The 115,343-nt window shown below is 61.6% G+C and carries 91 protein-coding genes and 1 pseudogene (2 of these 92 only partly in view); 29 read left to right on the top strand and 63 right to left on the bottom strand.

From position 1 onward, the window contains the following. On the top strand, nt 1-334 hold the 3' end of the coding sequence (locus ACILSR_RS14105; RefSeq protein ID WP_395750423.1) for an SGNH/GDSL hydrolase family protein. The gene continues 791 nt to the left of window position 1, outside the view; 334 of the gene's 1,125 nt are visible here — the last part of the coding sequence; its start codon lies beyond the left edge, outside the window; the stop codon is at nt 332-334. Nucleotides 335-340: 6 nt separating this feature from the next. Here ACILSR_RS14105 and ACILSR_RS14100 read toward each other — a convergent pair whose 3' ends face one another. From ACILSR_RS14100 to ACILSR_RS14090, 3 genes are read right to left on the bottom strand one after another with little or no spacing between them, the layout of a single operon-like run. Further along, a complete protein-coding gene (locus ACILSR_RS14100) occupies nt 341-679 on the bottom strand; it encodes a type II toxin-antitoxin system RelE/ParE family toxin (protein WP_395750422.1) in 339 nt (112 codons plus the stop codon). Then, nucleotides 676-915 (bottom strand): hypothetical protein, encoded by a 240-nt coding sequence (locus ACILSR_RS14095; RefSeq protein WP_395750421.1) that lies wholly within the window; start codon nt 913-915, stop codon nt 676-678. Before ACILSR_RS14095 ends, ACILSR_RS14100 begins: the two co-directional genes overlap by 4 nt. Before the next feature lie 47 nt (nt 916-962). Next, nucleotides 963-2,261, bottom strand: a complete 1,299-nt coding sequence (locus ACILSR_RS14090) for a PQQ-binding-like beta-propeller repeat protein (protein WP_395750420.1) — start codon at nt 2,259-2,261, stop codon at nt 963-965. 54 nt (nt 2,262-2,315) lie between these two features. On the opposite strand from ACILSR_RS14090, the gene ACILSR_RS14085 reads away from it, so the two are divergent. Beyond that, nucleotides 2,316-3,182: a hypothetical protein gene (locus ACILSR_RS14085; protein WP_395750419.1), complete on the top strand. Its 867-nt coding sequence runs from the start codon at nt 2,316-2,318 to the stop codon at nt 3,180-3,182. On the opposite strand, the gene ACILSR_RS14080 is transcribed toward ACILSR_RS14085, so the two are convergent. From ACILSR_RS14080 to ACILSR_RS14015, 14 genes are all read right to left on the bottom strand, one after another. Further along, nucleotides 3,135-4,646, bottom strand: a complete 1,512-nt coding sequence (locus ACILSR_RS14080) for an urea transporter (protein WP_395750418.1) — start codon at nt 4,644-4,646, stop codon at nt 3,135-3,137. The genes ACILSR_RS14085 and ACILSR_RS14080 overlap by 48 nt on opposite strands. Beyond that, the gene (locus tag ACILSR_RS14075) at nt 4,643-5,956 is read right to left on the bottom strand and encodes a phenylacetate--CoA ligase family protein (RefSeq protein ID WP_395750417.1); all 1,314 of its coding nucleotides are present in this window, start codon (nt 5,954-5,956) and stop codon (nt 4,643-4,645) included. The genes ACILSR_RS14080 and ACILSR_RS14075 overlap by 4 nt, the downstream gene beginning before the upstream one ends. Before the next feature lie 700 nt (nt 5,957-6,656). Further along, on the bottom strand, nt 6,657-7,304 hold the full coding sequence (locus ACILSR_RS14070) for a tetratricopeptide repeat protein (RefSeq protein ID WP_395750416.1): 648 nt from the start codon (nt 7,302-7,304) through the stop codon (nt 6,657-6,659). A 681-nt stretch (nt 7,305-7,985) separates the two neighbouring features. Beyond that, complete coding sequence (locus tag ACILSR_RS14065; RefSeq protein ID WP_395750415.1) at nt 7,986-10,265, bottom strand: urea transporter; 2,280 nt, start codon at nt 10,263-10,265, stop codon at nt 7,986-7,988. Between the two features lie 251 nt (nt 10,266-10,516). Continuing rightward, on the bottom strand, nt 10,517-11,956 hold the full coding sequence (locus tag ACILSR_RS14060) for an alanine racemase (protein WP_395750414.1): 1,440 nt from the start codon (nt 11,954-11,956) through the stop codon (nt 10,517-10,519). Nucleotides 11,957-11,981: 25 nt separating this feature from the next. Beyond that, entirely contained in the window at nt 11,982-13,085 is a 1,104-nt protein-coding gene (locus ACILSR_RS14055; protein ID WP_395750413.1) for a biotin carboxylase, read from the bottom strand. A gap of 39 nt (nt 13,086-13,124) precedes the next feature. Beyond that, the gene (locus ACILSR_RS14050; RefSeq protein WP_395750412.1) at nt 13,125-13,466 is read right to left on the bottom strand and encodes a PqqD family protein; all 342 of its coding nucleotides are present in this window, start codon (nt 13,464-13,466) and stop codon (nt 13,125-13,127) included. 329 nt (nt 13,467-13,795) lie between these two features. Further along, complete coding sequence (locus ACILSR_RS14045; protein ID WP_395750411.1) at nt 13,796-17,035, bottom strand: TlpA family protein disulfide reductase; 3,240 nt, start codon at nt 17,033-17,035, stop codon at nt 13,796-13,798. Continuing rightward, nucleotides 17,025-18,095, bottom strand: a complete 1,071-nt coding sequence (locus ACILSR_RS14040) for a squalene--hopene cyclase (protein ID WP_395750410.1) — start codon at nt 18,093-18,095, stop codon at nt 17,025-17,027. The genes ACILSR_RS14045 and ACILSR_RS14040 overlap by 11 nt, the downstream gene beginning before the upstream one ends. A gap of 47 nt (nt 18,096-18,142) precedes the next feature. Then, nucleotides 18,143-20,494, bottom strand: coding sequence for a hypothetical protein (locus tag ACILSR_RS14035; protein ID WP_395750409.1), 2,352 nt, complete (start codon nt 20,492-20,494; stop codon nt 18,143-18,145). Continuing rightward, nucleotides 20,491-23,838 carry a hypothetical protein gene (locus ACILSR_RS14030; protein ID WP_395750408.1) on the bottom strand — a complete coding sequence of 1,116 codons (3,348 nt, stop codon included), beginning with the start codon at nt 23,836-23,838 and terminating at the stop codon, nt 20,491-20,493. Before ACILSR_RS14030 ends, ACILSR_RS14035 begins: the two co-directional genes overlap by 4 nt. A 98-nt stretch (nt 23,839-23,936) precedes the next feature. After that, entirely contained in the window at nt 23,937-24,359 is a 423-nt protein-coding gene (locus ACILSR_RS14025) for a PIN domain-containing protein (RefSeq protein ID WP_395750407.1), read from the bottom strand. Next, complete coding sequence (locus ACILSR_RS14020) at nt 24,349-24,603, bottom strand: hypothetical protein (RefSeq protein WP_395750406.1); 255 nt, start codon at nt 24,601-24,603, stop codon at nt 24,349-24,351. Before ACILSR_RS14020 ends, ACILSR_RS14025 begins: the two co-directional genes overlap by 11 nt. 38 nt (nt 24,604-24,641) lie before the next feature. After that, nucleotides 24,642-26,846 carry a hypothetical protein gene (locus ACILSR_RS14015; RefSeq protein ID WP_395750405.1) on the bottom strand — a complete coding sequence of 735 codons (2,205 nt, stop codon included), beginning with the start codon at nt 26,844-26,846 and terminating at the stop codon, nt 24,642-24,644. Here ACILSR_RS14015 and ACILSR_RS14010 point away from each other — a divergent pair, their 5' ends adjacent. Next, nucleotides 26,847-27,044 carry a hypothetical protein gene (locus tag ACILSR_RS14010; protein WP_395750404.1) on the top strand — a complete coding sequence of 66 codons (198 nt, stop codon included), beginning with the start codon at nt 26,847-26,849 and terminating at the stop codon, nt 27,042-27,044. 22 nt (nt 27,045-27,066) lie between these two features. Here the strand turns inward: ACILSR_RS14010 and ACILSR_RS14005 are convergent, their stop codons facing one another. From ACILSR_RS14005 to ACILSR_RS13960, 10 genes are all read right to left on the bottom strand, one after another. Next, nucleotides 27,067-29,061: a BatA domain-containing protein gene (locus ACILSR_RS14005; RefSeq protein ID WP_395750403.1), complete on the bottom strand. Its 1,995-nt coding sequence runs from the start codon at nt 29,059-29,061 to the stop codon at nt 27,067-27,069. Continuing rightward, the gene (locus tag ACILSR_RS14000) at nt 29,058-29,243 is read right to left on the bottom strand and encodes a hypothetical protein (RefSeq protein WP_395750402.1); all 186 of its coding nucleotides are present in this window, start codon (nt 29,241-29,243) and stop codon (nt 29,058-29,060) included. The genes ACILSR_RS14005 and ACILSR_RS14000 overlap by 4 nt, the downstream gene beginning before the upstream one ends. 38 nt (nt 29,244-29,281) lie before the next feature. Continuing rightward, nucleotides 29,282-29,728: a hypothetical protein gene (locus ACILSR_RS13995; protein ID WP_395750401.1), complete on the bottom strand. Its 447-nt coding sequence runs from the start codon at nt 29,726-29,728 to the stop codon at nt 29,282-29,284. Beyond that, nucleotides 29,725-29,877 (bottom strand): hypothetical protein, encoded by a 153-nt coding sequence (locus ACILSR_RS13990; RefSeq protein WP_395750400.1) that lies wholly within the window; start codon nt 29,875-29,877, stop codon nt 29,725-29,727. Before ACILSR_RS13990 ends, ACILSR_RS13995 begins: the two co-directional genes overlap by 4 nt. A gap of 23 nt (nt 29,878-29,900) precedes the next feature. Next, nucleotides 29,901-30,443, bottom strand: coding sequence for a hypothetical protein (locus ACILSR_RS13985; protein ID WP_395750399.1), 543 nt, complete (start codon nt 30,441-30,443; stop codon nt 29,901-29,903). A 145-nt stretch (nt 30,444-30,588) separates the two neighbouring features. Further along, complete coding sequence (locus ACILSR_RS13980; protein WP_395750398.1) at nt 30,589-31,053, bottom strand: hypothetical protein; 465 nt, start codon at nt 31,051-31,053, stop codon at nt 30,589-30,591. Continuing rightward, entirely contained in the window at nt 31,050-31,904 is an 855-nt protein-coding gene (locus ACILSR_RS13975; protein WP_395750397.1) for a DUF58 domain-containing protein, read from the bottom strand. The genes ACILSR_RS13980 and ACILSR_RS13975 overlap by 4 nt, the downstream gene beginning before the upstream one ends. Nucleotides 31,905-31,947: 43 nt before the next feature. Then, the gene (locus tag ACILSR_RS13970; RefSeq protein ID WP_395750396.1) at nt 31,948-32,394 is read right to left on the bottom strand and encodes a four helix bundle protein; all 447 of its coding nucleotides are present in this window, start codon (nt 32,392-32,394) and stop codon (nt 31,948-31,950) included. A 64-nt stretch (nt 32,395-32,458) separates the two neighbouring features. Then, nucleotides 32,459-33,466, bottom strand: a complete 1,008-nt coding sequence (locus ACILSR_RS13965) for an AAA family ATPase (RefSeq protein ID WP_395750395.1) — start codon at nt 33,464-33,466, stop codon at nt 32,459-32,461. A gap of 111 nt (nt 33,467-33,577) precedes the next feature. Beyond that, nucleotides 33,578-34,516, bottom strand: coding sequence for a histone deacetylase (locus ACILSR_RS13960; RefSeq protein WP_395750394.1), 939 nt, complete (start codon nt 34,514-34,516; stop codon nt 33,578-33,580). 107 nt (nt 34,517-34,623) lie between these two features. Here ACILSR_RS13960 and ACILSR_RS13955 point away from each other — a divergent pair, with 107 nt between their 5' ends. Next, entirely contained in the window at nt 34,624-35,019 is a 396-nt protein-coding gene (locus ACILSR_RS13955; RefSeq protein ID WP_395750393.1) for a hypothetical protein, read from the top strand. A gap of 38 nt (nt 35,020-35,057) precedes the next feature. On the opposite strand, the gene rph is transcribed toward ACILSR_RS13955, so the two are convergent. Then, nucleotides 35,058-35,843 carry a ribonuclease PH gene (gene rph, locus ACILSR_RS13950; RefSeq protein ID WP_395750392.1) on the bottom strand — a complete coding sequence of 262 codons (786 nt, stop codon included), beginning with the start codon at nt 35,841-35,843 and terminating at the stop codon, nt 35,058-35,060. 153 nt (nt 35,844-35,996) lie between these two features. On the opposite strand from rph, the gene ACILSR_RS13945 reads away from it, so the two are divergent. Beyond that, on the top strand, nt 35,997-36,677 hold the full coding sequence (locus ACILSR_RS13945; protein ID WP_395750391.1) for a hypothetical protein: 681 nt from the start codon (nt 35,997-35,999) through the stop codon (nt 36,675-36,677). 6 nt (nt 36,678-36,683) lie between these two features. Here ACILSR_RS13945 and ACILSR_RS13940 read toward each other — a convergent pair whose 3' ends face one another. Together ACILSR_RS13940 and ACILSR_RS13935 are read right to left on the bottom strand one after the other, a co-directional pair. Further along, nucleotides 36,684-37,577: a hypothetical protein gene (locus ACILSR_RS13940; protein WP_395750390.1), complete on the bottom strand. Its 894-nt coding sequence runs from the start codon at nt 37,575-37,577 to the stop codon at nt 36,684-36,686. A 21-nt stretch (nt 37,578-37,598) separates the two neighbouring features. Further along, nucleotides 37,599-38,270, bottom strand: coding sequence for a response regulator transcription factor (locus tag ACILSR_RS13935; RefSeq protein ID WP_395750389.1), 672 nt, complete (start codon nt 38,268-38,270; stop codon nt 37,599-37,601). Nucleotides 38,271-38,404: 134 nt separating this feature from the next. Between ACILSR_RS13935 and ACILSR_RS13930 the strand changes: the two genes are divergently transcribed. Next, nucleotides 38,405-39,397, top strand: coding sequence for a serine hydrolase (locus tag ACILSR_RS13930; RefSeq protein ID WP_395750388.1), 993 nt, complete (start codon nt 38,405-38,407; stop codon nt 39,395-39,397). Between the two features lie 150 nt (nt 39,398-39,547). Here ACILSR_RS13930 and ACILSR_RS13925 read toward each other — a convergent pair whose 3' ends face one another. Both ACILSR_RS13925 and ACILSR_RS13920 read right to left on the bottom strand, forming a co-directional pair. Beyond that, nucleotides 39,548-40,798 (bottom strand): hypothetical protein, encoded by a 1,251-nt coding sequence (locus ACILSR_RS13925; protein WP_395750387.1) that lies wholly within the window; start codon nt 40,796-40,798, stop codon nt 39,548-39,550. After that, the gene (locus tag ACILSR_RS13920) at nt 40,795-42,102 is read right to left on the bottom strand and encodes an APC family permease (protein ID WP_395750386.1); all 1,308 of its coding nucleotides are present in this window, start codon (nt 42,100-42,102) and stop codon (nt 40,795-40,797) included. The genes ACILSR_RS13925 and ACILSR_RS13920 overlap by 4 nt, the downstream gene beginning before the upstream one ends. Before the next feature lie 91 nt (nt 42,103-42,193). On the opposite strand from ACILSR_RS13920, the gene ACILSR_RS13915 reads away from it, so the two are divergent. Then, the gene (locus tag ACILSR_RS13915; RefSeq protein WP_395750385.1) at nt 42,194-42,577 is read left to right on the top strand and encodes a hypothetical protein; all 384 of its coding nucleotides are present in this window, start codon (nt 42,194-42,196) and stop codon (nt 42,575-42,577) included. A gap of 194 nt (nt 42,578-42,771) precedes the next feature. On the opposite strand, the gene ACILSR_RS13910 is transcribed toward ACILSR_RS13915, so the two are convergent. The 4 genes from ACILSR_RS13910 to ACILSR_RS13895 all read right to left on the bottom strand — a co-directional run bounded on the left by ACILSR_RS13910 (nt 42,772) and on the right by ACILSR_RS13895 (nt 53,567). Further along, nucleotides 42,772-47,505 carry a hypothetical protein gene (locus ACILSR_RS13910; protein WP_395750384.1) on the bottom strand — a complete coding sequence of 1,578 codons (4,734 nt, stop codon included), beginning with the start codon at nt 47,503-47,505 and terminating at the stop codon, nt 42,772-42,774. A 75-nt stretch (nt 47,506-47,580) separates the two neighbouring features. Then, complete coding sequence (locus ACILSR_RS13905; protein WP_395750383.1) at nt 47,581-50,160, bottom strand: protein kinase domain-containing protein; 2,580 nt, start codon at nt 50,158-50,160, stop codon at nt 47,581-47,583. A 14-nt stretch (nt 50,161-50,174) separates the two neighbouring features. Continuing rightward, nucleotides 50,175-52,766 carry a protein kinase domain-containing protein gene (locus ACILSR_RS13900; protein WP_395750382.1) on the bottom strand — a complete coding sequence of 864 codons (2,592 nt, stop codon included), beginning with the start codon at nt 52,764-52,766 and terminating at the stop codon, nt 50,175-50,177. 30 nt (nt 52,767-52,796) lie between these two features. After that, the gene (locus tag ACILSR_RS13895; RefSeq protein ID WP_395750381.1) at nt 52,797-53,567 is read right to left on the bottom strand and encodes an RNA polymerase sigma factor; all 771 of its coding nucleotides are present in this window, start codon (nt 53,565-53,567) and stop codon (nt 52,797-52,799) included. 97 nt (nt 53,568-53,664) lie between these two features. Here ACILSR_RS13895 and bioA point away from each other — a divergent pair, with 97 nt between their 5' ends. Further along, nucleotides 53,665-54,930, top strand: a complete 1,266-nt coding sequence (bioA, locus tag ACILSR_RS13890) for an adenosylmethionine--8-amino-7-oxononanoate transaminase (protein ID WP_395750380.1) — start codon at nt 53,665-53,667, stop codon at nt 54,928-54,930. 203 nt (nt 54,931-55,133) lie between these two features. Here the strand turns inward: bioA and ACILSR_RS13885 are convergent, their stop codons facing one another. From ACILSR_RS13885 to ACILSR_RS13875, 3 genes are all read right to left on the bottom strand, one after another. Then, complete coding sequence (locus tag ACILSR_RS13885; protein WP_395750379.1) at nt 55,134-56,246, bottom strand: anion permease; 1,113 nt, start codon at nt 56,244-56,246, stop codon at nt 55,134-55,136. 13 nt (nt 56,247-56,259) lie between these two features. Then, nucleotides 56,260-56,889, bottom strand: coding sequence for a DUF47 domain-containing protein (locus ACILSR_RS13880; protein ID WP_395750378.1), 630 nt, complete (start codon nt 56,887-56,889; stop codon nt 56,260-56,262). A gap of 187 nt (nt 56,890-57,076) precedes the next feature. After that, nucleotides 57,077-57,424 carry a P-II family nitrogen regulator gene (locus ACILSR_RS13875; protein ID WP_184344828.1) on the bottom strand — a complete coding sequence of 116 codons (348 nt, stop codon included), beginning with the start codon at nt 57,422-57,424 and terminating at the stop codon, nt 57,077-57,079. Between the two features lie 269 nt (nt 57,425-57,693). Here ACILSR_RS13875 and ACILSR_RS13870 point away from each other — a divergent pair, with 269 nt between their 5' ends. Beyond that, nucleotides 57,694-58,605: a hypothetical protein gene (locus ACILSR_RS13870; RefSeq protein ID WP_395750377.1), complete on the top strand. Its 912-nt coding sequence runs from the start codon at nt 57,694-57,696 to the stop codon at nt 58,603-58,605. A 137-nt stretch (nt 58,606-58,742) separates the two neighbouring features. Here the strand turns inward: ACILSR_RS13870 and ACILSR_RS13865 are convergent, their stop codons facing one another. After that, nucleotides 58,743-59,804 carry a substrate-binding domain-containing protein gene (locus ACILSR_RS13865; protein ID WP_395750376.1) on the bottom strand — a complete coding sequence of 354 codons (1,062 nt, stop codon included), beginning with the start codon at nt 59,802-59,804 and terminating at the stop codon, nt 58,743-58,745. Between the two features lie 133 nt (nt 59,805-59,937). Between ACILSR_RS13865 and ACILSR_RS13860 the strand changes: the two genes are divergently transcribed. Further along, nucleotides 59,938-60,624 carry a type 1 glutamine amidotransferase gene (locus ACILSR_RS13860; protein ID WP_395750375.1) on the top strand — a complete coding sequence of 229 codons (687 nt, stop codon included), beginning with the start codon at nt 59,938-59,940 and terminating at the stop codon, nt 60,622-60,624. A 148-nt stretch (nt 60,625-60,772) separates the two neighbouring features. Next, on the top strand, nt 60,773-62,104 hold the full coding sequence (locus ACILSR_RS13855; protein WP_395750374.1) for an alginate export family protein: 1,332 nt from the start codon (nt 60,773-60,775) through the stop codon (nt 62,102-62,104). Between the two features lie 37 nt (nt 62,105-62,141). On the opposite strand, the gene ACILSR_RS13850 is transcribed toward ACILSR_RS13855, so the two are convergent. The 3 genes from ACILSR_RS13850 to ACILSR_RS13840 form a co-directional block, all read right to left on the bottom strand. Then, entirely contained in the window at nt 62,142-63,068 is a 927-nt protein-coding gene (locus ACILSR_RS13850) for a sulfurtransferase (protein WP_395750373.1), read from the bottom strand. 326 nt (nt 63,069-63,394) lie between these two features. Beyond that, on the bottom strand, nt 63,395-64,336 hold the full coding sequence (locus ACILSR_RS13845; RefSeq protein ID WP_395750372.1) for an anion permease: 942 nt from the start codon (nt 64,334-64,336) through the stop codon (nt 63,395-63,397). 121 nt (nt 64,337-64,457) lie between these two features. Beyond that, nucleotides 64,458-65,105, bottom strand: coding sequence for a hypothetical protein (locus ACILSR_RS13840; protein ID WP_395750371.1), 648 nt, complete (start codon nt 65,103-65,105; stop codon nt 64,458-64,460). A 360-nt stretch (nt 65,106-65,465) separates the two neighbouring features. On the opposite strand from ACILSR_RS13840, the gene ACILSR_RS13835 reads away from it, so the two are divergent. Further along, nucleotides 65,466-66,014 (top strand): tetratricopeptide repeat protein, encoded by a 549-nt coding sequence (locus ACILSR_RS13835; protein WP_395750370.1) that lies wholly within the window; start codon nt 65,466-65,468, stop codon nt 66,012-66,014. A gap of 51 nt (nt 66,015-66,065) precedes the next feature. Here the strand turns inward: ACILSR_RS13835 and ACILSR_RS13830 are convergent, their stop codons facing one another. Beyond that, entirely contained in the window at nt 66,066-67,076 is a 1,011-nt protein-coding gene (locus ACILSR_RS13830; RefSeq protein WP_395750369.1) for a polysaccharide deacetylase family protein, read from the bottom strand. 139 nt (nt 67,077-67,215) lie between these two features. Then, on the bottom strand, nt 67,216-68,565 hold the full coding sequence (locus ACILSR_RS13825) for a PQQ-dependent sugar dehydrogenase (RefSeq protein WP_395750368.1): 1,350 nt from the start codon (nt 68,563-68,565) through the stop codon (nt 67,216-67,218). Between the two features lie 180 nt (nt 68,566-68,745). Between ACILSR_RS13825 and ACILSR_RS13820 the strand changes: the two genes are divergently transcribed. Beyond that, the gene (locus tag ACILSR_RS13820) at nt 68,746-70,677 is read left to right on the top strand and encodes a DUF1592 domain-containing protein (protein ID WP_395750367.1); all 1,932 of its coding nucleotides are present in this window, start codon (nt 68,746-68,748) and stop codon (nt 70,675-70,677) included. 24 nt (nt 70,678-70,701) lie between these two features. Here the strand turns inward: ACILSR_RS13820 and ACILSR_RS13815 are convergent, their stop codons facing one another. Together ACILSR_RS13815 and metE are read right to left on the bottom strand one after the other, a co-directional pair. Further along, nucleotides 70,702-71,604, bottom strand: coding sequence for a methylenetetrahydrofolate reductase (locus ACILSR_RS13815; RefSeq protein WP_395750366.1), 903 nt, complete (start codon nt 71,602-71,604; stop codon nt 70,702-70,704). Nucleotides 71,605-71,612: 8 nt separating this feature from the next. Next, on the bottom strand, nt 71,613-73,964 hold the full coding sequence (metE, locus tag ACILSR_RS13810; RefSeq protein ID WP_395750365.1) for a 5-methyltetrahydropteroyltriglutamate--homocysteine S-methyltransferase: 2,352 nt from the start codon (nt 73,962-73,964) through the stop codon (nt 71,613-71,615). Between the two features lie 85 nt (nt 73,965-74,049). On the opposite strand from metE, the gene ACILSR_RS13805 reads away from it, so the two are divergent. Further along, entirely contained in the window at nt 74,050-74,967 is a 918-nt protein-coding gene (locus ACILSR_RS13805) for a LysR family transcriptional regulator (protein ID WP_395750364.1), read from the top strand. Here ACILSR_RS13805 and ACILSR_RS13800 read toward each other — a convergent pair. Together ACILSR_RS13800 and ACILSR_RS13795 are read right to left on the bottom strand one after the other, a co-directional pair. Then, nucleotides 74,964-75,170: a hypothetical protein gene (locus ACILSR_RS13800; protein WP_395750363.1), complete on the bottom strand. Its 207-nt coding sequence runs from the start codon at nt 75,168-75,170 to the stop codon at nt 74,964-74,966. The two genes, ACILSR_RS13805 and ACILSR_RS13800, sit on opposite strands and share 4 nt — an antisense overlap. Nucleotide 75,171: 1 nt before the next feature. Beyond that, the gene (locus tag ACILSR_RS13795) at nt 75,172-76,038 is read right to left on the bottom strand and encodes an alpha/beta hydrolase (protein ID WP_395750362.1); all 867 of its coding nucleotides are present in this window, start codon (nt 76,036-76,038) and stop codon (nt 75,172-75,174) included. Nucleotides 76,039-76,295: 257 nt separating this feature from the next. Here ACILSR_RS13795 and ACILSR_RS13790 point away from each other — a divergent pair, with 257 nt between their 5' ends. From ACILSR_RS13790 to ACILSR_RS13780, 3 genes are all read left to right on the top strand, one after another. Beyond that, nucleotides 76,296-77,927 carry a sulfatase-like hydrolase/transferase gene (locus ACILSR_RS13790; RefSeq protein ID WP_395750361.1) on the top strand — a complete coding sequence of 544 codons (1,632 nt, stop codon included), beginning with the start codon at nt 76,296-76,298 and terminating at the stop codon, nt 77,925-77,927. After that, nucleotides 77,917-78,165: a DUF1585 domain-containing protein gene (locus ACILSR_RS13785; protein WP_395750360.1), complete on the top strand. Its 249-nt coding sequence runs from the start codon at nt 77,917-77,919 to the stop codon at nt 78,163-78,165. The genes ACILSR_RS13790 and ACILSR_RS13785 overlap by 11 nt, the downstream gene beginning before the upstream one ends. A gap of 194 nt (nt 78,166-78,359) precedes the next feature. Beyond that, a complete protein-coding gene (locus ACILSR_RS13780) occupies nt 78,360-79,034 on the top strand; it encodes a hypothetical protein (RefSeq protein WP_395750359.1) in 675 nt (224 codons plus the stop codon). Nucleotides 79,035-79,454: 420 nt separating this feature from the next. Here ACILSR_RS13780 and ACILSR_RS13775 read toward each other — a convergent pair whose 3' ends face one another. Both ACILSR_RS13775 and ACILSR_RS13770 read right to left on the bottom strand, forming a co-directional pair. Beyond that, on the bottom strand, nt 79,455-80,852 hold the full coding sequence (locus tag ACILSR_RS13775) for a DUF1552 domain-containing protein (protein WP_395750358.1): 1,398 nt from the start codon (nt 80,850-80,852) through the stop codon (nt 79,455-79,457). Nucleotides 80,853-81,034: 182 nt separating this feature from the next. Beyond that, nucleotides 81,035-83,254, bottom strand: coding sequence for an ArsI/CadI family heavy metal resistance metalloenzyme (locus ACILSR_RS13770; protein ID WP_395750357.1), 2,220 nt, complete (start codon nt 83,252-83,254; stop codon nt 81,035-81,037). A 473-nt stretch (nt 83,255-83,727) separates the two neighbouring features. On the opposite strand from ACILSR_RS13770, the gene kdsA reads away from it, so the two are divergent. The 5 genes from kdsA to hpf are packed head-to-tail and all read left to right on the top strand — an operon-like array spanning nt 83,728 to nt 87,608. Beyond that, nucleotides 83,728-84,564: a 3-deoxy-8-phosphooctulonate synthase gene (kdsA, locus tag ACILSR_RS13765; RefSeq protein ID WP_395750356.1), complete on the top strand. Its 837-nt coding sequence runs from the start codon at nt 83,728-83,730 to the stop codon at nt 84,562-84,564. Further along, complete coding sequence (locus ACILSR_RS13760) at nt 84,539-85,090, top strand: hypothetical protein (protein WP_395750355.1); 552 nt, start codon at nt 84,539-84,541, stop codon at nt 85,088-85,090. The genes kdsA and ACILSR_RS13760 overlap by 26 nt, the downstream gene beginning before the upstream one ends. Before the next feature lies 1 nt (nt 85,091). Beyond that, nucleotides 85,092-86,123: an LptA/OstA family protein gene (locus tag ACILSR_RS13755; RefSeq protein ID WP_395750354.1), complete on the top strand. Its 1,032-nt coding sequence runs from the start codon at nt 85,092-85,094 to the stop codon at nt 86,121-86,123. A gap of 2 nt (nt 86,124-86,125) precedes the next feature. Then, nucleotides 86,126-86,965, top strand: a complete 840-nt coding sequence (lptB, locus tag ACILSR_RS13750; RefSeq protein ID WP_395750353.1) for an LPS export ABC transporter ATP-binding protein — start codon at nt 86,126-86,128, stop codon at nt 86,963-86,965. A gap of 31 nt (nt 86,966-86,996) precedes the next feature. Beyond that, a complete protein-coding gene (hpf, locus tag ACILSR_RS13745) occupies nt 86,997-87,608 on the top strand; it encodes a ribosome hibernation-promoting factor, HPF/YfiA family (RefSeq protein WP_395750352.1) in 612 nt (203 codons plus the stop codon). Nucleotides 87,609-87,653: 45 nt separating this feature from the next. Here hpf and ACILSR_RS13740 read toward each other — a convergent pair whose 3' ends face one another. From ACILSR_RS13740 to ACILSR_RS13725, 4 genes are all read right to left on the bottom strand, one after another. Beyond that, nucleotides 87,654-89,462 (bottom strand): lysophospholipid acyltransferase family protein, encoded by a 1,809-nt coding sequence (locus ACILSR_RS13740; protein WP_395750351.1) that lies wholly within the window; start codon nt 89,460-89,462, stop codon nt 87,654-87,656. Nucleotides 89,463-89,567: 105 nt separating this feature from the next. Beyond that, on the bottom strand, nt 89,568-90,320 hold the full coding sequence (gene pyrF, locus ACILSR_RS13735; RefSeq protein ID WP_395750350.1) for an orotidine-5'-phosphate decarboxylase: 753 nt from the start codon (nt 90,318-90,320) through the stop codon (nt 89,568-89,570). A 47-nt stretch (nt 90,321-90,367) separates the two neighbouring features. Beyond that, entirely contained in the window at nt 90,368-90,712 is a 345-nt protein-coding gene (locus tag ACILSR_RS13730; protein ID WP_395750349.1) for a hypothetical protein, read from the bottom strand. Next, entirely contained in the window at nt 90,702-91,298 is a 597-nt protein-coding gene (locus tag ACILSR_RS13725) for a hypothetical protein (RefSeq protein ID WP_395750348.1), read from the bottom strand. Before ACILSR_RS13725 ends, ACILSR_RS13730 begins: the two co-directional genes overlap by 11 nt. Nucleotides 91,299-91,402: 104 nt before the next feature. Between ACILSR_RS13725 and ACILSR_RS13720 the strand changes: the two genes are divergently transcribed. From ACILSR_RS13720 to ACILSR_RS13710, 3 genes are all read left to right on the top strand, one after another. Then, nucleotides 91,403-92,185, top strand: a complete 783-nt coding sequence (locus ACILSR_RS13720) for a hypothetical protein (protein WP_395750347.1) — start codon at nt 91,403-91,405, stop codon at nt 92,183-92,185. 224 nt (nt 92,186-92,409) lie between these two features. Then, complete coding sequence (gene purE / locus ACILSR_RS13715) at nt 92,410-92,931, top strand: 5-(carboxyamino)imidazole ribonucleotide mutase (protein WP_395750346.1); 522 nt, start codon at nt 92,410-92,412, stop codon at nt 92,929-92,931. Further along, on the top strand, nt 92,928-94,070 hold the full coding sequence (locus ACILSR_RS13710; protein WP_395750345.1) for a 5-(carboxyamino)imidazole ribonucleotide synthase: 1,143 nt from the start codon (nt 92,928-92,930) through the stop codon (nt 94,068-94,070). The genes purE and ACILSR_RS13710 overlap by 4 nt, the downstream gene beginning before the upstream one ends. 552 nt (nt 94,071-94,622) lie before the next feature. On the opposite strand, the gene ACILSR_RS13705 is transcribed toward ACILSR_RS13710, so the two are convergent. The 8 genes from ACILSR_RS13705 to ACILSR_RS13670 all read right to left on the bottom strand — a co-directional run bounded on the left by ACILSR_RS13705 (nt 94,623) and on the right by ACILSR_RS13670 (nt 106,050). Further along, nucleotides 94,623-95,471, bottom strand: coding sequence for a transglutaminase domain-containing protein (locus tag ACILSR_RS13705; protein WP_395750344.1), 849 nt, complete (start codon nt 95,469-95,471; stop codon nt 94,623-94,625). A 29-nt stretch (nt 95,472-95,500) separates the two neighbouring features. Beyond that, the gene (locus tag ACILSR_RS13700) at nt 95,501-96,559 is read right to left on the bottom strand and encodes an alpha-E domain-containing protein (protein ID WP_395750343.1); all 1,059 of its coding nucleotides are present in this window, start codon (nt 96,557-96,559) and stop codon (nt 95,501-95,503) included. 9 nt (nt 96,560-96,568) lie between these two features. Continuing rightward, a complete protein-coding gene (locus ACILSR_RS13695) occupies nt 96,569-98,047 on the bottom strand; it encodes a circularly permuted type 2 ATP-grasp protein (RefSeq protein WP_395750342.1) in 1,479 nt (492 codons plus the stop codon). Between the two features lie 308 nt (nt 98,048-98,355). Then, the gene (locus tag ACILSR_RS13690; RefSeq protein WP_395750520.1) at nt 98,356-99,234 is read right to left on the bottom strand and encodes a transglutaminase N-terminal domain-containing protein; all 879 of its coding nucleotides are present in this window, start codon (nt 99,232-99,234) and stop codon (nt 98,356-98,358) included. Next, the gene (locus ACILSR_RS13685; RefSeq protein WP_395750341.1) at nt 99,234-101,765 is read right to left on the bottom strand and encodes a circularly permuted type 2 ATP-grasp protein; all 2,532 of its coding nucleotides are present in this window, start codon (nt 101,763-101,765) and stop codon (nt 99,234-99,236) included. Before ACILSR_RS13685 ends, ACILSR_RS13690 begins: the two co-directional genes overlap by 1 nt. Nucleotides 101,766-101,939: 174 nt before the next feature. Then, the gene (locus ACILSR_RS13680; protein WP_395750519.1) at nt 101,940-102,341 is read right to left on the bottom strand and encodes a PIN domain-containing protein; all 402 of its coding nucleotides are present in this window, start codon (nt 102,339-102,341) and stop codon (nt 101,940-101,942) included. A gap of 1 nt (nt 102,342) precedes the next feature. Beyond that, on the bottom strand, nt 102,343-102,558 hold the full coding sequence (locus ACILSR_RS13675) for a hypothetical protein (protein ID WP_395750340.1): 216 nt from the start codon (nt 102,556-102,558) through the stop codon (nt 102,343-102,345). A 45-nt stretch (nt 102,559-102,603) separates the two neighbouring features. Beyond that, nucleotides 102,604-106,050: a DUF2126 domain-containing protein gene (locus tag ACILSR_RS13670; RefSeq protein ID WP_395750339.1), complete on the bottom strand. Its 3,447-nt coding sequence runs from the start codon at nt 106,048-106,050 to the stop codon at nt 102,604-102,606. Nucleotides 106,051-106,248: 198 nt separating this feature from the next. Between ACILSR_RS13670 and ACILSR_RS13665 the strand changes: the two genes are divergently transcribed. The 4 genes and pseudogenes from ACILSR_RS13665 to ACILSR_RS13650 form a co-directional block, all read left to right on the top strand. After that, nucleotides 106,249-108,951, top strand: a complete 2,703-nt coding sequence (locus tag ACILSR_RS13665) for a beta strand repeat-containing protein (protein WP_395750338.1) — start codon at nt 106,249-106,251, stop codon at nt 108,949-108,951. Nucleotides 108,952-109,052: 101 nt separating this feature from the next. Then, on the top strand, nt 109,053-112,568 hold the full coding sequence (locus tag ACILSR_RS13660) for a pyruvate carboxylase (protein WP_395750337.1): 3,516 nt from the start codon (nt 109,053-109,055) through the stop codon (nt 112,566-112,568). A gap of 16 nt (nt 112,569-112,584) precedes the next feature. Next, nucleotides 112,585-114,168 (top strand): DUF1963 domain-containing protein, encoded by a 1,584-nt coding sequence (locus ACILSR_RS13655; protein ID WP_395750336.1) that lies wholly within the window; start codon nt 112,585-112,587, stop codon nt 114,166-114,168. A 321-nt stretch (nt 114,169-114,489) separates the two neighbouring features. After that, a pseudogene (locus ACILSR_RS13650) lies at nt 114,490-115,343 on the top strand (YhcG family protein) (its annotated part continues 217 nt past the right edge of the window); the annotation flags it as partial.

Genomic DNA, 115,343 nt, shown 5'->3' with positions numbered 1-115,343 from the left:
CCCTGCGGACGTCACCGCCAAGTGCGTGCCGCTGGTGAAGCAGCTGCGCAGCAAGCACACCACCATCCCCATCATCCTCGTCGAAGACCGTCGCTACACCAACTCCTGGATCACCCCAAACAAAGCCAAGTTCCACGACGACAACCACGCGGCCCTCAAAGCAGCCTACGAGCAGCTCAAGAAGGAGAAGGTCACCAACCTCCACTACATCGGCGGAGACGCCCTTTACGGTACCGACGCCGAAGGCTCCAACGACGCCTCCCACGGCACCGACCTCGGCTTCCTCCGCCAGGCCGAAATCTTCGAACCCGTGCTGCGCAAGGCTCTGAAGTAATTCCCGTCACTCAGTCCCCGGCGGTTCCAGCAATCGCCGGGGCAGGTCTCGCATACCTTGCACGACACGAAAGACCCGTACTAGATCGTTCTCGAAATGGTAAAAGACGAGGTGCGCATGAAACGCGCCCGCCATTCCGAAAGAGCGCAACCCAGAAAGCTTCTCATGCTCAAAGTGCCTCAGCCTTCCAAGGTCGGGCTTTCTGGCAATATCGCCCAGGGTCTCCTCGAAAGATTGCAGATAACGTTCTGCGATATCGAGATCTGCATGCCCAGCATACCAAGACGACTGAAGCTGCAAATCTGCGAGTGCCTCATCGCTGATGATGATTCGACGTCTGGTCATGCAACCAGGACAGCCTTGTCTTTCCAATTTTGCCGGATGCGCTCCTTCAAGGCGTCATTCCAATCATGCCAGGGACCATCCAACGCCTGGAGCATGGCAGCTTCAAGCTCGGGTGGCTCATAGCCCTGTTCTTGTAAAACCTGATCATGCCGACGTTCCATCCAGTCGAGTAATTCGCAAAAGCTAGATGCTGGCAGAGCTCGGATCGAGTCTTCGATTTCGGCGATCGTTGTCATGGCGTAAGATTATGCTTCGATTTACCGGGTGCAAGCACGGCGGCATCTCACTTCCCGATCTTATACAGCGCCTTGTCCGTGCGGATGAACAGGGCGCTGCCGTCGGCGATGGGGCTGGCCATGATGGGGCCGTCGAGGGTGTTTGGGGAGATGATCTTGAAGGTCTTGTCAGCGTTGATAATTGTCACGACACCTTCGCGGCTGCAGAAGTAGAGTTTGCCGTCTGCGATAATCGGGGAGGCGCTGTATTTGCCGCCGATGCGTTCGCGGTAGAAGGCTTCGCCGGTTTTGGTGTCCACGCAGCTGACGATGCCGCCGTCATCGACGTAGAAGAGGAGGCCGTTGTGCAGAACAGGCGAGCACATCTTGGGTGCGTTCTTGTTGTTACGCCATGCCACCTCAGGGGTCTTCAGGCCGGCGTATTTGAGGGCGACCATCGCTGACTTGCCGAAGGCGGTGCTGAAATAGATCTGCTGGTCATCGGCCACGGGCACGGTGGACATGGAGAAGCCCAGTTCACCGTAATGGATCTTCCACAGTTCCGCGCCGGTTTGCGGATCATATCCATAGATGTTGTTGGCGGCGGAGCTTACCACCTGCGGCTTGCCGTTGATCGTCACGACCAGCGGTGTGCCGTAGGCTTTGCGCTGCTGGGGGCGGGGGTCCATGTCGCCGCTGCGGGGTGTTTTCCAGGCGAGCTTGCCGGTGTTTGTGTCAAAGGCTGCGATAAACTGCTGATCGCTGCCGTCAAAATGCGCGATAAGTCGGTCGCCGTGCAGAATGGCAGTGGAGCCGGGACCGTTCTCGTGCATGACGTGCAGTTCTTCGTTTTTCCAAAGTAGCTTCAAGCTTTTTGTATCGAGAGCCACAGTGCCGAAGGAGCCGAAGTGGGCATACAGGCGCCCCGCTGCGAGCACCGGCGTGGGTGAGGCGTAGCTGTTGAGCTGATGGGCCCATTGAGGGTCCTTCACGTTCAGCAATTCCACGTCATGCAGCACTTTGCCGCTGCTGCGGTCTAGGCACAGGGCGTGCAGACTCACCGAACCGAGAACGGTGAGTGGCTGATCGCCTGTATTGGACTCGAGACGACGTTTGGCTTCCTCAGGTGTCGCCGCTTTTTCGATGGCGGTGGTGACCCAGATCTGCTCGCCCGACATGACGGGCGTCGAATGACCGCGGCCGGGCAGTTCTGTTTTCCACGCGACATTGCTGGTCTCGCTCCACGTTTCAGGCAGGCCGGAGGCGTTGGCCTGACCTTGGGCCGAAGGGCCACGCCATTCAGGCCAGTCGCCGGCGTGGCAAATTGAGGCAAGGGAGAGAAGCGGGAGGAAAATGCGGAAAATCATGGACGAGAAAAAACGTGGCGAGCGGCGGAGAACTGTCTTTCACTAGCAGTGACCATGCGCATCCCGTTTTTTCTTTTTGTTTTCGCCGCGGCACTGCAGGCCCAGACACCGGAGCTGGAAACCTACATTGAGGTGCGCACCGGGACGCTGCCCATCGTTCTGACTGTGCCTCACGGCGGCACTTTGAAGCCCGAAAGTCTCCTCGCGCGCCGTTATGGTGTCACAGGTATCGATTCCAACACGATCCCGCTCTCTGAGATGATCATCGAGGAACTGGCGGCGCGCTATGGCGGCAAGCCGCATGTCATCATCTCGCGGCTGAGCCGGTCAAAGCTTGATCCCAATCGGGATCTTGAAGAAGCGGCTCAGGGAGATCCTACCGCCATCGCGGCCTGGCATCGCTTTCATGACAGTACGCAAAAGGCGTGCAATGCGGTGATGAAGAAGAGCGGCATGGGTCTGCTGCTGGACATTCACGGGCACCGGCATCTCGATCAGCGGGTCGAACTGGGTTACCTGGTCAAAGCGGAGGTGCTGAAGCATTCGGATGCCGAACTCAATGCTGATGCGGCGCTGATTGCCTCCACCAGCATTCGGGATCTGGACAAGCGTTCCCCGCAGAGTTTCGCCCAGTTGCTACGGGGGCCGCAGAGTCTGGGCGCGTTGCTTGAGTTCCGTGGATTCCGCTGCATGCCGAGTGGATCAAAATCTAACCCTGCTTTCCTGGCAGGTTACTTCAGTGGCGCTTATGACGTCACAGCACATGGTTCCAGCAAGAGCGGCACGGTGAGCGCCATCCAGGTGGAATGCCCGTGGAACAACGTCCGTGACACACCAGAGAATCAGCGGCGCTTTGCCATCGCGCTGGCGGACTCACTCGGGGTTTACTTTGAGGTCCACTTTGGCCGGAAGCTGAAGTGAGCGCTCGGTCTTGGGCTGCGGCTGTTCGGGGTCTGCCTTTCTGAGCTTCTCCCAGCAGGTGTCTGCGACTTCCTTTTGTGCCGTGAAGGCGCGTATTTCCGCCGGGGTGCTGGAGGCCCAGTCGATTGGGATGCGCTCATCGCGCAGACCTCGGCGATGCAGCCAGCCGAAGAAGGCAATGCTGCCGAGCAGCGCGAAGTTGAAAGGAAGGCAAAGCGGTAGCAGCGCGAGACGCAGGAGTGCTTCTGAGAGCGGTTCCCAGAGGAAGGCGAGCGCAACTATCACCAGAAGCAGCCAGACGAAGGTTCGCGCATTCAAGCGCAGATAGTGGCCGCCAAGCGCAAGAGAGAGCACGATGATGTTCATGGCGAAGGCGGGATCGCCAAAGACTGGCTTCCATGCCGAGCCCACGACACAGATGCCGATGGCAGCCAGTGCCACAAGGGCGCTGGTACGCGAATGCCAGAGAATGCCGATGAAAAACCACACCCAGCAGAGCAGCACGCGCGAGGAGGTGAACTGCGCTGTCAGGCTGAGATGAGTGGTGAGAAAGCTGCTCCATGCCTGCGCGTATACGTGAGCTGTGCCTCCGGACAATGTCGCGGCGAAGCCTGTGAAGGCATCAGCGAACATGGGGGCGCATAGAGCCGCCGTGATGAAATGGTGGCGTGCTTCGTCCGGCCTGCCGGCTTGCAGGGCGCACCAGCCGAGGCCGTCCCAGGAGTCCGCAAAGAAGGAGTCCAGCGCGACGGCGCGGCGGAAGGCGAGCTCGGCATCGTCGTAACGTCCCTGACGGAAGCGGCTCCAGCCGAGGCCGTCGTAGGCATCGGCGACACCGATCTTGAGAGAAAGGACGCGTGAAAAGGCGGTCTGTGCTCCCGTTTGATCTCCACGTCGGTACAGGCTCCAACCGAGACCGGCACAGCGGTAGGCTTCGGCCATGTCCGTGCTGACTTCGGTGTTGAGGAAATGTTTTTCGGCTTTTTCGAAGCGGTTGGTCAGGAGGGCGCGCCAGCCGCGGGTGAGTTCGGCATCGTGCACGCCGAAGAAGATCAGGGCTGTGAGGGCAACCCACGCAGCGGCTACATAAGGGAGACTGAAGAGGACATAGGGCGATTTGTTCTCATGCATGCGCTCGGCGACGGGCACGAAGACGAAGGCCATGGCGGCGCAGCCGAGGGCGGTGGTGAGGGCCTGTGCCCAGAGAGGGACTTGTGGAAAGAGGTACCACAAGGCGCCCAGAAGGGCACCGTTGACGCTGAAGAGGCCGGTTTTGAGCACGCTGTCATTTTGCGCGCGCCATTGTGCGAGCATGGAGATGCACAAAGCGCCACCGAGGCTCATGAGGGCGGTTTCGGTGGAAAGGATGAAGAGGCCGATGAGGACGCAGGCGCCGGTGATGCGGCTGTTTGCCACGAGCATCTGCCCGTAACCACGCAGGGTGTGGTCGAGAAGGCGCTTCATGCGGCGATGGGAAGTTCGGAGATCACCAAGGGCACTTTATGCGATCCTGAGGGCGCGGCAATCTTGGAGACAGAGGTGATTTCCAAGGTCCATGCGGCGCCGAGAGCGTGCCGGATTGCTGATTCAATGCGGGGTACTTGTGTGTCGGATTCGGCAATAATTCTCACTCCGAGGATTCCGGCTTGCTTTTGCAAGACCTGATATTGGGACAGGCCGGGGATGTCCTCGATGGCATTGGTGATGGCATAGGGCGAGACGATGGCACCGGCGAGGGTGCGGAGCATGGCGGCACTGCGGCCTTCGATGTGGCGGATGCTGCGGGCGCTGCTGCCGCAGGGGCATGGCTCGGGTTCCCAACGGGCGAGATCGCCGAGGCCGCGATAGCGGAGGATGGGGGTGGCGGTGTTGGTGAGGTCGGTGATGACGATGTGGCCGAGGCCGTCGGTGGGGAGGCCGTGGTCATCGACGATCTCGCAGATGACGTTGGTCTCGGCGATGTGCCAGCGGGCATCGTGCATGCACTGCCAGGCGACGAGGCCGCCTTCGGTGCTGGTGTAGGTTTCGATAAGGCGGGCGTTGGGGAAGACGTGGGCGAGGAGGTGGCGGGTGTGGGCATCGAGCATCTCGGAGGTGAGATGGATGAGCTGGGTTTTTTTCATGACACGCTTTTGCGTGCGGAGGTCCAGGGCGATGGCGCGGAGGGTCGAGGGGTAGGAGGAGATGAAGTCGGGGGCGATGCTGAGGAGTTCGCGGGTGAGTTTGGCGACGGGATCGTGGACGGAGAGAATGCGGGAGGCAGGGACGGTGGTACTGAGGAGATCGGCGGCGGCGAAGTCGATGCTGTCGGGAGCCATATCGACGAGGTAGAGGCCGTTGCTGAGAGGCTGGCCGTGGCACCAGTCGTAGAAGAGGGCGGTGTTGCAGGCCATGTAGTGCCAGAGGGAATCTTCGGTGCGGGCGATGGTGGCGGGAACGCCGGTGGAGCCGGAGGAGGCGAGCCAGCGGATGTCATCGCGATTGTCTTTGGCGAGGAGGTCTGGTTTTACTGCGGTACGCAGGTCTTGTTTGGTGAGGAGCGGGAGTTTGGAAAGGTCGTCCCAGTCATCGAGCATCTCGGGAGTGAAGCCTGCGCGGTTGAAGAGGCGTTGATAGAGAGGGATGTGATCGTGGGCATGCTGGACGAGAGAGCGCAGGGTACGCCATTGGTGGGCGCGGCGTTTGGGGCGGCTCCAGGCGCGTTGTTCAATGACTTGATCAAGGGCGGTGTGGAGATGGCGGCCGCGGTTGCGGATCTGGGTGGGCGTGTGCATGTGAACTTACCACCTGTGTTTGGGGACTGGTCTGTTTAGCGGACACAATTTGTGGCGGAGCTGATGGAAGACGCTGCTGGTGAGCGTGGGGTGTGGAGGAGTGATGGGTTTGCTTCCCGGCCGGCTTCTTGATAACCCAGGGTCGCCTCGCTTAGGCTCGGCTGACCCTGGGCTGAGATCCGCAGCCCCGTTGGGGCTGGTGTCGAGCGGAACGATGGGAAGGAAGAAAGAGTAAGAGTGGTTTGCGATCTGTGGGGGATTTATGTGGCAGGAGAATGGAGCCTTTTTAACTACGGTCATATCAAGGAGGTGCGGGATGGGAGGCCGGGGTTGGGGGGAACGCGGAGGGATGGGTGGGGGCGGAGTGCTGCGGGTTCGGCTGCGCAGCCCCCGAAGGGAAACCCGCGCTCCGGGGAGCTTTGGTGGGGGTGAACCTTGGGCTAGCTATGCGCTATGCGTGGTATGTCATGGCATCATGGCGGGCCGGAAGGGCTTGGGATCGGGTCTGCCATGAGGCCGTGGGGAGCGGGTTTGTGGCGGTAGTGATTCGGAAAGGGGGAAGCGGGACGCCGGGGTTGGGGGGAACGCGGAGGGATGGGTTGGGAGCGGAGTGCTGCGGGTTCGGAGACCCGCGCTCCTGGGGCGCTTTGGTGGGAGTGAGCCTGGGGCTAACTATGTGGTATGCTGGTATGTCATGGCATCATGGTGGGCCGGGAGGGCCGGGGTGGGTGATGGCGAAGCCGTCGCGGACCATGAAGCCGTCGGGGTTGATCTGGATGAGGCGTTCGAAGAGGTGGGAGGCGAGGCGGGCCTGGCCTTGGTTTATTTGAGCCCAGCCGTACCAGCTCATGGCGATGGGGTCTTCAGGCGTCAGTTTGTGGGCGCGCTCGAAGTAGACTTCGGCTTTGCGGTAGTCCTGCTGGTTGAAGAGGATCTCTCCGGCGATGAGGAGGGTGGAACGATGGAGGGGGTCGATGTCGAGGACTTTGCGGGCTGCACGCAGCTGGTCATCGGTTTTGGACTGGGCCTGATAGACGTTCATCATGCCGAGATGAGGGGTGATGGCGCGGGGCTCCTGCTTGGCGGCGGTGGTGTAGTACTGGATTGATTTGACGTAGTCCTTGTTGAGGTAGGAGAGCCAGCCGGCGCGCACGGCGGCGAGATAGGTTTCTCCGCCGGCCGTTTTGTAGGCGAGCACGCTTTCGAGGGCAGCGGCGTAGTCGTTGTTCGATTCAGCGGTGAGGGATTTCTGCCAGGCTTCGGACATGGCGGCGAGTTTGTCGGCGGCGTTCGCGGTGGTGAGGCATGCGAGTGCGAGGATGAGGAGGATGGGGATGCGGGCTTTCATGGTGGGAGCGACGGAGCTTGAGGTGGCTGAAGTGTTGAGTGGGACGGGAGGGTGACAGAGGGGGTGGTTTGAGGGCTGGTTGCGGGAATTGCGTTTCCGGATTCCGGCTAAAGCTGGTACTACAAAACGTGCGCTGGATGGCTGGGGGTCTGGGGCGGTGCGGAGCTTCCGGACGGGCTGCTGCGAAGCCGAGAAGCGAACCCCGAACTGCGTACTCAGAAAAGGTGCGATTTGTTATTCGGGGGCAGCGGAGCTCCGAGAGGGTGGATTGTGGATTGCAGGGTAACAGGAGTGCTACTGGGGAGTTATGTGCGAGAAGGAAGCTTCCGGATTCCGGCTAAAGCCGGTACTACAATACTGGCGCTGGATGATTGAGGATCTGGGGCGATGCGGGGATGCCGGAGCGGGCTAAAGCCCCAACTATGTACTCAGAAAAGCTGCGATTTGTTATTTGGGGGCAGCGGAGCTCCGAGAGGGTGGGTTATGGATCGCGGAGTGATTTTTGTTTGCTCTAATGGAAGCGGCGGCGGGCGCGTGGCGAGTTTGATGTCGTTCGAGTTCTGGTTCCGAGTGCGGTCACGTCGCGGTATCGGAATACCGCGCTACATTCTCGCAAGTTCGCGCTGGCAGCAGCTGATGGGCTGGGGAAGGCAGCGCGGGAAGTGGTTCGGAGGAGTGAGTTTATTCGACGTCGCCGTTGGGGAGGGTGGGGGAGAATTCGGTTTGGGTGAAGGAGATGTCGGAGGTTTCGAAATGGGCGATGAGGTGGGTGAGGGCGCGGATGGGTTCGAGGGTGAACTCGATCTGGTGCGGAAGGTGTGAGGGGGCGTCTGAGATGGTGGTGGTGAGGTGGAGGCGCTGTGCGGTGGGGTGCAGGGTGTGGCGTGTGCTGACGCGCTGGGTGCGGCAGCCGAGATAAGGCGTGAGGACGCCCGCCAATGCCCAGCCGTGCAGTCTTGACTGCAAAGCGACACTATCCTCCCAGATCATGCCGCTTTGATAAGCGAAGGGCACGGTGGGCATGGCGAACGAAATGAGGCGCAGGAGCTGCGAATGACCGCGGAGGCTGCTGTGAGTGATCTGCAGGGCGTGGAGTCCGAGCACGGCGGTGAGGGACTCGTGGCCGCAGCGGAACACATAACGGCCGGACTCATCGAGCGTGGTGGTGAGGGTCTCGTGGGAGATGGCGCCTGCGCGGCAGACACGATAGGTGGCGACGCCTGGAGCGAAATGGGCCAGCGTGCCCAGCACGGTGGTGGAGACCGTCGCGGGGGCGATGCGGGCTCCAACTTTGGGCACACTGGCAAAGTTCCAGCGCACCGCTTCGTCGGTGCGCGTGAAGTAGTTAGTGAGGCAGAAGGGGGCGGTGGGTGCGCCGGTTTCGGTGCCGGACTGATTGTGGAGATGGATGTGAGGCACGGGGCTGCGGCCGGAGTTGCCGCAGTAGCCGAGGAGATCGCCCGCACCGACACGCTGGCCGGTTTTGACGAGGATGCCGTTCTTCATGAAGTGTGCGAGCTTCACGATGCCACCGTAGTCGAGGCGGAGGATGAGGTGGTTGCCCCAGTTGCTGGCGAAGTTGCATCCGCCGGGGGCGTTGTCGGCCACGCCATCGATGACGCGGATGACCTCGCCGGTGCCAGGAGCGCGGACTTCGAGGCCCTGGGTGTAGTAGCGGCTGAGGTCGTCATCGCAGCCGGGAGGGCAGGCGTTGTCGGCGGCGTCATGGACTTCGAAATCGAGGGCGTGTTTCCATTCGCCGCGATGGCTGAGCTTGTGGTCAAAGCCTTGTGTGACGGTGACTTCGCGTGCAGTGGGAAGAAGCACGTGGGTTTCGTTGCGATGGGGGAAGCGAACGTTGGCGAGAGAGAGTGAAGCGGCGGCGGCTTCGGGAGTTTCGAAGGTGCCGGAGGAAGGCAGGAGGGAGCCGGATTTTTCACGCAGGCGCAGGCAGCAGAGGAGGCTCCAGATGGTGAGCAAGTAAGGCAGCGGCAGGTACTCCCAGCCGGAGCCGCGCAGGAAGTGCTGAACTGCGGCGACATGCAATGCGGCGACAGCACCAGCGACGAAGGCGAGAGCGAGGCTGCTGCGTGAAGGGACGAAATAGACCGCGCCAAGGGCCATGCCGGCGAGGAGGTAGTTGTGTCCGGCGAACCAGCCGAGCCATTGCAGGCCGCAGGCTTCGAGGAGTTTTACGATGATGATGCCGCCGGCGTAACCAGCGATGGCATTGAGCATGGCGATGCGTGACCACACGAGAATGGCCAGGGTGACGGCGAGACCTGCCCAGACGTTTGGCAGGAAGAGGATGGTGCCCATGCTGCGAAGGAAGGCGGTGACGACGAAGGGCAGCGCGGGTTCATCTGGCAGGCCCATGTCGAGCAGGGCGGTGCCTGCGGCCCAGTGGGGGAAGAAGGTGAGTAATGTGCCGAAGGTGATGACGAAGGCGACGCTGAGCGGGGGCAGGCCTGCGCGAAGTGGGAACCAGTGCCACAGGGCGGCGGAGAGGAGGAGGGTGTAAACGGTGACGACGGCGAGCATGCCCCAGATGGCGGGTGCGGCGAGAGGTGAGCCGCGGGTGATCCATGCGACGGCGAGGGCGCTGAGGAAGACGTTGTAGAGGAGGGTGCCGTCCTTGCGCATGGCGGCGGGGAGGTGCAGGAGCTTTGCGATGAGGCTGCCGAGGAGGCTGGCGCTGATGGCGAAGGCGAAGTATCGCGGCATGAAGAGCAGCGTGGCGCAGAGGAGCGCGCCGGTTTTTGAGCTGCCGCAGAGGAAGATGGAGCTGGCGGCGCGGGTGACTTCAAGTAGGGGCGCGGCGAGGGGGGCGAGGTGGGGACGGAGGGTGCGGGCGAGGGCGGAGGCTTTGGCGATCGCACGTTCCTTCGGAGAAGGAGGGCAGAGGATGGCGTCTTCGAGAATGACCATCGCAGGGAGGGTGGATGGGGGTGAGGGGTTCATGGGAGGGAATGCGGAATGACGAAACCAGAATGAGGAATGACGAAGTGTGCCAGAGAAGGGAGTTGTCGGTGGAGCGGGGCGAGAGGGCCGGAAAGGGAGGAGGAGTAGAAGGAAGATTATTGAAGGCGCGGGGCGAAGGGGGGAATCGCGGATGGGCTGGAACGAGGACGAGTTCGAGTAGGAGGACGAGGACGAGGACGAATGGGGAGGCCGGAAAGGGAGGAAGAGGAGGAGTAGGAGGAAGAGGAAGATTAGGTGTGTGAGGGGGATAGGAGATGAGAGGGGATGCGTTCGAGGCGCTGGACGTAGTCGAGGTCTTCGCGTTCGCGGATGATGTCCACGCGGCCGTCGAGGCCGATCATGACGACGGCGGGGCGGTAGGTGATGAACTGCATGCTCTGGGTGATGTTGTAGGCACCGACGGGATGCATGACGAGGTGATCTCCGGTGGTCATGGCGGGGAGGGAGACCTGCTCGCGGATGACGTCGATGTTCATGCAGAGGCAGCCGTAAAGCTTGATGGGCTGCTGGGCGCTTTCGCGCTGGGCCTTGGCGGGCTTGACGTTGAAGCGGTACCAGTTGCCGCTGTAGAGAATGTTGATGCCGGCATCGATGACATAGGCGGCGCCGTTGGATTCGGGCATGTAGGCGGGTGCCTTGGCTGCTTTGCCTGCGAGAGTGATGGGGCCTGAGGCGCTGGTTTGTTTTACCGCGACGATGCTGGTGATGAGGTAGCCTGCTTCATCGACGAGTGCGCGGCCGCTTTCCAGATAGAGGCGGGGGCGGCGATCGCGTGGGAGTGTGTTCAGCGCACTCGCGATGGCTTCGGCGTATTTTTCGATGGGCGGGACGACCTGCTCGGCGGGCTGATAGGAATAATGCAGGGAGCTGAGCGAGGGGAAACCGCCGCCGAGGTTTAAGTAGCGAAGGGACCAGCCATGGGTTTCACGGCAGCGCTCCATGAGGGTGATGAGCTTCTCCGCAGCGACCTTGTAGGCGTTTGGTTCCAGGATGTAGGTGCCGATGTGGGTGTGGAGGCCTTGCAGGCGGAGGCGGCCTTTGCTTTCAGCGATGCGGCGGATGGCGCGCCAGGCTTCGCCATTTTCCACGCCGAAGCCGAACTTGCTCCAGACGGGCTGGATGCCTGCGTCAAGCCAGCAGCGGATGGCGATGTCGATGCTGCGACCCTGCTCTTTGGCGATGGTGTCGAGGAGGAGGAGTTCGTCCCAGTTGTCCACCTGGATCATGACGCCTTCGCTGGCGGCGAGTTCGAGACCGGCGCGGGATTTATGCGGGCCGTTGAAGATGATGTCGCGTCCGGCGATGCCGTTGCGGCGGGCTTTTTCGTATTCGAACTCGCTGACGACTTCGGCGATGGAGCCTTCGCTGTGGAAGACGCGGCAGATGGCGTTGAGGTAATTTGTTTTGTAGCTCCAGGCGAAGCGGGTGTCTGGGTAGCGGCTTTCGAAGGCCTCACGTGCGCGGCGGATTTTCTCGCGCATGGTGCGCTCGGAGAAAACGAAGAGCGGTGACCCGAAGCGTGCGGCGAGGTCGGCGACGGGCACGCCGTCGATGCGCTCGCACACGTTGCTGTTGAGGCCGTGGGCGTGGCGGTTGCGGTTGGCGGCGCTGTTCTGGCCGCTGAGATGACGGGTGATCGTCGGCGGGGAGTAGGGGAGGAGATTTTGCATGGGAGGATGCAGTGAAGGGTTGGAATCAAAGACCGCGGGAGGCCGCCGGGTGAGGGATGAACTCGCGGGGCTGGCGGAAGAACTGGCCGGTGGTGGTGAGGGCGGCGAGATCGCGGATGTCTCCGGTCATGTCGATGGCATGACGGATGAAGAATTTGCCGGGGGTGGCATGGCGCAGCGGTTCGCGTGGCTGCCAGCCGAGAGCGAGTTCGAGCGCGGCTGCAGGCAGATTGCAGTTCAGGGTGGAGGGAAAATCGCACCAGGCGGGGAAGCGCGGATTGATCTCGATGAGGCAGTAGCCGCCTTCGGGGCCTTCGGATTTGACGAACTCAAGTTCAAACGGGCCGTGCCAGCGCAGCTCAGCGATGAGTGATTGCGCGATGGCGTCGAGCTGGGGATCGCGCACGACCATGCCGCCGAAGCCTTTGCCGCTGGCGGTGCGGAGCATCTTGCGGATGGAGCAGGAGCCGAGGATGTGGCCCTGGCCATCGCCGAGGCCGACGACGTTGTACTCCTCTCCCTGCACGTTTTCCTGCACGAGCACCGGAGCGCCCCACTGCTCCATCATGTGCCAGTAGGCGGCCTCGCGTGCTGCGGCGGTGATGGCGTGGCGTGCCTCGTAGAAGCGGCCTTTGACGAAGACATTGCCGCCGAGGGTGAGTGCGGCCTGATGGAGCGAGTTTACATCGCTCACGGCGATGGTCTGCGGGGTCTGGCAGTGGGTGCGCTCGCACAGCTCGGCGAGCTTTGATTTGTCGCGGGATTTGAAACTGGCGGCGGTGGGGAGGCAGGCGTGGATGCCACGCTCGCGCAGCTTTTCAGGTGCATCGACCAGCGGTGCCATCTCGGCATCGAGACATGGGATGAGGACATCGAAGTGTTCGACCTCGCGAATGGCGTCCAGGCGCTGCCAGAAGGCCTCCACGCCGGCGCCGGGATAGGACATGGTGAAGGCGGCGTCTGGCGCGTCTTCTTCGCTGAAGAGTCCGCTTTCGAGGGAATCGTAAACGAGGCCGATGATGCGGAGCTCAGGGTAAACACGGCGCAGGCTGCGGATGACCGCGGAGCCGGGCTGGGGATTTTCACCGCGATGAAGCCCGGTGACGGCGATGACGGGGGAGGAATTCATAGCTGCAGGTTTCGGTTTGAAGTTTCAAGTTTTAAGTTCTCAGAGGGACTCGTGAGTCAGGCCGATGCGGGCGAGTTCGGCGAGGAAGGATTCCAGATCGCGCTCCGCGGTGCTGCGGGAGACTTGGAAGCTGGAAGTGAGGCGGTCGAGGATCTGGTGGCGTGCCAGGCCTTCGCTGAGCGCCTGCATGACGATGAGGGCGGTGGGGCTGGCGGTGAAGAACTCTCCGCTGGTGGCGTCAAAGCCAAAGCCGTCCGCCTGCCAGGTGACGGTGTGGAATTGGAAAGAGGCCGGTGCGGCGGCGTGTGGCAGAGGCGGAGCGGCCTGCACGGAGGGCTGCTGGGGCGGGCGATGCAGCGTGGGAAGAGGCGCGAGTTTCATGGGTGTGGTGAAGGGTGTCACACAGCATAGAAGCGCGCGGGGTTAACGCCACGTGGGCAGCGAAGATGAATTTGCGTTTATTTTTGGGCGCGGGAGGGTGTGCAGCCGAGAAGCGAATCCCGAACTGCATGGTCGTGCCATGAGCTATTGGAAACGAGTCTGTTTACCGGGCGTGGGGCGAGGGTGAAATCCGCAGCGTGAGCGCGGCAGCTTAAGCGGCAGCGGCAGCGTTGGATTGTGCCGGACCTCGGGTGCTTTTGACTGACCTGGGTCTGCGCAAAGCTCTGGAGGACTGGAGCACTCCAGGACCGGGCATGCGAAAAGGATGCTTACTTTTCCAGCAGCTTTTTCACCTTTTCGGCTATGGTCTTCGCGCCATCCGGCTCATAGCCGGTCTTCACGTAGGCGATCTTGCCATCCGGGCCGATGACGACCGTGTGAGGGATGCCTTCAACGCCGAAGCTCTGGCCGACGCGTTGATTGCCATCGAAGGCGACTTCGAATTTCCAGCCACGGGTATCGAGGAAGGTTTTTACCACCTCTTTGTCCTCGCCCTGATTGACGCCGATGAAGCGGACCTTCTTGGAATCAAAGGCGGACATCTCATCGATCATGCCGGGCAGAGACTTGATGCAGGGGCCGCACCAGGTGGCCCAGAAGTCGAGGACGATGACTTTGCCTTTTTCATTGGAGAGATCGAAATCATCGCCGGAGAGAAGGGGAAGTTTGAAGGGCTTGGCGTCCTGATTGAGAAGGGGGGAGCTCTGGCCGCCGGACTCCGGGAGGACGGGTTCGGGAGCGAACTTGAGCTTCCAGTCGCGCAGAGCGAGCATGGAGGCGCTGTCTGGCGGAACGGAGCTGCGGATCATGTGGACCTGCGAGAGAGGCACGCGGCAGTCGCCGAGAAGCGGGCTGGTGCCAAACACGGCCTCTTCGGCAAAGCGGGAGACCTTGAGGCCGAGGCGGCCGCCGTTGTTCAGCAGGAGCCAGTGGGTGATGACGGGAGGCTGGCTTTCCCTGTCCTGGGCGACGAAGGCCGCGCTGACGGCGTCCGCGGGCTTGATGAGCCAGACGGCGGCTTTGACGCGGCTGCGCGGCACCTGGATGGTCTCCATGCCGGAGCGGACGGCAAAATGCTCCGCGGTGGCTGCCTCGATGACGCCACGCAGAAGGTCGCCATTGGCTGCGAGGAGGGCATGACGGGGAGGATCCTCCTTGCGGAAGCGAGGGACGGTGAGGGCGTTTTCCTTGGCGCGGGCATCAACGACAGGGACGGCCACACGACCAGGAGCGATGCCAGCGCCGAAGCCGGTGATGCTGACGGTGCGCTCACCATTGCCCCACAGGCTGAAGGGCTCGATGAGGATGCCGTTTCCGGAGCGCATCTTCGGGGTGAGCACGATCTTGCGGGCCGAGACGTCCTTGAAGAAAACCTCCACAGCGTTCTCAGCAATGGAGACACGGACAGGCATGGAACCGCTGCAGCGCAGGCGGAACTGGCGGTCCATCTGGTCCCCATTGGTTTCGAGGCCAAAACAGACTTCCCCGCCCATGTAACCGAAGAGCAGATTGACACTGGGCGCGCCCGGAGTGGACTCGTCGCAGAACAGGCGCATGCGCAGGGCGGCGAAGCCGCTGTTGACCAGATTGAAATGGATCTCGTTCACCTGCATGAACGATGGATGGCCGAAGGAGCCGCCCGCATCGAGCGTGAGATCTCCCTTTCCACCGCGCTGCACCTGCTCGGGTCCGCCGCGCACGCGGTGCCAGCCGCCGTCTCCGAAACCATCGAGGTTCAAGCTGGCGCCGCCAAACTGAATGGCCTGCAGTTTGTCTGCGGGAAGATGCTTCACCGCAGCCACGTCGGACTCCAGATCGACCTGTTTAGCATCGATGGCACGCAGCTTGCCGGGGACGACATCGCCTTCCAGGAGATAAAACAGCGCCTCGCTGGGAACGCTCTCAGCCTTGGCGACGGCGGGGCGGGAAATCTCCATCTCTCCCGTGCTGGCCATGGCGACGGACTTGAGACCGCCGACGGGCTTCCAACGCGGCTGCGCCTCGCCACCGGCATCCAGGGTGCCGTGCAGGATGTTCTTGTTGATGGTGAGAGAGTCGAAAGTGGCCAGGTCGGTTTTAGGCGCATCGGCGTCAAAGCCTCTGAATTCGAGGTGGTGGAGCGCGGTGGTCTTGAAGCCCACGGGCGCGTCGGAGAAGGTGGTTTTAAAAGTGGCCACCTCATGGTGCATGTGCAGCAGGGTGCCGTTGATCCACTCGCCATCGGTGAACCACATCTCCGTGAGGGGGAGTGCGGCCTGGGTAAAGGGGGAAGCCGTGGGGGCCGCCTCAATGGCGAGCACCGTGGCCCATGGCAGGCTGGTTTCCGTGCCATTTTCCATGCGGACCGTCAGGGCGGCGGCATCTGCGCGCAGGGGCTGTGCCTTCAGGTAGTGGCCGTCGGTGAGCTCAATGCGGGGGCGCACATTGGTGATGTCCGTGGGCAGTTTCCCATCCCATGGGCGGACGCGAAGAGCTTCCAGAGTGAGGTCAGGGCCTTTGTTGAGGAGGGTGAGACCCGCGGGCAGTGAATCCTCATTGCTGTTCGAAGTACCGGCCGGCTTTTGAACGAGGGCTTCCACGCGGGCCTGAGCCGCGCCCTGCACGACGCCGACCAGCGCTCCGAAAAGACCGCCACCGCCGCGCGCGGCCGGTTTCTGCTCCGCGGCTTTTGGCTCGGCCGCAGCCGGAGCAGCCTCATCCACAGGCGGCTTGTTGGTTTCCGCCAGCTTGGTGCCGTCCGCGCCGTAAATGGCGCAGAGCCCGGTCTCACGGTTCCAAAAGAGAGTGAGCGTGACGCGCCGGTCATCCTCGCTGAGCTTTTGCACACGCTCAAAGACGCGGCCCTGCAGCACCACATCGTCCACCCAGGTCTCCACGGTCATGCGCTCTTTGTCCGGAGCCTTGAGCTCGATCTTAAACTCAGGCCGCACACTGGAGCTGAGGGTGAACTGCATTTCGAGCTGTGCGGGAGCCTCAAAGGGGAGGCTGGCCGAGCGATTCCAGCCCACCTGCTGCAGCGCGGCGCCGGACACCATGCGCCAGCGCTTTGCCTTGTCTTTTGAGCCATTGTTGGTGTTTTCCGTTTTGGACTCGACCCAGCCGCTGGTGCCTCCGAGGGAGGCAAGAGGCATGTCCGGGACTTTGAGACGCTGCATGCTGACGACGGTGTCCCGCAGGACCTGGATGGAGCCAAAGCGGGCGGACTTCACAGCGACGGTCTTCGCATCCATGCCCGTGATGTCGCCGAAGAGGCGGCTGCCATCGGCCAGGCGGATGCTGAAGGGCTCCCCGGTCTGGGAGTCTGTCTTGTGGCGGTAGATGCGCTTCAGCACATTCAGGCTGACTTCAAAATCCTCGCTGAACATGGGATCGCGCCAGGTCACCCGGTCCGCCTCAGCGCTCACGAAATGCCCGCCGATCCACTCGCCATTCTGCCAGTGCAGCTCGGATGAGCGGCCCGGACCGGCCGCCAGCAGCAGCAGTGCTGTGATGAGGTGTTTAGCGTTCATAGATGGGCAGGAAGCGGTAGTTCAGGGCGAGAGCCAGGAGGGACATGCCGGTCTCATAAGGTCCGTTGCCAAAGCTGCCGTCGGCAGCCTGGCTCTCCCCGAGCGCGCGGGCGGTGGCGGCATTCCATTTTTGCCAGGAGGCGTAGTCGCCCTGGAACAAAGCCTGGGCCATGTAGTAGCGGAAGTATTCCTTGTAGCTGCCCTCCACGTGCTCGAGGCGCTCGGTGATGTGCTTGAGAGTGGCCTTGAACTCGTCGGTGTCCTTGTGCTTTGAAACGGAGGCGACGAGCGTGGCGATGGCGCTGCGGTTCATGGATTCACCGAAGCCGCCGAAGCCGCCGGTGTAGGCGACGCTGCCGTCCTTGCCGGTGCAGCGCTTCATGTATTCCAGAGCGGAGTTCACCACGTCATCGGGCACCTCCATGCCGGCATTGCGCGCGGCGAGAAGCCCCATCAAAACGGCGCCGGTGACGGAGGTGTCCGCGTCAGTGGAGGTGGGCATGTAGCGCCAGCCGCCCCAGCGGTTGGCCTTCTGAGCGGTGCCGGCGCAGCGGATGGCGAGGTCCAGGGCCTGGGCGATGGTGCGCACGGGCTTGCCGCCCTCCCAGAGCAGGGACTCGTCCACCGCGCCGTAGGCTTCGGAAAGCGAGAGCATGGCGAAGCCGTGATGATACATGCTGTTTGGCAGGTAGCCGCTGCTGGCGTCCTGGGCGCGGATGATGGCGCGCACAGCACGGCGGATATTGGGCGCATAGCGGCCGAAGTTTGGGTCTTCACCGCTGGCGAGAAAGGCCATGAGGCAGATGCCATCAATGCCCGCGCCATCATTTCCACCGTGCCAGCTTCCGCTTTCGCTCTGCTTCGAGGCCAGCCAGGCGAGGCCGCGCTCATAGACGGTCTCCACCTCCTGCGGAATAGCGCCGCCGAAACGCAGCGAAGGGTCCTGGGCAAGGGAACTCAGGGTGAAGAGGAGGATGGAGAGAAGGGAGAGGAGCGGGGAATGACGAACGACGAATGAGGAGGGGCCGTCGTTTGGTGCGGCGGGAAAGATTTTCGTCATGGAGGTTTGGTGATTCATTCCGCGTTCGTCATTTGCCATTTGCGCACTCACTGATCGAAAATAATGCCGCCGTTGATGATGATCCGGTTGCCATTGGCCTGAGCGCCTTTTTTCATGCGCTGGTCGTGATTGTTCTTGATGCCCTCCCAGTACTGCATGGCATCCGGGAGGTCGCGCTCCTTGCAGAGCTTCCACTGCTCCGGCGTGAGGATGGCCTGCATGTCTTTTTCGGAAACGCCGGCGACGGGCACGAGGGCGTAGTAGTACTGCAAAAACCACTGCTGTGACATGTAGCGCTCGATGTCCGGAAGGTACTCATCGAGTATTTTCTGGATGGCGGTTTCGATTTTGGCGCACTGACCGGCGGAAAGCTTGCGGCGACGGTCAAGCTCCGAGACGCTCATGGCCGCCATGGCCTTGAGCCGGTAGCTGCTGTGTTCTGCGGCGACCTGCTCGAGTTTTTTCCGCTGAGATTCATTGAGGACGGATTGCAGGGCGGATTTCCACACGTCTGTGTTCTGCGGCCTGATGTCGTTGCGGCTGAGGCTGGCCCGTTCGGTTCCCGCGAGGGCCTGCATGACGTTTCTGGGGTTGGCGGTCATCACGCTCTGGCGCACGAAATTCTCGGTGAACTGGCGCCAGTAGGCGAGGCTGTGCTCCACGGCGCCCTTGGCTGCGGTGGTGAGCTTCTCCACCGCAGGCTCAGGAAGGGAAAGGAGGCGGGTGGCTTCCTCGACCTGAGGCATCATCTCCGCGAGCGTCCGTTTCCGTTCCGCCACATACATTTTGTAAAGGTGCTGGGAGATCGCGAGCTCCATGTCCGGCACCTCCTTGAAGGTGGCATTCGCATCCGGCATGGCGGAGCGTGATGTGCTGCCGCCGGGGGCGATGAGCTCGCTCCAGTGCTTCCACTGGGTGTCGTCCAGGATGGCGCGGACTTTGGACTCGCCCAATTTACCGGCGTTCTGGTAGAGCTGGATGACATTGTAGCTCCAGTACTGCTGACGCCGCTGCTCCATGAGAGGACGCATCATCTCCGCCAGCAGGGGTTCCAGCCTGGTGCGCTGGTCCTGGTTCATGCCGAGCATCTTGTCCATCTCCGTGAGACAGGCGCGGGCGAGCGCGAGGCAGCCGCGCTGCTCACGCTCCTTGTTTTCTGTGGCCATCCGGTTGCGCTCCTCCTCCGAGAGGATTTTTTTGACACCGTCGAGCCAGAAGGGAAGCCTTACGGCCATCTGCTCTTCATTGATGCCGAAGTAGACGTTGCCGCGGATGCGTTTGCGTTCGGTGGCGGAATAATTCTTTGCCTGCTGCAGCCAGCCTTTGCGCGCCAGCTTGAGAGATTCCTGAATGGCTTCCTTGGACAGTTTTTCGAGAGCCTGCTGCCGTTCCTTGTTCAAATTCAGCGCCATGACCATGCCGTCGATTTCCGTGGCGAGGGCCATCTCCATCTGCTGCTGCGCCTGCTGCTCGGAGGGCTTGATCATGTCCGCGACTTCGGCCTCCGCCCGGGTGCGCTCCTCAACGTCCGACTTGTGCCACTGGGAGATCATGGCTTCAGGAAGCACCTTTGCGGCGGCGACATCCCAGGCTTTGTCCCAAACCTCTCCACGAGGACGGTCAAAGCGGATGTAGAAGTAGCTGCGGCCCATGATGTTCTCCCGGGCTTCGGGCGGCAGGGTCCGCAGCATGCCGGTGGCGCGTTTTCTCTCCGAGCTGCTGATCTGATCCAGAAGATCCTCCGCGGCCTTGTTCAGTGCGGTGACCTGAGCCTCGGAGAGCGCGAGCTTCTTTTTCATCAGTTCAATGCGGGCGCGCAGGTCTTCATTCATGGGGCCGCGCGATTCACGGACCCAGCGTTCGAGATGGGTGGCGATGTCCTTGTCCACCTGCTGACGGACCTTGTCATCCGCCTCATGCCAGGTGGCGTAGCGGGCTTCTCCGAGAGTGGATTTCAAGGTGGAAAGCCAGGATTCAATTTCATCTGGCGGCGTCCAGTCTTCGACCGGCTCATTGGGACCCGCCACCTCGGGCTTCCACATGCCGATGTGCCGGATGGCCGCGGCGTCTGAGGTGCGGGTCAGATAGGTGCGCATCATCATCACGGCCAGCGGCTGCCACGCCTTCACGGACGTTTCCACCGCGGATTGGGAGGCAGTCTCGAGCGCCTTCTTCTCCTCGGGCGTCAGCTCGACGGTGGCGCCGATGTTTTTGACCACCTCCTCCATTCGTGTGGCGAGCTGCTTTTTCTTTTCCGGCACGCAGGACTGCACGAAGTCTGCCAGCACTTTTTCGACCGGTTCTGAAAGCGGCTTTTTCAGGTCGGCGCGCGAGGGAGTTTGCGCCTGTGTGATTCCAGAAACTGTCAGAACGGCTGACAGCAGCAGCAGCTTGATCATTTGCCCGCACCTCCGGCTTCCAGCTTGTTGAAGTAGGCGTCGAGGCCGCTCTTGAATTCTTCCGGCAGCTCACGGCCTGCCTTGCCCGTGGCCTGGCCCACGGGACGTGCGTTCACATTTGCGTCTGCATCAGAGCCGGGGCCAAGGTCGGCCAGTGCTGCATCGCCCGTGGCAGAACCGCCACTGCCGCCGCCGGGGCTGCCCCCGCCGCCGCCACCGCCTTTGCCCTGGCGTTTGGCCTGCAGCAGAAGCTCGATGGCTTCCGTCTCGGCGGCGATGGCCGGGGCACCGGTGTCTGGTTTGTCCAGAATGCCCGCTGCTTCATCCATGACCTGCATCACGGCATTTAGGAGCTTGAGCTCCTTGCCAAACTTTTCATTCCCCTGGGGCAGGCGCAGAATGTCATCGAATGCGCCGCGGGTGTTGGCCTGAATGCCAAACTGCTTTGAGGCCAGGACGGATGACTTCTTGAGATGCTCGCCTACTTTCAGGGCGGCCTTGGCGTTTTCCAGTTCGCGCGTTTCGTCCCGCAGCTTCATTTCATCGCGCAGGGACTTCATCACCTTGAGCACGATCTCCGGCGGCAGGCTGTCGGAGCTGCAGCTGCTGCAGGATTTGCACTCGCTGGCGGCCACCATCTCCTCCGCCCAGCGGTCAAGCGTATCCGCCCAATACTCCGCGCCGGCCATGCTGTTGCCGCTGAGATTCACCGCCGCCTGATCGCCCAGATAGGTCAGCATCTTCACGACCTGCGTCTCCTTCATCTGGCCGATGATGTTCTTGAAGTGCATGTCCGGCTTGCGCGCAAAGTAAGCCTCCAGGTCGCTCTGAATGACGCGCACGGTTTCGCTCTGCGTCTTTTCGTTCTCGGCGATCGCGGCTGCATCTTTGACCGGCTGGCGGTCCAGTCCGAAGGCGCTGAGCGTCTTGGTGTTGAGGTCCTTCGACACGACGAGCTGCTGGCGGGAGGCGGCCTTCAGGCGCTTCACAAACGTGCTGGCTTCCAGGCTGGCCAGGATGGCGCCAAGCTCGTCCGACACCCGCGCAAACTCGGCCAGCAGCAGCTGCTGCTCATCGAGAGCATCCTGCATTTTCTTCTGAGCCTGGGAGGCTGGCGGGTCCTGCGGCTTGTCCTCGGCTTTGTCATCCTTCTTCTTCCCGCCCGGCGCTGCCGCCATCTGCGTGGTGGGCAGCTTCATGGTGCTGGGCTTCGGCGGTGAAGGCTTGGCATTGGGATCAGCGGGCTGCGGCTCTGCCTTGCTCATGGAGCCTTCCTTGTCCGAGATGCTCGGCATGTTGTCCTTCTTCTGCTCCTCATCGGAGGCCTTGCCGCCCTGTGAAGCCTTCGGCAGATCAGGCCCGTTGGCGAGCTGCGGAGCGCTCGGCTTGCCCGCAGAGGACTTGCCCTCGCCCGGCTTGCCTTCCTTCGACTGCTGCTGCTGCGACTGATTGGATGGTGGTGTGCCCGCCGTGGCCTGACCGGCCTTGACGTTCTGGGCATTTGAGCTCTGCTTCAGCAGGTCCGCCACGCTGGGCATGCGTTTGGCCGAGATGTCCTGCAAGGACTTCAGCATCGTGGCCCAGGACTCAAGGCGCTTGGCATCAAACTCATCATTCCGCGTGGCCTGCTCCACCAGGCTGCGCCCGCTCTGGTTCAGCATGCCGAGGCGCGAGGCATTCGCGTTCTCCGCGCTGGCCTGCTGGGCGATCTTCCGCCGGTTTTCCGGGCGGTCCAGCTCCGCCGGATTCAGTGCGCGAAGCTCCTTGTTCGTGGCGTGCAGCTGCTGCTCGCGCTCGTAGCTTTCGCGCGCGGCCTCGAGCCATTTGCCAAACTGCTCGGTCAGCCACAGTGCGTGGTCTGTTTTATTCAGCACATGCAGCACGAAAGCGGTGGAGTAAGAGCGCTTGCGGCTGGGCAGGTAATCCTCCGCCCAGGCACGGATTTCGAGCGTCTGCGGTGCCACGCCATCACGGCTGGCGCAGAAGGTGGCCTTGGAAGACAGCGTCTTTTTTTCCGGCTCTCCGGCAGCAGCGATCTTGTCTCCCCTGGTCTTGTCATCATTCACGCTGTGCCATTCCAAGCCCGTGCGCTGAATGCCAAAGTCGTCCTGCACATCGAGGTCAAACACGACGACTTCAGAATCGAGCACCACCTGCTCCTGCGTCTCGCGGCGTGCGGCCAGGCGGGGGGCTTCATCGGCAATGGCGTTGATCTTTAATACCAGCGGCTCCCGTGGGGTGAGACCATCCTGGTCCTTCCACATCACACGTTTTTCGGCATCTGCGGACACTTCATGGAAAGGCGTCGTCACCTTGGCGCCGGCAACTTTCTCCGCCTCGCCATCGACTTCGGCGGAAGCCAGGTCCCGCGAAGCGGTCGCCTCCAGCGATGCCCTGGCACCCTTCAGCACACTGACCGAACCACCGCGCACTTCGATCACCGGTTCCGTTTTGTATTTCAGATAATCTGGCAGCCGTGTGCGCACAGAGAGCGCCGTCAGTTCCGGCCGCGTGCGTGGCAGCACGCTCACCGTCTTGCGGATGTCTCCGAGAGACAGCGACAGCGACGCATCCTCTTTCTGCGGCGGAAAAGCCAGAGGATAAGCCCCTTCCGTGAGACCGCTCACCACCACAGGCTGATCACTGATCTGCGCCTGTGCGGCGGAGGGCGACCACCGCGTGTCCTTGTTCAGCTGCACCTTCAGGTCAAACGGCTCCGCATACGGCACCACGAGCCTCCTGGGCAGGGTTTCGATCTTTGCAAAGGTGAAGCGCTCCACATCACGCCACGGCGTGGCCCAGCGCGCCATGGCATTCCATGCGGCATCTGGCACCAAGGTCAGAGCGGCCACGGCGAGCATGGCCGCCACACCGGCGGCCCAGCCCCACTGGAAATGTTTTGCCTGCGGAACGGCGTGGGAAAAATCCTTGTCCTTCACCGCCTCCGCCGCCTGATCCATGGCCGCCTGCACCAGCCGCTCGCTGCGACCTGCGGAACCGGCTTCCACATGCGCGAGTTCCACGATGCCGAGCAATTGATCGCCGAGGCGGGGAAAGGTGCGCTTCAGCAAACGGGCCGCATCTTCCAGACTGCGCTGGCGCCACACCCAGCGGTGCCACTTGAGAGGCAGCCCAAGTCCGAGCACCGCAGCTCCCGCGATCAGCAGACCGGCGCGCAGCCATGCCGGCGTCTCCATCACGCGATCCAGCGCAAACACCAGAATGTAGGACAACACGATGCCGAACGCCGCAGCCAGCAGACCCTCGGTGAGTTTGACGATCCAGACGCGCTTGCGAAAATCCGCGAGCTTTGTTTCGAGGATGACCGGCAGTTCGGTTTTCATAATTGGGAAATGTTATCCTGAAGAAACGTCGCTGACGAGCTTTTGATTGGGTAATTAGAGCGCCCCGGGCTTAAGTTTCCCCGCATTTTCTTAAGGCGTCAGGGCTTGAATGGATTTAACACGACGACACCACCGTAGTCCTGGCCAGGGTTCATGTCTTCACTGACAACTTCAGCACAGCCAGAATGTCGTGCCGTGGCGATGATCAGCGAATCCCAGTAACTGAGCTGGTGCCGCTGGTGCACCATGACAGCCTCTCGCACCAGTGGTGGGGTAATTGAGTGAACTTCGAGTCCTGCTTCGAGAGTTGAAATGATCTTCTGAGCATCGCTGCCATCCATGAGTTTTTTCCTGATGACGACGGTGTGGAAAAACTCACCAAAAACCTGGGTGGATATGGCTCCGTCTCCCCGCGCCACTGCGTCCGTCAATGTCTGCTGGGCCTTGGCCTGCTTGACGACGTCCGAGCTGTCGTAGGCGTAAACAACCACATTGGTGTCGATAAAGCGGCTAGCGCTCATAAAGTTCGTCGCGCGAAGAATAACCTTTGCCACCGAGCGGGCGGCTCATGCTCTGAAAGCTGCTGCGGAGTTCTTCCACGGCGCGGCTGCGGCTGACCCCTGTTTCGTTGGAATGGCTTTCATCGGTTAGGCTGACCAGAAAGCCGCCGATCAACTCATCCACCGAGGTGTTTTGAAGTTTCGCGATCTGTGCCGCTTTGATCAAAGCACTCTCGTCTTTCAAGGTCACAGTGAACGTTGTCATAGGCTGAAGATACGGAAAATCATGAGGAGGGTCAATCATCAGAACGCCCCGGCCGCCTTTCGCCCCACCCAGAAAACGCCCAGCAGCAGTACCAGCAGCCCCGCCCAGGCGGGGTGGGACCAGATCTGCAGCCTGCGCTCTTGAACAGCAGGCTCCGGAATGGCCGCGATCGCCGCGACGATGGCCGCGGGGTCGTTTGCATCCAGCATCTTCCCCTTGGTAAACTGGGAAATCTCCCGCAGCACATCCAGCCGCGCCGGCTGGCCGCGCTTTTCACGGCTGGTGCCTTGGATGGAGATCTTCGTTTCCAAGCTCGACCCCGCCTCCGCGCAGCTCAGCTGCACGATGTGCTCCCCCGGCTCCACCGGACTGAAGACCCCATTGAACAATCCCCAAGCCTCTTCTCCGGCGGGCATGAGGCGCACGCTGCTGACCTTGCCGCTCGGCGCCGCGATCTGCGCGATCACCGCGCCTTCACGCAACGGCTCGCCCGTGGCGCTCATCACGTTCGCATTGAGCGTGAGCACCTCACCCGTGCGCGGGCGGTCAGGCGAGTAAAAGAGGCGCATCTTGTCGCCGCTGCTCATATTGCGCTGGTAGGCCATCCAGCGCACCACCTGGCCCCAGAAGCGGTAGTGGTATTTGTCCTCCACGCCTTTGCGCCAGCGCCACGCGCCATCCGTTCCCATGAAGAGAATCTTGCCCGCGCCGTAAGTTTTGGTGACGATGAGCGGCACACGGCCAAACTGGTTTGACTCCGTGCCGTGAGTCGCCAGCACCTCGGTGCCGGCCTTAGCGCGAAGGGCTGGGGCGTACCACTGGAAGCCGGGCAGATTTCCCCACACGCGGGCGCTGGCTTCGTCGCTGTCTTCGAGCTTGGTCAGCAGGCTGTGAGTGCCGGCCTCTGTGAGTGCAAATTTGCCCGGCGAGGAGGATCCCCAGCCACGAGGCTGCGCGGCATCCCACACGACGGGCAGCAGCTCCGCCAAAGGCGTCTCCTGCAGGGTGGCCTGGAAACCATGGAAGCCCGGCATGAACACAAGGCCGCAGGCCTGATCACGCACCACCTTTTGCAGCGCGATGCATTGCTCTGACTTCAGCTGGCTTTTCTCCAGGCCCACATCGCCGAGGAACACGACATCATACTTCGTCAGCTCCTCATCTTTCGGGAAGGTTTTCAAATAGCCCTGCCCATTTCCCACTTTGCCCAGGCCTGGGTGGAGCAGCAGGCAGTTCACGTCCACCCCTGGATCACGCTCCAGCGCATTGCGCAGGTAGCGATATTCCCAGCGCGGGAAGGATTCGATCACGAGCACGCGGAGCTGCTCCTTGCGGATGGAGAGCGGGGCCTCCTGCGAGTTGTTTTCAGGGTAGCGCTCGGCCGGTGCCTTGGGGATGGTGAGGGTGAGCTTTACCTCGCCTGGCTTCTCCGGCTTCCACGCGATGGCGTCCTGATACCGGCCCATCGCCGGCAGTGTGACTTCCTTGGTGACGATCTCGCCGCTGGAGGATTTCATTTCCAGCATCACCACCTCATCGCGCGGCAGCGAGCTGTCGATGGTGAAGGGAATGCGCAGCGGCTTTCCAGCGACTGCAAAAGTGGGCACGTCGAAGCTGCTCAGCTCCACATCCGGCAGCCGCGTCTCCGCGCCCGTGGGCACCGCAAACACCGGCACCTCGCGCATGCGCAGCCTCGTGGTGGCCTGCGATGGCGCAGCACCCGTGTTCCAGTCCCCATCACTGATCAGCACCACGGCCTTCAAGTTCGGCTGCTTCTCCAGCAACCCTGCCAGCGCCGCATGGATGTCCGTGCCTTCCGTGGGCGGCGTCTGCGCGGATGAGAAAGGTTCGATCACCACGTCCATGCGCTGCTTCAGCGGCCCCCACAGCTTCGCGTCCAGCAAAGGCCTGGCGATCTCTTTGCGCGATTTGGGCTCCGCATTCGGCTGTGTTTTGTCGATGACATCCTTCGTGCTCATGCTCCCGGACACATCGTGCAGCACCGCCAGCGTCGGCTTCGTCTCAGGCTTGAATGTCTCCAGCCACTCGGGCTGCAGCAAAGTGATCGCGATGCCGATGGCAATAAGCACACGCAGCAGCTCCAGCCACCCCATGACCGCGCGGTAGCCGCTGCGCCGCCACGCCATGATCGCGAGCCCCGCGATCGCCACGACAAACGCCACCCCAACGCCGAACGCGACCGGAGTAGGATTGAAGACGAGCTGTGATGTGGTGGGTGTCATTTGAATAAGCCAATTCCTCCAGCGCTTGTCGTCGTCCTCGTCCTCGTCCTCCTACTCGAACTCGTCCTCGACCGATCAAACTTACATGGGCGCGAGGAATGTTCGAGCCGCCTCCAACTTCTCGCTGGCGAAGTTTGGAAGCAGCTCGTCAATCCCACACCCATCGCACCCGATAAAATCGAGGACGAGTTCGAGTAGGAGGACGAGTAGGAAAAGAAAGTCATCGCGCAGGAGCGGGTTGAGTTTCACGTTTGCCCGGCATGCACAGCAGCGCCTCGCCCAGAAGCGCGAGAGCCATCAGGAAAAGGAACGTCCGCCAGATTTCGCTCGCGAGGCTGGAGTTGTTTTCCACCTGGTCTTCAATCACGTGGTAATCCAGTCCAGCAAACAGCTCCGACAGCGCCGATTTGCCCAGCGTTTCGGGATGATCTTCAGTCAGCGGCCGGTTCAGCGCGATGAGCCTGTCGCCATTTTCCACCACACCCGCGCGCAGCGGCTGCTCGGAGCTCAGCACGGTGGCGCCGCGCCGTTTCCAGGCGCTCAGGTCCCCCGCCCCCAGCGCGGTTGCGCCAGCCTCACGCTGCTGCGCCTTGCCCAGGCTGCGGGCGCCATCCTGCAGCGCACGGTGCAGCATCACAAACATCACCACACCATCACGAGCAAGGCTGGAGGAACCGGAACCGGGCAGCGTGCCGAGGAACCACGCATTGCCGTCGCCGGGAATATCGGCACGCATGAGAACGGGAGTGTTTCCGGTCAGCCGGGCAAGAGGCGTGCCTTCGCCGAGGATCTCGCAGCGGCGGCTCACTTCGAGATCGCCCACCGGCAATGCGGTGCCGCTGCGGGTGTTCGCGAGCAGGCCGGTGTCATTGCGCCACCACTCAACGGTGGAGGGTTTGGCATCGCTGCTCCACGCGCCCCAATGCAGGCCACCGAAGGTCTCGGTGCCGGCGGACTCAGTGGGCAGGAAAAGGATGCTGCGGCCTGCGCTCAAGTGATTTGCCAGCTGCTTGGAGACCAGATCATCCGCCTTCGGCAGCGCCGCATGCCAGACGATCAGGGCCACATCATCCCAGGCGATCTCGGCGGCGCGTGCCGGTGGCAGCACCTTGGCGGCGTATTTGCGCGCAGGATCTGCGGCGGCCTCCAGAGCAGCCAGCATCGGGCCGGCCTCCGTTTCGTCATCGCTCACGATCACCGACTGCAGCACGGCGGGTTCGTCAAAGACGAAATGGAACACATTGTCAGCAGGCGAGGCATCGGCGGGAAGCTCCACACGTCCGGTGCCTCGTTTGGTGGCTTTGTCGATCGGGATGGAATGGCCTTGCAGCACGAGCTGGGAATCCTTCATCTCAAGCTTGAGCGTGGTGCTCACCTCATTGATCACAAAGCGCACGGGCAGCTCCACAGGATCGTGCGTGGCCGCATCGCGGGTGATGCGCAGATCCAGCAGCAGCTCGGCTTTGCCCGCGGTTTCATGTCGCGTGGCATGCTCCACGGACACGGAAAGATTTTGTGCAAGTGGCTGCGCATAGCTCAGCAGGTGAAAGCGCAGTCCCTTGAGGGTGGCGAAGGCGCTGCGCAGCGACTGCCACCGCCCGCTCCCCGCATCCCAGTCGCTCTGACGCAGATCGCTCAGCACCCACACATCCGTGCGGCCCGTTTGATTGGTGGTGATGTAATCGAGCGCCCCTTGCAGCAGCGCCGGCACATCCGCCGCCGTGTCCGTGGGTCCGGTCAGCGGCAGATCAATGAGCGACTCCGGCTTCTCCAAAAGCTGCGGTTGCAGGTGCCCGTTTTCAATCAGCACCAGTTTCGAGCGTACGCCCACCGTATCGCGCAGCGCCTGTGCGAGTTTGGCGATGCCCGCCGCACGCTTGCTCGTGCCTGTCGCCAGGTTCTGCTGCTCCATGCTGGCGGAGCGATCCAGCAGGATGACCACCGTGTCGGGCACCCCGCCAGTGAGTCCGAGCAAGCCGCCCGCCATGGGCCGCGTGATGACAAACAGAATCCCCGCCACGGCCAGCACGCGAAAAGCCAGGATCAAAATCTGCCGCAGGCGCGAGAGCCCCTTGTTCATGCGCTGCGCCATCTGCAGAAACATCATGGCCGCCCACTTCACCTGACGCCGGCGGTAGAGGTGGATCAAATGAATGACCACCGGCAGCAGCGCGAGCGGCAGGGCGTAAAGAAGTGCTGGAGCGAGGAAAGTCATGGCGTGTGCTGAGCTCGAAGAGCCTCGGTCTTAGCGTTGAATTGACGACGTGCTTTCCATTGAAGGAGTCCGGATGCCAGGAACCCAAGGCTCATCAGCAGCTGAAACCAAAAAGAGGCCTGATCAGGCGCCAAAGGCACACCCAGCAGCCCGCTCACTCCCGCCAGCAGTGCGAGCGCCATGGCGAGGTTGGCGGCTTTTCTCGGCAAGGGCATGCTCGTCATAGCCTGTCCTCCATTTCGAAGATCTTAAATTCACAGGCTGCATCCCTGTCGGCTTCTTTGCGGCGGTTCTTTTCCTGCCAAAAAATCAAAACAAGAAAAACGACTGCCAGAGCGCAGTTCACCGTCGGCCATGTGGCACCCTTTTGATGCGCCTGCCATTTGAGAAAGCCTTCGGCAGCATTCGCCAGTTGCATGAAGAACAGGATGGCCGAGGTCCCGCTATAGTTGGTCTTCCGTCTCCGCCAAATCAGAAAGGTGCAGCCGATCATGCCAGTCATGAGGATGGTGCCGCTGGTGGTCCACCCGACATGATCAGGATTTTGCCAGCCCATGTACATCTGCCATGCGCCCAGTACAAAAAACACGAACAGCACGAGCACGAGCTCGAGAATCTTGAGCGGTGCCGACGAATGAAATAAGGCTGGCAGCAGCTTCCGCATCATCCCCGTCCCCCTTTCCTTTTGATTCGGGCCAGAGCGGGCGCCCGCTTTTCTTGAAATGCCACGCGACAATGCAAAAAGATCAAACGCATCACCAGTGCCAGCAGCACGATTTGCAGAGCATAGACAGAAGCTTGAGCGAGGAAGGTCATGGGTGGAGTGGCACGAAGGGGTGTCAGCGGAGTCCAGGAGGGACTTCGATGTTTTTGGGCGGTTGTCCTATTGCCTCGGGCTGATGGGAAACATGCTCCTTAAATCCCAGTGCTTGGCACAGACGGGTGAGCTTCACGAAGTCATTGTGGTGCACCTGCTCATTCTTGGGGCAGCACTGTACGGTGATGCAGTGAAAACAGACCTCGATGGCCGCGACGGGTGTGTCCTTGGCGTAAAAGACAAAGACATGATGGGGGTCATAGCAAAAGGCCAGGCTCACGGGTTTGGCGGCATCAAAGGTGGCAGCAAGAAGCTCCTTCGCCTGCTTGTCATCGAGCGTGACCTCCTGCGTTTTCACCTTGCTCAATCTGGCAACCGTCGAGGCAGTGACAGCCTCTGCCACAAAGGTGCTGTGGTTCGGGTTCTCAAAGTGATAACCGATCACTTTGTCATAAGCGGCGTGCGGCCAGGGTGTGTCCGCTGCCGCAGTTTTTGATGAGGTCTGGCCTGATGCCGGGAGATGCACAGCCACCAGTGCAGACAAGAGAAACAGCGCGCGCTTCATCCGCGCCCCCCTTTCTTTTGGATTCGGGCGAAGGCTGGCACTCGCTTTTCTTGAAATGCCACGCGGCAGTGCGGACAGATCAAACGCATGGCCACGCCAAGCAGCACGAGCGGCAGAGCGAAAAGTAGAGTTATGACAATGGAGGTCATAGTCCGCGTTGGTCAGCAAAGTGTTTGTCCTCGCAGGACGCTTTTTCGATCGCAAATTCGCGAGTCATGCCGGGGGCTTGCCATATGAGATAGCCAAAATAGAATAGCAAAAGCAGGAAGCCTGAATCAAGCGGCCAGCAGCGTTCCAAACTGTCGCTGGCTATTTGCTCGCAAATCATGATTGCAGCGGCGGGTGTGAAAGCTGCGAACATGAATTCGCCCGAGTTTTCGCACACATGTCTTCGTGCGTGCCGGAGCCATGTGAACCAGGCAAGGCAAAGCAGCGAAACAACGGCTCCACCAAGACTTGGACCAATATGAATGCCGTCTGGCTTTAAAGAGGCTCGAAACAAATAGGCGGTGAGCGCTGTTAGAAAAAGCAGTCTCACAAAGTCCCCGGGCCGCATGAAGCTGTAGTGCGGCCTGCGTGATGTCTGAGAATTGATGAGGGCGTTGCTCATCCCCGCCCCCCTTTCTTTTCAATGCGCGCCAGCAGAAACTTCGCGAGCACGTCGTCATACTTCTCGTGCAGCTTCACGCGGTGGTAGTCCATGCCGGTGGTGCGCACGAGGTCGTCGATCTCGTGGATGTACTGCCGCACGGCCTCACGGTAGTTGCGCGCGATGAGGCTGGGGTCGGCGAGAATGGCCTCACCGCCTTCCATGTCGATGAAGCGCGCGGGACGATCGAAGTCGAAGTCCAGCTCCTGCTGATCCAGCAGGTGAAACATGGCGATGTCGTGTTTGCGAAAGCGCAGATGCTGGATGGCTGACTTCAATTCCACAGGCGGCACAAACAGGTCGGAGAAGACCACCACGAGAGCACGCTGGCGGATCTTTTCCGCCGCATCGTGCAGCGCGGTGAGCAGGGTGGTGCCGCCGACCGGTTGAATGCCTGACATTTGATCGAGCACGAGCCCGAGATGGGAGGCGCCCCGTTTGGCAGGGATCTCGACGGGCTTTTCGGCGAGGCTCCAGAGGCCCACGGCATCACCCTGCTGCGCGGCGATATAGCCCAGCGTGCCTGCGAGCTTGCGCGCATACTCAAAGCGCGTGGCACCCGCAGGGCCGTAGTTCATGCTGCCGCTGGTATCGATGAGGAGGCAGAGGCGGAGATTGGTGTCCGCCTCGAACTCCTTGATGTAAAAGCGATCGCTGCGACCCCACGTTCGCCAGTCGAGCCGGCGAGTGTCGTCGCCGGGGACGTATTTGCGGTACTGCGCGAATTCCAGCGAAGAGCCGCGCACGGGGCTGCGGTGCTTGCCCGAGACGCCGCCGAGCATGGCTTGACGCGCATTGAGAGGCAGTGCCATCAAGCGCGACAGGACCGCGGGGTCTAGAAAGGAGCGAGAATTCTCAGCCATGTTCGCGTCCCTCCCATTTCGTCCTCGTCCTCGTCCTCGATCCTTGAGCCCTCGCCACGCCCGATGCGTCATCAAATCGATCCACCAGCTTCGTCAGCATGCTCACGATCCGCACCAGCATCGCTTTTCCTTCCTCGATTCGCTTCGACCCACACGCTCGTTTGGCCACAAGTGCATCTAAACATGCGGCGCACTCAGTCGTCGAACCTCTGGCATCGTCAAAAAATCGGGCGCGAAGCTGACTGACACGCTTGCCATTGCCTTCAGCGGTATTGAGAAGCTGCGAAAGACTGCCGCGGTCGAGTTGGTCGAGCACCTCGGAAAGTCGGGCGGTTTTCTTCTCGCGCAGTTCGTCAAATAGATCTGTCAGCCACGAGATGAACTCGAGTTCGAGCCGGTAAACATCCAGCTTTTCGTGATCAAAGAGTGAGTAAGGCATAACAGGCGCGATTGGATCGAGGACGAGTTCGAGTAGGAGGACGAGGACGATTCGAAAATGCCCATCACCCCGCCTTCGCCAGCTCATCCACCAGCCTCTTCGCCACATCCCGGCTGCTGATCCCATCGCTCTCCGCCGTGAACGTCGTCATCACCCGGTGTCTCAGCACCGGCTCCGCCACCTCCATGATGTCCTCCAGCCGCACCATGTAGCTGCCGTACAAAGCGGCGCGCGCCTTGGCACCGAGGATCAAATACTGCACGGCACGCGGCCCGGCGCCCCAGCTGACGAGGGGTTTGAGCCATGGCGGGGCTTCGCTGCTGGCGGGGCGAGTTTTGCGGACGAGATCGACGGCGAACTCGTAGATATGATCCGGCACCGGTACGCGACGGACGAGATCCTGAAACGCCAGAACTTTGGGACCGTGCAGAATGTGCTCAAGCTTCGGCAGGCTCATGCCGGTGGTGCTGCGGGCGATGGCGATTTCTTCCGCACGGCTGGGGTAATCGACCCCGATCATGAACATGAAGCGGTCGAGCTGGGCTTCGGGCAGAGGGTAGGTGCCTTCCTGCTCGATGGGATTCTGCGTGGCGAGCACAAAGAACGGGGAATCCAGCGTGTAGGTGCGGCCGGCCACCGTTACCTTGTGCTCCTGCATGGCCTCGAGCATGGCCGCCTGGGTCTTGGCGGGGGCGCGGTTGATTTCATCGGCCAGCACGATGTTGGCAAACACCGGCCCTTTGGCGAATTCAAATGCACGTTTTCCACCCGGCAGCTCCTGCAAAATGTCTGTGCCGGTGATGTCCATGGGCATCAGGTCCGGCGTGAACTGAATGCGGCTGAAGCTGAGGGACATGGTTTCGGCAAGCCGTGAAATGAGAAGCGTTTTGGCCAGGCCGGGCACCCCCATGAGCAGGGCATGGCCACGGGCGAAGAGGCAGATCGCCAGCTGCTCGACGACCTTGTCCTGGCCGACGATGATTTTCTTCAGCTCTGCTCCGAGCTGGACGTAAACTTTGCGAAGCTCATCAATGGCGGCGACGTCGTCTTGCGGAAGCGGAGAGTTGGACATGGTGATTTTTTAGGAATGCTGCCACATCGCACCAGAAAAGAGGAGTTCTGACAAGCGCGGTGTATGTAAATAAACAGGTACACTGTCAACGCCGCCGAATCTTGGATTTGCTTATCCAATCAGCGTTTGAACGTGATGGGTAACGGCGCTGGCGAGGCCTTGGATGTTGTAGCCACCCTCCAAAACGGAGACGAGCCGGCTCCCGCAGTGAGTTTTGGCGGCTTCAAGCAGGAGCCTGGTGAGCGCCACAAAGTCCTCATCGGTAAGCCGAAACTGCCCCAGGGGATCGTCAATACGGGAGTCAAAGCCGGCGGAGATGAGGATCAAATCGGGCTTGAAGGAGTCGATGGCGGGCAGCACGCGGTCGGTGAAAGCGGCGCCGAGGGTGCTCATGCCGGTGCGGGCCGGGAGGGGGAGATTCAGCGTGCAGCCTTTGCCCCTGCCACTGCCCGTCTCATTGGCATGACCGGTGAAAGGGTAGAGCGGGCTTTGATGGGTGCTGCAAAACAGCACGCTGCCGTCTTCATAGAAGATGTCCTGGGTGCCGTTGCCGTGATGCACATCCCAGTCCACGATGGCGACCTTCTGCGCGCCATGCTTCTGCTGCGCATGGCGTGCGGCGATGGCGATGTTGTTAAAGAGGCAGAAGCCCATGCCTTGGGCGGGGCGCGCGTGATGACCGGGCGGACGCACGGCGCAAAAAGCGTTGGACGCTCTGCCGGTGAAGACGGCATCCACCGCGTTCAAAACACCACCCACGGCCTGAATCGCGACATCATAAGATTTGTCGCAGACTGCGGTGTCTCCGGTGCTGAGGTTGTCGAGGCCGGATTCGACATCGTTTCTGGCGGTGGCGATGTAACCGCGATCATGACAGAGGGCGAGTTCTTCGAGGGTGGCCGAGCGCGGCGCGATGGCCTGGGTTTTGCCGACGAGGCCGGAAGTTGTCAGCGCCTGCGTGATCGCGACGTGGCGTTTGATGCTCTCAGGATGGCCCGGACCGGGGTCGTGCTGCTGGTAAATAGGATCGAGAAGCAGTGCCGTTGTCATGAGTTTGCAATGGTTGACGGTTGTTTACGAGTGCCGACAGTGGTTTGGCCCAACCAGCGTCAACTGGCATGACTTTTTGAGGTGGTTTGCCAACGAATTGAGAAGTCATGGCAATAAATCAAACAATTCAGACAGCGTGTCCTTTCTGCGGAAAGAAAAATATGGCTTCAATGGGGCAATCAATAGTTTCACTACGCCTTCGCTGGTATCGAACCACTGCATGCACTTCCTGCGGAAATATTGAGGAGGACGATTCTGGGTTTCCTGAGCCCAAATATCGCGAGCAATTTCTTGAGGTCGGTGGAACTTGGCGGTTGGTTATTGATCCCAAATTCAAGGTCCCGTTTTTGAAAGTGATCAGGAACTGCCTTGGGCTTTCGTTGGCTGAGGCCGCGGCGATCCGATTCCCGCACGCTTTTATGGGAACAAAGAAGGAAGTTGAGTGGCTCGTGTTGCTTTCGGCAGCAGCCGGAGTCGATGCCAAAGTCGAGCAAATGAAGTAATAAGCCTGAAGCCGCGAAGCTTTCGAGGCGCTCCCCTCTCATCGCTTCCCAAAAAACTCCGCGAGCTTCTGCAAGTCCCTGCCCTCCGCCGGTTTCATGGCGCTGGTGATCGCTTCCTCCTGAATGGCCACGAGCTCTTTGATGCCTTTGCGACCGTATTCCAGCATCGAGTGCAGCTGAGCTTCAGTGAAGGTGGCCTCTTCACCGCTGCCCTGGATTTCGACGAACTCGCCGTCCTCCGTGAGGACGATGTTGCTGTCCACATCCGCCGCAGCGTCTTCCTTGTAGCAAAGGTCGAGGAGGGTCTCGCCATTCACGATGCCAACGCTCACAGCGGCGATCTTCTTTTTGAGCGGCTGGCGGGTGATCTTGCCCTTCTCCAGCAGCCGGTTAAAGGCGACAGCGACAGCGATGCACGCACCGGTGATCGCGGCGGTGCGGGTGCCGCCATCGGCCTGGAGGACGTCACAATCCACGCAGAGGGTGCGGGGGCCGAGTTTTTCGAGATCAACGACGGCACGCAGGCTGCGGCCGATGAGGCGCTGAATTTCCGTGCTGCGGCCGTCCGGCTTGCCGCGTGAGCTTTCCCGGTCTTTGCGCTCCAGCGTGGAATAAGGGAGCATGGAGTACTCGGCGGTGAGCCAGCCGCCTTTGACGTTCTGCACCTTCATCCAGCGCGGGACCTCCTCATTGATGCAGGCGGTGCAGATCACGCGGGTGCTGCCAAAGGCGATGAGGACGGAGCCCGCTGCATGCGGTGCTACGTCCAGGACATATTCGATTTTGCGGAGTTGGTCGGATGTGCGGCCGTCGGTTCGGGTCATGCGATTGATTAGCATGAAGCAGGGATGCGCCAAAGCCTTTTATAAGACTGCGAGAATGCGTTTGAACAAACGCCGAACACCCTGCGTCGAACCGGTTAACAATAATTGGCATTCGATATGCTAGAGGTAGATGACAGTTCAAACTTAATCTCCATGACGCGCTTTCCCCGCCCTGGCTGCTGGTTCCGTTTCACCCCAACGGATTGGAATTTTATCCGCGACACCCTGGCGCTGACCGAGCGCGGCAAAGAGGGCTTCACGGCGATGATGGAGGATCCGGATGCAGTGCCGATCATCCTCGACAACGACAAGCTCTTTGACGCCGCGATCATCTCGCGCAAAGCCGCGATGCTCTCTCCGGAGCTCTTCTTCTTCCTCGTGGTGCGCCATTCGCTTAAGGAGTTCGGCATCAAGGAGCTGGCGGTTGCCGACTACATGGCCGTCGTCTGCGCGGACTTCGGCTGCTCGCCGACGAAAGGACCGAACGACATCAATCACAGCATCGACAGCCTTTACAGCGTGGACTATCTGGAGGCCATCGAGAACGCGAGCCGCCACCACAAGTTCTTCCTGCACGTGCAGTGCGCAAACCAGTTCCTGGTGCTGACCTGCCTGTATCCGGACTTTCTGCATCGTCGTGCCGCGCGCCGCGGAGCACCGGATGTGGACTACTACGAGCAGGTGGTGGTGAGCCATCTCGACGCCGCCCGCAAGCACGTCCTCGCCGATGAATTTGCCATGGAGGAGACGTTTGAAAAAGTGGCGGAATGCTTCCCGCCCGCACGAAGGGCGATGAATCATACGGTGCGCGAGTACCTCAGCCTGGGGCAGTGACGCCGATCAGCCGGGTTTTTTGCCACGCTGCTCCGCCAGTCTGGTGCGCAGCCTGGCCAGTTCCTCTTCGAGATCCTCGATCTTCTTTTCCAAAGAGGCGCAGTATTTCGCGGGGTCGCGCTGCTGGAGGCGTTCGATGAGATTGAAGAGCAGGACCACCCGCCACACCCGCGCCCAGAGGCCGCGGAGGCGGTAGGCGCGGAGCAGCCTGCCTGCGCGCAGCATGCGGGTGAAGCGGAAAATGCTCAGCACGCGGAGGAAGGCCACGAGCGGCAGGAGAATGATGACCAGGTTGACCCAGTTTTTAAGGCAGTAGGCCAGTTTGCTGGGAGCCGCGGCCACCATCCAAAGGAACTCCATCGTAAACCCAATCCAGATCACGCATGTGGTCAGATGCGTGGCCAGGGCCATGCGCGGATGATTTTCCAAAGTTTCGCCGCCGGTAAGCTCCGCCCCGAGCACGGGCAGCACGAGGAGCGTGAGGACGACCATGGGCAGCGCGAGTTTTTGCTCCAGCTGTTCGGAGATTTCCTCTCCGGCAGGCCTCCAGCCCATGCCCGGCAGCCAGAGCCAGCCGCGTGGCTGGCTGGTGGCGATGATCATGCGCAGGGGTGGCAGCAAGGAAGTGAGCAGGAGGCGCCTGAGGCGCTCCGCCAGGGCATCCTGAGTCACGAACAGGCCGGAGAGTCCTTCGATGATGACGACGGCCCACAGGCCGATGATCAAGGCAAGAAACGCCTTGTGCGCGAGGAACCACTCACGAAAAGCATCGCCGCTTTCACCATGGGGCAGCACCAGGCCGACGACAGAGAGAAAGGCGGTCGCAACCACAAGCATGAGGGCATGGCGGACGGTTCCGCCTTGAGGAGTCGGGCCGGAAATGCTCGGAGAGCTCGTCATGCGGGAAAGATCGGAAAGGTCTCAATTGCCACCCAGCGCATAACCCACGCCACGCACGGTGCGGATGAGTTTTTTCTCGCGGTCCTTGTCGATCTTGGAGCGCAGGCGCTGGATGTAAACCTCCACGAGGTTGGTCTCGGGGTCCATGTTGTAGCCCCAGACGTGCTCATAGATCTGCATGCGGCCAAACACACGGCCGGGGCTGCGCATGAGGTGCTCCAGCAGTTCAAATTCCCGCGTGCTGAGCTCGATGTCCTCGCCGCCGCGGCTGACTTTGCGCTCAAGCAAATTGATGCAGAGATCATCGACCCGCAAAAGATGGCTGGAGTCTCCAGATTTGCGGCGGACCACGGTGTGGAGGCGGGCGGCCAGCTCCTCCACAAAAAACGGCTTCGTCATGTAGTCGTCCGCGCCGAGGTTCAGGCCCTCGATTTTTTCAGGAAGCGTGGAGCGGGCGGTCAGCAGGATCACCGGCACATTGTTGCGCTTTTCACGCAGGCCGCGCAGGATGCTGAGGCCGTCGCGGCCGGGAACCATGATGTCGAGCACCAGGGCGTCGTAGGGCACGGTGGTGGCCATCTCCCAGGCTTCGTCGCCATCATCGATGGCATCCACCTGGATGCCCTGCTCCTCCAGCCCCTTTTTGGCAAAGGAGAGCAGTTTGGCCTGGTCTTCGACGAGGAGAATACGCATGCGGCGGGATGATGCGGCGAGATGGGGGATTGTCCACTGGCAGGTAAGGAAATGAGGAAAGGGGGTAAAGCCGGACGGCGGAGGAAAGGCGAAGTCAGGATGGCAAATTCTCCCGCTCCGGTTAATCATTTGTCATGACGACTCTGCTGGCACTTCTGCATTTTTTCTCGTCCGCGCCTTCGGTGGAGGCGCTGCCGATGGAGGGCATTCAGGCTGCGGCGGCCTATTCCGCGGCGCATGGCGGGCATGCGTTTCTGGTGAAGCAGAACGGCAAGATCCTGCACGAGTCCTACGCGAATGGACATACGAAATACGAGCCGCACCGCATCTACAGCGGCACGAAGGCCTTCTGGGGCCTGACGGCTTTCGCGGCGGAGAAGGACGGGCTGTTTTCAATGGACGAGCGCGTGGCGGACACCATCACCGAATGGCAGGGAGACAAACGCAAGAGCCAGATCACCGTGCGGCAGCTGCTGGACTTCAGCCACGGGCTGGAGCCGATGTTCAGCCTGCATGACAACTCGTTCAAAGACCGCACGGCCGCGGCCCTGAAAGCCGGCGCGGTCGCCTCGCCCGGCCGGTCCTTCATCTACGGTCCCGCCGCCTTGCAGGTGTTTCACGAACTGCTCGCGCGCAAATTGAAACAGAAGCAGACGCCCACGCACTATCTGGAGCGCAAGGTGCTCGGCCCGCTGGGACTCGGCTCGCAGCGCTACCTTCCCGACCAGCATGGGGCGCCACTGCTGGCCGCCGGCTTCATGCAAACGGCACGCCAGTGGTCGGAGCTGGGCACATGGATGCTGAAGCGCGAAGATGTGCTGATGAAGCTGCAGGGCAGCAGCGCCAATGCGGCCTTTGCTTTTGGCTTCTGGAACAACCGCGCGGCTGCAAGCAAGTCCGCCCGTGAAATGGATGCGGAGGCAACGCTGGACAAAAAATGGCAGCAGCAGTCCTGGCGCAACGCCTGCCTCTGCCGGTCCGCTCCCGCCGACCTGATCGCCTGCATCGGCTCCTACGGCCAGCGCCTCTACATCGTGCCTTCGATGAAGCTCGTCATCGTACGGCTGGCCAAAGATTCAAAGCCGAATGATGCGCAGATGCTGAGGCTGTTGTTTTCAAAGGGCTGAGTCCGCCTTTTGAAATTCATCGCGACCGGCACCGGCGATGATCGCTGCACCTCGCCGGCATCGGGCAAGCCAGCGCCTTATTGTAGTACCGGCTTCAGCCGGAATCAGGCTCCGGAAACCCACGCCACCACCACCTATCTCCTCCTCGACTCACGGCGGCACAGGCAGCGCTTTTGGCGGCACCGCCGGCTGAAGAACAGGTGCAGTCGGCGCAGCCGGCACCACAGCCGCGCCCGGTGTCGCAACGGGCTTCTCCTCGACCACCGGAATCGCCTTGCGCACCATGCTTTTAGCCACGCCATAGATCAGCGTGCTTTGCTTGGGCCGCCATTGATAGCCGATGCCAAAGGGAATGGGCGCCACGTCGTTGGTGCGGTAGTATTCGGCCAAGTCCGCCTGGTAGTGCTGCTTGAAAAGCGGGATGGGACCCGGATACCAGCCGTAGGCTTTCACGTCCCAGAAGTCGCGCGGGAAGTCCTTCCACATGATGCCGGAGTCGTCCTGCGTCATGGTGTGGCAGTGGTGCAGAAGGTAGTCGCGAATGGTGTGAAATTCGCTGAGGTGCATGAGGTAGGAGGCCGACTTGGTGAAGCCGTTCATCGTGCCAAGGCCGTCGCAGAAACGCAGGAAGGACGGGTCTTGCTTGAGCGCCCAGCTGGCGATGTTGGTGGAGAAATAGTAGAGGGTCTGCACCCTGCCTTTTGTGCCGAGAAAGGTGATCCGAGCGCCCGCAGTTTTCGTCTGCTTGTCAGTCACGACTTTCCCTTCAGCATCCAGCCAGATGTTTTCCACCTTTTGAATGTAGCAGCCGCAGCGGGCGAGGAAGACGTACAGCACGGGAAGTGTCCCGGTGAGCTTGGTAGCCTGCAGATCCTTCTTCATGTCCGCCGTGATGAAAAAGCTGAAGCTCAGCGAGGCATTGAGCGTGTTGCGCAGGTTGCGCAGGGAGGAGCCCAGCTCGCCCTCGCTCAGTTTGGTCACATCCGGCGGCAGGCCCACGGGCTCCACCGCGGCCAGCACGTAGGTGGAGGCATTGGGGAAAAAGGTGTGCGCGTGCAGGAAATCGGGGCCGCTGAAGACGTAGAGCAGTGGCGCGGTGTCGCTAACGGCCTCGGGCAGGCCCAGCGGCGCCCACTGGCGGATGGGGCCCAGCTGACGCTCCTCCGCATCCGCCCAGGTGGCGTCGAGGTCCTTGGCATGCGAGTTGAAATCCGTGCGCCTGGCCAGACCCGCCAGCGGAGAGCCCTCCTGCGAGAGGCCGGCGAGGAAACGCGCCTGGTCATTGGCGGTGGGTGCGAGCGAAAGCGAAGGTGAGGGCACCGAGGCCGGGACTGGGACTGGCGTCTGCGCCAGAGCGCCGTGAGCCAGGAAAAGGAACATCAAAACGAGGGAGTGTTTCATGTAGTGCGTGGAGTACGCGGTGAGATGAAATAAACGATCCAGCCCAGCAAAATTAGCGCCATGCCGGCCAGCGTTTCATCCGGGTTCTTTTTGGCGACGAAGACCATCATCCACAGGCTGATGGCCAGAAAGAGGATGGGAGTGACAGGATAACCCCAGCAGCGGTAGGGACGCGGGAGGTCGGGCTGGCGGATGCGCAGCACGATCAAACCGATGACAGTGGCAAAGGACCCGAGCTGGATGCTGAACTGCACGCAGGTGAGCACTGTTTTGAAGCTGGCCGTCAGCAGCAGCGTGACCACAATGGAAAGCTGCACAAACAATCCGGTGACCGGCACGCCGCGGTCATCGCACACCGCCAGCGGGGAGAGGATGCGCAGGTCCTGGCCCATCGTCCGCATCACACGCGGCCCCACCCAGGTCATGGCGCTGATGCTGGAGACGAGCCCCAGGCAGATGAGGCCGGACATGATCCTGCCGCCCGTCTCGCCGAAGATGTGCACCGCCGCCACGTGGCCCACGTCCACCTTGCCATCCAGCTCATTCATCGGCGCCACGTGGAGGAAGACCGCATTGAGCGCGATGTACAGCCCCGCCACCAGGAGCGTGCCGAAGGCGATGGCGAGAGGGACATTTTTCTGCGGATTGCGGATGTCTCCGACGATGTAGGTGGCGGCATTCCAGCCGGCGTAGGCATACATGACAAACACCAGGCTCACGGCAAAAGGAGTGCTGCCCAGGAGGCTCACATCGCCGGGCTGAGGCAGGAAATGGACGGGCTGCGGCCTGCCAAACCAGAAGCCGGTGCCGATGAAAACGACGATGAGCGCCACTTTGAGCCAGGTGGCGGTGTTTTGAAACCGCGCTGCCGCGTTGACACCTGCCACGTGGATCAAGGTGACGATCCACACCATCACCAAGGACCAGGTGGTGGCGGGAGCATTGGGAAAGATGCCGGAGAAGTATTCCCCAAAGGCCATGGCCGCCAGGGCGATGGGCGCCGCAAAGCCCACGGTGATCGAGAGCCAGCCGGAAAGAAAGCCCACCGCAGGATGAAAAATTTCCGAGAGGAAATTGTACTCGCCACCGGAACGCGGCAGCGCCGCCGCCAGTTCTCCATAGCACACAGCGCCGCAGAAAGCGCAGACGCCGCCGACGACCCAGAGCATGAGGAGGACAAAGCCCGAGGGAAGCGACCCGACCTGGAAACCGAGGGAAGTGAAGACGCCGGTGCCGATCATGTTTGCCACCACGACCGCCGTAGCTGTGATCAAGGAAATGCCCTGCGTGCGAGTGGTGCTCATGGGGCCGATGGCTAAGCGCGGGGCGGGGAGGCGTCAACTCTGCTTCCAAAGGAGACCTTGCAGTTCACGAAAAAACGCATTCCTTTTCCCCATGAAAACGAGTTCCTCCAAATTATTCAGGGGGCTGATGTTCATCGCCGCCCTGGCCGTGCCTGCCACCACGTGGTGGTACAGCGTGCACTACTACAACGCGCACAAGCAGCCGGAAGAAACCGTGGCCTCCGCCCCGGTGCCGGCTCCGGAGCAAAAGCGGAAGGAGCAGCGGGATGTGCTGCTCTCCAAAGTCAAGGAAGGCAGCACCATCGAAGCGATGACCGAGCTCCGCAAAGTCTGGACCGGCCCAACCGACCCCGACAGCGTCTGGCGCGGCCAGATGCGAGAGGCGAACGAAACCCTGATGCAGCATGACCTCCCTGCACTCAACGCCAGCCACAGCCCCAGACCTCCTTCGACCCGCCGTTTGCGGTTCCGTTAAAGCCGATGCGGGCGCCGCCGCACCGGGATTGTCCTGCATACCTGTTTTTAACAGGTCGTGGTATAAAAAAAAAGCAGGCGCGACCCCCATGAAAAGATCGCGCCTGCGTTGATCAAAGCTGCCTGAGATCTTCCCCGCCGCCTGTGGATGGCTGACGTTTCAGCCAATCGGACGGCGGGGAGATGCCGAGCCGCTTAGAAGTTGATGCGGATGCCGGCCTTGCCGTACTGTGTGTTCTGATTGCCGAAGTGGCCTTCATAGCCCATGTAGGCCTGGACCGACTTCGTGATCTCATAGCCGGTGTTCAGCTGGATGACCGCCTGGGTGTTGCCGTTCTGGGCAAAGTTCACGCCATAGGCGGCCGTGGGCACGGTGGCCACATTGACCAGCATCTGGCTCTTGGTGTTCTGGAAGTATTGCTGCACGGAGGCGGCAAGTTCCACGTTGAGGGCGTGGCCTGCGAGATCGGTGCTCCACAAGGCGGAAAGACCGATTTCTCCCACGAAGCGGTTGTTGTGATAGCCGCCGATGTTGAGGGCGTCGATCGCTCCGCTTTCGTTGAAGCCCTTCATCTGCGAGTTCGAGTAGGTCAGGGACATGCGCGGAGCGATGGAGACACCGCCGACGCGCCAGCCTTTATACTGCACCCCGAAGAAGCCCACATAGCTGGACACATCCGTGGAACCGCTGACGGAACCGTTCACGGTCTGGCGGCGGAGGTCCATGGTCTGCTGATTGAAGCCGAAGCTGCCGTAGAAGGTGAAGCTCTTCGCCACCGTGAAGCGGCCGAAGGCCATGCCACCCCAGCCATCCGACTGGGCGCTGCCGAGAGCGGCCTTCAGGCTGCCCTGGCTGCCGCTGCCGGCGATGCCGAACACATAGTCTTCCGAGGCCAGCAGGTTCATGCCTGCATAGTAGTCGTTGCGAGTGCCTTTGGCGCCGTCCGCGGTGTTCATGTTGGCATAGGTGTAGCCGACGAAGAGGGACATCGTCTCAGGGACCTGGCTGATGCTGTCTTCACCGATCTGGCTGGGGATGTAGGTCATGGGAGACACACGATCCTGGATGCTGCGTGCGAGCACCTGATTGCCGATGAAGGCATAGTCCGCGAGGGAGCCGTAGTAGTCCGGAGTGTAGCGGGCAAGGTCCGCAGCGGAGCTGCCTGCAGCGTCTGTGATCTGCAGGGCAAGCAGGCCGGCAGTGGTGGAGGAGTCGATCTGATTCTGGCCCACGAAGGCGGCCGCGAAGATGGAAGCCGCCGCACCGCGCTGGTTGGCATTGGAGCCAAGGTCAGCAAAGGTGCTGGTGGGGCTGTTCAGACCGGTGGCGGTCACTGCTCCGGTGTTCACATCAAACACGACAGCGGCATTGGTCACCGGAGCGCCGGCGCCAGCGATGCCGTCGGCATCAAACGTGACGGTGGTGAAGGTGCCGATGAGGTGGTTGATCGGCACCGCGCCGAGAGGGCCGGAGATGATCTGGAAGGAGTTCCCCTGGGCAGGTCCTCCCGTGGCGATGAAGCTGCCAAAGCTGGCCACGTTCAACGAGCTGCCGGCTCCGAGTGTCGCAGTGGCGCCTGCAGCGATGCGCATCTGGTCAAAGTCCGTGCCGCCGACGCCGCCGGTGCCGGCGACTTCAGCCTTGAACGCGCCGCCGATGGTCGGGCTGAGGCCCGCGCCAGTCATGTCCGTGATACCAGGCGAATGACCGGGAGCAATGGTGCCGAGGATGATCACGTTGCCGGTGCCGATGAACTTGATGTCGCCGGAAATCGTCGAACCGACTGGAACGATGAAATCATTGGCGCCGATGTTGATGATGCCGGGAGCGCTGCCGCTGGGAGTTGTGAGCGTGGTGAAGTTGATCGTTCCGCCACCGCTGAGATCCAGCGTGCTGCCGTTTGCAATGGTGATGGTGGTGCTGTTCAGCGTGGTGCCGCCGGTGATGGTGAGACCGTTGTCGATCTGAGTGCTCTGCGTGGTGGTGGTGCCACCGCCGCCCAGGACCAGGCTGCCGCCGGTGCCACCGGTTCCGGTGGTGAGATTGGAGCCAGGAGCGTCCAGGCTGCCGAGGAAGGTGCTGCCGTCTGAAACACTGAGCATGTTGCCATTGGTGTGCACGGTGCCCGTTCCTGTGAGCGTCTGGAAGGTTTGAGCGCCGCCCGTGAGGTTCAAAACGCCGTTCACCGCGATGGCCGCAGAGTGAGAGATGATGTCCGCGCCGGCGAGGTTCAGCGTGCTTCCGGGATTCACCGTGATGACGCTTGCGCCCACCGTGCTGTTCAGTGTGACCGCACCGGAGGTGATGATGGTGCCGGTGCCGAGTTTGGCATCGAGAACGCTGCCGTCATTCAGGTTGTAGGTCGTTGCCGTCAGGGTGGCAGTACCGGTGACGTGGCCGGTGTTGGTCAGCGTGGTGATGGTGTCGTCTTTGGAGCCCAGGTTCAGGGTGCCCGCATTGGTCACGGTGGAGACTGAAGCAAGTCCGGCGTTGATGCTGTCCAGCGTTGCGCCGACGGACACATTGACTGCGCTGCTGGAGAGGCTGCCGTTGAGCAGCACATCGCCCGCATTGATGTTGGTGGTGCCGGTGTAAGTGCTGGCGCCGTCGAGAACCACGGTGCCGTCATGATTGGCATCATTGATGTTCAGAGAAGCTCCGCCGGTGGTGTCTGAGATCTTGCCGCTCAGATAAACCGTGGACCCCATGGGAGTGCCATCGGCATTGGCACCGGAAGCGGCGCTGGAGGTGGTCGAGAGCACCGTGCGGCTGCCGCCCTTGAGATCCATGTTGTTCTGGAAGATGACGTTGTTCGTGGCCTGATCAGCGCCAAAGACCAGCGCGCTGCCGGTCGGCACAAAGCTGCCGGCACCCCACTGGAGGGTCTTGTTGTTGCTGAGGTTCACGGTCAGGTCTCCCACCACGGCGGCAAAACCACCGCTGCCGGTCCATTGGACGCGGTTGCTCAGCGTGCCGACATAGCGGCTGAAGTTTCCGGCGGTACCGTCGGACATGAGCACGGCGTTGGAGGTGGGAGTGCCGGCAAAGTTGACGTTGCTGTCCCAGTAGATGCCAACGGTGTCGTCGGCACGAAGAGTGCCGCCTTCGATGATGGTCTGGCCGGAATAAACGTTGGCTCCGTTGAATTCCACGAGACCGCTCTGGATATGGACGTCCGCTCCGGAACCGGATGGGATGTAGTTGAATCCGCCGGAAGGAATGATGGATGCCGCACTGTCGTCCGCGATGGAGGTGTTGTACGCATTGCCATTGAAGGTGATGGTATGCCCAGCACCTGGATCAAGCAGGAGCGTGGCTCCGGTCATCAGGAAGATGTCGGTGCCGACGCCAATACCGCTCGCACCGGCTGCTGAGTTGGTGGCAGGGTTGGCCGTCTGGCCCTGACCGCCACGGACACCATTGCCGTCAAACAGGGCGTCTCCGGTGATGTGCAGCGTGCCGCCGGAGCGCACGAAGATGGAACCACCGTAGCCATTGCCGCCAGCGCCGCCGCCTGCCAGTGTGGAGTAGCCCACGCCAGTCGCACCTGCGCCGCCGCCAAAACCAGCGTTGCCGCCGGCGCCACCGCTGCCATCCAGTCCATTCGGACGGCTGCCAGTCAGAGCATCCCATCCCGTAAAGCCTGTCACGGGATCTGTGACCGTGGTGACGGAAGGATGAAACGTGCCGTTGACCATGCGGTCTGTGTAATAGGAGGGCGTCGTGTTAAAGTTCGGGGCAAAGGGATCCACCTTCTGCACCGGATTGCCATTGTCATCCTGACCGGGGAAACGTTCCACCTGGTCATAATAGGAAGGAGTGGTGTTAACCTGGCCGGCCACCGCAGTCACCGGGGCGAGCGCGGTTACGAGGCTCCAGCTGGCGCCTGCGCCACCGACACCACCCGTGCCACCTGCACCGCCACCCGCGCCAAAGCCGCCCATGCCACCGGAACCGCCGCTGCCTGCGTCACCGCCTGCAGCACCGCCGATGCCCGCAAGGAGGGACGGAGACGCCGGCTGTCCGCCTGCGCCACCATTGCCGCCGTTGCCGCCGGCTGCACCGCCATAGCCAAAGCCGCTGTTGCCGCCCTGACCACCGGAACCGGCGCTGCCGCCGACACCGACCTGACCTGTGGCGAGCGCTGTATCAAAGACAACGACGTCCGTCAGTGCTACCGCCAGATTGATCACCTTGACCACCATTTCTGCGGCATCACCTGCAGCCACGTTCTCCGTCAGCGGATTTGAGGCGTCTGCCGCCGTCTTTTCTCCTCCTGCTGTGAGTTCCAGAATCGATGTGGCCACCGCCGCCAGCAGCAAGGGATTGCTGCTGCCACCTGAGGTACCGCTGCTGCCGTTGCCGCCCACGCCGCCGAATCCGGAGGCACTGCTCGCGCCATTGCCGCCTTTGGTTCCGCTGGCTCCATTGATGTCTGCCAGCATGTCATAGGGAGGCGTGTAGCCGGCGCTGCCCGAGGAGGCATGGCTTCCCGCGTTGAAGAGGTTGTTCAGCGAACCACCCGTCAGGCCGACACCGCCATTGCCGCCCTGCACGTTGTTTGAGAGGAAATTGACGTTGTTGAGCGTCACCACAGAGCCGCTGTTGATGAAGAGAGCGCCGCCCAAGGCCGCCCCCCCGCCGCTGCCGTCACCGCCGTGCACCGAAAAATTCTGCAACGTCAGATTGCTAAGGTTCAAATTGCCTGACTGCAGGAAGAGCCCGTTGCTGCTGCCGCCATTGATGATGGTTCCCGAAGGACCGCCATCAAGGGAGTACGTGGTGCCTGCACCGCCATTCATGACGTTGCCGACGGTGGCGTCCACCGCATACGCGGGTTTTAGTACGAGTGCCAGCGACATGATCGCCGCGAGGGCCGCGCGGGGGGCCCTTCGGAACAGTGTGTTGTGAGTTTGATGTGTTTTCATGGGTATGCACGGAGTCGTGCACGCGCCATCCACAGCTTCGCGGTTCTCGTGTTACCTCCCGCGTGAAAAATATTTTCACTGGCCGGCCGTTTTTTGCGACCTCATCGATGCCTCCGCGGCCGCCAGGCGCTTCTTCGCCCTCGCCAGGGACAGCTCAGTGAAGTCCGGCCGCGTCTTTCCATGCTCTTCAAGTCCTTGAATGGCCTGCCGGAACAGGTCGGCAGCTTCCGCAGGCCGGTTCTGGAGGAGCAGCGCATCCGCCAGGCGGGACATGTCCGCATAGCGCTGGATGTCTTCGGGCTTGTGCTCTTCCATCAGCGCGACCAGCTCCCGCAGCAGCTCTTCCGAACGGCTGTACAACCGGCGAAGGAACTGAGCATGGGCCAGCTCCCGCAGCACGCCGTCCGCAGCAGCGGGCAACGTGCCCTGCGGCGAGCGAATGCGCTGCAGCCACTGCGTCCCCGCCGTGGCCGCGTCAAAATAGTAGTTCTGTTCGATCTGGATGAACATGCAACACTCCATCCGGTAGAGTGAAAAAGGGTGGCTGGGGCCGAGGCTTAGATCGCACACTTTGACAGCCTCGTGCACCAAGGCCAGCCGCTCCTTCTTGTCTCCTTTTTTGCCCAGCAGCGCAGAGAGATCGCTCAGGCAGTCCTTCGCGAAGGAGTTGTCCGGGCCGACCGAACGCCAGAAGGTGTCCAGCGCCCGCCGCCCCTCGGTCACAGCCTCGTCGAGCATGCCGGCTTTTTTGTAGCAGGAGGACAGGCGGTACATCGTGCGCGCCGTCATCACGTGCCTGTCTCCCAGGTCCTTCAGCGCTTTGTTCACGTAGTCACGGCCCATGGCCAGCGCGTATTCCTGACGCCCCGCCAGAAAGACCGCGGTCAGATGCTCCAGCCGGCACAGAGCCTGATGCTGGAGGTTGTAGCTGGAATTGCCGTCCACCTCGCGGCAAACCTCCGACATGAGCTTCTCCGCCTCCTGGCCTTCGCCGCGAATGTTGAGATTCTTCCCCAACGTGAACATGGTAAAGAGCGAGAACGATTGCCTGGGGCCCAGATGCTCCAGCTGCCAAGCCAGCACCCGCCGCAGCTCGGCCATGCATTCATCGGACGAATTTTCCATGACCGCGCGCTGACCGGCCACGCAGAATCTCATGTCCCAGACCCTGGAGTCGTCAGAAGGCAGGCTGGCCTCCAGCAACGCCAGCGCCTGCCGGTAGTTTTCCAGGCATTGCTCGTGGTCAAACATGGTGGCCGTTTCAGCCAGCATCTGCGCCTTGCGTACGGGATCTCCCTTGAAGGCCAGGATGCGCTTGAGCATGTGCTCCCTCATCTGGTCCGGGTCGATGTTGCTGCCCGTGCGTCGTTCATCCAGGTCTTTGACGGTGTTCAGGATGATCTCGGAGACGGTCTGTGCCTCCCGCTTCTGCTGCAAGGCCAGCTGCTCCGCCGCCCGCGCCTTCACAGCCAGGCACACTGAAACCACTGTACCTGCGATCAGGGAGAGCGATGTGCCGAGCACGGCGAGCGTTGCGGCCTTGTTTCGCAGCGCCAGTTTCCACAGCCGCTCACCTGCGCCCACGGCCCGTGACTGGATCGGCTCTCCATTCAGGAACCGGCCAAGTTCATCGGCCAGAAAACCCGCGCCTGGCAGACGACGCGCGGGCTGCTTTTCCAAACAGCGCTGGATCAGCGTGGCCAGGTCCTGCTGCACGCGGACGATCTGCTTCGCAGGAACGCCGGCGGCGTGCACTTCCACCGTTCCCTCCGCCACCGCGGAGCGCAGCTTTCCCGAGGAGCTGATCTCCGGCTCCTCCTGCGTGATGCGGCGCATGACCTCCACCGCGCTGCCACCGGTGAAGGGCAGCTTGTCCGTCAGCATCTGAAACAGCATGACTCCAAGCGCCCAGACATCGCTCGCTGTTGTCACTTCCTTTGCTTTTCCAGCCGCCTGCTCCGGACTCATGTAGTGGGGCGTGCCCACGTGAGCGTTGCTCCGCGTCAGCTGAAACTCCGCATCCAGCAGCTTCGCCAGACCGAAGTCAGACAGCATCGGCTTCCCGCTGACATCCAGCAGGATGTTTGCCGGCTTGAGATCCCGGTGCAGAACCCCGTGGTCATGCGCAAACTGCACCGCCCGTGCGATGCGGATCATGATGGTCGCGGCCTCGCGTTCGGGCATCATTCCCCTTCTCTTCAAACGCTCCGCGAGGGATCCACCCTCCGCCAGCCGCATGGTGAAATAAGGCATGCCATCCTCTTCCCCGCTCTCGTAGATGGGAACGATGTCCGGGTGGTCCAGCTGAGCGATGGCCTGCGTCTCCGCTTTGAACCGCGAAGCCTCCTCGCGCGTGGCGAAGTGGGCATTCCGCACCACCTTCAGCGCCACCACGCGCTTCAGCTTCACGTCCTCCGCTTCGTAAACGATCCCCATGCCTCCGCTGGCGATCTCCCGCACGAGCCGGTAGCCTGCAAACTCACACGGCAGCGTGAGCAACCGAGCAGGCTCGGAAGACTTCGCCCGCTCAGGCCCTGTCACTTCATCCGCCTCCAGCCCCTCCTGGAGGAGGCACACGAGGCACACGCCGTCGCGCTCAATCCGGCCCGAACATACGGGGCAGATGCCAGCATCCCCGGCGGCGTTGGGAGGCATGTCGGAATGTGGCATCACTTTTCCGCGGTCCTCGCCGTTGGTTCTGTCATTCCCGTCTGCGCCAGCATCTGCTTTGCATCGTTCAGCACCTCCGCCACACGCTGCGGGTCTTCATCCCGCGGTTCAGCGCAGGCCTGGATGATCCTGCGTACAATCACGCCGGCCGCGCTCCGCCTGCTTTTCTCCGCCAGCTTCCCAGCCAGCGGCAGCAGCCGGGCGATTGATTTGAACTCGCCTTTCGACTGCTTCAGCGTTTCCGGAAGATCCTGCAGCCGGATGTCTGCATCGGCAATCCGTCCCATCTGCAAAAGTGTCAACGAATGCTGCACCAGCAGCCCTGCCGCCTCTGGAGGCAGCCTTTCCTCAGGCAGGCGCACGCGCTCCAGCCAGATGCCGCCCAGCTCGCATGCTTCTTCCAAGCGGTTCATTTCACGCAGGGTGTTCACCAGTCCCTCCGCCCGCGACAGGGTGTAGTCGTCGCCCGGACCGAGCTGCAGATCGCACACCTTCAGCTCTTTGCGCAGCAGTTCCAGATTGCCCGCCAGATCTCCCTCCTTCACCAGGGTCTGGCTTAGCGCCTTCATGCTGGCCCGCGCCTTCACATAATCAGGCCCCACAGTGTGCCAGTAGATGTCCAGCGCACGGCGTCCGCTCTGGATGGCCTCCTGCACCAGCCCCGCCTCCCTGCAGTGCTTCGCCAGCCGGCCATACACCCGGCCGGTGATGGAGTGAGCCTCGCCAAACTTGTCCATCGCATAGTCGCAAGTCTCCCGCCCCAGGTTCAGCGCCTCCGCCGTTCTGCCCAGGTCCGCCATCACGGTCATCAGTTCAATGCGCCCCACGATCAGGTCAAAGTGATCGGTTTTCTTCGTGTAGCTGGCGATGCACGAGAGCAGCAATGCCTCCGCCTCCTGCAGGGCCTCCCTGCTCTTCACCTCCTGCACCAGCTCCTCCGCCAGCGCATACTTGGTTTTGTTAATCTGCGCGTCCCCCTGCGGCAGATGCGACTCCTGCCACGCAATGATGCGCCGGAGCTGATCGCGCGACTCCTTGCCTGCCTCACTGGCAGCCTTGGTCATGTGCATTTGTTTGAGCGCCACGCGGTAGCGCATGCTCCAGAGCAGCGGGTCATCGGCATCCATCCGCGGCTCCATCTCCGCCAGGACCTCCCGGTAGATCCGCAGGTCCGCGGGCTTGTTGAGGACCGTGGAAAGCTCCTCCAGCATCGCAGCCTTCCGCTTCGGATCCCCGTGAAAGGCGCTGACGCGCTGCAGCAGCTCCAACCGCATCTGCTCCGGACTCACTCCGTGGCCCACCAGATGTTCGTCCATGCTGTGCACCGCCTCCAGAATGATGGATGCGATCTCGTCAGACTCCTTCTTCTGCTTCAGCGCGACACGCTCTGCTTCGCGCGCCTTCACCGCCTGATGCACGGAGACGCCCGTGCCCACGATGAGAGACACCGAGGTGCCAAGAACAGCCAGCGTCGCGGCCTTGTTCCGAAGCGCCAGTTTCCACAACCGCTCAGCGGCTCCCACAGCCCTGGATTGAATGGGCTTCCCGCTCAAAAACCGGTCCAGTTCATCCGCCAGAAAACCCGCGCCCGGCAGGCGCCGCGCCGGCTGCTTTTCCAGGCAGCGGAGGATGAGGGTGGCGAGGTCCGCCTGCACCCGCAGCAGCGAACCCGCCGGAACGTTTTCAGCGTTCGCACCCCCCGATTTCGAATCTTTCCGCACGATGAGCTTGCCCGTGGAGCTGATCTCCGGCTCCTCCTGCGTGATGCGGCGCATGACCTCCACGGCGCTCCCGCCCTGAAATGGGAGCTTGTCTGTCAGCATCTGGTATAAAATGACACCGAGGGCCCACACATCGCTCGCCGTAGTCACCTCCTTCGCCTTTCCAGCCGCCTGCTCCGGACTCATGTAGTGGGGCGTGCCCACGTGAGCATTGCTCCGCGTCAGCTGAAACTCCGCGTCCAGCAGCTTGGCCAGCCCAAAATCTGACAGCATCGGCCTGCCGCTGACATCCAGCAGGATGTTTGCGGGCTTGAGGTCCCGGTGCAGCACGCCGTGATCATGCGCATACTGAACCGCTCGTGCGATGCGGCTCACGTTCGAGGCCGCCTCACGGTCTGACATGATGCCCCGCTTTTTCAGACGGTCAGCGAGCGAACCGCCCTCCGCCAGCCGCATGGTGAAGTAGGGCATGCCGTCCTCTTCACCGCTTTCGTAGAGCGGCACGATGTCCGGGTGGTCCAGCTGCGCGATGGCCTGCGTCTCCGCCTTGAACCGCGAAGCCTCCTCACGCGTGGCGAAGTGGGCATTCCGCACCACCTTCAGCGCCACTACGCGCTTCAGCTTCAAATCCTCCGCCTCGTACACAATCCCCATCCCACCCACAGCGATCTCGCGCACCAGCCGGTAGCCCGCAAACTCACACGGCAGCGTCAGGGTGCCTGCCTGCGCCGTGCCTGCGCCCGCCTCCGGATGCACCGCGCCACCGGCTTCCAGCCCCTCCTGCAGCAGGCAGGCCAGACACACGCCGTCCGCCTCCAGTCCGCCTGAGCAGACAGGGCAGCGGACAGGTTCGTTGGCTGGTGCATTCATGAAGAGATGAATTCGCAGTTTCAGCACGCATCATGCCGCCATCGAAAGCAGGCTCACCAGATAGCGCAGTTCCTCGTCCACCTCTTCATCCGTCGTCACGATGCTCCTCACCTCGGTGCGAAGCAGGACGCCAAATCTTCGGCGCAAATCGGTCGCCGCCTTGCGCACCGCGCCATGAGACATGCCATGGCGGCTCGCCATTTCCTCCCAGTCGGGCCCGGCCCCATCGCTTGCAAAAGTGCGCCGGCGCAGTTCCAGCAAAAACTCGCTCCGCTCCCGCTGTTCCAGCTCCTTCTCCAGACGCCGCATGGCATGATCCACCAGCGCGCGCGCCCATCCGCGGTCAAAAGCTTTGTCCGGCGACTGCCCCTCCACCAGGGCGGGCTCCTCAAGCCGAGAATCCAGTTCCTCCAAAGGCAGCGGAGCCACGCCGCCGCCGCGCTTGGCCGCTTTGGCACGGTGATGCTCGTTGTGCAGCCAGTTGGTGAAGCAGCGGAGGAGGAAGCTGCGAAAGCGCACATCTCCGCGCTGCACGTCCTTTAGCATATCGCTGGAAATGAGATGCTCGAAGAACCCCTGCACCTCGTCCGAGGCTCCATCATGCGTGGCACCCCGCTGCCGCGCGAACACATACAACGGCCGCCAGTACGCGCGCGCCAGTCTTTCCAGCCCGACCAGCGCCTCTTCCTCGTGATTCGCCGCACGGATCATCGACCACATGGTCACGGGAAACAGCCCGCTGTTGCCAGCGGGAAGACTGCCGGAATGGGAAAGCTGTGGGGCGGACTCTGGCAAATTCATTCAGCCTTGGGTAAAACTTGGAACAATAAGCACACCGAAAATTTAAACAACGACAGTTCATTAAGAAAGCATGCTGATGTAAGAAGAACGCAAGCCGATGCTCCCTCTAACAACCCTCGACAAGCTTTGCCTCTGGCACCCTTTCACGCCCATGCGGCAGTGGTGTGCCGACGAACATACACCGCTCATGCTGGTGGAAGGCCGCGGCTGTACGCTGCGGGATCAGCACGGCGCTGAGTACCTTGACGGCAACGCCTCCATCTGGACCAACATCCACGGCCACACGCATCCCGCCATCAATGCCGCCATCATCGCGCAGCTCGGCAAGGTGGCCCATACTTCCTTCCTCGGCTTCACGCACGAGCCCGCGATCCGGCTGGCCAAAGAACTGGTGGATCTTCTGCCTGAAAGCAAAATTTCCCGCGCCTTTTTCACGGACAACGGCAGCACCGCCATCGAGTCCGCGGTGCGCATGGCGCTGCAGTATTGGAAGCAAAACGGCCGTCCAGAGCGCGACACGCTCATTGCCTTTGATCGCGCGTACCACGGCGATACGCTGGGTGCGGCCAGCCTGGGCGGCATCCCCCTCTTCAAGGGCAGCGGGAACGACTTCGGCTACCGCGTCCTCACTGTTCCCAGCCTGGAGGCGCTTCACGCGCTGCCGGAGGAGGAGCAGTCCCGCACCGCCGCCGTGATCATCGAACCGCTCATCCAAGGGGCGGCCGGCATGCGCCTGTGGCCCCAGGGGATGCTCAAAGATCTGGATTCATGGTGCGCGGAAAATGACGTCTTCCTGATCCTGGATGAAGTCATGACCGGCTTTGGCCGCACGGGGAAGATGTTTGCCTGCCAGCACGAAGGCGTCGTCCCGGATTTTCTGTGCCTGGCCAAGGGACTCAGCGGCGGCTACCTGCCTTTGGCAGTCACGCTGACCACGGAGGAGGTTTTCGAGGGCTTTCTCGGCGAGCCACACGAAGGCCGCACCTTTTTTTATGGGCACAGCTTTGCGGGCAGCCAGCTCGGCTGTGCCGCCGCGCTGGCGAGCCTCCAGGTGTTCCATGATGAGCAGGTGCTGGAGCAGCTGCCGTCCAAAATCGCCCGGCTGGAGGAGCGGATGGGGGATCTTCCCGGCTTCCGGCAGTGTGGGATGATCGCGGCGATCACTTTGGATTCGGCGGATCTCAGCCTGGGGGCGCAGGTATGTCTGGCGGCGCGGAAGCACGGCCTGCTCACACGCCCGATTGGGAACACGATTGTCCTGATGCCGCCGCTGTGCGTGACGCTGGAGGAGATTGACCGGATGGTGGTGGCGCTGAGGGGGGCGGTGGAGGATGTGACGGGATCGCCCAGTGCCGTTGTGTAGAAAGGCCTTCATCATTCCCAGGGCAGTTAGACCTGCACTCGGGCGGAGGGAACTCCTCCTGGTCCTCCGGTTTGGGGACGATGGGCAGAGCGAGAGCGGGTGGGATCAGGATGATCCCACTCCTGCCGGAGCCGCTGCGCGGAGAGCTTTCGCTGGCAAAGGTGCGGAAGGGATCGTGGCATTGCACGACACCCGGAGTACTGTCACCCCACCGGCGTGCCGAACACCTTGAACAGGAGATACCCCAACAGGCCGGTGACCGGGATGGTGAGCACCCATGCCCAGATGATGCGGGAGACGACGCCCCACTTGATCGCATTGAGCCGCTTGGCCGCTCCCACGCCCATAATGCTGGTGGTGATGGCGTGCGTGGTGGAAACCGGCATGCCGTAAACCGCCGCCAAAGACAGCACTGAGGCGGCAGCCGTCTCCGCCGCAAAGCCGTGGACTGGCTGCAGTTTCACCAGCTTGTGGCCAAGGGTTTTGATGATGCGCCAGCCGCCAGCCGCGGTACCAGCTGCCATGACGAGGGCGCAGGTGGCCTTGATCCAGACGGGAATTTGATCATTTTTGGCGCCCAGCGATTCGACGCGGAGGAAGCCCAGCCAGTCAGGGATTTGCGCGAGATCGCCAGCCTTCGTCGCCGTCATCAAGGCGAGAGCGATGATTCCCATGGTTTTCTGCGCATCGTTCATGCCGTGGCTGAAACCCATGCCGCCGGCACTGAGGATCTGCAGCTTGCCAAACCAGGCGCCCACCGTGTGCGGCTTCAGCCAGCCACAGAGGTGGTTCAACGTGGAGATGAGCAGATACAAAAGGGACATGATGAGGAACCCCAGCAGCAGCCCTGCCAGGGGGGAACTGACCATCGGCACCACGACCTTGTACAAAATCCCGCTGCCCTCATACCAGTGCTTGCCGGCTTCCGGCGCCTTGGACCAGATCAGCGCCGACCATTTGCCGCCCGCGGTGGCGAGCGTGGCTCCGGCCAGCCCTCCCACGAGCGCATGGCTGGAGCTCGATGGCAGGCCAAACCACCAGGTGATGAGGTTCCAGATGATGCCTCCCAGCAGCGCGCAGATGAGGGTCTGCGAGGTGACAAAGGCGGAATCCACCAGCCCGGAGGAAACGGTCTTCGCCACGGCAGTGCCAAACAGCGCACCCACGAGGTTGGTGACCGCCGCCAAAATGATCGCCATGCGTGGCGTGAGCACCTTCGTGGACACCACGGTGGCGATGGAGTTGGCAGTGTCGTGAAAGCCGTTGATGTACTCAAAGATCAACGCCACCACCACCACGGTAAGAACGAGTGTCATGCGCGGCGGGCGGTCAGGAGTTCTTCAGAACGATGTGGGCCACGACGTTTCCGGCGTCGCGGCAGCGGTCCACCACCTTTTCCATCAGGTCGTAGAGGTCTTTCAGAATGATCACCAACACCGCGTCCTTTTCCTTGGTGTAGAGGGCCCTCAGACATTCAACCATGAGCTTGTCCGCCTCTCCTTCGACCTGCTGAATCTGTTCGTTCAGATCTTTGACGCGCTCCAGGTGGAGCTTTTGGCGCAGCTCGATGACCATGGTGAGGACGACCTCAGCGGCGGCGTCCATGAGCTTGACCTGGCGTGAGAAATCCGCCCCTGTGAGGCGGCCTTCGCAGATGAGGAGACGTTCGGCGATTTTCTCGACCGTTTTGGGGATCTTGTAGAGAGCGTTGGAGAGGGCCTCGATGTCCTCACGCTCAAGCTCGGTCACGAAGGTCTTGCACAGCGCCTCGTCGATCTGCTGGGTGATCTTCTTGTCCTCACGCCTTGCCGCAACGAAGGCGTCCAGGTTCTGCGGGGCGGTGGAATCGGAAAGCAGCTTGTGGAGGGACTGAACGCTCTGGCGTGCGTGGGTGGCGCTGGACTCCAGAAGGTCATAAAACACATCCGATTTGCCGAAAATTTTTTGAAAAGAAATCATTGGGAGAAACCCGCCTGCGGGCGGGGTCGCCAGTTAGAGCGAGCACGTGGGGGGCTGTCAAGACAACCAGAACTGCCCATTGTGACGAAAACGTCACAATTATTGCGCTTCAGCTCAAAACAAAAACCCATCAGCGGCAGGCCGCTGATGGGTTTTTTGCAGATTGGCAGTTTTGGGGTGGGAAAAACTAGCTGCTGGAGACAGCGTCGGCACCACGCTCGCCGGTGCGAATGCGGATGGCGTCGAGAACGGCGCTCACGAAGACCTTGCCGTCACCGATTTTGCCCGTGTTTGCAGCTTTGACGATGGCATCAACCACAGCGTCAGCACGGCTGTCGTCAACGACGACCTCAATCTTCACCTTCGGAAGGAAATCGACGGTGTATTCACTGCCGCGATAGATCTCGGTGTGGCCCTTTTGGCGGCCAAATCCTTTGACCTCAACGACAGTCATGCCCTCGACTCCGACTTCGGAGAGGGCTTCTTTGACATCCTCCAGCTTGAACGGTTTGATGATCGCTTCGACTTTTTTCATGGTTAACGGCAATTAGTAGTGTGGTTCACGAATTGCAACGATCAGAACCGCGGGAAGATGTTTTTCCTGGCCCAATCTTTTGCAAATGATGTCTTAGCGAGAAGCGTGCCAACTTTCTTTTGAGTTTCTTCCCCGCCCTGGAACGGGACCGAAAGCGGGGCCTTCCGAGTGCGACCGTGCGGAGGTCCCGGAGGCTGGCGGGATTAAAAACCGCCCTGCCTACCGGAGAGGCGTATTGCATTCCAGCGGGGCTTCGGCTACCTCGCGCCATGCTCCGCTCTGTTGCGCTTCTGGCCTTTGCCCTTCTCGGCTCCCCGCTCCTCACTCCGGCCGAGGATGCGCCCGTGGAACTGAAGCTGCACTGGGAGCCCGGCCAGACCTACGTGCAGGAGTCTGACACCGTGACCACCAATTTTCTCACCGCGCTCGGCAAGACGACGGACCAGAAGATGCAGGTCCGCCAGACCACTTCGATCACGGTCTCCAAGCCTTCCCCGGATCAAACGGAGGCGAAAGTGGTGATCACCTCCCTCCTCGGCGAGATGAGTTTCGAAGGGAAAAGCTATTTCTTTGATTCCAAAAACCCCGGCACCTCCAGTCCGCAGCTGCAGCAGCTGTTTGGCGGCTCCGCCGGCCGCGGCTTCACCCTGGTCTATGATGAGAAGGGCATTTTCGTGGATGCCAAGGACATCGGCTCCATGGTCACCGGCGGTGTGGAACCCGACCTCACGTCCATCGCCACGGCCCGCCAGCTGGCCACGCTCTACCGCCGCTCCCTGGAGATGGGCCTGCCCAAAATCCCCGTCCTTCCCAAGGACAAGTGGATCTCTGACGAGATCGTCCCCTTCCCCCAGACCGGCACCGTTCAGGTGAAGCTCAACTCCAGATTCGACGGGATCGTCAATCGCGAAGGCCACCGTGAAGCGCAGATCTCCTTCGATGGCATTATGAAATCCCAGCCCGACAAGGACAGCATCGGGCGGGATCTCACCACCGAACGCCCTGTCACGTTTGGCGAGAACTCCAAGGTCAACGGCCAGGTCTTCTTTGACCTTGATCGCAAAACCATCTCGCTGGCCATTTTTGCCGCCAACATTCAGCTCAAAGTCGAGGGCAAGCCCATGCCCATGCAACAGCAGGTGACCACCCGGCTGGTCTCGATGAAGCCGACGGCCCCGTGAAGGATGGAGGGGGGAGTTTGCGGTCGTTGGCGATGGTTTGCGGTCGTTTGAAGTGGTTGCCAATTCGTTGAGCGGCTTTGCCGCTGGTCTGAGAACGACTGCCAACCATCGCAAACCACTGCAAACAACCACCAACTTTAGACAGTGGCCAACTCGCCGGTGCGGCTGGCATCGTACCCCGGCAGTTCGTCAATCAGCCGACGGTGGGCGCGGCTTCGGAGCAGGCGGATCAGGGCCTGCAGCCGGGGGTCGCGCTCCATGGCTGCGGGAAAGCACAGGTCCAGTGACTCCTTGCGCACTGGCAGAAAGCGCAGCCCGGCATCCTCGGCGCAAAGGCGCACGCACACGCCGGCCTCCGCCCAGCCACCGCGCACGGCCTCCACCACGGCCTGATGGCTTAGCATGAGGCGCCTGGCGGCCTGTGGTTTTCCGAGAAGGTCATCCAGGCATTCCCGTGCCGCGGAGCCTGGCTCCCGCATGGCCCACTGCCGGACGTGCCGGGCGCAGGCCGTGACGCTCTGAGTGGTGTCCCCCGGCGGGAGCGCTATGCCCTCCTGCCAGTCCGCACTCCGCAGCAGGCGGTAGCCGCCGCCCAGTTTCTCACGTACCGTTTCAGAATTTCTCTGGGGCTTTTCCTCCGTGGAGCGGTGCAGCGCCGCCACATGCACCACCCCCTGCTTGAGCAGGTCCAGCGCGGCGCCGCCTCCCCGTGTGAAAGCCAGCAGGCGGAAGCCCGATGCCGCCGCATACTCCGCCGCGAGCAGGCCCGCCGCCGGATCGCAGCCTGCCAGCACCAGCGTCCGCGCCACATCCCAGTCACTGCGTTCATGCAGCACCTCGTCCCGCCAGATGCCGTCGTGCGCCCAGGTGCTGCCTGACAAGGTCTCCACCGGGTAAAGCCACTTCCGGCCTCCGACCTCCGCCTCCCAGTAGCGTCCCGAGTCCATCCGCGGCTTCCACGCCCAAAGCGCTCCACCCGCCAGCGTCTTCCCTCCCGGGTCAAAAAGCTCCTCCACACTGCACTCCAGCGCCTGTGCCACCGCCAGCGCTGCCGTGACTGAAGGCGTGAGGCGCCCGGCCTCGATCGCGCTTACCGAACTGCGCGGGACGCCGGCCCTTGCAGAAAGATCGTCCTGCGACCAGCCAAGCGCCTTGCGCCGTACCGCGACGGGATGATGCTGGGAACTGGCGCGTGACATGATGCTGTCAGGGTGTGGCTGAATCGGGGCGGAGTCAATGCGGCAGCGGAACCGCGTCGGTTCGCGCCCGGAAGCATCAACACTCTGTTTTGCAGCGGCATGAAAACTCGTTCAAGGAGTCAGCCGCCCCTGCATGAACGTCCATATTCTCCAGCATGTCCCTTTTGAAGGCACCGGCAGCATGGAGCCCTGGCTGCGGCGTCGGTCGGCGAACATCACCAGCACGCGTTTCTTTGAGCCGTGGGCTCTGCCTGATGTCAGCGGCCTGGATCTCATCATCGCGATGGGTGGTCCCATGAGCGTTAACGACGAGGCTGAACTGCCCTGGCTGGTGGAGGAAAAACGTTTTCTCCGCAACGCCAAAAAGCACGGCGTCCCGGTGCTCGGCATCTGCCTCGGTGCCCAGCTTATTGCCAGCGCTCTCGGTGCGCGCGTTTACCAGGGAAAACAGCGCGAGATCGGGTGGTTTGACATCGAAGCGGTGCCGCATGCCGGCGGTGCGTTTGCCTTTCCCGAGACCACCACCGTCTTTCACTGGCACGGCGAGACTTTCGACCTGCCCGCAGGAGCCGTTCATCTGGCGCGAAGCGCGGCCTGCGTGCACCAGGCATTTCAAGTCGGGTCAAAAGTCATCGGATTGCAGTTTCATTTGGAAACGACCCCGGAAAGCGCCGACGCCATCATCACGCAGTGCGGGCATGAGCTGGTGGAGGACACGTTTGTGCAATCAGAAGCCGCGCTCCGCGCCGTGCCCCCGGCGGCGTATGAACGCATCAACTCCCTGATGGGAGATGTGCTGGACCACCTGATCCGGGCCTGAGGCAGACAACTCGCAGCCTGAACGAACAGGGCGCCCATCTATTTTTGTTTTTGACATGATCCTGTCATTTGGCGACATAGAAAAACCAATGCTGGATTTTCACCACGTGCGGCGCCCCGGGGCCCGATCATGCTTTAACCAGCTTTTGATGCTGTGCGCCACCGCATTCGTGACGGTGAGGGCGGCTGATTCCGCGACGGAATTCAAGCCCGTCGTGACCCGCAGCGTGTCGGCCAACCGTGTCGCTGAAACGCCCGACTATGCGCGCACGCTCAGCGGTAGTCTTGACTGGCTGCAGTTTGGCGTGGAGTCCCGGACGAGGTATGAAGTGGCGCGCGAGGACTACACGAACGGACTGATTTCGGATGACGCTCTGGTCACTCGCAACCTGATGTACCTGGGCATCCGCCATGCGCTGGATCCGCTGCGCTTCAATGTCGAGCTGCAGGATTCACGGCGCTTTGACAGCAACCTGCCGGACAACTCCAGCGTGGAGGACCGCATGGACGTATTGCAGGCGTATGCGCAGCTGCACTTTGAAAACGCCGTGGGCGAGGCGCCGGTGAGTCTCAGCGTGGGGCGCATGGCATTTGACTGGGCGGAGCGGAGGCTCATTTCGCGAAACCGCAACCGCAACACGATCAATGCGTTCGACGGCATCCGCCTGCGCGTGGGAGATGAAAAAGGACGATGGGAGATTGATGCGATTGCGGTGCGGCCAGTGACGCGCAGCGTGCAAAATGGGGACCAGTCGTCTGATGATCTGGCGCTCTATGGCCTGGCTTACTACTGGCGTGGGTGGTCTCCGCATGTGGTGCTGGAGCCTTACTGGCTGTGGCTGGACCAACGGGAGGCCCCGACGGTGCAGCGGCGCAACCTGCACACCTTCGGGCTGCACGGGTTTGGCCAGTGGGGGAACAAGTCCGCGTGGGACTACGACTTCAGCCTGGCGGGACAATGGGGCGAGGCCGCGGGTCAGAGCCGGCAGGCATGGACAGCACACCTGGAAACTGGATACACCTGGACCGGCCCGTGGAAGCCGCGTCTGGGTCTGTGGCTGAACTATGCCAGCGGTGACCGCAGCGCCACGGATGGCAGCAACCAGCGCTTTGATCCGCTGTATGGCGCCTCCTACGCCTTCTATGGGTACACCAGCTATTTCACGCTGCAGAACCTCATCAATCCGGCGGTGCGTCTTAGTTTTCAGCCGGCGAAGAAATTGAAGTGTGAACTGATTCACCGGGGCTACTGGCTGGCCAGTGACACGGATTCCTGGGTGAAGGCCGGCCGCCGTGACGCCACTGGCCGCAGCGGAAACTACCTCGGGCAGGAGACAGACGTTCGCGTGGTCTGGCAGATCGCGCCTTCGTTCGACATCGACATCGCGTATGCACACTTTTTTGCCGGCGATTTCGTGGCGCGCACCGGACCAGCACCGGGCGCAAACTTCATGCAGGTGGCCGCCACCGTGCGGTTTTGAAAGTCCGGCGCGGAGGCGGCGTGAAACTTTGCACGGATTACTTCATTCCTGCTGGATCGCCGCCGGTTTCGGCGGGGAGGGATTTGTCGTTGAGCCAGACGTATTCCTTCCAGGCGCCTTCGTAGAGGCGGACGTTGGGGTAGCCGGCGACGTGCTTGAGGTAGAACTGGAGGAGGCTGCCTTCGCGGGAGGTGCCGCAGTAGGCGATGATGTTTTTGTCCGGGGTGATGCCGGCTTTTTCGAGCTCTGCCTTCACTTCGGCGAGGGGCTTGAACTTGTGGGTGTTGTCCTTCTCCATGAGGCGGGCCCAGTGGAAGCTGATGGCGCCGGGGATGTGGCCTTTGCGGAGCCAGACGTCGTCTTCGCCGCGGAATTCGTTGATGGGGCGGGCGTCGATGAGGACGCTGCCGGGCTTGCCGACGTGGGCTTGAACATCGCTGATGTTGGCGGTGATGGTGGTGATGCCTTTGTCAGGGAGGATGCCTTTGGGATTGCCGAAGTAATCCTGGGTGGGGGTGAAGCCCTGCTTTTTCCATTCGGCGAGGCCGCCATCGACGACCTTGATGTTTTGCACGCCGAATTTTTCGAGGACATAGACGACCATGCTGGTGCTGAGGACTTCGTCGTTGGGGAGGACGTCTCCCGTGGCGTAGATAAGGTGGAGGCGGTCCTTATCGACACCAGCACGGATGAGGAGGGCCTGGGTGAGATCGTCGGGGAGGTATTGGACGGGGACGGCTTTGTCGGTGCCGCGGAGGGTGTCGAAATTGATGTGGTGGGCGGTGGGGAGATGGCCGCGGAAGTAATCCTTATAGCCGCCGCGGGTGTCGAGGACGATGGGGCGCTTGGAGGAATCGGGGTTTTCGATGAGGGCCTTGGCATCGGCACAGGAGATGAGGCCGATGTCTGCGTGCGCGGCGGAGGCCAGCAGGGCGAGGGCGAGGAGGGAGAGGATGGGTTTCATGGTGGGTGGCTGGTGCGGGGAGCTGGTGGAGAGAAGAGTGAGACGGAATGATTTTAACAACGCGAGAGTTTAGAAGACCGCAGAGATGAGTGCTGGGACGAAGACTGCGAGGTCTTCGAAGCCTGGGAGGTTGATTCATTGAGGGTTCCGGATGGATCAGATGGTGAAGATGAGATGACTGAGGGGGCGGTGGTGGGTGAGGTTTCGTTTGAGGAGGGCCCACAGGCTTCTAACGCGAAGGGCCACGAATGACCGTGAAGTGATCAGGAAGGGATGCGGGTGCGTGTTTTGGTCATGTCGCGGGGGATTTCCTGGAGGATGAGAGTTTAAAAAAAGCGGCGGCCGAGGATGAAGATGAGCGCCGCCGCCAGTGCTGAGACCGGGAGGGTGATGACCCAGGCGGCGAGCACGGGGATGACGGTGCGCCATTGCGCCTGCCGGGTGGTGATGCCAATGCCGAGGAGCGCGCCGACGGAGACGTGGGTGGTGGAAACAGGAAGGAAGGTCACATTGGCGGTGGTGACGAGCAGGGCGGTGGCGAGATTGGCGGCGAAGCCCTGACCGGGATCCATGCGAGTGATTTTATGGCCGAGAGTTTCAGCGACCTGGCGAGCGCTGATGAGGCCGCCGGCGGCCATGGCGGCTGCGATGACGAGCATGCCGATGCTGCCCTGCAGCCAGGCGACGCCGAGGAGAAGGGCGGCCATTTTTGGGGTGTCGTTCATCCCGCGCGCGAAACAGACGGCACCAGCGCTGAGGAAATGGAGGGTATCGAGCGTTCGGGTGCGGTGATCCGGAGCGAGACGGAGTCCCTTGAGCAGAAAGTAAATGAGCGCGCCTGCGATGACGGCGAGGACAGGGCTGAGGAGGAGGGGCTTGAGGAAGCTGTCCCAGAGCTTGGTAAGATTGACATCTCCAGCCGTCCAACCTGCTCCGATCAACCCACCCGTTAGAAGGTGGGTGGTGGAAACGGGAAAGCCAAAGCGCGTGGCGAGCATGCCTGTGATGCCTGCACTGGCAGCGACGGCGAACAAAAACAGCGGATGCTCGATCAGGGCATCCGGCACAAGTCCCTTGCCGGAAAAGGCCTTGGTCATTCCGGAGGTGGCGGCGATGCAACCGGCGGCGGTGGAGATGGCGGCCCAGTTTACGGCGGTGCGATAACTGGTGGTGCCGCTGCCGAAGAGTGAGGCGACGCCTTTGAAGTTCGCATTTCCCCCATTCGCATAAGCCACAATAACGACAGCGAGGATGATGAGGTACAACATGAACAAGAAGGAGTGCGTTTATTTGCGCACACTGGCAAATACGCAATGAAAAAGCCGCCTTTCTAAAAGGATTTTCACACGGATGGACAAAGCACGCGCAGCGCAGGCCTGAGCGTGCGCATCAAGCGCCTTTGAGCAGCCTGCGGGCACGCTCCTGGCAGAGGTGGAAGGCGATGCCGAGGCCGGCGCCAAGACCGATGCCGTAAAAGACGCCCCAGCTGAGCATGGCTGCGAGCTTGTGCACGGGCATGAGGAAGTGCTCTGACACGCCGCCGATGAAATAGCCGAGGGAATTGAGCAGGAAGAGGGAGAGAAAGACTTTCAAGGCAGAGCGCAGCGCATCGAACGCGGCGACGAGCATGAGGCTCATCAAGATGGTGCCAGAGGCCAGACCGGCGATGCTGCCCGCGTGACCGCCAAGACTCATCCAGCCGATGATCCAGGCTATGGAATAGGCAGTGAAGGAGAGGCCGAAGACTTTGTAGAAACGAGAGACGGAACCAGGGCCGATGATGAGGCGATGGAGGAGAGGGGCGGTGAGGGCGAGGAAGACGACGGCGCAGGCGGCATACATGCCGACGTTTCCCGACCTCCCCAGATACACGGTAAACCATTTGCCAAAGGCAGCCCAAGGCACAAAACCGGCGACGCTGACGAGGGTGAAGCCGACGATGCCGCGGGTGACAGACTCCCCGAGCGTGGGGACAGGAGAGCCGGCCGCACGTGCGCGGGTGGCGATGCTTTGGGGATCGAGCTGGAACCAGGCCATGGGATGCGGGTGAGGTGGTGAAGCTGCAAGTGTGGCGGGGTGGACGTGGGGAGCAACTGGGAACGCTGTGAGGAAGGGGCTTTGTTCTTTTTTGGGTGGGGCGTCAGTGCTTTGGAGGAGAATAATTCTGGTTCTCCAGTTTGGGAACGATGGGCCGAGCGGGAGCGTGTGGGATCAGGATGATCCCACTCCTGCCAGGGCCGCTGCGCGGAGAGGCTATTTTGGCGGAGACACCGAGCCGTCTTCAAGGGATCGTGGCAGGAATGCCTGGTGGAATGATGTTTTGTGGCGGTTCGCGGATGAACCGGGGCGTCTGGCAGCGTTGTTTCGTTTCATTCATTCATCCCTCATTTCACCGCCATGATTTACTCCCGTTTTGCCTTGGTTTGTTTTGCATTGGTCATGACTGCCGCGACTGGCGCCGAGCCTGTTCCGGTGAAGACGACTCCGAAGCTGGAGGTGCTGAACAAGCAGATCGCGGAGAATGCGGAGAACGCACAGGCTTACGGGAATCGCGGATACGTGCTGGCGCTGCTGGGGCGGAAAGAGGAGGCGCGGGCGGATGTGAAAAAGGCGCTGTCTCTGAGCGACAAGCCGAACATGCACAACCGCGCAGGGTGGGCGTATTTTAACCTGGGAGATTACGCGGACTGCGTGCGCGAGTGCGAACTGGCGGCGAAGATGAGCGACCACCAGGCGCACTATGACTACTACTCGCTGGTGCTAGGCTACTGGGGCACGGGGGATCTGCAGAAGGCACTGGAGAATTATGACCTGGCGGTGGGGAAGGACCCGCGCTTTGGCAGCTACAAGACGCTGATGGAGCGCACGCTGGAATGGACGCCGCTGGAGCAGCGGGCGATCCATGAGGTCTATGTGCTGTGGAGCAAGGCGTGGAAGCCTCTGTGAGTTGTCTCGCCCTGCGGGCAACGGGACAAAAAAGGTGGGACGAGAGTAGCGCTAGGGCGCCTTCGCCGCCTTTGCCTCATCGGTTTTGCCAGGACCAGCACCTGGACCTGCGGCAGACGGCGGCGGCACCGCGACCGGCGCAATACCCGGCGCAGGCACCACAGCAGGCGCTGCAACCGGTGCCGGCGCAGAGACCGGCGGCTTCACCGTTTGGGCCGGCGCTCCCTGCGGGGCCGCGGGTGGTGTGGCGGCCGCTGGCACAGCCGGAGTTACGATCTCCGGCGGCGTGCTGAATGCGATCAGCTGCGTCACCGTGGCAAACCGGAATCCGCGGGCAGTCAGGTCATCGAGCGTGGCCGGCATGGCCGCGATGGTGGTCTCATGAATGTCATGGCACAGGATGATCGAGCCGTTCTTCGTCTGCTTGTGGATGGCATTGTAGACCTTCTGCGCGCTGCGCGGGTGCTGCCAGTCCTGCGGATCCACATCCCAAAGGATGGCCGAATAGCCGAACGTCTTCTCGATCCGCGCCTTCTGGGTGGCGCCCACCGCTCCGTAGGGAGGCCGGTATAACAAGGGCGCGACCCCGCAGGCTTTCACGATGGCGTCATGCGTGCGCTGGAGCTGGCTGTCCACGCTCTCCTTGCTCATCTGCGTGAAAAGCGGGTGCGACCAGCTGTGATTTCCCACCTCATGCCCTTCCGCGACGATGCGCTTCACCACCTCCGGAAAGGCCGCCGCATTCTTCCCCACCAGAAAGAAGGTCGCGTGGATGTGGCGCTCCTTCAGCAGGTCCAGCAGCCGCGGCGTCAACACCGGATCCGGCCCATCGTCAAAAGTGATGGCAATCAGAGGCACACTGACCTCGCAGTGATTGTACACGCTTTTGCGGTTGGGGGGCAGCACGCGAGGCAGGGTGTCGGTGTCTGGCAGCTTTGGCTGGGGCTCCTCCTCCACGGGCAGTGCCCGCCTCACCTCGATCTTGAGCGGCGTACTGGCCTGCTGCGCGCAGAGCACAGCGGCAGTCAGGAGGAAAAAGGCGGTCGTTCGCAGCAAAAACATGAACTCTCACCTTCGCACGCCGACGCTCCTTTGACAACTGGCCGCAGACCTTACTTTTACCCATCCTCCCACCTGGAATACCACTGGCGTTCTCCATGCCGGACGAGTCTTTGCCGGCAAAAGAAGCTCGCGAAGCCCTTCACGGCCGGGTGTTTGGTGTCTCCTTGAGCTTGAGAGTCTTGATCTGCCCGGTGGCAAGATTCGCAAACAGCACCTCGCCATCGCGCGGATCCAGGCCCATGCCCGCGATGCCCGGCTCCTGCGCCAGCGTTTCATCACTCCAGGTCTTCCCGCCTTCATCCTTCAGGGCGATCACCCGTCCTGTGACATAATCGGCGAAGACATACTTCTCCCTGTGTTGTGGAAAACGCTTGCCTCGATAAACCACTCCGCCCGTCACCGAGAGCCCGACCGTGTGGGGATACTCAAAGATCGGCGCGATCGGCTGAAAATCCGCCGGCTCCTTGTCTTTGCCGGGGCCAGTGGTGAAGGGATGCAGAGCCTCGCGATGGCTCCAGCCGTAGTCGCCACCAGGGGTGATGATGTCGATCTCTTCGTAGAGGTTCTGGCCGACATCGCCGCAGAAGAGGCGGCCGGTGGGGAGATCGAAGGAGATGCGCCAGGGATTGCGCAGGCCGGTGGCCCAGATCTCGGTGCGGACGGTTTTGGGGTCGAGGGTTTCGCCGTGGTGGGTGGTGGCACCGATGAAGGGATTGCCGGCAGGGATGGCGTAGAAGGCGTAGCCGGAGGCATCAAGCGCGATGGCGGGATGGGGATTGGGCGGGAGGCTGCCGGGCTTTTTGTCCACATCGATGCGGAGGATGGCGGCGTGGAAGCCTTTGTTGATGTAGCGGGCGTTGTCGAATTTGTCATCGGCGGCGCCGCCATCGCCGACGGTGATGTAGAGGCAGCCGTCGGGGCCGAAGTGGAGGTCGCCACCGTTGTGATTGGAGGCGGGATCTTTCTGCGTGAAGAGCGGCTGCTCCGTGCTGAGGTCGGCGCTGCTGGGGTCGTTTGTGGAAAGGGTGAAGCGGGAGAGGCGCTGGTGGAGGGCGCCTTCGAGCTTGAGGCTGTAATAGACGAAGCAGCGGCGGCTTGTGGCGTGGTCGGGCGGAAAGGCGAGGCCGAGAAGGCCGCACTCGCCTTCAGTGACGAGGGTGGCGTTGGCAGGGTGGGTGAGATCGAGGAAGAGCTGCTTCCGTGGGTGGTCAGAGTCGAGGGCGGTGATGAGCTGGATGCGGCCGGTTTTTTCGACAATGAAGAGGCGGGATGTGTCGCCGGGAGCAGTGACGATGGCGAGAGGCTGGTCGAATTTGAGGCCGGGGAAGGCGTCGATGAGTTCGCAGGCTGTGGGCACGAAGAGGATGGGGGGCTTTTCCTTCTTTTTTGCCACAGAGGTGGCGGGTGATTGTGCGGCCAGCACCGCGGCGGTGGCGCAGAAGGCCATCAGGAAGAGGCTGCGTGGAGAGATGAAAGTACTCGGATGCATGGCATGGGATCGGCCGGAAGGTGATACCAACGCAGCCAGGGCAGGCTGGCTGGCATTGGCAAACAGGATACGAAACCGCATGGAAGTTTGCGGGTGGGCACGACAAACGGACTGCCGCTTTTCTGCAGCCCGTAGATGGCGGAGCTGCCGGGAGTGGCGTATGTGTGGAGCCCCCCTCACATGCTGTTGTCTGCCCTGCCCCGTCCTTTTGTTCTGCTGCCTTGGTTTGCTCTTCTCCCGTCTGCCTTTGGTGCGGCGGTGGATGCCGTGAATCAGTCCCTCGCAAAAGAACTCCTGCCGGTGATCGAGCAGCGGTGCACGGAGTGTCATGATGAGGACACGAAGAAGGGGGACATCAGCTTTGAGTTTCTGCGGAGGCCGGGGGAGATGCGGCATGACATCCGGCTGTGGGGGAAGGTGCGGGAGCAGATCCGCGCGGGGACGATGCCGCCGAAGCCCAAGGCGAAAACAAAACCGGGACCGGATGGGAAACCGGTGACTGAAGAGGAAAAGCCGACGATGACGGATGCGGAGCGTGAGGTGTTTTTGAAATGGATTCAGAGCAATGAGGGTGCGGTGCTGGAAATGCCGGAGGGCAGGCCGGGCGTGGCGAGATCGCGCCGGATGAATCGCGAAGAGTATAACAACACGTTGCGGGATCTGCTGGGGATCGCGAAGCGGCCGGGGGACAAGTTTCCGGCGGATGGCGCGGGCGGGGAGGGATTTGCGAACAGTGCGGACACGCTGAGCCTTTCGCCGTTGCTGGTGGAGAAGTATCTTGGCGCAGCGGATGACGCGATGGGGGAGGTGTGGCAGCGAGGGGAACTGAGGCAGAGGCTGTATGCGCCGGTGACGAGTGACAAGCTGGCGCCGGATGTGGGCGCGGAGATGGCACTGAGGCCGTTTCTGCTGCGGGCGTTTCGGCGGCCACCGACGGAGGCGGAGGTGCAGGGAGTGCTGAATGTGTTTCGGCAGGCGTGGGGGCGGAAGCCGAACTGGGATGAGGCGATGAAGGTGATGTTCAAGGCGGTGCTGGTGTCGCCGGGATTTTTGTTCATCGAGGAGACTGCGCGATCGCCGGAGGCGAAGGAGGCGCGGCGGCTGGGGGCGTATGAGATGGCCTCGCACCTGTCGTATTTTTTGTGGTCGTCGATGCCGGATGAGGAGCTGCTTAAACTGGCGGCGGAAAACAAGCTGCAGGACGATGCGGTGCTGGAGGCGCAGGTGCGGCGGATGATGGCGCATGAGAAGGGGCTGGCCTTCACAAAGAATTTTGCGGGGCAGTGGCTGCGGTTTGATCAGGTGTTTAACACCGTGGATCCGGACCGGCGGAAGTTTCCGGATTTCAACGGAGAGCTAAGGCAGGCGATGTATGATGAGATCTTTGGCTTTTGCGATCACCTGCTGAGGCGCAACGGGCGGGTGCTGGATTTTTTGGACAGTGATTACAGCTTTCTCAATGAAGCGCTGGCGAAGGTGTATGAGGTGCCGGGGGTGCAGGGCAAGGAGATGCGGCAGGTGAAGTTTACCAACGCACGGCGTGGCGGGCTGACGGGCATGGCGGCGATTTTGGCGAGCACGGCGTATCCGCAGCGGACGAGTCCGGTACTGCGTGGGAAGTGGGTGCTGGAGCAACTGCTGGGAACGCCACCGCCACCGCCGCCAGCGAATGTGGGAGCGCTGCCGGAGGATGATCGCGCGCTGAAGGAGACGACGCTGCGCAAGCGGCTGGAGGCGCACCGCAACAAGCCCGCGTGCGCGGGGTGTCATACACGGCTGGATCCGCCGGGGTTTGCGCTGGAGAATTTTGACCCCATCGGCAAATGGCGGGACAACGAGAACGGTAAGCCGCTGGATGCCACGGGGGTGATGCCGGGTGGAAAGGCATTTGGGACGCCGCAGGAATTTCGGAAGCTGCTGATGGAGGAGAAGTCGCTGTTCGTGCGGAGTTTCTGCACGCGGCTGCTGGGGTATGCGACGGGAAGGACGGTGGAGCTGGGGGATCAGCCGACGTTGTTGAGGCTGGAGAAGGTGCTGAGGGATGGGGATTTCCGGAGCGAGGTGCTCATCCTCGCCTTGGTGAAGAGCTCGCCGTTTCGCTCAAGGCTCTGACTCAAGGAAACGTCGTAACCCCTGTTACCTGGTGCCTCGGTGGATGCCGAGTCTCGAATAAATCTCCACCACAGGCTGCGCCTGATTCAGTGTGTAGAAGTGAATGCCGTCAGCGTCATGATCGAGCAGGTTCGCGCATTGCTCGGTGGCATGATGCAGAGCGATGCGGCGGAAAGCCTCGGCGTCATCGCCTGCGCGATTCAGCGCACGGATGAGGCGCGCGGGGTAGCGCGTGCCTCCGGCGAGTTCGGCCATGCGCTTCATGCCGGTGGCCGTGGTCAATGGGAGAATGCCTGCGAGAATGGGGGCGGTGATGCCTGCCAACTCGCAGCGGGCGCGGAAGTCGTGGAAGGAGTGATTGTCAAAGAAGGCCTGGGTGCAGAGCCAGTCGGCTCCGGCATCCACCTTGGCTTTGAGGTGATCCATCTCGGTCATGCGATTCGGCGTGGCGGGATGGCCTTCAGGAAAACAGGCGACGCCGATGCCAAAGCCGCGCGGGTCCGGGTGCAGGCCGCGTTCGTTGAAGCGCTTGATGCAGCGCACGAGTTCCGCCGCATGGGCAAAGGTGCCGCTGTCGGTCAGGCCCGCAGGCAGATCGCCGCGCAGAGCCAGGATGTTGCTGACTCCAGCGGCGGCATAGCGGGTGAGCAGGGCCATGATTTCAGACTCGCTGTGGCCCACGTAAGTGAGGTGCGGGATGGGATCAAAGACATCGCTCTGCGTCAGCTCGGCGACGAGGCTCTGCGTCAGCTCACGTGTGCTGCCGCCTGCGCCATACGTCACGCTGGCAAAGGCGGGACGCAGTGGCGCGAGCTGATCGAGCGTGCTTTGCAGCGTCTGCACCGCCACGGGGGTGCGTGGCGGGAAGAACTCGAGCGAGAACATGGTGGTGCCACGGTTTGCGGAGAGGATGTCTTTGATGTGCATGATCCCGATTACACGTTGGGTTGCAGCTTGGTGGCGCGCAGCTTCTGCGCAGTCTGCACCATGTGGATGAGGGAGGTTTTCACCTCGGGCCAGCCGCGTGTTTTGAGACCGCAATCGGGGTTCACCCAGAGATTGCGTCTTGGGATGACGGCCTCGGCTTTGCGCATGAGGTTTTCCATTTCGCTGACGGAAGGCACGCGCGGGGAGTGGATGTCATACACGCCGGGACCGATCTCGTTGGGGTAGTGGAAGTCCACGAACGCACCAAGGAGTTCCATGTTGGAGCGGGAGGTTTCGATGGTGATGACGTCGGCGTCCATGTCTGCGATGGCGGCGATGATGTCGTTGAACTCGGAGTAGCACATGTGGGTGTGGATCTGCGTGTCATCCCGCACGCCGCTGGCGCTGAGGCGAAAGGCGGTGACGGCCCAGTCGAGGTAGTGGGCCCAGTCGATGCGGCGCAAGGGGAGGCCTTCACGAATAGCGGGCTCGTCGATTTGAATGGCAGCGATGCCTGCGGCTTCGAGGTCCACGACTTCATCGCGGATTGCCAGGGCAATTTGTCGTGTGGTCTCGGAGCGTGGCTGGTCATCGCGCACAAAGCTCCATTGCAAGATGGTGACGGGGCCGGTGAGCATGCCTTTCATCGGGCGAGTGGTGAGGGACTGCGCGAACTTGGACCAACGCACGGTCATGGGCGCGGGGCGGCTGACATCGCCGTAGATAACGGGCGGCTTCACGCAGCGTGTGCCGTAGCTCTGCACCCAGCCATTGGCGGTGAAGAGGAAGCCTTCGAGCTGCTCGCCGAAGTACTCCACCATGTCATTGCGCTCGAACTCGCCGTGCACGGGCATGTCGAGACCGATTTCGTCCTGAAAGGCGACGCAGGCGCGCGTTTCATTTTCCAGATAGGCCTCATACTCTGCGGCGGTGAGATCTCCTTTCTTCCACTTGGCGCGCATGGAGCGCACCTCCGCGGTCTGTGGGAAGGAGCCGATGGTGGTGGTGGGAAATTCTGGCAGAGCCAGCCGGGCCTGCTGCAATGCCTGCCGTTGTGGGAAGGGCGAGTGGCGGCGCGCATCCTGATCTGTGACGAGCGCGAGACGTTCTCTGACTTTTGGATTATTCGTGCGCCGACTCGTGGCGCGGCTGTAGATGGCATCCTGATTGGCCTCCCAAACACCGCTGCGTGCTGTGCAGCGCAGCAGTGCGCTGAGGGTGACCACCTCAGTGAGTTTTTCATCGGCAAACGCCAGCCAGTTTTCGATCTGGGCATCTAGTGCGCTCTCTGAGGCCAGCGTGACGGGCGAGTGCAGGAGCGAGCATGAAGGGGCTACCCACAGCCGCTGTGCGCCAAGCTTTGTTTTGGCTGCGGTAAGCAGATTGAGTGACTTCGCGAAATCGTTCTTCCAGATGTTGCGGCCATCCACCACACCGAGAGAGAGGATTTTATCCTGCGGCAGATGTTCCAGCACTTCCTCAAGCTCTGCCGGGGCGCGCACGAAATCGCAGTGGAAGGTCTGAGCAGGCAGCGAGAGAAAGAGCGGCAGATTCTCCCGCAGAGCTCCAAAATAACTGGCCATGATGATCTTCAAACCAGGCGCTGCAGCAGCCAGCCGACGCCAGGCATCCACCACGGCATCGCGCTGCTGCGCTGAGAGATCCAGCGCGAAAACTGGCTCGTCGATCTGCACCCATTCCGCGCCCTGCGCGGCGAGGCGTTGCAGGATCTGCTCATAGACGGACACCAGTCCGTCCAGCAGCGTCCAGCGGTCAAAGTCGGGATGCTGTGAATCCTGCACCTTGCCCAGGGAAAGATAAGTGACAGGCCCTGGCAGCACGGGTTTGGCGCGCAGGCCGAGAGACCTGGCTTCTTCAAATTCACGAAACACTTTGCTTCCAACGAGCTGGAACTGAGTGTCTGCGCGGAACTCTGGAACGATGTAGTGGTAGTTGGTGTCGAACCACTTCGTCATCTCGCAGGCAAAGGCTGCTTGATGTCCACTGCAGCCATTTGCACAGCTGTCATGGCCTTCGCCGCGTGAGCCCCGCGCCATGAGGAAGAGTGTGTCGAGGCCGATGTGTTCGCCCCTCCAGCCAAAGCGCGGAGGAACGTTGCCGATGAGGCAGGAGAAATCGAGCATCTGGTCGTAGAACGAGAAGTCGTTGCAGGGGATGAGGTCGATGCCCGCCGCGCTCTGCTTGGCCCAGTTGTCCCGGCGGAGGCGGCGGCCCGTGGCCTCCAGCTCCTCGCGTGAGAGTTTGCCGTGCCAGAAGGCTTCAGTGGCTTTTTTGAGTTCGCGCTGCTCGCCGATGCGCGGGTAGCCCAGATTGTGTGTGTGAATGATGTGGTCGCTCATAGCGACGAAATAACTATCGCCGGATCCAGCATAAACAATCCAGAGAGTTTTGTGGATCATCATCGAAATGGCTTATGATGATGGCATGATCGAAATCCGCCACTTGCACGCCCTCATCGCCCTCGCTGAGACGGGGAATCTCTCCAAAGCGGGGCGGCGTTTGCACCTTTCGCAGCCTGCGCTGTCACATCAGGTGAAGAGCATTGAGTCGCATCTGGGAGTGCCGTTGTTTGAGAGGAAAAGCAACCCGCTGCGACTGAGTCCGGCGGGGGAGCGGCTGCTAGGCACCGCGCATGAGATCGTGAAACAGATGCGTCAATGCGAGCGGGATGTGGCCCGCATTGCCGAAGGAAAGGCCGGGCAGCTCCGCATCGCCGTGGAGTGCCATTCGTGCTTTGACTGGCTGATGCCCGCGATGGATGAGTTCCGTGTCGCCTGGCCGGAGGTGGAGATGGATCTGGTCTCCGGCTTCCAGCCTGACCCCACCGGGCTGCTAGTGGAAGATCAGGCGGATCTGGTGATTGTGTCCAAGGCACCGCCGCGCAAAGACATCGTCTATCATCCTCTGTTTCGCTATGAGGTGCTTGCGCTGCTGGCGCACCACCACCCGCTCACGCGCAAGCGCTTCCTCACCGCGCAGGACTTTGCGAAAGAGACGCTAATCACCTATCCCATCCCGGATGACCGCATTGATTTGATGCGGGAGGTGCTGGGGCCGCTGGGGGTGAATCCGGTGCGCCGCACGGCGATGCTTACGGTGGCGATCTTGCAGCTCGTGGCCAGTCAGCGTGGCATCGCGGCGATGCCGGGCTGGGCGGTGCAGCCATACTTGGAGCGCCGCTATGTGGCGCGGCGGCCTGTGCGGAAGAGCGGCCTCTTTTCCAATCTGAATGCTGCTACCACTCGCGCGCTGTCCGGCACCGCGTATATGCGGGAGTTCATCGCCACGATGAAGAAGGTGAGTTTTGACAGCCTCAAGGGCATCACGCCTGTGGATCACTAGCCGCTGGGATGAAGGATCCTGCCTGTTGTGCCGGGATCACTCAACAATGCCAGCCATTTTATTGCCATCGGTAAATGGCGCGACACCGAAAACAGCAAGCGCATTCCCAGATCAGGCAGCAGATTCGGCGAGGCCAGCGGCAGCTCTGCCGCCGACCACTGCTCCAGCGCGGCCTTCAGTGTGATCCCGTTCGATGTGCTCACCTTACTTGCCGTCACTCTTGCTCAGGAAGCCGCTGTCTGACAGCCAGTCTGTCATGCGCTGGGTCCATGTTTTGATGGAGGAGAGCTTGGAGCGGGCGCCCATGCCGAAGCCGTGGCCGCCTTTGGAGTAGAGGTGGACTTCGACGGGGAGCTTGGCGGTTTCGTATTGGGCGAGCTGGTCGAGGATGGGTTTGACGTGGCTGGTGTCGTCGTTGGCAACGAGGAAGAAGGCGGGCGGGGAATCGGCGGGGATGGGGCCGGCGGGAACGCCGAGGGGGCCGGGGTAGATGGAGATTTGGAAGTCGGCGCGGGAGCTGGCGCGGTCGATGGGATCGGTGGCGGCGGGATCGCCAGCGGTGGGGCTGTAAACGACCATGGCGACGACTTCGCCACCGGCGGAGAAGCCGAGGATTCCGATGCGCTTGGGATCAAGGTTCCACTCGGCGGCGCGGGTGCGGATCACGCGCATGGCGCGCTGGCCGTCTTGGCGCGGGTGGATGTCGAGATTGTAGGGGGAGCCTTTTTCGCGAGGGAGGCGGTGCTTGAGGATGAAGCAGGTGACGCCGAGGCTGTTGAGGAGCTTGGCGGGCTCGATGCCTTCGCCGCCGAAGCCGAGCTTGCTGTGGCCGCCGCCGGGGACAATGAGGATGGCGGAGCCGTTGGCTTTGTCCGCAGGGGCGGGGAAGACGGTGATGGAGGGATTGTTGACGTGGGTGACGCTGGTGCCGGTGAGGACTTCGGGTTCATCGCGCAGGGATTCGAAGCCGGGGGCACCTTTTTCCCAGAGATTGATGACGAGGGGTTTGGGGTCTTCGGCGTGGAGGAAGCACGGGAGGAAGAGGGAGAGGAGGAAGACCAGGCGTTTCATGAGTGGGTTGGGAAAGAGTAGACCGACATTTCATAGTCAGGGCAGCGTCAGGTGCCAAGCGCCGAATTTCTCCCAGCCCTCTCTTCCTTGGCTCCAGCTCAGTCCTCCTCAACCGCCCCCAATGGAACCGGCCTTCATCGAAAGACTCAGCATCCATGACATGTTTGGGCGCACCGTTCCCATTTGAAATGGCAACTATTCCCTGCCCGGTGCGTTGAAGCGTGCTCCCGATCCGTGCGCCCAACTTATCCACCAGCATGAAACCGCTTTCCGCGCTCACGAGCGCTCTCGCCCTGGCATTCGCATTCCTGTCCACCACTCAAGTGGATGGGAAGCCGAACATCGTTTTCATCCTAGCGGATGATCTGGGGTATGCGGAAGTCAGCGCGAATGGCGGAGACCACTACCCGACACCCCATATTGATGCACTGGCAAAGGGCGGCATGCGGTTCAATCATTTCTACACGGCACCGCTGTGCGGGCCTTCGCGGGCACTGATTCTCACCGGGCGCTATGGGTTTCGCACCGGAGCTGTGACGCAGGATGGGAGCGGCATGATGGCACGGACTGGGGAGAAGGCGGAGATCATGGTGCCGCAGTTGCTGAAAGGAGCAGGCTATACATCGGCCATGATTGGCAAGTGGGGGCAGATTTTGCCTGCGGGCGATGCTGCGGATTGGGGCTTTGACCATGTGCTGAGTTTTCATGGCAGCGGGATTTATTGGAACCAACCGGCTGCGAAAAGCTGGGTGGAGAAGTATCAACTTCGGGGTGACCGTGGAGGAGAGGGCGGTGTGCGTGCGAAGCCGGGGCCGTATTACATCGACGAGAGGAAGCTGGCGATGTCTGACACTGAGTACATGCCGGACCTTCTTCACGCAGACGCGGTGTCCTTTATCAATGCTCACAAGGATGCGCCCTTTTTTCTCTACTACTCGATGTCGCACGTGCATTCGCAGGTTCTGCCGACGCCGGACAGCGCGGCACCGGATATGAGTGTGAGCGCGGAGCTGCGGCAGCAGCGGTTGTACCACGACAACATTGTGTACATGGACAAGCTCATCGGCAGGCTGGTGGCGGAACTGGACCGCCTGAAACTACGTGAAAACACGGTGATCTTTTTCATGGGTGACAACGGCACCGGCAAGGCACATGCGGAGCAGGCGACGATCGGCGGGCGGCGTATGGTGGGGCAAAAGGGCGGGATGGAGGAAGGTGGCGGGCACGTGCCGTTCATCGTCAACTGGACTGGCACGGCGCCTGCGGGCAGGCTGAACGAAAACCTCAGCGATGCTTCGGATTTGCTGCCGACCTTCACGGAGATCGCGGGGGCGGCGCTGCCGGAGAACCGGGTGATCGATGGCCGGAGCCTTCTGCCGCAAATCAGGGGAAGCACGGAGTCGCCGCGCAAGTGGGTCTTCACCCAACTGGGAGAGCACTGGCACGCGCGTGAGGCGGGCTGGAAGCTGGATGAAGCGGGCCAACTCTACGACATGAAGAACGCGCCCTTTGAAGAACTCCCAGTGGCTGCGGATGTCACTGCGCCTGAGGCGCTGGCTGCACGCCAGCGGCTGAGCGGGGTGCTTGCGGAGCTGAATCCTGGCGCGGGGTATCAGGGGGTAGGCGACGGCCGAGGCGACAAGTCGGGCAAGGTCGCGCCAGCGGCCCCCGTGCCACCGCCCAATGCTGATCTCGCCGAGCGCGCGGCGAAGTTTGACAAGCTGGATGAAGCGAAAACGGGCAAGCTGACGCGTGCCTATTTCACCACCCATCAATCAGATGCCAAGGGCGCGGGCGAGCGGTTTGACAAGTATGACGTCAACAAGGACGGTCTGCTCTCGCGCCAGGAGTTCATCACACGGGGAGGCATGCACCCGAATGGAAAGTGAGGATGAAAAAGAGAATGGCAGGCCGCAGGAGTTTTGGCGGCTGCTGATGGAGGAGAAGGCGCTGTTTATCCGGTGTTTTTGCACGCGGCTGCTGGGATATGCGATGGGAAGGACGGTGGAGCGGGGGGATCAGCCGACGTTGCTGAAGCTGAAGAAGGTGCTTAGGGATGGGGATTTCCGGAGCGAGGCGCTGATGGTGGCGGTGGTGAGGTGTGGGGTGTTTCGGGGGCGGTGGTGAGGTGTGGGGTGTTTCGGGGGCGGTGGTGAGGTGTGGGGTGTTTCGGGGGCGGTGGTGAGGGCGGTATGTGGATTGAGTGGGCGTGGAAAAGGGGTTGATTCCATTCGGCGGGCATGTTCACAGTCGCGGCAATGAAAATGCCTGCGAGATGGATGATGCCGGGGCTGCTGCGGTTGATGATGTCATTGTTTATAATGATGATTTCTAGCTGTGCGACGAAGCGCGTGACTGAGGCCGCGCATGCGGTAGTGGCTGCAGATGCGTCGGTGGCGGTGAAGACGGCAGCGGGTGCGGAAGAGGGTAGCGGCGGGAACTCGGGGACACTGACCACGACTGCGCCGATGATGGTGCGAGGGCCGGATGGCAGGGCGCGGGTGCTGGTGACGCAAGAGGCGATCTCGCTGCAGCGGCAACCACCAGACGGGCCGCGGGAGGTACTGGACGAGCCGATGGACGCCAATGCTCCGCAACAGGAGGACAAGCTGAAGGAGCTGACAGAGGGCGTGCGGTGGTCGCCTGGCGGGACGCGGGTGTGCTTGCTGCGGCTGTACAAACGCGGCAGAGGTGTGGCGGTGTTTTCGTTAGCCTCACAACCAGCGACGGAAGTGGAGCTGGATCTGAACGAACTGCAAGGGATGACGATGGAGCACTATGGCGAGAGGTTTAGGCACGGACGCTTTTACTATTTCAAGCTGCTGCGGTGGATTGACGAAGATCATCTGGATGTCGCATTCAGCGGCAATCTTGTGCCGAAAGAAGATGATGATGGGACGAACTGGAAGTGGTACAGCGGGACCGTGCGCGTGGTCCTGGGAGAGAAGACTGGAAAGATGCAGGGAGTGCCCAAGTGGGAAGAGCTGACGGATTAGCGGGAGGGAATGAAGGGGCCATGTGCGTGAGCGGATGGGACTACATGTGGCGGAACTTTATGCAGACCCTGCTGGTGGACGATGGGTGTGGCGGAGTGCTCGGTTTGCTTCCCACTCAGGCTATGTCTGACCCAGGGTCGCCTCGCTGAGGCTCGGCTGCCCCTGGGCTGTATTACGTGGCCCCTTTGGGGCCGGGGAAGTCCGGCGCGGGCGGCTTGGAGGTGATTGAAGGCCAGAGGACGTTTGCGGCGGCTGGGGGACGAGCCGCCCTACCCTGCCCGGGATCATGCCACGTTATACCAGAGTTTGGAGGTGGTTGGGACCATTGGCGAAGCTGAGGGCTCGGAGGTTTGAAAGTCAGGAGACGTTCGCGGCGGTTGGGGGACCAGCCGCCCTACCCTAACCATCGGTGCTACCATGTTATACCAGCCCTTTGAGGAAACCGGTGCTGTCACCGAAGCGTTCCGCTTTAGAGCCGGAGAGCTGGAGCATGCTGAGGAAGAGATTGCAGAGGGGGGTGTCGGAGGGGCTGACGAGGTGGCGGCCGCCGGGGAGATTGCCGCCGTGGCCGGCGAGGACGAGGGGGAGGTTTTTGGGGCTGTGGGCGTTGCCGTCGCGCATGCTGGAGCCGAAGAGGAGGAGGGTGTGATCGAGGAGGGTGCCGTCGCCTTCCTTGATGGATTTCATGCGGTCGATGAGTTGGGCGAACTGCTCGACGTGCCAGGTGTTGATCTTTTGATACTGGTCGAGTTTTTCGGCTTTGTTTTCGTGGTGGGAGCACTCGTGGTGGCCGTGCTTGACGCCGTCGAGGAAAGTAAAATTTTTGCCGCTGACGGCCCAGCCGAACATGAAGGTGCTGACGCGGGTGGAGTCGTTCCAGAAGGCCAGGGTCATGAGCTCCATCATGAGGCGGGAGTGCTCGGTGTGGTCGAGGCGAAGATGGCTGCCAGGGTCTTTCTGCTGGGCCATGGCGGTGGTGATGCGCTGGTCGAGCTGGGTGATGGCGTCCTTGGCAGCGGGGTCGAGGTTTTCGCCGCTGGCGACGCGGGCGATGTCGGCCTCGATGCGCTGCTCGACGCTGCGAATGCTTTCGAGGTATTCGTCGAGGCGGCGCTGGTCATCGAGGCCGACGCGGCCGCGCAGGGCTTTGGCGTCGGTGAGGACGAGGTCGAGGACGCTTTTGTTTTCGAGGGCGGAGGCTTTGCGCTGCTCGGGGTTGTCGCGAAAGAGGCGGTCGAAGACGAAGCGGGGATTGATCTCGGGCGGAAGGGGTGAGGTGGGGGTGCGCCAGGCGACGTGGGAGCCGTAGAGCATGGTGTAGTTCACATTGAAATCGACGCCAGTCATGACGGGCTCGGTGCCGAGTTCGAGTGAGGGGAAGCGGGCGAGGCGTCCGGCGTCCTGGGCGAAGACCTGGTCCATGCTGACGCCGCAGTGGAGGTTTTTGCCGGTGGTTTTTTCGATTTCCGTGCCGGTGAGCCAGTTGGCGGTTTTGGCGTAGTGGCCGTCGCCGCCCTGGCAGTTGGCGTGGCCGAGATTGGTGAGGATATTGAGGTCGGCGCGGTGGCGCTCGAGGGGCTGGAGGATGGGGGAGAACTTGAAGTCTGTGCCTTCGCCTTCGGGGGTCCAGCGGTCCTGGCGGACGCCATTGGGCATGAAGAGGACGCCGATGCGGGTGGGGAAGGATTTGGCCGTACTCTGCGCTGCGCGGGCGGTGGGAGCCATGGCGTCCAGGAAGGGCAGCGCGATGGTGGCGCCGAGGCCGCGAAGGGCGGCGCGGCGGGACATGGGGGCGCGGGGGATGGAGATGTGGCTCATGAATGCAGGGACTGGGGAGCAGAGGCTACGCCATCCCTATGGATTTGCTTGCGGGGATTTGGGGGACGGAATTTACAACGCAGAGATTAGAAGGCCGCAGAGATGAGGTTTATGAATCCGGTCTCTGCGGTCTTCTAATCTCTTGCGGTGTGAATCTGGAGGGCTTGGTGTTTTGGAATCCGTTAGCAGCAGCCGGAGCCGGGTTTGCAGCCGCCTTTGGTTTCCATGACGACTTCGCCGTCGCGGTGGGTGGGGGTGGGTTTGCCGGGGCGGAAGTGTTCTTCGTGGTCGAGGGTGGCGGTGAGGCCGAAAAATTGGAGCGAGGCTTCGGCGAGGCCGTCTTTGACGGCGGTCATGAGTGCGGCGGGGTCGGCTTCGGCGCGGAGATTGACGATCAATTGGCCGCCGGTGGTGGGTTCGTCGAGCTCCATGCCGAGCTCGGGGATGTAGTCGCTGCGGACGAGATTGATGCTGGCGAGTTCGCCGGCGATGCCGTCGTCGGGACTGAAGGTCATCTTGAAATGGGCGATCTCGGCGGAGTCGCGCTGGAGGCGGGACTGAACGAGGGAGGCGAGCTGTTTGAGGAAGGTGTTGGCGTCGAATTCGTCGTCGGATATCAAGGTGACGGTGGCATTGAGCCAGCCGAGGAGGGCTTCGCCATCGGCATAGACTTCGTAATCGACGGACATGGGATTGCGACGGGCCTGCTCGCCAGTCATGAGGCCGGCGAAGAAGTCATCGAGACCGGTTTCCTGGCGGGGTGAGGCACTGATGATTTTGGCGAGGGGGAACTCGGTCTGCAGGGTGGTGCGGAGTTCTTCGCGCTGGGCGTCATCGATGAGGTCGCTTTTGCTGATGACGATGATGTCGGCTTCTTCGAGCTGCTTTTTGAAGATGTAGGCGACCTTGGCGGAGAAGGTGCCGCCGTGATCGAGACCGAAGACGCGGCGGGCGCGAATGGGATCGACGAGAACGCTGAGGGGGGCGACGGTGAAGTCGTTTCCATACATGCGGCGGAGGGGGTAGGTGACGGTGGCGACGAGGTCGGTGCAACTGCCGACGGGTTCGGCGATGAAGACGTCGGGCTTGGCTTCGTTGGCGAGCTTGCTGGCGGCATCGACGAGGGTGTTGAAGCGGCAGCAGAAGCAGCCGCCGGCGATTTCTTCGGTGGCGTAGCCCTGGCCGCGGAGGAGCTTGGTATCGACGAGGCCGCCGGCCTGGTCATTGGTGATGAGGCCGACTTTGAGGCCTTGATCGCTGAGGTGTTTGGCGAGGCGGCCGACGGTGGTGGTTTTGCCAGCGCCGAGGAATCCGCCGATCATGATGTAACGTGCTTTGGAGGGCATGGGGGTGGGGGCCGGGAGATTGGGCGTTTCGACCTTCGGCTGCAAGAGGGCAAAGGAGGAGGCAGCGGTGTTTTTGAGGGCGAGCCAGTCGTGCATGCTGAGGGAGACGGGGCTGCCTTTGGGGAAGTGATTGCCAAAGTCGTCTTCGATGCTGTTTTGCGGGCCGAGATAGACGACGGTTTGGTCTTTTTTGGAGGAGCGGAAGCCGGGCTTGGCGGCGGTGAGGAGGACTTCGCGGAGGGGGACACCTTCGGATTCGAAGTAGCCTTTTTCGGAGAGCTTGGTGAAGCGGGCGTTGCGGAATCCGGCGGTGTGAAGGAGCGGGACGAGGCTGGGGAAATCGGGGACGTGCTGGACGGCGGCGGCCGGGCCGGGCAGTGATGGGGAGGGATCTGAGAGGGGGCGGTCGGCGACGAGGCCGTGGAGGGAGACGGTGCCGCCGGGTTTGAGTATGCGGAGGGCGTCTGTGAGGAGGGCGGGGAGATCAATGCCGGTGGCGTTGATCGTGCCTTCGAGGATGACTTCCTGCACGCTGAAGGCGTCCTGGGGGAGTGGGAGGGTGATGGGCTCGCCGAGGTGGTGGGTGAAGGTGACGGGAGGTGCGGCGGCTTCGGTTTCGCCGCCCATGAGGGTGGGGAGATCGGAGTCGGCGGGGGCGTGGTCGTGGCCGTGATCGTCGATGTCTTCGTGGAAGATGTAGAGTTCGAGGAGGGTGCCGTCGGGATCGCGGACCCAGAATTTGGTCTGGCGGGAGTAGCAGCAGGCGACGCCGTCTTCGCGCAGGGTTTTGTGGCCGGCTTGTTCGAGGCGCATCTGGATGGCGACGAGTTCTTCGGAGTCGAGCAGGCAGAGGCCGACGTGATTCAGGGCACCGCCAGCGCCGGTGCGGCCGGGGATGAGGGAGAAGACGGTGGGGGGAGATTCGACTTCGAACTTGGCGTAGTCGGGGTGGTGCTTGGCGGGTTCAATGCCGAAGAGGACGCGGTAGAAGGCGACCGAGCGGGAGAGATCGGAGACGTTGAGGGAGAGGTGAAATTTGCGGACGGTGGCGGACATGCGGGGCGGGCCTGAGGGGGAGATAGAGAACGGAATGAACGCAGCTGAGGAGGCGGATATTTGCGAAAGAGGGCAAATTTCGAAGGATGGGGTGGGAACTCTGAATCGTCTGCCTGCTGCTCCCCGCGAATCAACGAGTGGTCTCAAGAAATGAGTGAATATCAGCATCTTGAAGTCATGAAAACGAGGGCCAAGGCCGTCAGCGCCAAAACCCAAGAGATCTTTCATCTTTGGAGATGTTGACTTGTTCGGCGTTTTCCCAAGGGCCGAGTGAGGACGGCACCCCCCGGAGGTCGCTTCGGCGGCTCAGGCTGTGAGGCGAGTCAGGCGATTGGATGCATCATTCATCGTTGAATCTTCCGTTGTCTTTCCGCGAGTGCCCGCTTAGAATTCCACCAGCGGGCCGCGCAACGGGGTTGGAGAAGTTCAAAACCGATTCTGGAGCGAGGCTCACAGAATCAAATTTTAGTTTTATGGGGCTGTTCTCTCTTCCGGTGGTGAAAATTGGGTCGGTGTCGATGGATGGCACAGAACCGGTCATGATTCTTGGGCCGTGCGTCATTGAGAGCGAGGAGTTCATCTGGGGGGTGGCTGAGAAGCTGGACGCCATGGCCCGCCAGCACGGCTGGCGCTGGATTTTCAAGGCGTCCTACGACAAGGCCAACCGCAGCGCGATCTCGTCCTACCGCGGGCTAGGCTGTGAGGCGGGGTGCAAGCTGCTGGCCCAGATCGGCGCGAAGCTGGGAGTACCGGTGACGACGGACGTGCACACGGTGGAGGAGGCCCGGCAGGCGGCGGAACACATCGACCTGCTGCAGATTCCCGCGTTCCTTTGCCGGCAGACGGATTTGATCATCGCCGCCGGGGAAACCGGTCGGGCGGTGAACGTCAAAAAGGGGCAGTTCCTCGCGCCCTGGGATGTTAAGAACATCGGCGACAAGCTGGTCAGCACCGGCTGCCAGAACTTCATGTTTACGGAGCGCGGCACGACCTTTGGCTACAACAACCTGGTGGCTGACATGCGCTCCCTGTACTGGATGCGGGAGCTGGGCTACCGGGTGGTGATGGACGCGACCCACAGCGTGCAGCGCCCGGGCGGCCTGGGGACCGCCACGGGAGGCGACGGCAAGCTGGCTCCGGTGCTGGCGCGCGCCGCGGTGGCCACGGGCTGCGACGGCGTCTTTATGGAGACGCACCCCGAACCTGCCAAAGCCTTCTCAGACGGCCCCAACCAGATCCCCCTTTCCGACATCGCGGAAGTGGTGGAAACCCTTCGAAAAATACATGGCCTCGTTCGCGACATCACTTGAGCGGCTTTACCGCCGCAGGCTTGCCGTTTCCATCACGCTCGGCGTGGTGGCGGGGATGGTGATGTTTGCTGTGGCGGACCAGCCGGCGGCAGGAGACTCCGGGATGAGCGCCTTTTTGCAGATGGTGCCTCCCGGCGCGGTGAACACTGGCGCGGTGATCCCTTCGTTCGATTCATCGGGACGCCGCACCTCCCTGATCACGGCGGACATGCTGCGGCGGGTGGATGACCAGCGCGTCTATGCGGAAAAGCTGGTGGTGCAGATGTTCAATGCCGAACCGAAGAACAATCTGCGCGTGGATCTGCAGACGGCGTTTTATCAGATGGCAGGCGCCGGGGGTGTGCTGCGCAGCAGGGACCGCAGCAGGGTGAGCAGCCCTAAATATGAGATCGAAGGCGACAGCCTTATCTTCGACACCGCAAAAAATCAGGGACGCATGACAGGAAACATCCACATGGTGATCTTTGACAGCGGCGCTGACAGCAGCGAGGTAACACCCCCCGCCGAATCACTCCCTTCCAAGTGACATGAAAACGTCATCCATCATCCGCACCGTGCTGCTGCTCTCCTGCGCAGGCGCCCTGGCCCAAGGCCCGGGGGGCACCCGGCCGCTTCTGGATTTCCGCAAGAAGAAGGTGGATCCGGATACGAAGGCGAAAGCCCTGGACGCCGCCAAGGACGCCGTCAAAAAAGTGCCGGACGAAATTAAAGAAAAAGCGAAGGAGATGCTGCTCTCTCCCGAAGGCGCGGAGATGCGTCAGAAGGCGCTGCAGGCGGCCCAGTCAGTGATGCAGGGGAACGCCGGTTCCGGCACCGGCACCGCGACCGCCACCCCTGCGACTCCGGCAGATGCCCCGCCGGCGACTGCTCCCACCCCTGCACCCGCGCCAGCCGTGGCCGTGGTGGAGGCACCGCCTGCTCCCCCCAAGCCCACCGGCCCCCAGCCCAAACCCTTGCAGCCCCTGAACCTGGACGAGGCTCCCAAGGCGACGAAGGGGCAGATCGACATCACCGCGCAAAAGCATTCGTATTTTGATACGAACACGAATTACGCGATCTTTACCGGTGACGTGAAGGCCCGGCACCCGAACATGTACATCGAGTGTGAGGAGCTGGAAATCTTCATGACCAAGCAGCAGGGAGGCGTTCTCGGCTCCGCTCCCAAGCCCAAAAAGCCTGCCCCCTCCGTGAAAGACTCGGACATTCTCGCCAAGCCCAGCAAAGAGGCCGCCAACACCGACCCACCCATCGACAAGGCGGACGCCCGCGGCCCCATGGTCACCATCGAAAAAATCTCTGAAGACGGCGAACTGCAGATCGGCCACTGCAAGCACCTCATCTACGACGGCAAGACCAAGAAAACCACGCTCATGGAGTGGCCGCAGGTGCAGGCAGGCAACCAGCTGCTCAAGGCCACCGAGGCAGGCTGCGTCATTGAAATTGACAGGAATGGCAAGCTTACCACCACGGGTAATCATGAGACGCTTATTCTTCAGGGAGACGACGCCACGCCGCGCAGGAGCGGTGGCCTGTCCTCCCCATCACCCTCACCTCAGTGAACATGGCCCCGCGTACGAAAAGACGGCAGAAGACTGCCGCTGAGGTCCCGCAGCTCTCCCTGGAAGCTGAGGATGCGCGGCTGCCTGAGGTCTCGCTGGAGGCGATCGTCCCGGACGAGAACACGCTGCTGCACACCGAAGGCCTGAAAAAAGTCTATGACGGCCGCGCTGTGGTGAATGGCGTGGACATTGAAGTCAAAAAAGGCGAGATCGTCGGGCTGCTGGGCCCGAACGGGGCAGGAAAGACGACCACGTTCTACATGATCGTGGGTCTGGTGCAGCCCAACGGAGGCCGGGTGATGTTTGATGGAAAGGACACGACCACCCAGCCGATGTACATGCGCTCCAGGCATGGCATGGGCTACCTGCCGCAGGAGGAGTCCATCTTCCGGCGGCTGACCGTGCGTGAAAACATCATGGGCGTGATGGAGACCCAGCCCTACTCGCGTGCGGAGCGGGAGGAGCAGACGCAGGCGCTGATGGAGAAATTTGGCATCGACCACGTGGCGGACAATCTGGCGATCACGCTCAGCGGTGGAGAAAAGCGGAGGCTCACCATCGCGCGATCCCTCGTGACCTCGCCGAAGCTGCTGATGCTGGATGAGCCGTTCAGCGGGGTGGACCCCATCGCCGTGAGCGAGATCCAGGACATCATCCGGATGCTGAGGAGCGCCGGACTGGCCATTCTGATCACCGACCACAACGTCCGTGAGACCCTCAACATCGTGGACCGCGCATACCTCATCTTCGAGGGGCGGGTGCGGCGCCACGGCAGCAAAGATTTCCTCGTCAATGATGATGAGGCACGACGCCTCTACCTCGGCGAGGGCTTCACCATGTAAATTTTAGTCCAACCAAAAAAGGAGAACCACCATGCAAAAACACAACGTCAACCTCCCTATCATCGTCACCGCACGTCACATGGACGTCACGGAAGCGATCCGCGATTACGCTCATAAAAAGATCGAGGGTCTCCACCTTGATTACCCCCGCATCATTGAGGCGAAGGTCGTTCTGGACGTGCAGAATCATCACCGACACATCGCCGAAATCATCCTGTTCTGCGCCGACCACATCGTGATCGAAGTGAAATCGGTGACCGAGGACATCTATGCCTCGATCGACGAAAGCGCGTCCAAGATCGCCCGCCGCATGCGGAAGTACAAGACCCGCCTGCTGCGCAACCACCGCCCACGCGGCGAGGTCTCGATCCGCCACATCGAGGAGCACGTCTTCCACCAGGAAGTGCTGCACACGGAGGAGGAGCACATCGAGCCTTCCTACGTGCACAAGGAAAAGTACAAGATCCGTCCGCTGTATGCCGACGAAGCCATCATGGACCTGGAAATCAGCGACCGTCCGTTTGTGCTCTTCCACAATCAGAAGACGCACCGTCTGGCGCTGCTGTTCCGCCGCAAGGATGGCGACTACGGCCTCATCGAGCCTGAACTGACGGCGGCCAACGGCACCAACGGGTCCCATTGATGCCGCAGTGAACGTTCGTCAACCCACTCCCGAAGCGGCCTGGATTCAGGCCGCTTCTTTTTTGATGTTCGCGAGGTAGGTACGGCAGTTTTCCTCGCCCATGTACTTGCTGAGCAGACGCTCGTCGATGTCGGTGAAATCGACCATGATGAGGCCGTCCACGACGGAGGAGAAGTCCTTGTCCACATTGAAGCTGAGCAGCGTGGCGTTGAGCTTGAGGTAGTGCTTGAGCAGGATGGGGATGCCCTTGCCGTCGGTCTCCAGGCTGGAGATGAGAGCGGAGCAGTCGTCCACATTTTGGAGGTCCGCGCTGATGAACTCGCGCATCATGCGCCGGGTGCGCATGTAGCGGAAGGGATTGCGAGCTTTGACGAAGCTGGCGAGGTGCGGGTGCATGCGGTTGTCCTGCAGGAACTCGACGATCATCTTCCGCGAAAGGCTGCTGTAGTCCTTGCTGATGCTGACGGGGCCGAAGAGCTTCTTGTAGTGCGGATTGCGCGCGACCCAATGGGCGATGCCCTTCCAGAGCAGCGGGAGGGAGGCGAGATTGCGCTGGTAGGCCTTGATGATGAAGCTGCGGCCCATCTCGACCGCGTGCTCGAGATTGGCGAGGAAGGGCTTCTCAAAGCGGAAGAGGGTGCTGGTGTAGAGGCCTTTGGAGCCGTACTCGCGCAGGATCACATCCGCACGGCCGAGGCGGTAGGCGCCGGCGACCTGCTCCTTTTCTTCATCCCAGAGAATGAGGTGCTCGTAGTAGCGGTCGTATTTGTCGATGTCGATATCATTGCCGGTGCCCTCACCGACTTCACGGAAGGTGATCTCGCGGAGGCGGCCGATTTCAGGCAGGAGAACGGGGATCTCATGCGAGTGCGCCTGATAGACGGACAGGTTGCCCTGGCCGACAAGACGCCCGCCGCGCGCGCGGATGCGGTCGATCTCGTCCACCATGTGGGCTTGCTGGGTTTCAGAAGGAGGGGTGATGGTGAGGTTTTCGCCCTGGACCGTGAGTTTGGCCGTCTGCTCTTTGCCGCGCTGGTGGAGGACAAAGGTGTGGATGCGCAGGTAGCGCGTGAGGGACTCGTCATCCTCAAACTTCTTCAGGCGGGAGTAAGGGATGGGATGGCCGACGCTCATGGGCACGGGCGTGTTGGCGCGGTTGCAAAACTCACGCAGCAGGAGGCCGGTGCGGAGGCGCGGATGGATGACGCCCGCCGCATGAAAGAGGGCGCTGTTCGAGCCGGGGAAATAGACTGGCAGCACGGTCGCCTGAGTGCGACGCACGAGGGAGCCGACGTGATTGCTCCAAACGGGTTCATCCAGACCGCGGCCGGGCTTGTAGGAGGCCACTTCACCCGCGGGGAAAATGATGAGAGCGCCGCCGCCACGCAGCAGTTTGATGGCCTCCTTCATGGGGCCCATGTTGCGCTTGGCAGCGCCTTCGCCGCCAAAGGGGTCCACGGGGATGACATGGTCCGCGAGCTCCTTCATGGCAAGGAGGAGCGAATTCGTCATGACCTTCATGTCCGGGCGGAACTGGCCGGCCCAGCGTGCGAGCATGACAGGATCGATGACGCCAAAGGGATGGTTGGCGACAATGATCAGCGGGCCCTGTTTTGGAAACTCAAACTCGGAGGGCAGATCCACGTCCTCCTGCAGTTTCAGGGAATGCGCCACCGAGTCGAACCACGCAAAAAGTTCCGGATGCCGGGGGTGCTGCTTGTAGAGTTTTGCAGACTCATTGTAGCAATCATCAAAGCCGCGCAGTCCCAGAGCCTTTTCCAAGGTGGGGCCGATCAGACGATAGATCCGTCTTTGCAGGGGGGTTTTGAGGTGCTCGCTGATGTCGATGACCATGTTCTGTCTGTGGTGTTAGCCAGTTGAGCGCCATCCATCCTCACGAAAACGTTTCAATCAAGTGGCATCCGCGTTTCGATATTGTCATTCTTAAAAATGAAATATTCACTTTAGGGCATTCTGGATTTGACTCATCCAGAATTCCGCCCGGGCGGCAAAAGTCAGGTCATCCTTCTGGTACAGGACGCCTCGGGACACATTGACTAGGAGCGGAGCCTTTCTGCCGCTGCCCTTCAGGGCTGCGAGATCGCCCCCCTGAGCGCCCAGGCCGGGGATGAGGAGGGGAACGTCCGGGATGAGGTCCAGCACATTTGGCGCCGCATTGGTGAGGCCCACCACCAGTCCAGCCTGAGGATGGCCGGCGGTCATGGCCGCGACGAGTTCATAGACCTGACGGTCTCCGGTGGGCTGAAGCTCGATGTCCTTGGCACCGGGGTTTGAGGTGACGCCGAGGAGGTACAGGCCCTTGTCTGCGTATTTCAGAAACGGCTCCAGGGTGTCCCGCCCCATGTAGGCGTTCAGGGTGACCGCATCGACGTTCATCGCCTCAAAGCAGGCCTTGGCGTAGTAGCCCTGGGTTTCGCCGATGTCTCCGCGCTTCACATCGAGCACGACGGGGATGTCCTTGGGGATCTCCTGCAGGATTTCCTCCAGCATCTTCATGCCGCGCCAGCCGAGTGCCTCGAAGTAGGCGGAGTTCGGCTTGAACGCGGCGGCGTAGGGGGTGGTCTGCTCGATGACGTCCAGGATCCAGCGCTTGGTCTGCTCCTCCGCGTTTTCCGCCCTGACGTCGAGGCCTACGCAGAGGTTTGAGCCAGTCGTGGCGATGCGCTGATTGAGTTTGTCGAGGAAAGTCATGATGGCCGTTTGCTTGGCACAGCCTGTGCCATCCGGCAAGGCCCATGCTAAACGGAAAGGGAAAGCACGGCCCCGAGACCGGGAGGCGGCGTTTCGGTTTCCTGCTTCAAGATTTTCAGCCAGAAGAGGCCTGCTCCCATGAGGGCCAGGCCGAGCACGACGTACATGAGGCGCAGGTTTGTGCGGGTGAGCAGGCCGACGTAATGGTCCACCACGCTGGCGCTTGCGGCACCCGTCAAATAGAGGAGCACGCAGTAGGTCCATGCCCGGGCGGTGCTGGCTCTGAAGTGGTGCTGGTCTGGCTGCGGTGCGGTGAAGCCTCCGACCCAGGCAAAGCCGGCGCAAAATGCGGCCAGCAGGAGCAGGCGACGCCAGTCGAAATTAAATTCCATGGGAGGTTTTGGTTTTGAAGCGCACGTTGCCCTTGTGCTTGCTGAACTCGATCTTTTTCATGAGGTTCAGCAGCAGAATCTCGCGCTCCTGCCCGGGGTAGTCGGCGAGGCCCTGCCATTTGTTTGCCGCGTGCAGGAGCGCCAGCATGCGTGCCAGCTTTTCCTCCAGGCCCTCTTCGTGCGGGAAGCGCAGGCGCAGCCGATGGAGGCTCCTGAACAGGAACAAGGGGCCGCCAAGAAAGATCTGGCTGAGCACATGGGCGGGGCCGGTGACCTGGTTTGCGTAATGGTCCACGACATAGGCATTGGCGGCATCTCCCATGGCGCCAAAGTTTGAGAAGAGAGCGGACTCGGAGAAGCTTTGGAAGCCCTGACCGTTCTGCCATTTGCGCCAGCCGGTGAGGGTGATCGCGACCAGCGCTGCTGCTGCGATCCAAGGAGCGGCGGCCGTGGAATAACCGAAGGAATCCAGGGCCATGGAGGACCCATAACGGAAGAACAGCCATGCCAAGGCATAACAGAGGGCGCTGCCCACCAGCCCCAAGATCCCCCACACGATCTGGCTGCGGTTAAAAGCGGAAATCATGAGGCGGATTTTAGGTGGCAGGAAGGGGACGCTTCCAGAAAAAACTTCATGGTGTGGGAGCCTGCTAGATTGACGCTTTCCTGGCGACACCCTAAAAAACTGCGATGAAAAAGATCTCGCCAGCCACGGCCCTGCTTTGCGCGCTGGGCTTCAATCTTGTGCTCGCCTCGTTTGCTTTCTCGCTGTGGGCGGAGTGGGGGCCGTATGCATGGATCACCGCGGCGCAAACGGCGCTGGGAGGCAGCTACTTTGGCAAGGTCTCCTTTACTCTGACCTTCATCCTTCATCTCGTCCCTGCCATCCTGCTTTTCTTCGCGGCCTACGGCCGGGTTTCCAATATGCTCACGCTGGGGCTGCCGGTGGTCTGCATTCTGGCTCACCTGACTGCGACAGTGTGGTTCGTGAGCACTGGCGGCCGGCACGCGGATGGCTCCAGCTTTGATAGTGCGGTGCGAAGCGCGAGCTTTGTGCCGCAAGACATCGCGCTGGAACGCGCGAAACTGCCTGCCTTGGACATGGAAAAAATCTCGGGCATCCGATCCGGTTCGTCGGACCTGGGGGCGGATTTGTATGTGCCGTTCTCGGCCGCAGCGTGGCCAGACCCGGATACGAGGGTGATCCTCAAGACCCAGTCTGAGAAGCTCGACAAACTGAGCCGAGGAGAATTCCTCGAGGGAGTGATGCAGAAAGCTCCCCTGCCCTACCTTGTGCGTAAGTCATGGCCGCAGAATCCGTCCGTTTTTGCGATCGTCATCGAGGACCGAGGGTCAGTGCGGGGCAACTGGATTCCCGCGCTGGCGGCATATGGGGTGCTGGGAATCTGGGGCATTTCCCATTTCTTCAAACGCCGGCGGGGTGCAGCGATGCCGAAAGCGCCGTTGGCTTGAGGAGGTCTCTCACGTTGAGGTGAAGTGAGGCGGGGGGCCTGACGGGGGGCAGTTCGGGGACGATGGACCGCGCGAGAGCGAGTGGGATCAGGATGATCCCACTCCTGCGGCACTGCGCGGAGATGCAGACCCGTTTTCGAGGTGTCATGTCGTGAGGCCCTCAAATCTGAGCCAGAAAAAATTTGTGCCGGGCTCCCCTGCTGCCATCGTGAAACTCTTTCCCGATGAGCAACTCCGCTTCAGACAAGCCCCTTGTGGGCATCATCATGGGTTCCAGTTCTGACTGGCCCACTCTCCAAAATGCCGCCCAGGTGCTCAGCGACTTTGGCATTCCGTTTGAAAAGAAGGTGGTCAGTGCGCACCGCACGCCGCAGCTGCTGTACGACTATGCCACCACGGCCTCCGCGCGGGGGCTCAAGTGCATCATCGCCGGAGCGGGCGGGGCTGCGCATCTGCCCGGCATGACGGCGAGCATGACGACGGTTCCGGTGCTCGGCGTGCCGGTGCAGAGCCGTGCGCTGAGCGGGGTGGACAGCCTGTACTCGATCGTGCAGATGCCGGGAGGGATTCCGGTGGCAACTTTTGCCATTGGCAACGCAGGGGCGCTGAATGCGGGGCTGTTTGCCGTCTCGATGCTGGCCAACGAGAATCCTGAGCTGGTGGGCAAGCTCAATGCCTTCCGCGAACGCCAGACGCAGAAGGTGCTGGAAAGCCAGAAGGAACTCGAAGCCGAACCGAAGGCATGAAGTTTCCGCCTCCTTCCACCCTCGGCGTCCTCGGCGGCGGCCAGCTCGGACGCATGCTCGCGCTGGAGGCGCGGCGTGCGGGACACCGTATCGTGATCTTTACCGATGAAGCAAAAGGCTGCCCTGCGGGTCAGTTTGCGGATGTTGAGATCAATGCGGCGTACTCGGACACGGAAGCGCTGAACGGCTTTCTGCAGCAGGTGGATGTGGTGACGGCGGAGTTTGAAAACATTCCCGGCTCATGCCTGGCTGCGGTGGAGGCGGTGAAGCCGCTGCGGCCCGGTGCGAAGGCGCTGATCACGACGCAGCATCGTGAGCGCGAAAAGAATTTTCTGCGCGACCAGGGGATCGCCTGCGCGCCGTTCCGGGTGATCGATGATCTGGCGGGACTTGAGGCTGCGGTTGCGGAGCTGGGGCGCCCGTGTGTGATCAAAACGGCGGCGTTTGGCTATGATGGCAAAGGGCAGTGCAAGGTGACTGCGGACACGGATCTTGCGCAGGCGTGGAGCAGCTTCGCCGGCCAGCGTGCGGTGGTGGAGCAGTGGGTTTCTTTTGACTGCGAAGTGTCGGTGGTCGGCGCCCGGGGCATCGACGGCAGCATGGCGACCCATGGCTGCGTGGAGAACCAGCACACGCATCACATTCTCGACGTCACCATTGCGCCTGCGCGGGTTGATTCCAAAATTACAGAGCAGGCGATCGCGCTGTGGAAGGCGGTGGCGGAAGGGCTGGACTATGTGGGCACGATGGCGGTGGAGATGTTTGTGACGACGGCGGGCAAAGTGATCGTCAATGAGATCGCCCCGCGGCCGCACAACAGCGGGCATTACACGATCGACGCATGCCGGACGAACCAGTTTCAGCAGCAGCAGCGAGCGATTTGTGGGATACCGCTGGGGGATGCTTCGCAGCATACGCCTGCTGTGATGATCAATCTACTGGGTGATGTGTGGCCTGAGCCATTGGTGCATCCGGACTGGTCGCCGGTGCTGAATCATCCACGTGCGAAGCTGCATCTGTATGGGAAGCGTGAAGCGCGGGCGCGGCGGAAGATGGGGCATTTCACGGTGCTCGGGGAGACGATTGAGGTGGCGCTGAGGGATGCGCTGGAGATTCGGAAGGCGCTGGGGATTGGGTAGAGGAGGGGCCGGCGTGTGGCGGAGCGAAGTGGCTGCAGCGGCGGGACGGTGAAACGCTGCTGGAGGGCGCGGCGTGGTGAACGATGTGCTGGCTTTGCTTCCCGGAATGGTTTCTCTCTGACCCAGGGCGGCGCTCGCTGAGGCTCGCTTTGCCCTGGGCTTCGCTAGGTCGCCCCTTTGGGGCTGGCGTGATGTGGGGCGGGTTTGGCGAGGAGAGAGGCGAGATGGCCATTGCAAGGGACGCGCGACCGGAGCGGGCAGGACGCTGGCGCTCCCAGTCATGAAACTTGCTTCCCTGCCCATGGGCATCACAGCACTTTATACCACGCTCTGTTGAAAATAGGTATGCAGAAGGAGTCTTGGGACCGATGTTACAGGGTGTCGTGCGAACGCGTCCTAGCGTGCTCCAGTGTTATGGAGCTTTTCGCAGGCCATAGCACGTTCGAAAGCGCCGGAGGCCCGGCGCACTCCAGGACACTTCGCGAACGCGTTCGCGATGCAGGTTTTACCCTTGTAGCAGGCCCGCGGTTGACTTGCTTAAGAGCAAGGAAGTCAGTCGATGCGTTTGACTTCGAGTTCGACTTTGAGGGCGGTGGTGGCGCCGGGGGGGCCGTCGAAGTGGCCGGAGACGGGGGCGGCGTCGTGGTAGTCGCGGCCGGTGGCGATCTTGATGTGGCGCTCGTCGGCGAGAGTGGCGTTGGTGGGGTCGAGGCCGAACCAGCCTTTGCCGGGGATGTGGACCTCACACCAGGCGTGGGAGGCCTGGGCGCCGCGGAGCTGGGCGTCCGGACCGTTGTAGAGATAACCGCTGACGTAGCGCGCGGGAATGCCGAGGGAGCGGCAGATGCCGATCATGAGGTGGGCGAAGTCCTGGCAGACTCCGCACTTTGACTCCATGACTTCGGTCATGTGCGTGGAGGAGGAGGTGGTGCTGGGGGCGTATTTCCACTCGCGGAAGATGTGGTGCATGACGGCCTCGGCGGTGGCAAAGATGTCGTTGGAGTCATTGCGGATGTCGATGCCGAGGCGCCAGACTTCCGGGGTGATGGAGACGTAGGAACTGTCTCCAAGGAAGGGCAGGATCATTTCATCGCGCTCGCTTTTGAGGGCTGCGAAGGAAACACCGAGGGGCTTGCCGTCCTTGTAGGGGCTCGTGGTGTTGATGGTGGACTGCGACTCGATGATGAGATCGGTGTGCGGCTCGGGAATGTCGAAGTAGTGGACGTAGTTGAGCCAGTTGTCGCGGAAGTGCTGGAGGCGCGCGGGGGGCTTGATGTTCAGCAGGAAGAACTCGAGGCGAGATTTGTCGTCCGTGACGGGACGAAGGCGCAGCTCATTGTAGCTGTCCCGCACGGCACCGCGATAAACGTAGTGAGTACGGTGGAAGACACGGAATCGCATGACGTGAAGCGGGAGATTCCGAGAGGGTACTACTGCTGTTGCTGCTGCTGCTGCTGAACCTGGACATCTTCGCTGGCGTGGGCGTGATAAGCGCCGGGAGCGGAGGTTTCCACCGGGGACTCTTCGGCAATCTGGGAGAGCTCTGCGTGAAGCACGAAGGTCTGGAAGATGGCCTCGCCGATCTGATTGAGGCGGGTCTGCAGATCGTCGATGTATTCGTGCAGACCGGCGGCGAGAACTTCCTCCACGGTGGTGTAGGCGAGGTCGGCGCGGAGACGGCCGACATGGCGGAGGGGTGCGGGCATGCCCTGCAGGCCGGAGCAGGCGCAGAGGGCCTGGAGGGCGGACTGGGCTTCCGCAACACAGCAGGCGATGGAGCGGGGGAAGGTTTCGTCCAGCAGGAGGTAGGCGATGATTTTGGTGGGATCCAGGCGGCGGTGCTCGGCCATGAAGGCGTGCCAGGCGGAACAGGAACGCAGGAGGGCGGCCCAGCGGAGCGGGCGGGCCTGGGCGTGAGGAGGAAGCTCAAGGGAGAGGCCAGAGCAGGTGTCCAGCAGGCGGGACATTTTGTCCGCACGCTCAAGGCAGGTGCCGAGGCGGAGGAAGTGCCAGATTTCACCGCGGGGAGTGGTGGAGTCCGCGATGCCCTGGAACTGGTAGGAGCCGCGCAGAACGCGCTCATAAAACGCGGCACTCTGGGTGCGGTGCATGGTCTTGCCTTCGGCGGATTCGGCGAAGAGGCGGAGAGAATTGAGCGACTCCCAGATTTCATCGGAGATCTGATCGCGCACGGTGCGGGCGTTTTCGCGCGCGGCCTTGATGCTGTTGAGCATCGAGTTGGGATTGTCGGCACGGAGGGCGAGGAAGTCGGTGACGTCCTTGCCTTTGATTTTTTTGTGCAGCTTGGAGTAGGCCTCTTCATCGCCGGTGGTGGCGAGAATGGGCTGCCAGAACTGCGCTTCGTCCACGCCTTCGGATCCGGCATCAAGGAGGAGATCCTGAGTGGAGAGGAGGAGGCGTGAGAGGTTTTCCGCACGCTCGACGTAGCGTGCCATCCAGTAAATGCTGTCTGCGACTCGGCTAAGCATGGCGTGTGATCAGGCGGCGGTTGAGGTTTCGGCAGGCATGTCGAGCGGGTCGTCCCAGAGGACCCAGGTGTCCTTGCTGCCGCCGCCTTGGGAGGAGTTCACGACGAGAGAACCTTTTTTGAGAGCAACGCGGGTGAGGCCGCCGGGGACAACGCGGACGCGATCGCCGCAGAGCACGTAGGGGCGGAGGTCGATGTGACGGCCTTCGAAGTGATCGTCCACAAACACGGGATGGCGCGAGAGCTGAAGGACCGGCTGGGCGATGTAGTTGCGCGGGTTCTTTTTGATGCGCTCGGCGAATTCGGCGCGCTCTTTTTTGGAAGCATGCGGGCCCATGAGCATGCCGTAGCCGCCAGATTCATTGACGGCTTTGACGACGAGCTTGTCGAGATTGTCGAGGATGTAGGCGCACTCCTTTTCATCGACGCCGAGATGGGTGGGGACGTTCGGCAGGATGGGATCCTGATCGAGGTAGTACTTGATCATCTTTGGCACGAGGGCGTACACGGCCTTGTCGTCCGCGACACCGGTGCCGATGGAGTTGGCGAGGGCGACGTTGCCTTTGCGGTAGGCATTGATGATGCCGGGGACGCCGAGGAGGGAGTCTTTGCGGAAGACGAGGGGATCGAGGAAGTCGTCATCGATACGGCGATAGATGACGTGGACCTGCTCAAGTCCTTTCGTCGTGCGCATGAAAACGCGGTCATTGCGGATGATGAGATCGCGGCCTTCGACGATGGGTACGCCCATCTGCTTGGCGAGGTAGCAGTGCTCAAAGTAGGCGCTGTTGTAGATGCCGGGGGTGAGGACGACGATGGTGGGGTCCAGCACGCTGCCGGGGGCGAGGTGGGCGAGGGTCTCCCGCAGCATGGTGCCGTAGGCGTCCACGGGGCGGACGGGGAGGGACTGAAGCAGGCCGGGGAAGGCGCGCTTCATGGCATTGCGATTCTCCAGCATGTAGGAGGCGCCGGAGGGGCAGCGGCCGTTGTCTTCGAGAACGTAGTAGTCCCCTTTGCCATCGCGGACGAGATCGGTGCCGCAGATGTGGATGTAGATGCCGTGGGGGACTTTGATGCCACGGAACTCGGGGCGGTAGTGAGAGGCGGAGAGGACCAGCTCTGCGGGGACGGCCTTGTCCGTGATGATCTTCTGACCGTGGTAGATGTCGTTGAGGAAGAGATTCAGCGCGGTGATGCGCTGGATGAGTCCGGCCTCGACGGTCTCCCATTCACGCTGCGGGATGATGCGCGGCATGAGATCGAAGGGGAAGATGCGCTCGGTGCCTTGGTCATCGCCATAGACAGTGAACGTCACACCCTGACGGAGGAAGGCGGCATCCACGGCTTTTTGGCGCGCGGAGTATTCGGATGGTGAGAGGGAACCGGCACTATCAAGCATGGCTCCGTAGTGCGGACGTGCCTTCCCGGATTTGGAAAACACCTCGTCGAAGAAGCTCTCTGGTTGGTAGTCGTTAAACAGTGACGACATGGTCTTATATTATATAGCATGCCCCGTGCCAGAGTTTGGGAGGCTTTGTTGAAGACTTCGTGAGACGAGGCTTGGCCGGATGTTGCTGAAAGCGGAAGCTGGAGGAGTGGGATTGGAAAGGGCTTCCCGAATGGGCGGAAGATTGAGGTAGAAAAATTAGGGGTAGAAAAATTTTCCGGAGTTCTGAGTCGGGGGAATTCTCTATTCTGTTTTTTCCTGAGGGTTTGCTACTGAGCGAGACTGTGGGTAGCTGCGGGCCGGTCGAGAAGGCAAAAAGATTTCTGACGGAGTGAACCGGAAAGCCTTTGTCAGGAGCCGACGGGTTCGACATCCACGCCGACGCCGACGGTGTGCTTGCCGCCGCCGGTGATGATGCCGCGGACGGGGCTGACGTCTGAGAAATCGCGGCCGGTGGCGACGGTGATGTGGTCCAGGGAAGTGAAGCAGTTGTTGGTGGGATCAAAATCCACCCAGCCGAAACCGGGGACAAAGATGGAGGCCCAGGCGTGGGAGGCATCGACGCCCTGAAGGCGGGGCTTGCCAGCAGGAGGGTGGGTGCGGAGGTAGCCGCTGATGTAGCGGGCGGGCAGGCCAATGGCGCGCAGGCTGGCGATGGCGAGGTGGGCGAAGTCCTGGCAGACGCCGCGCTTTTTCTCCAGCACCTCATTCAGCGGGGTGCTGATGGTGGTGGCCTTGGGGTCAAAGACGAACTCGCGATAGATGCGGCGGCAGAGATCCGCAGCGGCGGCGAGGACGGGGCGGCCTTTGGTGAAGCTGGGGAGGGCGAAGTCACGCAAGGGCATCTCCGGGACGAGAAGAGGACTGCCGAAAACGAACTGGCAGGGGTCCAGGAGATCCACAGAAACGGGATCCCGAAACATGGCGGCGACGGTCTCCCAAGGCGGGGTCTGCAGGGGATCTGGCTGCAGGACGGGCGCGAGGGAGACAAAGCTGCGGGAGGTGACCTCAAAGCGCTGGTGGAGCTTCTGCACGGAGAAGCAGGCGACCTGATTGCCGAAGGAGTCGGTATGCTCGGTGAGGAGATCCGGGACGGGATCGAAACTGAGGCTGAACTCCAGGCAGCGCTGGGTTTCGGTATCGCGCGGACGCAAGCGGGCGGCATGGTGGGACATGGCCACCTGGGAGCTGTAGGCGTACGTGGTGCGGTGGGTGATGCGGTAGTTCATCACGCGGAGGGTGGTTCGGCGGGCGCGACGTCGCTGCTGCTGATGGTGGAATGGGCGAAGTAGCCGGCGGTCAGCGCATCATTGAGGACAGGCATGGCCTCGATGAGCTGGGTGAGGAGCTTTGCGACCTGGGACTGCGACCAGGTGCCGGGCTCCACGCGGGCGAGTTCGGTGGGATCGCAGAGCTGGAGGCGCGTGCTGTTTTCCAGGAAGACGCGCATGGCGGGAGTGAGCAGCGCGGAGTTTTTTTCGTGCGGGAGGTTTTTGAACTGCTGGCGGATGCGCTCGAACTGAAACCGGAGGCCGCGGGGATTGAGCTCATCGAGCATGAGCAGATCGTAAACGGCGGCGAGCTGAGGGAGAAGGCTGTAGCGGTTGCGGTAGGTGATGGTGCTGTCTCCGACCTCGAGAATGGCCTCGAGGAGGCTGGGGTTTTCCGCGTCATCGCTATGAAGTCCGGCGAGGAGGAGCTCGCAGATGTACACGGTGCGCTCAATGCGGTGGCCCATGTCGAGGAACATCCAGCCCTGGGCGCGGGTCATGTTTTCCTTGGCCAGACCATGGAAGGAGGCGAGCTCAAGGATGATGCGGGTGAGCACGTTCAGGGCATCGGACATGGGGGCGACGCTGGGTGTGCTGTCGTAGGCGTCCAAGGCATCGCCGAGCTGGCTGATGACGCGCCAGGTGTCCACGGAAATGCGATCCCGCAGGAGAACGCCGATGCGCTGAATGTGGGAGACGCTGGAACGGATGCTGTTGGGGTGATCGGCATCAAAAACGGCCTCGAGGAGGCGGGCTTCAATCTGCTCCTGCTGGGAGGCGAGGGAGGCGGCGTCTGGCACGTCATCCAGAACGGTGAGGCGCTTGAGGGCCTCCAGCAAAGGGAGGAGGAGGGGGGTCTCGCTCATGCCGCTTTCCGGCGAGCAGCGGAGGAGGGTGGAGCGCAGAAGGCGGGCGCTGGACTCCGCGCGCTCGGCGTAGCGGCCGAGCCAGTAGAGGTGATTGGCGACACGGCTGCCGAGATTGTGCCCGGTGCGGCGGAGCTCCACCGGAGCGCTGGTGCGGGAGAGCAGGGTGACGTTTTCGACGGGTCCGTCGCTGAGCACCCAGGTGTCCTTGGTAGTGCCGCCTTTCTGCATGGAAACGAACGGGGACTCGATGCTGGCGGCGACGCGTGTGAGAGCACCGGGCATGACCATGTAGCCGTCTTTTGTGGCGACGAGATAGACGCGGACGCTGACGGGCTTGTGAACGAGGCGGCCGTCCTCCCAAACCGGGGCGGTGGAGAAGGAAATTTTTTCCTGCGCGGCCCAGCGATCTGGCGCGAAGCGGATGCGCTCGACGAGGGCGGCGCGCTCGGCACCGGAGAGGCTGCTGCCGAAAAAGGCTTCGCGACCGCGGACACGGAAGGCGCTCTTGATGACCATGTGCTCGAGACTTTTTTCCACCTCGGCGCGCGGGCGCTCCTGACCGCACCACCAGGTGGCAACGGAGGGCATGAGGAGCTCTGAGCCGAGGAGCTTGCGACACAATCCGGGGAGGAAGGCCATGAGGGCGGGAGCTTCCGCGAGGCCGGAGCCGAGGGCATTGCCGAGCGAGACATTGCCTGCACGCACGGCGCGGACGAGGCCGGGGACGCCGAGCATGGAGTCGTTGCGCAGCTCCAGGGGATCGCAGAAATCGTCATCCACACGGCGGAGGATGACGTCCACAGTTTCGAGGCCGTTGAGAGTTTTTAGATAGACGCGGTCATCGCGCACGGTGAGGTCCTCCCCCTCCACCAAGGTGTAGCCGAGGTAGCGGGCGAGGTAGGCCTGCTCGAAGTACGTTTCATTGTAGGGACCAGGAGTGAGCAGGACGACACGCGGCTCCTCCACAGGGCGTGGTGCGAGTGCGGCGAGGGACTGCTGCATCTGGCGGAAAAAGCCGGCGAGGCGGCGGACACGGGCGTCACGAAACACCTCGGGCAGGAGACGGGAGGTGATGAGGCGGTTTTCCAGTGCGTAACCGGCGCCAGTGGGGATCTGAGTACGGTCTGAGATGACCCACCACTGACCGTCTGGAGAGCGGGCGAGGTCCGCGCCGTACACCTGCAGGGGTTTGGCTCCGGATGTTTTGATGCCGTGACAGGGGCGGAGGTAGGAGGCCTGGGCAAGAACGAGGGCGGCGGGCATGCTGCCATCCCGAATCAGCTGCTGGGGGCCGTAACTGTCGTTTAAAATCGTGTTGAGCAGCGTGGCGCGCTGGATGAGCGCCTTTTCAATGCCCTCCCACTCGCGCGCGGAGATGACGAAGGGCACAGGGTCCATGTGCCAGGGCGTGTCCATGCCCTTTTCGTCGTAGATGTTGAAGGTGACACCGCGCTCCGCCAGCAAACGGCGGGCGGTGTCTGACATGCGTTTGACGCCGGCGACGTCCCGGCGCAGGAGATCGGCGATGACCAGCTCGTAATGCGGGCGCACCTTGCCGTCGGCATCCCGCAGTTCGTCGTAGTGTCCGCGGGGTTCCGGGCCGTCCAAGCGCGGAGCCATGACCCGTGGCGTGACGGGAGAGGAGGAGGCGGAGGAACTTTGAGACTGGAAGATCAATGCGTGGTCGGAGGTGGCTGTGCTGGAGGGACGTGACGACAGTAGGATTTGATCCCGCCAGTGCATCCGATTTGTCGGAGGGACGCAAGGTTTATGCCATGAGTGGTGGCGGGCTCTTCATTTCGGTGGAAGCATTTTTTGCTTCAGCCTGCCTGTCAGCGCTGTGAACTCGGGGTCCTTGTGAATCAGCGTGGCATCCAAACTCTGGGCCAGCGAAGCAACAAAAGCATCGGCAAAGGAAATCCTGTGCGCCGCCTTGAGCTTTGCCGCATCCGAGCAGGCAACGTCATTGGAATGATGCCAGCTCACCGGCCATGCCCGAAGGGCGGCGAGCGCCTGAGCAGCGTCGGCCTCGCCACGTTCCTGCAATGTGATGTATTCCACTTCCGTCAATGTCACGAACGATCCGTGAACTGTCACATGGCCCGATCTGGCCTCGACGAGATACTTTTCCACAACGTCCGCCCCACTTTCATCCTCCAGCAAGGTAAAGCACGCCGAGGTGTCCAAGACGACCATTTCAGCCACGACGACGCTCCTCCTGACGATGCTTCATCAGGGCGTTGTTCAAACCGCCGCCAGCGAACATGCCGCGTGCCGAACGAATGGGATCTGGATTTGCTCTGGCGGGCTCAGCTGCATTAAACCAACCAAGCACGCGATCACAGACTTCCTGCCGCTCTTCAGGAGGCAGCGCCTCAATCTGGCTCAAAATGGCCTGACTGCGTGAACTCATCTTTTATAGTAGGCTACCGGGGTTGTGGCGTCAATGTTGAGCCTGTCATCCGTGGCGGAGGTCGAGGGTGAAGGGGAATTCGGGGTTGGGCGTGGCGGGGGCAACCTTCATTTTTCCGGGGGTGTGGCCGTGGCGGAAGAAGCGGGCGTAGCGGCGGCTTTCGGCCTCGTAGGAGTTCACGGGGAACTTTTCATGACTGAGGCCGCCGGGATGGGCGACGTGGTAGGTGCAGCCGCCGAGGGAGCGCTGATTCCACTGGTCAACGAGGTCGATCACAAGAGGGGAATGGACGCCGACGGTGGGCTGGAGGCAGTTTGGCGGCTGCCAGGCGCGGTAGCGAACGCCTGCGACGTATTCGCCATTGGTACCGGTGGGGTGCATGGGGACGGTGCGGCCATTGCAGGTGATGGCGTAACGTCCTTCAACTAGGCCCTGAGCCTTGATCTGGATGCGTTCGAGGGAGGAGTCCACGTAGCGGACGGCTCCGCCGGCACCGGCGTCCTCGCCGAGGACGTGCCATGGCTCAAGGGCCTGACGGATTTCCACGTTGACGTTGCGGGTGGACCAGTCGCCGCTGAGGGGGTAGCGGAACTCGTAGTGCGGGGCGAACCACTCGGGCTTGAGCTCGTAGCCGGCCTGACGGGTGTCCGCACAGATGTCTTCGATGTCGCTCCAATTGAAGTGGGGGAGCATCCAGCGGTCATGGATATCGGTGCCCCAGCGGACGAGGGGTGCCTCGTACGGCTCCTTCCAGAAGCGGGCGATGAGGGTGCGGAGCATGAGGGCCTGGGCGAGGCTCATGTGGGGATGCGGGGGCATTTCAAAACCGCGCATTTCCAGGAGGCCGAGGCGGCCGGTGCTGCTGTCCGGAGAGTAGAGCTTGTCGATGCAGAACTCGGCGCGGTGGGTGTTGCCGCTGGAGTCGATGAAGAGATTTCGGTAGAGGCGGTCCACGAGCCAGGGCGGCACCGGTCCCCCTTTGGCGGTGATGTCGGAGGCGGCCTTGAAGGCGACTTCGAGCTCGTAGAGGGAATCGTTCCGGGCTTCGTCGATACGGGGGCTCTGGCTGGTGGGGCCGATGAACATGCCGCTGAACATGAAGGAGAGCGACGGATGATTCTGCCAGTAGCTGGTGAGGCTGCGCAAGAGATCGGGACGGCGGAGGAAGGGGCTGTCCTTGGGCGTTTCCGCGCCCATGACGATGTGATTGCCGCCGCCGGTGCCGGTGTGGCGGCCGTCCACCATGAACTTTTCGGTGCCGAGGCGGGTCTGCCGGGCTTCGTCGTAGAGGGATTCGGTGATGTGCACCATCTCGTCCCAGCTTTTGGCGGGATGGACGTTGACCTCAATGACGCCCGGGTCAGGGGTGACTTTGAGGACGTGCAGACGAGGATCATAGGGCGGCGGGTAGCCTTCAATGACGACGGGCTGATCGAGCGCGAGAGCGACGTCCTCCACGGCGCCAAGGGCGGAGAGGTATTCCTCCAGCGTCTTGGTAGGCGGCATGAAGATGAAGAGCTTGCCCTCGCGCGGCTGCACACAAAGTGCGGTGCGGACGATCTGGTCAGCGGACTGACCGACGGCGGGCGGCTGGAAGGCGGGGTCGATGGGGCCGTCCCCGTCTCCACCGAAGTCCCGGCCTTTTTCCCGTGCGGCTGCCTGCGCCATGACTCTGGCCTTTTCCTCTTCACCGAGGCCCTCGATCTCGAGGGGGGCCGGGCGCTGGGCAAGGCGCTGCCAGAAGGAGGCGGGTATGCCGCCGATGCCGCGGACGAACTGCTGGCGCGAGGGCAGCGGATCGCGGTCCTCCATGGGGTCCTGCTCATGGTGGTAGGGGTAGTCGGTGGTCTTGACCCAGGGCTGGGAATCGAGCGGGAGGCGCAGGCCGATGGGGGAGTCTCCGGGGATGAGGTAGCAGCGCTCTGTGCGCAGAAACCAAGGCCCGGTCTCCCAGCCATCGGATACCGGTTTGAGTGGGAGGACGTGGCCGACAATTTTGTCGAGGCCTTCCTCGAACACTTTGGCGAGGCGGGTGCGCTCCTGCTTGTCTTTGAGGTTGGACTTGAGGGGGTCCACGTTTACGGGCAGCCTGCGCTCGCGCCAGAGGTAGTAGTAGGCGTCCTCATAGGTGGGCATGATCCACTTGCCGCCGCAGCCGAGGCGCTCCGCCAGGGCGTGGATGAAGCGCGCGGAGTGGGTCTCGGTGACGCCGTAGTCTTTCTGCATGTCCGCATAGAGATGGGGGTGTGCCCAGAGGGGCTGGCCGTCTTTGCGCCAGTGGCAGCCGTAGGACCAGCGTGGCAGCTGCTCTCCGGGGTACCATTTGCCCTGGCCGTGGTGGAGGAAGGCACCGGGGGCGAAGCGATCGCGCAGGCGCTTGAGCAGGATGTCAGAGAGAAGGGCCTTCTTCGGGCCGACGGCGGTGGTGTTCCACTCGGGGGCATCCGGGTCGTCGATGGAGACGAAGGTGGGCTCACCACCCATGGTGAGGCGTACGTCATTGGCCTCCAGATCTTTGTCCAAGGCATGACCGAGCGCGGCGATCTCCGCCCACTGCTCCTCGGTGTAGGGTTTGGTGACACGGGGGGACTCGAAGATGCGAGTCACCTTCATGTCGAAATCGAATTTGGTTTCGCATTTCTCCATGATCGCGCCGCTGATGGGGGCGGCGCTCAGGGGATCGGGCGTGGCGGCCAGGGGAATGTGGCCTTCCCCTGCGAAGAGGCCGGAGGTGGGATCCAGGCCGACCCAGCCTGCGCCGGGGAGGTAAACCTCGCACCAGGCGTGGAGATCGGTGAAATCGACCTCGGTGCCGCTGGGGCCGTCGAGGGATTTCACGTCCGGCTTGAGCTGAATGAGGTAGCCGCTGACGAAACGCGCGGCGATGCCGAGGCGGCGCATGATCTGAACCATGAGCCAGGAGGTGTCACGGCAGGAGCCGGTGAGCTTGGTGAGGGTTTCCTCCGGGGTCTGGACGCCGGGCTCCATGCGGACGGTGTAGCCGATGTCCTTCCAGAGGCGCTGATTGATGGCCACGAGTGCGGTGGTGGTGCGCGGCGGCCAGGGCTTCATGGCGAGCAGCTCGCTCTCGATCCGGGTAAAGTAGTCGGTGAACTTCGGTGAGAGCGGGATGCACTTCAGGAAGGGGGCGAGCTCATGATCGAGCGTGGCATCGTAGTCGAAAGGGAAGTTTTCGCCCTCGGGCTCGAGGAAAAAGTCGAAGGGATTGAAGACAGCCATCTCCGCCACGACGTCCACCTCGACGCTGAAAACGTCCGTTTTCTCCGGGATGACGAGGCGTGCGAGGTAGTTTGACTGGGGGTCCTGCTGCCAGTTCAGGAAGTGCTTTTCCGGCGTGATCTTCAGGGAGTAGCTCAGGATGCGCGTCCGGGAATGGGGAGCCGGGCGGAGGCGGATGACCTGCGGACCCAGCTCGATGGGGCGGTCGTAGCGGTAGCTGGTGCGATGATGAAGGGCGACGTGGATGGACATGCGAAAAGGTTGGGGCGGGGCGGACGGAGACTCAATGCCTGCCGTACCCTGCTTAGCAAGTTCACGGCCAATCTTGATCGAGGCAGGAGAGAAAACGTCATTCCCTGCATGCACGGACGATAAAGAAGCCACTTATGCTGTTGTACTTTTCCAACGGCGATGGCTTGGCATTGTCTCTTCCCCCCTTCCCCTTTTCGAATGTCCTTGCTGAAACAACTGCGTCTTTCCCTGCCCCTGCTTTTCTGGGGAGCCGTGCTGCCATTTCCCGCCCTCGGGGCAACTTTTGTGTGGGATGCCACCACCGGAACCTCGGGAGCGCAGGACGGCTCCGGCACATGGGCGGACGCCAGCGGCAACTGGCTGGATGAAACCAACAGCCTGCAGAATCAACCCTGGACCAATGCGGCGGGGAACATCGCTGCGTTTGGTGCTGGCGGGGCGGGCGCGACAGTCACTGTCTCCAACACAGTCAATGCAGGCGGCCTGATCTTCCGTGCAGTGACCTCAGCCTACACTTTGAACGGGGGGACGATCGCACTCGCGTCCGGCTCCTCGATCACCCTGCAGGACGGGTCCAGCTCCGTCGGCTCGCGTCTGGCGATCAATTCGACGCTGAGCGGCAGCAACATCACGCTGCAAAAGACCGCCGGGGCGTTTGCCCTCGTCACCATCGGCAGCGCGTCCACCCTTTCGGGCACTCTTTCGCTCACCTCGGCGGATGCGAACGGACTGTTTGTGCAGGTGAACAATGTGAACTCGCTGCCTTCCGCCACGCTGACGGGGGTGACGGTGGGCACGAACACAACGCTGGTGCTGGGTGCCAGCGGCAACTGGCAGGTGCCCTTCACGCTAAGCGGCAATGGCGCGAGCGCGCGCGGGGCCATCCGCCTGGAAGTGAACAACGTCACGCTCTCCGGGGCGATCACGCTGGCGGGGAACTCGTCCATCACTCAAAACACCAGCGCGGTCACCTCGATCATCAGCTCGAACATTGGTGAATCCACGGCAGGCAGCACGCTGAGCCTGGGCACGCAGGGCAGCAGTACGGGAACGATCGCGCTGGCGGGAAACAACACCTTCACGGGCGGGCTTTCGATCGATGTGACGAATGTGCGAATCGACAACGCTGGGGCGCTGAACTCCACCACGCCCAACAAGGTGACGTTTACGAACAGCACTGTGGTGAAAAGCCTTTCGCTCAACGGCAACTCGCTGACCATTAGCGGACTGGCCTCCACGGCGGGCGCTGGGTCGGGAACGGTGCGCAATCAAAACGCCACGGCCGCCACGCTGACCATCAGCTCCACGGCGGATGCGGCGTTTGCCGGCATCCTGGCGGATGGCAACGGCGGCGGGGCGCTTTCCGTGATCAAGACGGGAACGTTTGCCCAGAGTCTGAGCGGTGCCAACACCTTCACCGGGGGCCTGACGCTCAACCAGGGAGTGCTGAACGTGAACAACAGCTCGGCCCTGGGCGGCACTGCAAGCACCTTCACCATCAACGGCGGCACCCTGGGCAACAGCAGCGGTGCGGCCATCGCGATCGCCAACAGCAATGCGGTCGTCATCAACGGCGATTTCACCGCCACGCTGAGCAGCGCGCTGGATCTCGGTGCCGGAGCTGTGAACCTGGGCACGGCGGCGGGAACCACGCGCACCCTTAATGTAACCTCAGGCACCCTGACTCTGAGCGGTGGCATCGCGGACGGCGCCACGGCTACGGGAATCACTAAGACGGGGGCGGGCACCCTGGCGCTGAGCGGTACGAGCACCTTTTCCGGACAGGTGACGGTGAGCGCGGGGAATCTGCTGGTGCGCAGCAGTGGTGCGCTGGGTGGCACCGGCAACGGTGTGGTGATGGCCTCCACCGCAGGACACCTGCAGCTGGACAGCAACATCACGGTGACCGGGGAGTCTGTGACCACGCTTTACATCGAAAATGTGTCTGGAAACAACACCTGGGCGGGCCCCGTGCGCGCCACGGTGGGGGCCACGCTGACGCTGGATGCGGTGGCCGGCAGTCTCCTCATCCAGGGAAATGTAAACGCCGCCTCCACCGACAGCACCAGCCACACCTTTATTGTGACGGGATCAGGCACGGGGGAGATCCAGGGCGTGCTGTCCAACACACTCGCGGTCAACAAAACGGGAACGGGCACCTGGGTTTTCAGCGGGGCCAACACCTACACGAGCGCCACCAATGTGAACGTGGGCGTGCTGCAGGTGGGGAAGGCGGGCGTGGGGCAGACGGGGACGGGTGCGGTGTCCGTGGCCGCCAATGCCAGCCTCTCCGGCACCGGCGTGGTGCAGGGCAGCAGCTTCACGCTGAACGCCAGCGCCACGCTGTATGCAGGCGATGGAACAACGGCAGCGAACCACGGGACGCTGACCTTCAGCCCTCTTGCCGCGGCCTCCTACAATCTGGCGGCCGGCTCCAAGATCTCTCTCGACATCACCACGGCCACCCTCAGCGATGGGAGCTTCGGAGGCAATGCGGTGGGCAGCGTGGGCTACAACACCTGGCTCAATTCTGTGGCTGGCGTGGGCGGGCACGACCGTCTGGTCTTCAATGGCAGCAGCGGCACGCTCACCGTCGCCGGCAACATCGTCGTGCTGGCAAGCGGCTACACTCCGCAGGCGGGGGATGTTTTCAATCTGGTGGACTGGTCGGTGCTGCTGACCAAGGATTTCAGCGGTTTCTCCGTGGGCACCAATTACCGCGATGGGAGCAGCGACAATGGCAGCCAGTTTGACCTGCCGGACATCAGCGCCAGCGGTCTGATCTGGGACGTGAGCCAGTTCACCACTTCCGGCAACATCGCCGTGGTGCCCGAACCCGGTCGCGCCAGCCTGCTTTTTCTGGCCCTCGGCGGCCTGATGCTGATGCGGCGGCGCGCCTAGCACAAGAAGACGGGCTTCAAACGTCTGCACAAGAGCGCACCTCCTCCTTGCCTCCCCGTGATTTCGCGGGACTATGGGCGCGCATTTCCCAACCCAACCCCATGTCCAAGAAAACCCCAGCCCCTGCCACGATCCGTCCCATCAAAAAACTGATGGTCGCGAACCGCTCTGAAATCGCCATCCGCGTCATGCGCGCGGCCACAGAGCTGGGGCTGAAAACGGTGGGGATTTATGCGCAGGAGGACCGCTTCTGCCCGCACCGGTTCAAGGCAGACGAGGCGTATGAGCTGAACAAGGACAAGGGACCGCTGGGAGCGTACCTGGACATCGAGGGCATTGTGACGCTGGCGAAGGAGAAGGGCGTGGACGCCATCCACCCGGGGTATGGATTCCTCTCTGAAAATCCGAATTTTGCCCAGGCCTGCGCGGATGCGGGCATCATCTTCATCGGGCCGGAGTCGAAGATCCTGGACATGATGGGTGACAAGACGGCGGCGCGCAATGTGGCGCGCAAGCTGAACGTGCCAATCCTGGAAGGGACGGACGAGCCGGTGAGCGACCGCAAGGAAGCGCTGGCGACGGCGAAAAAGATCGGATTCCCGCTGATCATCAAGGCGGCCTTTGGCGGCGGCGGGCGCGGCATGCGCGTGGTACGTGAGGCGAAGGACCTGGAGAAGCTGCTGGATGAAGCGCAGACGGAGGCGGAGCGCGCGTTTGGCAACGGGGCGGTGTTCCTGGAGCGATTTGTGGGCAAGGCGAAGCACATCGAAGTGCAGATCCTGGCGGACAAGCATGGCAATGTGCTGCACCTGCATGAGCGTGACTGCTCCGTGCAGCGCCGGCACCAGAAGGTGATCGAGCAGGCGCCGAGCTACGGCATCAAGCAGGAGATCATCGACGGGCTGTGCGATGCGGCCGTGAAGCTGGCGGAGGCGGTGAACTACACGCACGCGGGCACGGTTGAGTTCCTGGTGGATCACGAAACAGGCGAATGGTTCTTCATCGAAATGAATCCACGCATTCAGGTGGAGCACACGGTGACGGAGGAGATCACAGGCATCGACATCGTGCGCAGCCAGATCCTGATCGCGCAGGGGCACAAGATGCACGATGAACCGCTGGCGCTGCCGCCGCAGGAAAAGATCGAGAAGAGCGGCTACGCGATCCAATGCCGCATCACGACGGAAGATCCGGAGAACGGCTTCACGCCGGACTTTGGCAAGATTTTGACGTATCGCAGCGCGGGCGGCTTTGGCATCCGCCTGGATGGTGCGCTGGGCGCGACGAACGCGGTGATCACGCCGTATTATGACTCGATGCTGGTGAAGATGACGGTGTATGCGCGCACGTACCAGCAGGCGCTGGACCGCATGGACCGGGGGCTGCGCGAGTTCCGCATCCGCGGGGTGAAAACGAACATCCCCTTCCTCATGAACGTGGTGCACCACCCGGACTTCATGGCGGGACAGGCGACGACGCGCTTCATCGACAACAATCCTGACCTGCTGAAGTTTGTGGCGCGCAAGGACCGTGCCTCGAAGCTGCTGAGCTACCTGGCTGACACGATTGTGAACGGAAACCCGCACGCGAAGGGGCACAAGATTTCCAAGGCTTTTGGAGCGCCGCCGATTCCGACGTACGATCACCGCATTGAGCCTGCGAAAGGAACGAAGCAGCTGCTGACAAACATGGGGCCGGAGAAATTCTGCCGCGACTGGGTGGCGAAGCAGAAGAAGCTGCTGCTGACGGACACGACGATGCGTGATGCTCACCAGTCCCTGCTGGCCACGCGCATGCGCACCTTTGACATGCTGGCTGTGGCTGACAGCGTGGCACGGCGTACGCCGGACCTGTTCTCGCTGGAAATGTGGGGCGGGGCGACGTTTGACGTGACCATGCGCTTCCTGCGCGAAGATCCGTGGGAGCGCCTGCGCAACATCCGCGCGAAGGTGCCGAACATTCTTTTGCAGATGCTTTTCCGCGGCTCGAACGCGGTGGGGTACACGAACTACCCGGACAATGTGGTGAAGGGCTTCATCAAGCATGCCGCGGAGAACGGCATGGACATCTTCCGCATCTTTGACTCGCTCAATTATCTGCCGAACCTGAAGGCGGCGATGGATGCGGTGCGCGAGGACACGAACTCCATCTGCGAAGGCACCCTGTGCTACACCGGCGACATCCTGGACCCGAAGCGCGACAAGTATGACCTGAAGTACTACGTGCGCCTGGCGAAGGAGCTGGAGAAGATGGGCGCGCACATGCTCTGCATCAAAGACATGGCGGGCCTGGTGCGCCCGTTTGCGGCAAAGAAGCTGGTGAAGGCGCTGAAAGACGAGGTGGGCATTCCGATTCATTTCCACACGCATGACACCAGCGGCCTGAACGCCTCCAGCATTCTGGAAGCGGCAACGGCAGGCGTGGATGTGGTGGACGCGGCGATCTCCTCGCTCTCCGGCGGCACTTCGCAGCCAAACCTGAACTCCATCGTGGCGGCGATGCAGCACACGCCGCGTGACACCGGACTGGACACGGAAGCGCTGCAGGAATTCAGCGACTACTGGGCGGCGGTGCGTGCTTTCTACAAGCCGTTTGATACCGCGGAGCCGTATGGCACGGCGGAGGTGTATCTGCATGAAATGCCGGGCGGGCAGTACACGAACCTGAAGGAGCAGGCCATCGGCATGGGCCTGGGGCCACGCTGGCCGGAGATCGCGCATGCGTATGCGGAGGTAAACCAGCTCTGCGGCGACATTGTGAAGGTGACACCATCCAGCAAGGTGGTGGGAGATCTCGCGATCGAGTGCGTGGCGCGTGGTGTGAAGCCGAGCGATGTCTTCAACCTGACGGGTACGAAGTGGAGCAAGGACGTGACCAGCATGTTTGAAGGCTGGCTGGGCGAACCTTTCTACGGCATGGAGACGGCCAAGGCGGCGGATTCACGCAAGAAGTGGAACAAGCTGGCCGACGCGATTGTGGGCAAGGACGGCAAGCGCATCAAGGGCCGCCCCGGCACCCATGCTGCAAAGGTGAACCTGACCGAAGTGCGCGCCGAGCTGAAGGGCAAGCTGAAGAAGGACCCCACTGATGATGATGTGTGGAGCTACCTGATGTATCCGGATGTGTTCCTGAAGTTTGCGGATTTCCGCAAGACGTATGGCGATGTCTCCGCGCTGCCGACGCCGGCGTATTATTACGGGCTGCAGGACAAGGAAGAAATCCACATCAGTCTCGAAGAAGGCAAGACGCTCTTTGTGCGCCTGCTCAACATGACGGAGGCTGACCAGAACGGGCAGCAGACGGCGATCTTTGAACTGAACGGCTACCCGCGCCACACGACGGTGACCAACAAGCTGCTGGCGAAGAATGCCGTCACGAAGACGAAGGCTGACCCTGCGGACTCCACCCAGGTGGGTGCGCCGATGCCAGGGATGGTGGCGAGCATCGCCGTGAGCGTGGGTCAGAAGGTGAAGGAGGGCGAGACGCTGCTGACGCTGGAAGCGATGAAGATGTTTGCAGCCGTGGCGTCGCCGATCGCGGGAACGGTGAAGGAAATTTGTGTGAAAATCAGCGAGAGCGTGGAGAGCAAGGATTTGATGGTGAGGCTGGTGAAGTAGCCGAACGATCAAACCTATGCCCCTCTATACTGACGAGGAACTCAAGCAGCTTCCCGAGTTTGACAACTTGGATGAGGCTCTCAGAGATCCTGGGAAAGTGCTGCGCTTTCAGGCTTACCGCCAGGGAGATGCAGACATTCTGTCCCGAGTACTTGAGTTGAAAAAACTTCAATCGCTGTCCATCTCGCTTTCGAATGTCAGCAAACTACTTCCAGGAATGGCGGATCTGCCGGATCTTCAAAATGTCTATTTGCAAGCCTGTGACATTCGGGCGTTTCCAGAAAGCGTTCTAGAGCTTCACGCCCTTCGCTCTCTATCGATCGGCAACAATTCTCTAGAGGAGTTGCCAAGCGAAATCACGGGCCTCAAAAAATTGGAAAGCCTTTACTTGAGCCAAAACAAACTCTGCCAGATTCCCGACAACATTGGAGATCTCATCCAGCTTAACACCTTGGGATTGAGCTACAATCAAATAGAAGAACTGCCTGAATCCATCGGCAATCTTGATCAACTTGAGTGGCTGTTTCTCGATGTGAATCATTTGAAACAACTGCCTCAGGTCATTGGAAATCTTCGGAAACTGCAAAATCTGACTCTGAATTGCAATCGACTGCGCACTCTACCCGAATCAATTTGCAAACTGGCTCAGCTAAGGAGTCTGGATCTCGAACGTAATCCATTTGAATCTCTTCCGAGTGCATTGTCAGGCATGTCAGGACTTGAACGCCTCTCCATCGAAGCGGGAAAACGAGCCTTGTTCATGAACTGGAACTACGATCCCAGCGCAAAACCTGCCCGGATGGAAGTGTCCTCACTCAAGCTGTTTGTCACCCCAGACAGCGAGGTGTTTCCGCTTCTGAAGAGGATGATCTTTGATGCCGGACTTGCAGGCGTTGAGGAAATCATCATCCGGACCGCACGCGAAGCCATTGAAATCGAGAGCACGGTGCCAGATGACTACTCGCAACTCGGAGTGTCTCGGCTGGGCGGCTTCCCAGATCTGGAGAGACCTGAAACGTTTCCCAAGACCGACGGCCAGCATTGGATTTTCCTGGCACAGTTAGACCTTGCCGAACTCGCTCCGTTTAACAGTTATCTTCCACGTTCAGGCCTGCTCTCGTTCTTTCTCGATTCGACCGAACGTTTGAATGGGAAGGTGCTATTCAGCGAAGGCAAGCCTGATGAGCTGCACACGGTCCGCCACAATGGAGCGGAGGACATGCTAAGTCCGGATGATGATTACAGCCAGAAGCCCCATCGGGTAAGGTTTAAGCGCATCTTCTCACTGCCCCATAATGCTCCGAATGGAATTGAGACTGATGAGGCCTTCGAGCAGTATGAGAACAGCGAACCTCTTCACGAAACGACTTCTCACCAAATCAATGGCTACACATTCACCCAGCACGAATCTCCGCAGGAGCTAGCTGCCAATGAGTTTCGGGGCCAGTCTTCTGAGTGGGTGCCACTGCTCCAATTGGGATGGGATTCCGATGTTGGCTTTTGTTTTTGGGATGCTGGGACGGTGACCTTTTGCATTCATCAGGAAGACCTGCGGAGAGCTGATTTCTCGAGGATTCATGTCAGCCTCGAATCATCTTAAAACGGGTGAAGCCCGCTTCGTCTAGACCTGCTTTTGGAGGAAGAGGTAAGATTCCAAACAGGGGCATCCCAAGCCCAACGGGCTTGCGTCATGCAGCCCAGGAGTGCCGAGCCATAGCGAGCGCTCTCCTGGGTTTCACGTTACTGACCGTCCTCGCGGGATCATGAACCTCAACGAAGTTCCGTCACCGAACGGCCCTGTGGCACCGGAGCAGAGCCAGCGGAAGTGGTTGAGAACGGGTTGTTTGCGTCTGGGTGGCGTCTAAAATGGAGGGCATCTTAGCTCTGCGTTGCTCCCTGCCGACCTCTGACCCACTTCGCCATGCCTGCTAAAAAGTCATCTCTCTCCCACATCTCGAAACCGGCTTCTAGCATTGTCGTTCCCACACAACTGCTAGGTGACGTGCGCACACTTATCACGAGTGCTAGAGAGACCGTCTCACGCGGTGTCAATGCGGCCCTGGTTTTGCTCTACTGGAAGGTCGGTGGGCGCATCCGCCTGGACGTCCTCAAGGAGAAGCGGGCCGGATATGGGGATCGAATTGTGTCGGCATTGGCGACACAATTGGAGTCCGATTTTGGCCGCAGCTTTGCCGAACGAAACCTTCGGCGCATGATTCAGTTTTCGGAGGTCTTTCCAGATCCACAGATTGTGTCGGCACTGACGACACAATTGAACTGGACGCATTTCGTTGACCTCCTCCCTCTCAACAAGCCCCATCAGCGTGACTTCTACGCCGAGATGTGCCGTGTCGAACGCTGGAGCACCCGCACTCTGCGCGAAAAGATCAACGGCATGCTCTACGAGCGCACCGCTCTTTCAAAGAAGCCCGAAAAACTCATCAAAAAGGAGCTCGCTGATCTTCGCAAACAGGATTGCCTCACGCCCGACCTCGTGTTCCGCGATCCCTACCTGCTCGACTTCCTCGGCCTCAAGGACACGTACTCCGAGAAGGACCTCGAATCCGCCATTCTCCGCGATTTGGAATCCTTCCTTGTCGAACTCGGCAGCGACTTCGCCTTCGTCGCCCGGCAGAAACGCATCGTCGTGGATGGCGACGATTTCTACCTCGACCTCCTGTTCTACCACCGCAGTCTGCGGCGGCTCGTCGTCATCGACCTCAAGCTCGGAAAGTTCGCACCTGCCGATGTCGGTCAGATGGAGTTCTACATGCG

Origin of the sequence: Prosthecobacter sp. (assembly GCF_044222565.1) — a bacterium.
GTDB lineage: Bacteria > Verrucomicrobiota > Verrucomicrobiia > Verrucomicrobiales > Verrucomicrobiaceae > Prosthecobacter.
The sequence above is the reverse complement of the archived record's forward strand: the minus strand, read 5'-3'. Positions and strand labels throughout refer to the sequence as shown.

Excerpts from the sequence above, each read along its gene's own strand:
- ACILSR_RS13700 (WP_395750343.1), bottom strand. The coding sequence starts at position 96,559 with ATGCTTAGCCGAGTCGCAGACAGCATTTACTGGATGGCACGCTACGTC.
- ACILSR_RS13770 (WP_395750357.1), bottom strand. The coding sequence starts at position 83,254 with ATGTCCGCCACCGTCCGCAAATTTCACCTCTCCCTCAACGTCTCCGAT.
- ACILSR_RS13880 (WP_395750378.1), bottom strand. The coding sequence starts at position 56,889 with ATGATTTCTTTTCAAAAAATTTTCGGCAAATCGGATGTGTTTTATGAC.
- ACILSR_RS14075 (WP_395750417.1), bottom strand. The coding sequence starts at position 5,956 with ATGCACACGCCCACCCAGATCCGCAACCGCGGCCGCCATCTCCACACC.
- ACILSR_RS14090 (WP_395750420.1), bottom strand. The coding sequence starts at position 2,261 with ATGATTTTCCGCATTTTCCTCCCGCTTCTCTCCCTTGCCTCAATTTGC.
- ACILSR_RS14005 (WP_395750403.1), bottom strand. The coding sequence starts at position 29,061 with ATGACTTTCCTCGCTCCAGCACTTCTTTACGCCCTGCCGCTCGCGCTG.
- ACILSR_RS13805 (WP_395750364.1), top strand. The coding sequence starts at position 74,050 with ATGATCGAAATCCGCCACTTGCACGCCCTCATCGCCCTCGCTGAGACG.
- hpf (WP_395750352.1), top strand. The coding sequence starts at position 86,997 with ATGCAAAAACACAACGTCAACCTCCCTATCATCGTCACCGCACGTCAC.
- ACILSR_RS13940 (WP_395750390.1), bottom strand. The coding sequence starts at position 37,577 with ATGACGAGCTCTCCGAGCATTTCCGGCCCGACTCCTCAAGGCGGAACC.
- ACILSR_RS13850 (WP_395750373.1), bottom strand. The coding sequence starts at position 63,068 with ATGAAACCCATCCTCTCCCTCCTCGCCCTCGCCCTGCTGGCCTCCGCC.
- ACILSR_RS14015 (WP_395750405.1), bottom strand. The coding sequence starts at position 26,846 with ATGACACCCACCACATCACAGCTCGTCTTCAATCCTACTCCGGTCGCG.
- ACILSR_RS13690 (WP_395750520.1), bottom strand. The coding sequence starts at position 99,234 with ATGAACTACCGCATCACCCACCGCACCACGTACGCCTACAGCTCCCAG.
- ACILSR_RS13795 (WP_395750362.1), bottom strand. The coding sequence starts at position 76,038 with ATGAAACGCCTGGTCTTCCTCCTCTCCCTCTTCCTCCCGTGCTTCCTC.
- ACILSR_RS13920 (WP_395750386.1), bottom strand. The coding sequence starts at position 42,102 with ATGAGCACCACTCGCACGCAGGGCATTTCCTTGATCACAGCTACGGCG.
- ACILSR_RS13895 (WP_395750381.1), bottom strand. The coding sequence starts at position 53,567 with ATGAATTTGCCAGAGTCCGCCCCACAGCTTTCCCATTCCGGCAGTCTT.
- ACILSR_RS13680 (WP_395750519.1), bottom strand. The coding sequence starts at position 102,341 with ATGGTCGTCTTGGACACCTCGGCGTGCTTTACCTTGCTGGAGGATGAA.
- pyrF (WP_395750350.1), bottom strand. The coding sequence starts at position 90,320 with ATGACTTTCCTCGACAAACTCAATCAGCGCATCGCCACGACTGGCTCA.
- ACILSR_RS14070 (WP_395750416.1), bottom strand. The coding sequence starts at position 7,304 with ATGAAAGCCCGCATCCCCATCCTCCTCATCCTCGCACTCGCATGCCTC.
- bioA (WP_395750380.1), top strand. The coding sequence starts at position 53,665 with ATGCTCCCTCTAACAACCCTCGACAAGCTTTGCCTCTGGCACCCTTTC.
- ACILSR_RS13725 (WP_395750348.1), bottom strand. The coding sequence starts at position 91,298 with ATGATTTCCGCTTTTAACCGCAGCCAGATCGTGTGGGGGATCTTGGGG.
- ACILSR_RS13705 (WP_395750344.1), bottom strand. The coding sequence starts at position 95,471 with ATGCGATTCCGTGTCTTCCACCGTACTCACTACGTTTATCGCGGTGCC.
- ACILSR_RS13820 (WP_395750367.1), top strand. The coding sequence starts at position 68,746 with ATGCTGTTGTCTGCCCTGCCCCGTCCTTTTGTTCTGCTGCCTTGGTTT.
- ACILSR_RS13755 (WP_395750354.1), top strand. The coding sequence starts at position 85,092 with ATGAAAACGTCATCCATCATCCGCACCGTGCTGCTGCTCTCCTGCGCA.
- ACILSR_RS14085 (WP_395750419.1), top strand. The coding sequence starts at position 2,316 with ATGCGCATCCCGTTTTTTCTTTTTGTTTTCGCCGCGGCACTGCAGGCC.
- ACILSR_RS13995 (WP_395750401.1), bottom strand. The coding sequence starts at position 29,728 with ATGATGCGGAAGCTGCTGCCAGCCTTATTTCATTCGTCGGCACCGCTC.
- ACILSR_RS13840 (WP_395750371.1), bottom strand. The coding sequence starts at position 65,105 with ATGGCCTGGTTCCAGCTCGATCCCCAAAGCATCGCCACCCGCGCACGT.
- ACILSR_RS13870 (WP_395750377.1), top strand. The coding sequence starts at position 57,694 with ATGCTCCGCTCTGTTGCGCTTCTGGCCTTTGCCCTTCTCGGCTCCCCG.
- ACILSR_RS14020 (WP_395750406.1), bottom strand. The coding sequence starts at position 24,603 with ATGACAACGTTCACTGTGACCTTGAAAGACGAGAGTGCTTTGATCAAA.
- ACILSR_RS14100 (WP_395750422.1), bottom strand. The coding sequence starts at position 679 with ATGACCAGACGTCGAATCATCATCAGCGATGAGGCACTCGCAGATTTG.
- ACILSR_RS14040 (WP_395750410.1), bottom strand. The coding sequence starts at position 18,095 with ATGACGAAAATCTTTCCCGCCGCACCAAACGACGGCCCCTCCTCATTC.
- ACILSR_RS13930 (WP_395750388.1), top strand. The coding sequence starts at position 38,405 with ATGACGACTCTGCTGGCACTTCTGCATTTTTTCTCGTCCGCGCCTTCG.
- ACILSR_RS13730 (WP_395750349.1), bottom strand. The coding sequence starts at position 90,712 with ATGGAATTTAATTTCGACTGGCGTCGCCTGCTCCTGCTGGCCGCATTT.
- ACILSR_RS13720 (WP_395750347.1), top strand. The coding sequence starts at position 91,403 with ATGAAAAAGATCTCGCCAGCCACGGCCCTGCTTTGCGCGCTGGGCTTC.
- ACILSR_RS14080 (WP_395750418.1), bottom strand. The coding sequence starts at position 4,646 with ATGAAGCGCCTTCTCGACCACACCCTGCGTGGTTACGGGCAGATGCTC.
- ACILSR_RS14035 (WP_395750409.1), bottom strand. The coding sequence starts at position 20,494 with ATGATCAAGCTGCTGCTGCTGTCAGCCGTTCTGACAGTTTCTGGAATC.
- ACILSR_RS13910 (WP_395750384.1), bottom strand. The coding sequence starts at position 47,505 with ATGAAAACACATCAAACTCACAACACACTGTTCCGAAGGGCCCCCCGC.
- ACILSR_RS13670 (WP_395750339.1), bottom strand. The coding sequence starts at position 106,050 with ATGTCCATCCACGTCGCCCTTCATCATCGCACCAGCTACCGCTACGAC.
- ACILSR_RS13915 (WP_395750385.1), top strand. The coding sequence starts at position 42,194 with ATGAAAACGAGTTCCTCCAAATTATTCAGGGGGCTGATGTTCATCGCC.
- ACILSR_RS13860 (WP_395750375.1), top strand. The coding sequence starts at position 59,938 with ATGAACGTCCATATTCTCCAGCATGTCCCTTTTGAAGGCACCGGCAGC.
- ACILSR_RS13780 (WP_395750359.1), top strand. The coding sequence starts at position 78,360 with ATGATGATTTCTAGCTGTGCGACGAAGCGCGTGACTGAGGCCGCGCAT.
- ACILSR_RS13760 (WP_395750355.1), top strand. The coding sequence starts at position 84,539 with ATGGCCTCGTTCGCGACATCACTTGAGCGGCTTTACCGCCGCAGGCTT.
- ACILSR_RS13975 (WP_395750397.1), bottom strand. The coding sequence starts at position 31,904 with ATGGCACTGCCTCTCAATGCGCGTCAAGCCATGCTCGGCGGCGTCTCG.
- ACILSR_RS13845 (WP_395750372.1), bottom strand. The coding sequence starts at position 64,336 with ATGTTGTACCTCATCATCCTCGCTGTCGTTATTGTGGCTTATGCGAAT.
- ACILSR_RS14025 (WP_395750407.1), bottom strand. The coding sequence starts at position 24,359 with ATGAGCGCTAGCCGCTTTATCGACACCAATGTGGTTGTTTACGCCTAC.
- ACILSR_RS13830 (WP_395750369.1), bottom strand. The coding sequence starts at position 67,076 with ATGTTTTTGCTGCGAACGACCGCCTTTTTCCTCCTGACTGCCGCTGTG.
- ACILSR_RS13905 (WP_395750383.1), bottom strand. The coding sequence starts at position 50,160 with ATGCCTCCCAACGCCGCCGGGGATGCTGGCATCTGCCCCGTATGTTCG.
- ACILSR_RS13865 (WP_395750376.1), bottom strand. The coding sequence starts at position 59,804 with ATGTCACGCGCCAGTTCCCAGCATCATCCCGTCGCGGTACGGCGCAAG.
- ACILSR_RS13815 (WP_395750366.1), bottom strand. The coding sequence starts at position 71,604 with ATGCACATCAAAGACATCCTCTCCGCAAACCGTGGCACCACCATGTTC.
- metE (WP_395750365.1), bottom strand. The coding sequence starts at position 73,964 with ATGAGCGACCACATCATTCACACACACAATCTGGGCTACCCGCGCATC.
- ACILSR_RS14095 (WP_395750421.1), bottom strand. The coding sequence starts at position 915 with ATGACAACGATCGCCGAAATCGAAGACTCGATCCGAGCTCTGCCAGCA.
- ACILSR_RS13855 (WP_395750374.1), top strand. The coding sequence starts at position 60,773 with ATGCTGTGCGCCACCGCATTCGTGACGGTGAGGGCGGCTGATTCCGCG.
- ACILSR_RS13785 (WP_395750360.1), top strand. The coding sequence starts at position 77,917 with ATGGAAAGTGAGGATGAAAAAGAGAATGGCAGGCCGCAGGAGTTTTGG.
- ACILSR_RS13675 (WP_395750340.1), bottom strand. The coding sequence starts at position 102,558 with ATGAGTTCACGCAGTCAGGCCATTTTGAGCCAGATTGAGGCGCTGCCT.
- ACILSR_RS13985 (WP_395750399.1), bottom strand. The coding sequence starts at position 30,443 with ATGAAGCGCGCGCTGTTTCTCTTGTCTGCACTGGTGGCTGTGCATCTC.
- ACILSR_RS13885 (WP_395750379.1), bottom strand. The coding sequence starts at position 56,246 with ATGACACTCGTTCTTACCGTGGTGGTGGTGGCGTTGATCTTTGAGTAC.
- ACILSR_RS13970 (WP_395750396.1), bottom strand. The coding sequence starts at position 32,394 with ATGCCTTACTCACTCTTTGATCACGAAAAGCTGGATGTTTACCGGCTC.
- ACILSR_RS13665 (WP_395750338.1), top strand. The coding sequence starts at position 106,249 with ATGTCCTTGCTGAAACAACTGCGTCTTTCCCTGCCCCTGCTTTTCTGG.
- ACILSR_RS13685 (WP_395750341.1), bottom strand. The coding sequence starts at position 101,765 with ATGGCTCCGCGCTTGGACGGCCCGGAACCCCGCGGACACTACGACGAA.
- ACILSR_RS14050 (WP_395750412.1), bottom strand. The coding sequence starts at position 13,466 with ATGAAACTCGCGCCTCTTCCCACGCTGCATCGCCCGCCCCAGCAGCCC.
- ACILSR_RS13710 (WP_395750345.1), top strand. The coding sequence starts at position 92,928 with ATGAAGTTTCCGCCTCCTTCCACCCTCGGCGTCCTCGGCGGCGGCCAG.
- ACILSR_RS13790 (WP_395750361.1), top strand. The coding sequence starts at position 76,296 with ATGAAACCGCTTTCCGCGCTCACGAGCGCTCTCGCCCTGGCATTCGCA.
- ACILSR_RS13960 (WP_395750394.1), bottom strand. The coding sequence starts at position 34,516 with ATGACAACGGCACTGCTTCTCGATCCTATTTACCAGCAGCACGACCCC.
- ACILSR_RS14000 (WP_395750402.1), bottom strand. The coding sequence starts at position 29,243 with ATGGCGCTCGCACTGCTGGCGGGAGTGAGCGGGCTGCTGGGTGTGCCT.
- lptB (WP_395750353.1), top strand. The coding sequence starts at position 86,126 with ATGGCCCCGCGTACGAAAAGACGGCAGAAGACTGCCGCTGAGGTCCCG.
- ACILSR_RS13990 (WP_395750400.1), bottom strand. The coding sequence starts at position 29,877 with ATGACCTTCCTCGCTCAAGCTTCTGTCTATGCTCTGCAAATCGTGCTG.
- ACILSR_RS13980 (WP_395750398.1), bottom strand. The coding sequence starts at position 31,053 with ATGAGCAACGCCCTCATCAATTCTCAGACATCACGCAGGCCGCACTAC.
- ACILSR_RS14065 (WP_395750415.1), bottom strand. The coding sequence starts at position 10,265 with ATGAACCCCTCACCCCCATCCACCCTCCCTGCGATGGTCATTCTCGAA.
- ACILSR_RS13925 (WP_395750387.1), bottom strand. The coding sequence starts at position 40,798 with ATGAAACACTCCCTCGTTTTGATGTTCCTTTTCCTGGCTCACGGCGCT.
- ACILSR_RS13835 (WP_395750370.1), top strand. The coding sequence starts at position 65,466 with ATGATTTACTCCCGTTTTGCCTTGGTTTGTTTTGCATTGGTCATGACT.
- ACILSR_RS13955 (WP_395750393.1), top strand. The coding sequence starts at position 34,624 with ATGGCAATAAATCAAACAATTCAGACAGCGTGTCCTTTCTGCGGAAAG.
- ACILSR_RS14060 (WP_395750414.1), bottom strand. The coding sequence starts at position 11,956 with ATGCAAAATCTCCTCCCCTACTCCCCGCCGACGATCACCCGTCATCTC.
- kdsA (WP_395750356.1), top strand. The coding sequence starts at position 83,728 with ATGGGGCTGTTCTCTCTTCCGGTGGTGAAAATTGGGTCGGTGTCGATG.
- ACILSR_RS13875 (WP_184344828.1), bottom strand. The coding sequence starts at position 57,424 with ATGAAAAAAGTCGAAGCGATCATCAAACCGTTCAAGCTGGAGGATGTC.
- ACILSR_RS14030 (WP_395750408.1), bottom strand. The coding sequence starts at position 23,838 with ATGAAAACCGAACTGCCGGTCATCCTCGAAACAAAGCTCGCGGATTTT.
- rph (WP_395750392.1), bottom strand. The coding sequence starts at position 35,843 with ATGACCCGAACCGACGGCCGCACATCCGACCAACTCCGCAAAATCGAA.
- ACILSR_RS13775 (WP_395750358.1), bottom strand. The coding sequence starts at position 80,852 with ATGAGCCACATCTCCATCCCCCGCGCCCCCATGTCCCGCCGCGCCGCC.
- ACILSR_RS13660 (WP_395750337.1), top strand. The coding sequence starts at position 109,053 with ATGTCCAAGAAAACCCCAGCCCCTGCCACGATCCGTCCCATCAAAAAA.
- ACILSR_RS13655 (WP_395750336.1), top strand. The coding sequence starts at position 112,585 with ATGCCCCTCTATACTGACGAGGAACTCAAGCAGCTTCCCGAGTTTGAC.
- ACILSR_RS13825 (WP_395750368.1), bottom strand. The coding sequence starts at position 68,565 with ATGCATCCGAGTACTTTCATCTCTCCACGCAGCCTCTTCCTGATGGCC.
- ACILSR_RS13935 (WP_395750389.1), bottom strand. The coding sequence starts at position 38,270 with ATGCGTATTCTCCTCGTCGAAGACCAGGCCAAACTGCTCTCCTTTGCC.
- ACILSR_RS13695 (WP_395750342.1), bottom strand. The coding sequence starts at position 98,047 with ATGTCGTCACTGTTTAACGACTACCAACCAGAGAGCTTCTTCGACGAG.
- ACILSR_RS13900 (WP_395750382.1), bottom strand. The coding sequence starts at position 52,766 with ATGAATGCACCAGCCAACGAACCTGTCCGCTGCCCTGTCTGCTCAGGC.
- ACILSR_RS13740 (WP_395750351.1), bottom strand. The coding sequence starts at position 89,462 with ATGGTCATCGACATCAGCGAGCACCTCAAAACCCCCCTGCAAAGACGG.
- ACILSR_RS14055 (WP_395750413.1), bottom strand. The coding sequence starts at position 13,085 with ATGAATTCCTCCCCCGTCATCGCCGTCACCGGGCTTCATCGCGGTGAA.
- ACILSR_RS14045 (WP_395750411.1), bottom strand. The coding sequence starts at position 17,035 with ATGAACGCTAAACACCTCATCACAGCACTGCTGCTGCTGGCGGCCGGT.
- ACILSR_RS13945 (WP_395750391.1), top strand. The coding sequence starts at position 35,997 with ATGACGCGCTTTCCCCGCCCTGGCTGCTGGTTCCGTTTCACCCCAACG.
- ACILSR_RS13965 (WP_395750395.1), bottom strand. The coding sequence starts at position 33,466 with ATGTCCAACTCTCCGCTTCCGCAAGACGACGTCGCCGCCATTGATGAG.
- purE (WP_395750346.1), top strand. The coding sequence starts at position 92,410 with ATGAGCAACTCCGCTTCAGACAAGCCCCTTGTGGGCATCATCATGGGT.